The 115,343-nt window shown below is 34.5% G+C and carries 112 protein-coding genes and 12 tRNA genes (1 of these 124 only partly in view); 40 read left to right on the top strand and 84 right to left on the bottom strand.

Annotation, left to right across the window (positions count from 1 at the left end; genetic code table 11):
• The 12 genes from PLR68_02730 to PLR68_02675 all read right to left on the bottom strand — a co-directional run.
• A protein-coding gene (locus tag PLR68_02730) for a UDP-N-acetylmuramoyl-L-alanyl-D-glutamate--2,6-diaminopimelate ligase (protein HOW60636.1) crosses the window boundary here: on the bottom strand, window positions 1-368 show its 5' end (the start). The gene continues 877 nt to the left of window position 1, outside the view; only the first 368 of its 1,245 coding nucleotides appear in the window; its start codon is at window positions 366-368; its stop codon lies beyond the left edge, outside the window.
• A 93-nt stretch (window positions 369-461) separates the two neighbouring features.
• Window positions 462-1,106, bottom strand: coding sequence for a hypothetical protein (locus PLR68_02725; GenBank protein ID HOW60635.1), 645 nt, complete (start codon window positions 1,104-1,106; stop codon window positions 462-464).
• Between the two features lie 101 nt (window positions 1,107-1,207).
• Window positions 1,208-2,188: a peptidoglycan bridge formation glycyltransferase FemA/FemB family protein gene (locus tag PLR68_02720; protein ID HOW60634.1), complete on the bottom strand. Its 981-nt coding sequence runs from the start codon at window positions 2,186-2,188 to the stop codon at window positions 1,208-1,210.
• A gap of 116 nt (window positions 2,189-2,304) precedes the next feature.
• On the bottom strand, window positions 2,305-2,745 hold the full coding sequence (locus tag PLR68_02715) for a pilus assembly PilX N-terminal domain-containing protein (GenBank protein HOW60633.1): 441 nt from the start codon (window positions 2,743-2,745) through the stop codon (window positions 2,305-2,307).
• Window positions 2,746-2,835: 90 nt separating this feature from the next.
• Window positions 2,836-3,408, bottom strand: coding sequence for a Holliday junction branch migration protein RuvA (gene ruvA / locus PLR68_02710; protein HOW60632.1), 573 nt, complete (start codon window positions 3,406-3,408; stop codon window positions 2,836-2,838).
• A 15-nt stretch (window positions 3,409-3,423) separates the two neighbouring features.
• Window positions 3,424-5,958, bottom strand: a complete 2,535-nt coding sequence (locus PLR68_02705; GenBank protein ID HOW60631.1) for a PBP1A family penicillin-binding protein — start codon at window positions 5,956-5,958, stop codon at window positions 3,424-3,426.
• Between the two features lie 68 nt (window positions 5,959-6,026).
• Window positions 6,027-7,088, bottom strand: coding sequence for a glycosyltransferase (locus PLR68_02700; protein HOW60630.1), 1,062 nt, complete (start codon window positions 7,086-7,088; stop codon window positions 6,027-6,029).
• On the bottom strand, window positions 7,088-8,053 hold the full coding sequence (locus PLR68_02695) for an ATP-grasp domain-containing protein (protein ID HOW60629.1): 966 nt from the start codon (window positions 8,051-8,053) through the stop codon (window positions 7,088-7,090). The genes PLR68_02700 and PLR68_02695 overlap by 1 nt, the downstream gene beginning before the upstream one ends.
• 5 nt (window positions 8,054-8,058) lie before the next feature.
• Window positions 8,059-9,468, bottom strand: a complete 1,410-nt coding sequence (locus PLR68_02690; GenBank protein HOW60628.1) for a sugar-transfer associated ATP-grasp domain-containing protein — start codon at window positions 9,466-9,468, stop codon at window positions 8,059-8,061.
• Between the two features lie 4 nt (window positions 9,469-9,472).
• A complete protein-coding gene (locus PLR68_02685) occupies window positions 9,473-10,129 on the bottom strand; it encodes a 7TM domain-containing protein (protein ID HOW60627.1) in 657 nt (218 codons plus the stop codon).
• 53 nt (window positions 10,130-10,182) lie between these two features.
• Window positions 10,183-10,704 carry a crossover junction endodeoxyribonuclease RuvC gene (gene ruvC, locus PLR68_02680; protein HOW60626.1) on the bottom strand — a complete coding sequence of 174 codons (522 nt, stop codon included), beginning with the start codon at window positions 10,702-10,704 and terminating at the stop codon, window positions 10,183-10,185.
• A gap of 11 nt (window positions 10,705-10,715) precedes the next feature.
• The gene (locus PLR68_02675; protein ID HOW60625.1) at window positions 10,716-11,432 is read right to left on the bottom strand and encodes a YebC/PmpR family DNA-binding transcriptional regulator; all 717 of its coding nucleotides are present in this window, start codon (window positions 11,430-11,432) and stop codon (window positions 10,716-10,718) included.
• A gap of 166 nt (window positions 11,433-11,598) precedes the next feature.
• On the opposite strand from PLR68_02675, the gene PLR68_02670 reads away from it, so the two are divergent.
• Window positions 11,599-11,832, top strand: a complete 234-nt coding sequence (locus tag PLR68_02670; protein HOW60624.1) for a hypothetical protein — start codon at window positions 11,599-11,601, stop codon at window positions 11,830-11,832.
• A 143-nt stretch (window positions 11,833-11,975) separates the two neighbouring features.
• On the opposite strand, the gene PLR68_02665 is transcribed toward PLR68_02670, so the two are convergent.
• From PLR68_02665 to ruvB, 3 genes are all read right to left on the bottom strand, one after another.
• Complete coding sequence (locus PLR68_02665; protein HOW60623.1) at window positions 11,976-13,919, bottom strand: lamin tail domain-containing protein; 1,944 nt, start codon at window positions 13,917-13,919, stop codon at window positions 11,976-11,978.
• A gap of 24 nt (window positions 13,920-13,943) precedes the next feature.
• Entirely contained in the window at window positions 13,944-14,513 is a 570-nt protein-coding gene (locus PLR68_02660; GenBank protein HOW60622.1) for a PH domain-containing protein, read from the bottom strand.
• A gap of 319 nt (window positions 14,514-14,832) precedes the next feature.
• Window positions 14,833-15,843 carry a Holliday junction branch migration DNA helicase RuvB gene (gene ruvB, locus PLR68_02655; GenBank protein HOW60621.1) on the bottom strand — a complete coding sequence of 337 codons (1,011 nt, stop codon included), beginning with the start codon at window positions 15,841-15,843 and terminating at the stop codon, window positions 14,833-14,835.
• A 431-nt stretch (window positions 15,844-16,274) separates the two neighbouring features.
• Between ruvB and PLR68_02650 the strand changes: the two genes are divergently transcribed.
• A complete protein-coding gene (locus PLR68_02650) occupies window positions 16,275-16,595 on the top strand; it encodes a hypothetical protein (GenBank protein ID HOW60620.1) in 321 nt (106 codons plus the stop codon).
• Window positions 16,596-16,746: 151 nt separating this feature from the next.
• Here PLR68_02650 and PLR68_02645 read toward each other — a convergent pair whose 3' ends face one another.
• Entirely contained in the window at window positions 16,747-19,764 is a 3,018-nt protein-coding gene (locus tag PLR68_02645; protein HOW60619.1) for a GspE/PulE family protein, read from the bottom strand.
• Window positions 19,765-19,941: 177 nt separating this feature from the next.
• Complete coding sequence (locus tag PLR68_02640; protein ID HOW60618.1) at window positions 19,942-21,087, bottom strand: DHH family phosphoesterase; 1,146 nt, start codon at window positions 21,085-21,087, stop codon at window positions 19,942-19,944.
• 170 nt (window positions 21,088-21,257) lie between these two features.
• On the opposite strand from PLR68_02640, the gene PLR68_02635 reads away from it, so the two are divergent.
• The 10 genes from PLR68_02635 (at window position 21,258) to holA (ending at window position 30,845) form a co-directional block, all read left to right on the top strand.
• Window positions 21,258-21,512, top strand: coding sequence for a hypothetical protein (locus tag PLR68_02635; GenBank protein HOW60617.1), 255 nt, complete (start codon window positions 21,258-21,260; stop codon window positions 21,510-21,512).
• A 90-nt stretch (window positions 21,513-21,602) separates the two neighbouring features.
• Window positions 21,603-22,025 (top strand): tRNA (adenosine(37)-N6)-threonylcarbamoyltransferase complex ATPase subunit type 1 TsaE, encoded by a 423-nt coding sequence (gene tsaE / locus PLR68_02630; protein HOW60616.1) that lies wholly within the window; start codon window positions 21,603-21,605, stop codon window positions 22,023-22,025.
• A gap of 94 nt (window positions 22,026-22,119) precedes the next feature.
• Entirely contained in the window at window positions 22,120-22,587 is a 468-nt protein-coding gene (locus PLR68_02625) for a hypothetical protein (GenBank protein ID HOW60615.1), read from the top strand.
• A gap of 113 nt (window positions 22,588-22,700) precedes the next feature.
• Entirely contained in the window at window positions 22,701-22,892 is a 192-nt protein-coding gene (locus PLR68_02620) for a hypothetical protein (protein ID HOW60614.1), read from the top strand.
• Between the two features lie 93 nt (window positions 22,893-22,985).
• The gene (gene polA / locus PLR68_02615) at window positions 22,986-25,697 is read left to right on the top strand and encodes a DNA polymerase I (GenBank protein HOW60613.1); all 2,712 of its coding nucleotides are present in this window, start codon (window positions 22,986-22,988) and stop codon (window positions 25,695-25,697) included.
• A gap of 128 nt (window positions 25,698-25,825) precedes the next feature.
• Window positions 25,826-27,019, top strand: coding sequence for a hypothetical protein (locus PLR68_02610; GenBank protein ID HOW60612.1), 1,194 nt, complete (start codon window positions 25,826-25,828; stop codon window positions 27,017-27,019).
• 31 nt (window positions 27,020-27,050) lie between these two features.
• Window positions 27,051-27,755 carry a hypothetical protein gene (locus PLR68_02605; GenBank protein ID HOW60611.1) on the top strand — a complete coding sequence of 235 codons (705 nt, stop codon included), beginning with the start codon at window positions 27,051-27,053 and terminating at the stop codon, window positions 27,753-27,755.
• A gap of 118 nt (window positions 27,756-27,873) precedes the next feature.
• A complete protein-coding gene (gene mutM / locus PLR68_02600) occupies window positions 27,874-28,752 on the top strand; it encodes a bifunctional DNA-formamidopyrimidine glycosylase/DNA-(apurinic or apyrimidinic site) lyase (protein ID HOW60610.1) in 879 nt (292 codons plus the stop codon).
• Window positions 28,753-28,773: 21 nt separating this feature from the next.
• Window positions 28,774-29,877, top strand: coding sequence for a DUF3048 domain-containing protein (locus PLR68_02595; protein ID HOW60609.1), 1,104 nt, complete (start codon window positions 28,774-28,776; stop codon window positions 29,875-29,877).
• Between the two features lie 2 nt (window positions 29,878-29,879).
• A complete protein-coding gene (gene holA, locus PLR68_02590; GenBank protein ID HOW60608.1) occupies window positions 29,880-30,845 on the top strand; it encodes a DNA polymerase III subunit delta in 966 nt (321 codons plus the stop codon).
• Between the two features lie 107 nt (window positions 30,846-30,952).
• Here holA and rpsT read toward each other — a convergent pair whose 3' ends face one another.
• The 3 genes from rpsT to rny all read right to left on the bottom strand — a co-directional run bounded on the left by rpsT (window position 30,953) and on the right by rny (window position 33,407).
• Entirely contained in the window at window positions 30,953-31,225 is a 273-nt protein-coding gene (gene rpsT / locus PLR68_02585) for a 30S ribosomal protein S20 (protein HOW60607.1), read from the bottom strand.
• Between the two features lie 189 nt (window positions 31,226-31,414).
• Complete coding sequence (locus PLR68_02580) at window positions 31,415-31,696, bottom strand: HU family DNA-binding protein (GenBank protein HOW60606.1); 282 nt, start codon at window positions 31,694-31,696, stop codon at window positions 31,415-31,417.
• Between the two features lie 187 nt (window positions 31,697-31,883).
• Complete coding sequence (gene rny / locus PLR68_02575) at window positions 31,884-33,407, bottom strand: ribonuclease Y (protein HOW60605.1); 1,524 nt, start codon at window positions 33,405-33,407, stop codon at window positions 31,884-31,886.
• A 366-nt stretch (window positions 33,408-33,773) separates the two neighbouring features.
• On the opposite strand from rny, the gene gpmI reads away from it, so the two are divergent.
• Entirely contained in the window at window positions 33,774-35,345 is a 1,572-nt protein-coding gene (gene gpmI / locus PLR68_02570) for a 2,3-bisphosphoglycerate-independent phosphoglycerate mutase (protein ID HOW60604.1), read from the top strand.
• 70 nt (window positions 35,346-35,415) lie between these two features.
• Here gpmI and PLR68_02565 read toward each other — a convergent pair whose 3' ends face one another.
• The 12 genes from PLR68_02565 to PLR68_02510 all read right to left on the bottom strand — a co-directional run bounded on the left by PLR68_02565 (window position 35,416) and on the right by PLR68_02510 (window position 47,602).
• The gene (locus PLR68_02565) at window positions 35,416-36,000 is read right to left on the bottom strand and encodes an ATP-dependent Clp protease proteolytic subunit (protein ID HOW60603.1); all 585 of its coding nucleotides are present in this window, start codon (window positions 35,998-36,000) and stop codon (window positions 35,416-35,418) included.
• Window positions 36,001-36,054: 54 nt separating this feature from the next.
• Entirely contained in the window at window positions 36,055-37,350 is a 1,296-nt protein-coding gene (gene tig / locus PLR68_02560; protein ID HOW60602.1) for a trigger factor, read from the bottom strand.
• A gap of 98 nt (window positions 37,351-37,448) precedes the next feature.
• Window positions 37,449-39,455, bottom strand: a complete 2,007-nt coding sequence (locus PLR68_02555) for a sodium-translocating pyrophosphatase (protein ID HOW60601.1) — start codon at window positions 39,453-39,455, stop codon at window positions 37,449-37,451.
• Window positions 39,456-39,544: 89 nt separating this feature from the next.
• Window positions 39,545-40,768 (bottom strand): transcription termination factor NusA, encoded by a 1,224-nt coding sequence (gene nusA / locus PLR68_02550; GenBank protein HOW60600.1) that lies wholly within the window; start codon window positions 40,766-40,768, stop codon window positions 39,545-39,547.
• A 112-nt stretch (window positions 40,769-40,880) separates the two neighbouring features.
• Window positions 40,881-41,378 carry a pilin gene (locus tag PLR68_02545; GenBank protein ID HOW60599.1) on the bottom strand — a complete coding sequence of 166 codons (498 nt, stop codon included), beginning with the start codon at window positions 41,376-41,378 and terminating at the stop codon, window positions 40,881-40,883.
• Between the two features lie 44 nt (window positions 41,379-41,422).
• Complete coding sequence (locus PLR68_02540; protein ID HOW60598.1) at window positions 41,423-41,785, bottom strand: hypothetical protein; 363 nt, start codon at window positions 41,783-41,785, stop codon at window positions 41,423-41,425.
• 123 nt (window positions 41,786-41,908) lie between these two features.
• Window positions 41,909-42,256, bottom strand: a complete 348-nt coding sequence (locus PLR68_02535) for a hypothetical protein (GenBank protein ID HOW60597.1) — start codon at window positions 42,254-42,256, stop codon at window positions 41,909-41,911.
• 73 nt (window positions 42,257-42,329) lie between these two features.
• Complete coding sequence (locus tag PLR68_02530; GenBank protein HOW60596.1) at window positions 42,330-42,602, bottom strand: hypothetical protein; 273 nt, start codon at window positions 42,600-42,602, stop codon at window positions 42,330-42,332.
• A 5-nt stretch (window positions 42,603-42,607) separates the two neighbouring features.
• On the bottom strand, window positions 42,608-43,945 hold the full coding sequence (locus PLR68_02525) for a hypothetical protein (GenBank protein ID HOW60595.1): 1,338 nt from the start codon (window positions 43,943-43,945) through the stop codon (window positions 42,608-42,610).
• Between the two features lie 10 nt (window positions 43,946-43,955).
• Entirely contained in the window at window positions 43,956-44,354 is a 399-nt protein-coding gene (locus PLR68_02520) for a hypothetical protein (protein ID HOW60594.1), read from the bottom strand.
• Window positions 44,355-44,396: 42 nt separating this feature from the next.
• Window positions 44,397-46,358 (bottom strand): type IV secretion system protein, encoded by a 1,962-nt coding sequence (locus tag PLR68_02515; protein HOW60593.1) that lies wholly within the window; start codon window positions 46,356-46,358, stop codon window positions 44,397-44,399.
• Between the two features lie 182 nt (window positions 46,359-46,540).
• On the bottom strand, window positions 46,541-47,602 hold the full coding sequence (locus PLR68_02510) for a LysM peptidoglycan-binding domain-containing protein (protein ID HOW60592.1): 1,062 nt from the start codon (window positions 47,600-47,602) through the stop codon (window positions 46,541-46,543).
• Between the two features lie 415 nt (window positions 47,603-48,017).
• On the opposite strand from PLR68_02510, the gene PLR68_02505 reads away from it, so the two are divergent.
• Entirely contained in the window at window positions 48,018-48,929 is a 912-nt protein-coding gene (locus PLR68_02505) for a tyrosine-type recombinase/integrase (GenBank protein HOW60591.1), read from the top strand.
• 6 nt (window positions 48,930-48,935) lie between these two features.
• On the opposite strand, the gene PLR68_02500 is transcribed toward PLR68_02505, so the two are convergent.
• The 12 genes from PLR68_02500 to PLR68_02445 form a co-directional block, all read right to left on the bottom strand.
• Window positions 48,936-51,125 carry a UvrD-helicase domain-containing protein gene (locus PLR68_02500; GenBank protein HOW60590.1) on the bottom strand — a complete coding sequence of 730 codons (2,190 nt, stop codon included), beginning with the start codon at window positions 51,123-51,125 and terminating at the stop codon, window positions 48,936-48,938.
• 13 nt (window positions 51,126-51,138) lie between these two features.
• Window positions 51,139-51,972 (bottom strand): 16S rRNA (adenine(1518)-N(6)/adenine(1519)-N(6))-dimethyltransferase RsmA, encoded by an 834-nt coding sequence (rsmA, locus tag PLR68_02495; protein HOW60589.1) that lies wholly within the window; start codon window positions 51,970-51,972, stop codon window positions 51,139-51,141.
• Between the two features lie 46 nt (window positions 51,973-52,018).
• Window positions 52,019-52,975, bottom strand: a complete 957-nt coding sequence (locus PLR68_02490; protein ID HOW60588.1) for a G5 domain-containing protein — start codon at window positions 52,973-52,975, stop codon at window positions 52,019-52,021.
• On the bottom strand, window positions 52,972-54,498 hold the full coding sequence (locus tag PLR68_02485; protein HOW60587.1) for a YifB family Mg chelatase-like AAA ATPase: 1,527 nt from the start codon (window positions 54,496-54,498) through the stop codon (window positions 52,972-52,974). The genes PLR68_02490 and PLR68_02485 overlap by 4 nt, the downstream gene beginning before the upstream one ends.
• Window positions 54,499-54,588: 90 nt before the next feature.
• A complete protein-coding gene (locus PLR68_02480) occupies window positions 54,589-55,092 on the bottom strand; it encodes a hypothetical protein (protein HOW60586.1) in 504 nt (167 codons plus the stop codon).
• A gap of 33 nt (window positions 55,093-55,125) precedes the next feature.
• A complete protein-coding gene (locus PLR68_02475; protein ID HOW60585.1) occupies window positions 55,126-56,949 on the bottom strand; it encodes an ATP-binding protein in 1,824 nt (607 codons plus the stop codon).
• Between the two features lie 71 nt (window positions 56,950-57,020).
• Window positions 57,021-57,710 carry a hypothetical protein gene (locus PLR68_02470; protein ID HOW60584.1) on the bottom strand — a complete coding sequence of 230 codons (690 nt, stop codon included), beginning with the start codon at window positions 57,708-57,710 and terminating at the stop codon, window positions 57,021-57,023.
• A 10-nt stretch (window positions 57,711-57,720) separates the two neighbouring features.
• Window positions 57,721-58,173: a PrgI family protein gene (locus PLR68_02465; GenBank protein HOW60583.1), complete on the bottom strand. Its 453-nt coding sequence runs from the start codon at window positions 58,171-58,173 to the stop codon at window positions 57,721-57,723.
• Between the two features lie 38 nt (window positions 58,174-58,211).
• On the bottom strand, window positions 58,212-58,844 hold the full coding sequence (locus PLR68_02460; protein HOW60582.1) for a pilin: 633 nt from the start codon (window positions 58,842-58,844) through the stop codon (window positions 58,212-58,214).
• A 52-nt stretch (window positions 58,845-58,896) separates the two neighbouring features.
• Window positions 58,897-59,340 carry a pilin gene (locus PLR68_02455; protein HOW60581.1) on the bottom strand — a complete coding sequence of 148 codons (444 nt, stop codon included), beginning with the start codon at window positions 59,338-59,340 and terminating at the stop codon, window positions 58,897-58,899.
• Between the two features lie 5 nt (window positions 59,341-59,345).
• The gene (locus PLR68_02450; protein HOW60580.1) at window positions 59,346-60,794 is read right to left on the bottom strand and encodes an extracellular solute-binding protein; all 1,449 of its coding nucleotides are present in this window, start codon (window positions 60,792-60,794) and stop codon (window positions 59,346-59,348) included.
• Between the two features lie 45 nt (window positions 60,795-60,839).
• The gene (locus tag PLR68_02445) at window positions 60,840-61,394 is read right to left on the bottom strand and encodes a class I SAM-dependent methyltransferase (protein ID HOW60579.1); all 555 of its coding nucleotides are present in this window, start codon (window positions 61,392-61,394) and stop codon (window positions 60,840-60,842) included.
• A 176-nt stretch (window positions 61,395-61,570) separates the two neighbouring features.
• Here PLR68_02445 and PLR68_02440 point away from each other — a divergent pair.
• The 6 genes from PLR68_02440 to PLR68_02415 all read left to right on the top strand — a co-directional run bounded on the left by PLR68_02440 (window position 61,571) and on the right by PLR68_02415 (window position 66,854).
• Window positions 61,571-61,661 (top strand) — tRNA-Ser (locus PLR68_02440).
• Window positions 61,662-62,255: 594 nt separating this feature from the next.
• The gene (locus tag PLR68_02435; protein HOW60578.1) at window positions 62,256-62,759 is read left to right on the top strand and encodes a DUF4446 family protein; all 504 of its coding nucleotides are present in this window, start codon (window positions 62,256-62,258) and stop codon (window positions 62,757-62,759) included.
• A 15-nt stretch (window positions 62,760-62,774) separates the two neighbouring features.
• Window positions 62,775-64,556 (top strand): translation initiation factor IF-2, encoded by a 1,782-nt coding sequence (gene infB / locus PLR68_02430; GenBank protein ID HOW60577.1) that lies wholly within the window; start codon window positions 62,775-62,777, stop codon window positions 64,554-64,556.
• 33 nt (window positions 64,557-64,589) lie between these two features.
• A complete protein-coding gene (gene rbfA / locus PLR68_02425) occupies window positions 64,590-64,919 on the top strand; it encodes a 30S ribosome-binding factor RbfA (GenBank protein ID HOW60576.1) in 330 nt (109 codons plus the stop codon).
• Window positions 64,920-65,001: 82 nt separating this feature from the next.
• Complete coding sequence (locus PLR68_02420; GenBank protein ID HOW60575.1) at window positions 65,002-65,961, top strand: bifunctional oligoribonuclease/PAP phosphatase NrnA; 960 nt, start codon at window positions 65,002-65,004, stop codon at window positions 65,959-65,961.
• Window positions 65,962-66,032: 71 nt separating this feature from the next.
• Complete coding sequence (locus PLR68_02415) at window positions 66,033-66,854, top strand: deoxyribonuclease IV (GenBank protein HOW60574.1); 822 nt, start codon at window positions 66,033-66,035, stop codon at window positions 66,852-66,854.
• A gap of 64 nt (window positions 66,855-66,918) precedes the next feature.
• Here the strand turns inward: PLR68_02415 and PLR68_02410 are convergent, their stop codons facing one another.
• Window positions 66,919-68,034 carry a radical SAM protein gene (locus tag PLR68_02410; protein HOW60573.1) on the bottom strand — a complete coding sequence of 372 codons (1,116 nt, stop codon included), beginning with the start codon at window positions 68,032-68,034 and terminating at the stop codon, window positions 66,919-66,921.
• Between the two features lie 273 nt (window positions 68,035-68,307).
• Here PLR68_02410 and PLR68_02405 point away from each other — a divergent pair, with 273 nt between their 5' ends.
• From PLR68_02405 to PLR68_02395, 3 genes are read left to right on the top strand one after another with little or no spacing between them, the layout of a single operon-like run.
• Window positions 68,308-69,060, top strand: coding sequence for a helix-turn-helix domain-containing protein (locus PLR68_02405; protein HOW60572.1), 753 nt, complete (start codon window positions 68,308-68,310; stop codon window positions 69,058-69,060).
• A 12-nt stretch (window positions 69,061-69,072) separates the two neighbouring features.
• Window positions 69,073-69,579, top strand: a complete 507-nt coding sequence (locus PLR68_02400; GenBank protein ID HOW60571.1) for a YfcE family phosphodiesterase — start codon at window positions 69,073-69,075, stop codon at window positions 69,577-69,579.
• Window positions 69,580-69,586: 7 nt separating this feature from the next.
• Window positions 69,587-70,171, top strand: a complete 585-nt coding sequence (locus tag PLR68_02395; protein HOW60570.1) for a uracil-DNA glycosylase — start codon at window positions 69,587-69,589, stop codon at window positions 70,169-70,171.
• A 16-nt stretch (window positions 70,172-70,187) separates the two neighbouring features.
• Here the strand turns inward: PLR68_02395 and PLR68_02390 are convergent.
• The 17 genes from PLR68_02390 to PLR68_02310 all read right to left on the bottom strand — a co-directional run bounded on the left by PLR68_02390 (window position 70,188) and on the right by PLR68_02310 (window position 80,909).
• Window positions 70,188-70,271, bottom strand: a tRNA-Leu gene (locus PLR68_02390).
• Window positions 70,272-70,277: 6 nt separating this feature from the next.
• A tRNA-Cys gene (locus PLR68_02385) sits at window positions 70,278-70,348 on the bottom strand.
• A gap of 107 nt (window positions 70,349-70,455) precedes the next feature.
• A complete protein-coding gene (locus PLR68_02380; protein ID HOW60569.1) occupies window positions 70,456-71,040 on the bottom strand; it encodes a 3D domain-containing protein in 585 nt (194 codons plus the stop codon).
• A 396-nt stretch (window positions 71,041-71,436) separates the two neighbouring features.
• The gene (locus PLR68_02375; protein HOW60568.1) at window positions 71,437-71,598 is read right to left on the bottom strand and encodes a hypothetical protein; all 162 of its coding nucleotides are present in this window, start codon (window positions 71,596-71,598) and stop codon (window positions 71,437-71,439) included.
• Window positions 71,599-71,781: 183 nt separating this feature from the next.
• Window positions 71,782-72,447, bottom strand: coding sequence for a hypothetical protein (locus tag PLR68_02370; GenBank protein HOW60567.1), 666 nt, complete (start codon window positions 72,445-72,447; stop codon window positions 71,782-71,784).
• 17 nt (window positions 72,448-72,464) lie between these two features.
• Entirely contained in the window at window positions 72,465-72,752 is a 288-nt protein-coding gene (locus PLR68_02365; protein ID HOW60566.1) for a DUF4405 domain-containing protein, read from the bottom strand.
• Between the two features lie 106 nt (window positions 72,753-72,858).
• Window positions 72,859-73,347 (bottom strand): hypothetical protein, encoded by a 489-nt coding sequence (locus PLR68_02360; protein HOW60565.1) that lies wholly within the window; start codon window positions 73,345-73,347, stop codon window positions 72,859-72,861.
• A 111-nt stretch (window positions 73,348-73,458) separates the two neighbouring features.
• Window positions 73,459-74,229, bottom strand: coding sequence for an alpha/beta hydrolase (locus PLR68_02355; protein HOW60564.1), 771 nt, complete (start codon window positions 74,227-74,229; stop codon window positions 73,459-73,461).
• 23 nt (window positions 74,230-74,252) lie between these two features.
• Window positions 74,253-74,573, bottom strand: a complete 321-nt coding sequence (locus tag PLR68_02350; GenBank protein HOW60563.1) for a hypothetical protein — start codon at window positions 74,571-74,573, stop codon at window positions 74,253-74,255.
• A 22-nt stretch (window positions 74,574-74,595) separates the two neighbouring features.
• Window positions 74,596-75,114 (bottom strand): hypothetical protein, encoded by a 519-nt coding sequence (locus PLR68_02345; protein HOW60562.1) that lies wholly within the window; start codon window positions 75,112-75,114, stop codon window positions 74,596-74,598.
• 181 nt (window positions 75,115-75,295) lie between these two features.
• On the bottom strand, window positions 75,296-76,381 hold the full coding sequence (locus PLR68_02340; protein ID HOW60561.1) for a hypothetical protein: 1,086 nt from the start codon (window positions 76,379-76,381) through the stop codon (window positions 75,296-75,298).
• Between the two features lie 113 nt (window positions 76,382-76,494).
• Window positions 76,495-76,890 (bottom strand): hypothetical protein, encoded by a 396-nt coding sequence (locus PLR68_02335; GenBank protein HOW60560.1) that lies wholly within the window; start codon window positions 76,888-76,890, stop codon window positions 76,495-76,497.
• A 256-nt stretch (window positions 76,891-77,146) separates the two neighbouring features.
• Window positions 77,147-77,623 carry a DNA-directed RNA polymerase subunit alpha C-terminal domain-containing protein gene (locus tag PLR68_02330; GenBank protein HOW60559.1) on the bottom strand — a complete coding sequence of 159 codons (477 nt, stop codon included), beginning with the start codon at window positions 77,621-77,623 and terminating at the stop codon, window positions 77,147-77,149.
• 302 nt (window positions 77,624-77,925) lie between these two features.
• Complete coding sequence (locus tag PLR68_02325) at window positions 77,926-78,810, bottom strand: hypothetical protein (GenBank protein HOW60558.1); 885 nt, start codon at window positions 78,808-78,810, stop codon at window positions 77,926-77,928.
• Between the two features lie 126 nt (window positions 78,811-78,936).
• Window positions 78,937-79,560, bottom strand: coding sequence for a PH domain-containing protein (locus tag PLR68_02320; protein ID HOW60557.1), 624 nt, complete (start codon window positions 79,558-79,560; stop codon window positions 78,937-78,939).
• A gap of 179 nt (window positions 79,561-79,739) precedes the next feature.
• Window positions 79,740-80,624 (bottom strand): hypothetical protein, encoded by an 885-nt coding sequence (locus PLR68_02315; protein ID HOW60556.1) that lies wholly within the window; start codon window positions 80,622-80,624, stop codon window positions 79,740-79,742.
• A gap of 75 nt (window positions 80,625-80,699) precedes the next feature.
• Window positions 80,700-80,909, bottom strand: a complete 210-nt coding sequence (locus PLR68_02310; protein ID HOW60555.1) for a hypothetical protein — start codon at window positions 80,907-80,909, stop codon at window positions 80,700-80,702.
• Window positions 80,910-81,272: 363 nt separating this feature from the next.
• Between PLR68_02310 and PLR68_02305 the strand changes: the two genes are divergently transcribed.
• Window positions 81,273-81,974 carry a site-specific DNA-methyltransferase gene (locus tag PLR68_02305; protein HOW60554.1) on the top strand — a complete coding sequence of 234 codons (702 nt, stop codon included), beginning with the start codon at window positions 81,273-81,275 and terminating at the stop codon, window positions 81,972-81,974.
• A gap of 5 nt (window positions 81,975-81,979) precedes the next feature.
• Window positions 81,980-82,771, top strand: a complete 792-nt coding sequence (locus PLR68_02300; protein HOW60553.1) for a site-specific DNA-methyltransferase — start codon at window positions 81,980-81,982, stop codon at window positions 82,769-82,771.
• Here the strand turns inward: PLR68_02300 and PLR68_02295 are convergent.
• From PLR68_02295 to PLR68_02285, 3 genes are all read right to left on the bottom strand, one after another.
• Window positions 82,760-84,079, bottom strand: a complete 1,320-nt coding sequence (locus PLR68_02295; GenBank protein HOW60552.1) for a hypothetical protein — start codon at window positions 84,077-84,079, stop codon at window positions 82,760-82,762. The two genes, PLR68_02300 and PLR68_02295, sit on opposite strands and share 12 nt — an antisense overlap.
• Window positions 84,063-84,977: a DUF5655 domain-containing protein gene (locus tag PLR68_02290; GenBank protein HOW60551.1), complete on the bottom strand. Its 915-nt coding sequence runs from the start codon at window positions 84,975-84,977 to the stop codon at window positions 84,063-84,065. The genes PLR68_02295 and PLR68_02290 overlap by 17 nt, the downstream gene beginning before the upstream one ends.
• Window positions 84,978-85,618: 641 nt before the next feature.
• Window positions 85,619-85,969 (bottom strand): hypothetical protein, encoded by a 351-nt coding sequence (locus PLR68_02285; GenBank protein HOW60550.1) that lies wholly within the window; start codon window positions 85,967-85,969, stop codon window positions 85,619-85,621.
• A gap of 294 nt (window positions 85,970-86,263) precedes the next feature.
• Between PLR68_02285 and PLR68_02280 the strand changes: the two genes are divergently transcribed.
• From PLR68_02280 to PLR68_02265, 4 genes are all read left to right on the top strand, one after another.
• Window positions 86,264-87,064: a hypothetical protein gene (locus PLR68_02280; GenBank protein HOW60549.1), complete on the top strand. Its 801-nt coding sequence runs from the start codon at window positions 86,264-86,266 to the stop codon at window positions 87,062-87,064.
• A 235-nt stretch (window positions 87,065-87,299) separates the two neighbouring features.
• Window positions 87,300-87,515, top strand: a complete 216-nt coding sequence (locus PLR68_02275; GenBank protein HOW60548.1) for a hypothetical protein — start codon at window positions 87,300-87,302, stop codon at window positions 87,513-87,515.
• A gap of 17 nt (window positions 87,516-87,532) precedes the next feature.
• Window positions 87,533-87,841 (top strand): hypothetical protein, encoded by a 309-nt coding sequence (locus tag PLR68_02270; protein ID HOW60547.1) that lies wholly within the window; start codon window positions 87,533-87,535, stop codon window positions 87,839-87,841.
• A gap of 367 nt (window positions 87,842-88,208) precedes the next feature.
• Window positions 88,209-89,816 (top strand): recombinase family protein, encoded by a 1,608-nt coding sequence (locus PLR68_02265; protein ID HOW60546.1) that lies wholly within the window; start codon window positions 88,209-88,211, stop codon window positions 89,814-89,816.
• On the opposite strand, the gene PLR68_02260 is transcribed toward PLR68_02265, so the two are convergent.
• From PLR68_02260 to PLR68_02220, 9 genes are all read right to left on the bottom strand, one after another.
• Window positions 89,808-89,879, bottom strand: a tRNA-Gly gene (locus PLR68_02260). The genes PLR68_02265 and PLR68_02260 overlap by 9 nt on opposite strands.
• Before the next feature lie 15 nt (window positions 89,880-89,894).
• A tRNA-Ile gene (locus PLR68_02255) sits at window positions 89,895-89,966 on the bottom strand.
• A gap of 29 nt (window positions 89,967-89,995) precedes the next feature.
• A tRNA-Phe gene (locus PLR68_02250) sits at window positions 89,996-90,067 on the bottom strand.
• Window positions 90,068-90,082: 15 nt separating this feature from the next.
• Window positions 90,083-90,159, bottom strand: a tRNA-Val gene (locus PLR68_02245).
• Between the two features lie 11 nt (window positions 90,160-90,170).
• Window positions 90,171-90,251: transfer RNA gene (locus PLR68_02240), tRNA-Leu, on the bottom strand.
• 14 nt (window positions 90,252-90,265) lie between these two features.
• Window positions 90,266-90,724 carry a 50S ribosomal protein L19 gene (gene rplS, locus PLR68_02235; protein HOW60545.1) on the bottom strand — a complete coding sequence of 153 codons (459 nt, stop codon included), beginning with the start codon at window positions 90,722-90,724 and terminating at the stop codon, window positions 90,266-90,268.
• Window positions 90,725-90,836: 112 nt separating this feature from the next.
• Window positions 90,837-91,766, bottom strand: a complete 930-nt coding sequence (locus tag PLR68_02230) for an RluA family pseudouridine synthase (protein HOW60544.1) — start codon at window positions 91,764-91,766, stop codon at window positions 90,837-90,839.
• Between the two features lie 287 nt (window positions 91,767-92,053).
• Window positions 92,054-92,135: transfer RNA gene (locus PLR68_02225), tRNA-Leu, on the bottom strand.
• 38 nt (window positions 92,136-92,173) lie between these two features.
• Window positions 92,174-92,470, bottom strand: coding sequence for a hypothetical protein (locus PLR68_02220; protein ID HOW60543.1), 297 nt, complete (start codon window positions 92,468-92,470; stop codon window positions 92,174-92,176).
• Between the two features lie 49 nt (window positions 92,471-92,519).
• On the opposite strand from PLR68_02220, the gene PLR68_02215 reads away from it, so the two are divergent.
• Entirely contained in the window at window positions 92,520-94,148 is a 1,629-nt protein-coding gene (locus PLR68_02215; protein HOW60542.1) for a UbiA family prenyltransferase, read from the top strand.
• Here the strand turns inward: PLR68_02215 and PLR68_02210 are convergent.
• The 4 genes from PLR68_02210 to PLR68_02195 form a co-directional block, all read right to left on the bottom strand.
• Window positions 94,143-95,159: a terpene cyclase/mutase family protein gene (locus PLR68_02210; protein ID HOW60541.1), complete on the bottom strand. Its 1,017-nt coding sequence runs from the start codon at window positions 95,157-95,159 to the stop codon at window positions 94,143-94,145. The two genes, PLR68_02215 and PLR68_02210, sit on opposite strands and share 6 nt — an antisense overlap.
• A gap of 2 nt (window positions 95,160-95,161) precedes the next feature.
• Window positions 95,162-96,610 carry an HDIG domain-containing protein gene (locus PLR68_02205; protein HOW60540.1) on the bottom strand — a complete coding sequence of 483 codons (1,449 nt, stop codon included), beginning with the start codon at window positions 96,608-96,610 and terminating at the stop codon, window positions 95,162-95,164.
• A gap of 10 nt (window positions 96,611-96,620) precedes the next feature.
• Window positions 96,621-96,692 (bottom strand) — tRNA-Arg (locus PLR68_02200).
• A gap of 28 nt (window positions 96,693-96,720) precedes the next feature.
• Window positions 96,721-96,791: transfer RNA gene (locus PLR68_02195), tRNA-Ala, on the bottom strand.
• Between the two features lie 87 nt (window positions 96,792-96,878).
• Between PLR68_02195 and PLR68_02190 the strand changes: the two genes are divergently transcribed.
• The 3 genes from PLR68_02190 to PLR68_02180 all read left to right on the top strand — a co-directional run bounded on the left by PLR68_02190 (window position 96,879) and on the right by PLR68_02180 (window position 100,907).
• A complete protein-coding gene (locus PLR68_02190; GenBank protein HOW60539.1) occupies window positions 96,879-98,456 on the top strand; it encodes an O-antigen ligase family protein in 1,578 nt (525 codons plus the stop codon).
• A 278-nt stretch (window positions 98,457-98,734) separates the two neighbouring features.
• The gene (locus PLR68_02185) at window positions 98,735-99,718 is read left to right on the top strand and encodes a hypothetical protein (protein HOW60538.1); all 984 of its coding nucleotides are present in this window, start codon (window positions 98,735-98,737) and stop codon (window positions 99,716-99,718) included.
• Between the two features lie 16 nt (window positions 99,719-99,734).
• The gene (locus PLR68_02180; protein HOW60537.1) at window positions 99,735-100,907 is read left to right on the top strand and encodes a hypothetical protein; all 1,173 of its coding nucleotides are present in this window, start codon (window positions 99,735-99,737) and stop codon (window positions 100,905-100,907) included.
• Window positions 100,908-100,970: 63 nt separating this feature from the next.
• On the opposite strand, the gene PLR68_02175 is transcribed toward PLR68_02180, so the two are convergent.
• From PLR68_02175 to PLR68_02150, 6 genes are all read right to left on the bottom strand, one after another.
• Window positions 100,971-101,044 (bottom strand) — tRNA-Val (locus tag PLR68_02175).
• Between the two features lie 27 nt (window positions 101,045-101,071).
• Complete coding sequence (locus PLR68_02170; GenBank protein ID HOW60536.1) at window positions 101,072-101,998, bottom strand: hypothetical protein; 927 nt, start codon at window positions 101,996-101,998, stop codon at window positions 101,072-101,074.
• Between the two features lie 45 nt (window positions 101,999-102,043).
• Entirely contained in the window at window positions 102,044-103,885 is a 1,842-nt protein-coding gene (gene ftsH / locus PLR68_02165; protein HOW60535.1) for an ATP-dependent zinc metalloprotease FtsH, read from the bottom strand.
• A gap of 35 nt (window positions 103,886-103,920) precedes the next feature.
• Window positions 103,921-104,883 (bottom strand): tRNA lysidine(34) synthetase TilS, encoded by a 963-nt coding sequence (gene tilS, locus PLR68_02160; protein ID HOW60534.1) that lies wholly within the window; start codon window positions 104,881-104,883, stop codon window positions 103,921-103,923.
• Window positions 104,876-105,451, bottom strand: a complete 576-nt coding sequence (locus PLR68_02155) for a guanylate kinase (protein ID HOW60533.1) — start codon at window positions 105,449-105,451, stop codon at window positions 104,876-104,878. Before PLR68_02155 ends, tilS begins: the two co-directional genes overlap by 8 nt.
• Before the next feature lie 110 nt (window positions 105,452-105,561).
• Window positions 105,562-106,785 carry a S1 RNA-binding domain-containing protein gene (locus tag PLR68_02150; GenBank protein HOW60532.1) on the bottom strand — a complete coding sequence of 408 codons (1,224 nt, stop codon included), beginning with the start codon at window positions 106,783-106,785 and terminating at the stop codon, window positions 105,562-105,564.
• 355 nt (window positions 106,786-107,140) lie between these two features.
• Between PLR68_02150 and PLR68_02145 the strand changes: the two genes are divergently transcribed.
• The 7 genes from PLR68_02145 (at window position 107,141) to PLR68_02115 (ending at window position 115,263) form a co-directional block, all read left to right on the top strand.
• Window positions 107,141-107,803 (top strand): MBL fold metallo-hydrolase, encoded by a 663-nt coding sequence (locus PLR68_02145; protein ID HOW60531.1) that lies wholly within the window; start codon window positions 107,141-107,143, stop codon window positions 107,801-107,803.
• A 107-nt stretch (window positions 107,804-107,910) separates the two neighbouring features.
• On the top strand, window positions 107,911-108,234 hold the full coding sequence (locus PLR68_02140) for a hypothetical protein (GenBank protein HOW60530.1): 324 nt from the start codon (window positions 107,911-107,913) through the stop codon (window positions 108,232-108,234).
• 56 nt (window positions 108,235-108,290) lie between these two features.
• Window positions 108,291-110,756 carry a DNA gyrase subunit A gene (gene gyrA, locus PLR68_02135; GenBank protein ID HOW60529.1) on the top strand — a complete coding sequence of 822 codons (2,466 nt, stop codon included), beginning with the start codon at window positions 108,291-108,293 and terminating at the stop codon, window positions 110,754-110,756.
• A 143-nt stretch (window positions 110,757-110,899) separates the two neighbouring features.
• Window positions 110,900-111,169, top strand: a complete 270-nt coding sequence (gene rpsO, locus PLR68_02130) for a 30S ribosomal protein S15 (protein ID HOW60528.1) — start codon at window positions 110,900-110,902, stop codon at window positions 111,167-111,169.
• A gap of 83 nt (window positions 111,170-111,252) precedes the next feature.
• The gene (locus PLR68_02125; protein HOW60527.1) at window positions 111,253-111,750 is read left to right on the top strand and encodes an NYN domain-containing protein; all 498 of its coding nucleotides are present in this window, start codon (window positions 111,253-111,255) and stop codon (window positions 111,748-111,750) included.
• A 203-nt stretch (window positions 111,751-111,953) separates the two neighbouring features.
• Entirely contained in the window at window positions 111,954-114,062 is a 2,109-nt protein-coding gene (gene pnp / locus PLR68_02120) for a polyribonucleotide nucleotidyltransferase (protein ID HOW60526.1), read from the top strand.
• 91 nt (window positions 114,063-114,153) lie between these two features.
• Window positions 114,154-115,263 carry a hypothetical protein gene (locus PLR68_02115; GenBank protein ID HOW60525.1) on the top strand — a complete coding sequence of 370 codons (1,110 nt, stop codon included), beginning with the start codon at window positions 114,154-114,156 and terminating at the stop codon, window positions 115,261-115,263.
• Window positions 115,264-115,343 lie beyond the last annotated feature (80 nt).

The following is a 115,343-nucleotide window of genomic DNA, read 5'->3' as shown; positions in this document are numbered from 1 at the left end:
TTAACACCCCATACTCTATATTGATCAAGGGAATGCGAAGAAGTCTCCAAAACCAAATATTTACAACCTGCCTGAACTGATTTTTTTATAAATTTCTGTACAGCAAAAGAAGAGAGTGTTGTAAATTTTGTTTTATTAACCCATTCTTCACTGCCTAATTTAAAATTTATGGTTGAGGCAACTGCCGTTTTAAACCCATTTTCTTCTAAAATTTTAGCAATCATTTGCACAGTGGTTGTTTTTCCATTGGTTCCTGTCACGCCAATTATTTTTATCCTATGCGATGGAAAGCCATACAAAAAATTAGCCATAATCGCCTGACTCAGATGATAGACATTTTTTATAGATTGTGGGATTATTTTTTTCATATCTATGCTAATTATAACCTAGGTGTAAATAAAATGGAAAATGGCTTGCAGAATAATCAACAAGCCATTATGTTTATTTATTTTTATAAAAAATTAATTCTTACCATTCATAAGCTTAACTTGGGCACGTACGCCTTCTAGTAAACCTTTGATACCGCTCCTTAACATTCTTAGAATATTTTCATATTCGGGGTATAGACCACTATTTATGATTCTCTCCGACATAGGTAAAACATGGTTAACCGTTTCAACATCATATTTTACAAGTCTTTCCCTTTCAAAATTTCCAAACATGCTTCTTCGCATATTTATAAAGCGATCCACATGTTTATTGACCACTAACCTGGTGATTTCTTCTATCAGACTAAAATACTCTTTAATTTGAATAGGGGTCATTTTTTTATAAGGTTTGGTGGTAATGAAAGTTTCTTCCACAACTGTGTCATTTTTAATTTCCTTCAGAAGATCTTCTTTGGTTATGATGATGTTTTCTTGGTCTCTGCATTCTTCAACAATATCATGACATATGCCATCAGAAAGCATGATTTCATCTTCCATATTGTTAATAAGCAGAACATAACAAAGCTCATTTGGATGCCCAAAATATGGAGTTCCATCCTGCCTGAAATGATTTCTATGACAATATTGAGCAACTTCATATGAACGCTTGAAAACAGGAACATTATGATATTTTATATAACTCCAAACAAATTCTTCCTTTGAGATATTGAGCGCCATAAAGGTCACCCCCTTTCTTTTTTAGATTTAAAGTACTTTTTTAGGTAATGATAAACTTACTATAAAAAAAATAAAAAGTCAACTAATTCTAGCTTTTTATATTAAATAAAAAATACCTTAATTTTATTAATTATTTTTTTATATATGCCAAAAAATAAACTAAAAATCTTATAGAATAAGTACTTTCGATTTTTTATTATAATGTCATAGCTTCCTGGAAATACAGTTGGCTGGGTATTTGGTGAAAATCCAAGTTTGAATTTTGTAATGCCTTCCCATCCATTCGACATTTTTATTCCTCCAAAATCATAATATTTACAACCACTATTTTTAGCATCTAAAATAGCTTTCCATTGCAAAAGATATGGCGCCATAACATTTCTGTGCTCATTATCAGAGGCACCATGAAGAAAAATTGCAGTATTTCCAAAAAAAACAACCAGGTTAGCTGCAATAATTTTACCTTCATATTCTGCGCAATAAAGTTTAAGCATATTTTCCGGAATTTTTTCAATCATTTTTTTGTAATAATTTTCAAGATGAACAGAAATTTTATCACGCTTTGCAGTAATTTTAACTAAGTCACAAAAACGCTGGACATATTTTTCTTCTCTTGAAATGAAAATTTTCAATTGCTTCTTTTCTGCTAAATGTATGTTGTAACGGGTCTTTTGTCTCATTTCTGCTAAAAGCTCTTCTTCTGTTTTTAAGATGTCAATAATGAAAATTTGCTTTGGTTGCATGTTGTGAGGTGCCATAACTATAACATTTTTTTTATTTTCTCTAAGCAACTCCAGTATTTCATTATTTTCAGGTTCAATCCTAATCCAACTGGCATTTTCTTCCTTAGCTAATTGGATAATTTTTTCAATATATTTTACATTTTGTCTTAAATCCCCCTTTTCTAAAATTGGTCCACGAGGACAATAAAAATACGCCCCAATTATAGGCAACCTATGTTTGATAATGCTTGCTGAAAAACCGCTTTCTTTAACAATAAAAGTTTTTTTTCCAACACTTTCCTGAAACATCCGCCATTCCGGCGATTGCAGAAAATTTTCATTTTTTTTATTCTCATCCATAGAATTTATTATAGCAATAAAATTGTATAAAAGAAAAGAAGGCTTTGATTGATTAAAGCCTTCTAGATAAAAACTTTCCAATTCAATAAAAATGCTGCAATAAAGAAGAAATAGCTTTACAACAAAGACACTGAAACACCTATTGAGCGTATTGCATCTTTATATCTTCCTAAAGCTCTTATATTTTTTATGTTTTCTCCTAATGCTGGTATGTCACAGCCTAAAGGAACACTAACATCGTCAGAAAAAAATGATATGTCATAAGAGTCCAGACCGCCATCCTTAAGCCCCGTCACTTTTCCATCTTTGCATTCACAACCATCGCCAGTTGGGCAAAACAATTGCTCTATTGTTTTTTCATCTTTTATATTGCCGTTTATTTTTTTTATTGCTAGTTGAATTCCACTGTCTGCAGCAGCATAAGCCTGAACAGAAAAATCAGTAGAACTAGCTGATTTCTTTTCAAGCATTGTTGATATTGACATGGTAGCAACAATTGCCACCATCATTGTCAGGATGATAAGCGAATAAGCGAGAATTGATCCTTTATTTTTCATAAAAAAATATCTTCTTATTGTTTGCATCTTAATTTTATTTTTTTTATAAACCATAATGCAAGTTTTGTTTTTTTATTATAGCATGTTTTCCTATTTTTTGCCTAAATTTTTCAAGGCAATTTTAATTCTTTCCCCGACATCTTTAACTTCTAGTGAAACACCTTTTAATGTTTCTCTTGCATCAGAAATTGAATAACCCATTGAAACTAGAGCCTCTATAGCATCACTATCGGCAGTTATCTGGGTCTTCTCACCCAATGAAACGCCTGCGACTTTATTTTTAAGTTCTAATATTAGACGGCTAGCAATTTTTTTACCGATACCAGAAACTTTAATCAGCAACGATTCATCATCATTAAGAACAGCTGTTTTTATTGTTTTTGGATCGGCGATTGTTAATATTCCCATAGCTGCCTTCGGACCGATCCCCGAAATGGAAATAAGAAGTTCAAACATTTCAAGTTCTTCCATATCAAGAAAACCATACAAAGCTAGGGCATCTTCGCGAACATAGGTGTGTGTATAAAAATCTGCTTCTTTTTTCCCTGCAATAATACCGAGGGTATGTGATGTCACAAAAATTTTATAGCCAATGCCGTTGACATCTACAACAACATAGTTGTCATGCAAAAATTCAATTGTACCTTTTATCTTAGAAATCATAATAATATTTACTAATTAAGGAATTGATATGTTTTTAGAAACAGAATCTGTCTTGCCTTTTTCATCCTTAACCGTAGCCTTTATTTCTAATGTTGATCCCGACTTACCGGAAGCATCATAGGATGTTTTATATGGACTTGATTTCATAGAATCAATCTCGTCTCCATCCACTAGGAACCTTACCTCATCAACATTAAAAGGAGAATCAATTTTTGCTGAAATTGAAAGTTCATACCCATCCCTACTGACAGAAATTGAGATTTCCGGCTCTATTTCTGCAAAATCATTTTCTGTGCATTTTTCCTCTGGGGCTGGTTCATTCTCGTTTTTACTATTCTTTTTAAGCCAATCTTTAACTCCTTTTTCCCAATTTTTAAATTGAGGATCATCCTTTGGATTTTCAGGATATTCTCCGCGAGGATCATCTTTTTTGACATAATACAATATGGTATGCGCATCAGAAAAATCTTTCTTTTTAACATATGATTCGGGACATGCATCGCTTGCTAAACAGTATTCATCGTCTTTTCCAGGAATTTCACAAACTTTAACGTCTTTTTGTTCATTAATCTTACCATTTAAAATATCTTTACCAGCATCTTCTTTTTCATATTTAGGGAACTGCTCTATAGGATAATTTACCAGAACTTTATCCATAAAATTTCTCCATATTGGAGCTGCTACTATAATACCATCGGCTCCCATTTTCATTGGTGAATTGTCATTATTTCCAGCCCAAACTCCAACCGCAATTGAAGGAGTATAGCCTACTGCCCAGCCATCTCTGAATTCATTTGTTGTTCCTGTTTTTGCAGCTACTGGACGATTATCAAACCTAAAGGGGTTATTTGAACCGAAAACCGGGGCACGCAAATCATTTGTTGACATTATATAATCAAGCATTCCTATATATTTTTCTTCTACGATACGTTGTCCATCCGATGATTTATATTCCTCCAAAATTTTTCCATTTTTATCATGTACACGCGTTATAAACGTCTGCTTTTTATAAACACCACCACGAGCTAGTGAGGCATAGGCATTAACATGATCGATAAGTTTTACTTCTCCGCCACCCAATACTAGCGATAATCCATACCGTTCTGGCTGATTAAGCCCTGTTATTCCTAAGTTTTTAGCAATTTGTATAGAATTTTTAACCCCAGCAAGATAAAGAGTTTTTACAGCAGGAATGTTAAGCGACATAGCTAGCGTATTTTTCATTTGCAATGAACCATGAAATTTTCCATCATAATTTTTCGGCTTATAATCTTCCTGCGAAGAGTCACTGGCAGTAAAACTTGTTTCTGTATCATAAAGGAGGGTTTCCGGAGTGTATCCTTTTGTAAAGGCTGTTAAATAAACATAGGGTTTAAATGATGAACCTGGTTGTCGATTACGAATTGACACATTATCTTGAGGCTCAAATTTACAGTTTTTTCCAGAAACGCATCCCTGTGGTTCTGATTTTCCGAAATAGTTTTTAGATCCAACCATAGCTAAAATTTGCCCTGTTTTCGGATCTTCAGCTACTAATGCCGCGTTATAAGCATTATTTCCAATATTTTTTGCGGTTCCTTCAGCAATTGCTGATTCGGCCGCTTGCTGCATATCCCAATCTAAAGTTGTATAAACTTTCAAACCTCCTTGTTCAACAACTTGTTCTCCATATTTATTAACTAGATAATCTTTAACATACATAACAAAATGAGGAGCTGCTATATTGTCTTGTTTGGGACTTATTTCCGAAAGGATATCAACACCTTTAGCTTCATCAGCTTGCTCTTTTGTTATATAGCCCTGGTCAGCCATTTTTTGCAATGTCAATTCCTGACGTGCCTTTAATTCATTAACGTGCAGGCCAAAGGGAGAATAATATGTCGGCGCATTTGGCAAAGAAGCAAGAAGAGCAGCTTCCGGTAAATTTATTTCTCGAGCTGATTTGTTAAAAAAAGTTTGAGCCGCTGCTTCAATTCCATACGCACTTGAACCATAAGGAATCTGGTTTAGATACATTCCTAAAATTTCATCCTTTGAATATTTAGTTTCAATTTCTATGGATAAAATAACCTCCTTAATTTTTCTAGTTAATGTCTTTTCATCTGTAAGAAGAGCCTTCTTCACGAATTGTTGAGTAATTGTAGATCCGCCCTGTGCAGCACTTCCTTTAATAATGTCTTTAAGGGCACTACGAACAATAGATGAAATTTTTATTCCGTGATGAGAATAAAAATCTTGATCTTCGAGAGAAATTGCAGCATATTTTACTGTATCAGGAATTTGTTCAAATGGTATTATAGTGCGTTTTTCTTCCCCGTGTATATCATAAAGCAAGTGCTCTCCGGTTTTATCATATATTTTTGTAGACTCGATAACAGGACGCGTTTTTACTGAGGTCGTACTAGGTATGTCTTTGGCAAAATATATAAAAATACTTGCTATAAAAATCAATATTGCCCCAAAAACACAGAGGGCAATTTTCCCTGCAAGTTTCCATCTTTTTTGGGAGGAAATACTTTTAAATTTGTTCGGTATAAATATAGGTATCATTTTAATAAAAAATTAAAATTTTATTATTTAGGTGCTTTTCGAATTAACTTAATTATACATAAAGCATCTTATTTTTCAAGAAAATCACCTATTATCCTTAATCTTTTTTTGCTAATAATTTTTTTATACAGGGACATATATTTTTCAGCCATAATAGAACTGTCGAAAATATTTTCTGCAACTTCTCTGCATTTTTTCCTATCAAATCTTCCGGCTAGTTTAGCGGCTTTAACCATAACATTTAAATTTTTAGATAAGCAGGCAATTTTAGGATTATTAAGGATTTTCGGCGTTGGGTTTATGGGTGTTCCTATAATAGGCGTTCCGCAAGCAAGCGATTCAGCTATAATTAAAGGACAAACTTTTATGTTTCTCCTGATAGGGAAAAGCAGTGCCTCAGCTTTTCTTAAATGTTTGAAAATTTCAAGCTGAGAAACTTCACCCATAAATACAATTCTATCATTTAAAAAAGGTTTTATTTTATGCTTAAAATATCTTTTCCTATCCAAAGACTTCCCAACACGTCCGAAAATTAAAAGCTTTTTATTTGCTTTATTTGCTATTTTAATAGCTATATCTATACCCTTTGGTTCAGTAAGCCTTCCAACAGTCATAAGGTATTTTCCTTTTTTAAAAGAAGGTTTTATTTTTTTTATTTCTATTCCGTTTTCTATAACCGCATCGACAGGCAAATTATTTCCGTGAGAAGACGACAAGGCAACCGCGTAAACACCGTTTTTCTTTATCTGAGATAGAATAGGTTCAGTAATCTTATTATGAAATGTCAGCAAACAAGGTTTTTTTATATGTTTAGAAACCAAATAAGCGTCTTTTTGAGAATTAAGATGTATAATGTCAAATTTTTGCTGGTGATTTATAATTTCCATCTGACTTTTTATTCTCAGCTCTTCAACCTTTCCAATTTTTTCTGATAAAGACATGTTGCAAATGCTTTTTTCCAATGTTGCTATATGTTTAGTATTGATCTTCCAATCACTCGGAGCAAAAAGTACAACATTGACTCCTTTTTTTTTTAGAGCATGGGCCATGTTTTTTGTAGCCACTTCCGGACCACCTATTTCCGAAAAAGATGGAGCAACTATAGCTACAGATAGCTTGTTTTTTTTCATTAGGCTAAATTAATTATATCTTCGAAGCTTTTTCGCTTAATTTTTTCGTCACCTAAAACCGTTATAAGATCTATGCCAGGTGTAGTATTCATTTCAACAAAATAAGGCTTTCCTGAATTTGAAAAAATAAAATCCAAGGAATATTGCGCTTCAGGGAAAATTTTTAGTTTTTTAATTATTTTCTCTGCAATTTTAACTACTTCTTTGGGTATATATTTCACAGGAACAAGAGTTCCACTTGCACCCTGATGTAAATTCGTGAATAAAGAACCCTTTTTGGCAATACGTGAAAGAGCATAGCTTAATTTGTGATTCATAAAAACTAAACGCAGGTCCGAAATCTCTTTCTTTTTTGAAAAACCGGGAATTCCTTTTTCGCTAACAATAAATTCCTGCACAAGCACTGGGTACTGGTATTTTTTATTTATTGCTTTTTCTTTTTCATCAATAACAATTCCGTGCCCGCCAGATCCATAAAGTGGTTTTATAACTATTTTTTTTGATTTTATTTTAGAAAACATTTGAATAAGTTCGCTTTTGTCCATAGCCACAAATGATTTTGGCATAAACTCTCCAAAAATTGCATACTGAGAAAGTTTACTGTTGACCATCACTCTAAACAATGGGTTATTGAACATTTTAACATTCTTAGCTATGTGCAATTTTTTTTCAAAAGACTTAAAGTCGCGCTTTCCTCCAACCTTATCATATACAAGATCTGGCCTTATGTTTTTTTCAATTTTTATCCATTTTTTGTTCCGAAAGGCCCAGGATTTTATAAAAACATTCTTCCGCAAATCATACCAATTGATTGAAGCTCGATACATCTCAATACCTTTTTTAATGCCCATTTCATGCCATTTTTCAAATGAATGCCGGGTAATTTCATTTGAAATAGGTATCTTGCAATTCCAATCATTTCCCCAATATATAACTACTACATTTTTTATTTTTTTATTTTTCATATAATTTATTTATTCACATCTATTAGAAATTTCTTCAGATCTCTTTTTCCAATAATGACAGGACACTTAAGATTTTCTCTTTTTACTAAATTTGCTTTTGATGTTATTTCTATATCATCCATAATAAAACTTACTTTAATAACCGGTCTTATTGATGAGCCGCTAGAAGAAAAAATAACTGCGACATCTTCCAGACTTGTAATTTTTTCTTTATATTTTGCTAGGATATCTTTCTTGATTTCAGATTCATTCTCTGGAAGTATTTGATATTGTGATAAATCTATTTTAGAAAATTCATCAACTGTTTCGCCAAAACCAATTTCTTTTGCTAGCTCATAATCTATAGATGTTGAATTAGCTCCAGTATCTATTTTGGCATCAACTTCAATTTCTTTTCCGTCTTTATAAATAATTTTTATTTTTTCTATAGTACCGATAACTTTTCTCCCAGAAATGTCCTCCAACTCCTCTTCGACTTCCCCTCCAAATAGGTCTCTTCCTACACGAACTCCTCTTTCAGCTGACTTGATTTTAATTCCTTTTACTCTTTCCAGCCGCTCTCTTAATCCTGATAAATTTGCAATCTGTATGGAAAGCCCTGGACGTGCATTTATCTCTAAGAAAACTGGTCCTCTTTCTCTATCAATGGCAATATCAGCACCTAAATATCCCATGCCAGAAATTTCCTGTGCCTTGACAGCTAAAAGCAAAATTTCTTTCCAATAAGGAATTTTTATACCTGAAAGCAGGAGTCTGGTTCCTGGAACATAGTCAATAATTTTACCTTTTCCCAAAACTGCTGTAGTTGTTATACCTGATGCCAGGTCTATTCCTATTCCTATTCCACCTTGTTGCAGATTAGCTTTTCCTTTTGATTCTTTGGTTGGAAGACGAAGCATTGCCATTACAGGAATACTGTTAAAAACAATTACACGAATATCAGGAACTCCTTTGTAGGCATAGGGCTTAAAGAGTTTAAGAAGTGCAAGCCTTTCTTCAAAAAATGCAACATCAGGAAGATTAGAAAGTGAAAATGATCCATCTAATATGTTCAGTACATGGCTTTTAATATCTTCAACTGTGATTGTAGACCCATCAGCTTTAATCCAAATGTCACTTTTATTTTTCTTTTTTCCATACACAATTAAAATTCCACCGCCACCAAAACCTCGGCTGGGCTTCAAAACAAAAGAGTTTGGCAATTGATCCCAGTTAAAATCATCCAATTCCTCAACTGATTTAATTTTAGCAATAAGTTCTGGCACGGGAATACCTGCTTTTTTTAATATACGCTTGCTCATGATTTTATCATCAGCAAGGCGTTTCGCATTTTTGCGATTATATTGACGTATATATTCAAGATTGCGAGCATTCATGCCAAGCAACTTATGTGCATTTTTTATATAATCAAACATTTTTCTACTTTATGTTTTTTAAAACTTCTCTAAATCTTATATACTCGCTTATTCTTAAACCATTCCATTTGCCAAGTAATATATTGACCGGTATCGTAAAAAGAACTAACCACGGAAATGCTACTATGCTTTTTATAAGAAATGGCCAGCTTGCTAAATAGTAACCGGCTATTGAAATTATTAAAGTTTCTGCAGCAAGAATTAAGGCGACTTTATTTCCTTTTTCTATTTGGGTAGCAACAAATTTTTCTACAATTGTAATCATTATCAATATAGGAAAAATTGAAACAGAAGCTAAGCCTGTTCTGTGCATAGAGCCTCCAAAACCAAGCATTATCAAAATTGCAACAGCAATTATGCTAAGCATTATGGCAACTCTTGGCAGATATAATATACGCAGTTTTTTAAGCATGAAGCGCATAAGCATACCCATTAAGATAACACTTATGAAAATTACGAGGCCATACCTGAGTTGTGGCATAGCTAAAAAAGCAAATGTTATAATAGCTGGCGTATAAATTCCAAATGCCTTAATACCAATAACTTGACGAAAAAAAGCTATGAGAGTGACAACGATAGGCAGCATTAATAATAAGATGACAGTATCAAGAGGCACCCCTTGATTAACAAGGTAGCTTATAAAAGGATTTATGTTTTGCATAATTTTATTCTAATTTCTAGGAATTTGAATTAATTTTAAATTCAAATTCGTATTTATTTACATTTTATTGATTTCATTTTTCTACTATTCAAATGACAGAGAGCAATTGCAATTGCATCGGCTGTATCATCTGGCTTAGGAATGTTCTTAAGCTTTAATACCTCTTTAACCATCGATTGAACCTGCTTTTTTTCCGCCCGTCCATATCCTGTTAAAGCCTGCTTGACTTGGAGCGGAGTATAACCGCATACGTTAACACGATTTTTTTCCAAAGTCAAGAGTATAGCTCCTCTGGCCTGGCTGACTTTCATGACTGTTTTTACATTTTTAAAGAAAAACAATTCTTCTACAGACGCTTCATCTGGTTTATATTTTTTTATTATCTGCTCTAAGTCGCTAGAAACCTCAAGAAGTCTTTCTGCGGTATTATTTTTGGGTGAAGTTGAAATGTGTCCATAAGCCACAGATTCTACATTCCCATTTTTTTCGTCTAAAACTGCCCAACCAACAGTTGCTGATCCGGGATCGATACCGAGAACTCTTAATTTCTCAATATTTTTTGATTTTTTTTTCATCTGATAAACAATTAAAGATTGTCAAAAATTTCTTGTACATCATCATGCTCATCCAATTTTTCCCAAAGATTTTCATAAGCTGTCTTAGCCTCAGGAAGAAGTTCTATTTTTTGCAACGGCACATAGATCAATCCAGCACCTTCTATTTTAATCCCATTCTTTTCTAAGCTTTCTTTGACATTTTGTAATTCCGTTGTGGCCGTATAAATAATAATAAAATCTTTTTCATAAGCCATGTCTTCTGCTCCAGCTTCAATAGCTGCTATTTCAATTTCATCTGAATTTCTATTTTCATTTAAGATTTCAATACTGCCTACTTGTTTGAACATAAATTTGACACTGCCTTCACTGCCTAGTTTACCTCCCCCTTTAGTGAATAAACTTTTAATTTCACTGAAGGTCCGATTGCGATTATCAGTAGCCGTCTTGATCAGCATTGCCACATTGCCTGGTCCATAGCCTTCATAAATTACTTCTTCAATTTCCGATCCATCTTTGAGTTCGCCTGTGCCTTTTTTAATAGCACGTTCGATGGTGTCTTTTGGCATATTGACCGACCGCGCCTGATCAATAGCTAAACGCAAGGAAAAATTATGATCCGGATTGCCGCCACCTTGTTTGGCGGCAATAGAAATAAGCCGTCCATATTTGGTAAATACGTTCGCTTTCTTGGCATCGTTAACGCCCTTTCTTTGTTTGATTCCTGCCCAATGCGAATGTCCGGACATAGATTTATTTTTTATATTTTATACAAACTAATATTATCACTCATAAAAATCTATTTCAAGGTAAACATCTTATAATTTTGTAATAATCTGTTTTAAATATTGTATTAAGCTAAAACGGACATAAATAGAAAAGTTCTTTTAATTTTAAAGAGAAAGGAGTTGAAAAATGAGAGAAAAATTGGAAAGACTAAGATCTATTTTAAACTCAATTATTAAATGGATTCCCAATGACATCAAGCCTGAATACGAAAAACTTCTGCCTTCAGAAGCAAGGTTTCTTAATTTTGGAGAAAAAATGAATTTATATTCTTTTGCCCAAAAAGCTCACGATTACATACCCAAAGATAATTGGCACTCAATTGGAGAACTTATCAGAATAGTAGATGAAATAACCACGTAATATGGCAAGAAGGTTTAGCGTAACTTCTATTGTCCTGCCCGCCATAGCTTATGCAAGTGAAGGTGGGCTTTTTTGTAAAGCTCGTAATTATTTATGATTTTTACTTAGAGAAAATAAAAGCATCTTTTTTAGATAAGCTTTTTTCAGTTTAGGAAAAAGTTTATTATAAAATTTAATTTTAAATTTATTACCGTAAATAAATCTTTTATAAAAATAATCATGTAATGAGATTGCCTTGGTAGTTCTGCCGTGAAAAAATAAGTACCATCAATTTCTCTGACTGTTTCTTCGCCTAAAACACGCGGATAATTATTTGATAATTCTATTTTGAATATTTTTTTATTGTTTGAAACCAATTTATTTTCTCTTTCAAACATCGGCTTTGAAATAATATCTGCTTCTGAAATATTTTCCATATCATCACTTCCATTTATATTTATATCTTCCTGCTCGCTATTTATTGCTTCCTGATTACTGCTTTCTACCTGCTTATTACTACCAACCCATATCCATCCGCCTTTACTTTTTGTATAAATTTCTCCTTCCTTAATAGAGTCATTTTTCTTTTTATATTTTAAATCATAGGCAACTTTTCCGTCCGGATAGCGAAGTTCTATTTCGTTTTTCGTATTATTCAAAGTAAATTTGGAAATTTCACGGGTAATTTCTCTGCTTTTTCCAGCTTTAATTTCAAAATCGATCGAAATAGGATGATTAATGAGTTTTTTCCAGCCCGTCGCTATACTCCAGCCATTGAGGTTTATTTTCTTCTTAGATTTGTTCTCTACCGTAATAGTTTCATTTTCCGTATCGCTACCTATGGGATTAGCATTAACCGAAATAATTTTAACTTCCGGATGTTTCATTTTCACGACTTCTATAGTAAATTTTTCTATCCTGTCTTCGCTGCCCTCTGAATATTTTACACTGCCTTCATATTTTCCAGCTTTTTTATATTTATGTTTTGTTTTTTTAAGATAGCTCTTATGTCCGTCTCCAAAGTCCCATGTCACTTTAGCTTTTTTGGAAAGTCTACCAATTTTAAAATTAGCATACACATTCACATATATATTTTCGTCAATATCCGGCTTTCCCTTGTGAATTTTTTCAAATTTATTTTCTTCTCCCGGAGTCAGAAACTTGCTCCAATGCCATTCATTCCCATCAAAGCTATATGAAATACCCTTTTTACTGCCAGAATACGAGACTTCAAAAATATCTTTTTTATTTGGGTCAAAAAGCACTAAATTTTCATCTCCACTATTGTTTAGCGCAAATTTAAAATCTGATTTATAAATTACAAAATATTCTTCCGGCTCCATGTAATCGGCTGATAAAAAAACATATTCGCCTGATTTTGATGCGTCATGTAAAGACCAACCCTTAAGATTAATTTTTTCATCCGAATTATTGTAAAATTCAATATATTCTTCATCACCGTCTTCTGGATTAGGCAATAACTCACTAATTTGAAGCTTATTTGAATATTCAACAGACACAGGATCTTCTTTTTTGCATAAAGACAATTCTGCTTCATTTACAATTGAAGAGTTTTTAGGTAAATAATTTATCTCCGTTGAAAAATCACCATCCGCATCTTTTTTAAGAACTTGGGATTTAAGTAAGTTTTCAGAATAAAAATAGCTCCCAAAAAATGGATTTGAATTAATTCCCCAGGTTATTGAATCAGTAATTTTATCGTCATTAAATAAGGCAATGCTATAGTTATCCGATAAGATAGATACTGTTGACTGATCAGCTCGTACTGTTTCAGAAAATCCTGAATTGCTCCAGAGAAAATAGCTTTTTGCTTTAATAACTGTTCCATGACTTATAACCTTTATTGATGATTCGGTTCCAGAAGCCGTTCTTTTTATTATTTTCCAATCGGAGATATTAATGTCATTACAACTTGGATTATATATTTCTATGAAATCATCGTTGGCATTATTTCCTTTAGTTTGCACAGCGCTTATTATAGGATTTTCGTTGGCAAAACATGAATAATTAAAAACAAAAAAAGCTGCCGGTATAATTAGCAGTATGCAAAAAAAATATGCTATTTTTATTTTTCTTTTTGTTTTCACCCGAATTTTATTCAGTTTACTTTCCTAATTTGCTTTGAGCATTTCCTCTATTTCATTTTTGGAATGTTCTTCACACTGCTTTTGCAAGCTCATTATAAGATTTTTAATATCATATGGATTAGAAATCGTAAGAAAAATAAATTCCCTTTCTTCTCCTGCTGTTTGAACTCTTACATCACCGTAATTAAGAACAGTAGGTATGAATCCAACAACTTTCGTGGTAACATCCTGGATTTTTTGGAATCTAAGTTCACTAACTTCACGGGAAAACATCCCTTTTTGTTCTATATTTATAATCCGCTCAGATGTTATTATCCAAATATCGAAATAATAATCTATCCAAATCATGAATCCATAAAGCCAAATTGCAAGTATAAAAAAATTTTGAGCAAAAAGAATGACTGATTTGTCAACTTTTTCAAGAAAGTTTGGAAAAAAAACAGGAGCAAAAAAAGAACTAGCCACAAAAGCAGACGCTACTAGAATTAAAATGAAGAATTGCTGAAAAAGATAAAACCAGTTGCGGTGAAGAACTTTGATAATTTTTTCATCTTGACGTAAATCTTTAAAATTATATTTTGGAAATCCATCCATAATGGAAAATTTAAAAAAATATTTGTTAATTTGAATAAAAAACTATTTTATAATATCTGAAAAAACATTTTCGAGCGGTATTGAAAAAAACAATGCAAGATTTGTAAATAAAAGGACCGCTGACACTGGAACAAATATTACAAGTGTTATTATTTTAGAGACCTGGGTATATGAATAAAAAACAATATGAAAAACGATAAAAATACTCATTAAAAACATAACGAAAAAGACAAGAAAATATAATATCTGAAAAATTGCAATCATAATTTAACAATTTATAAAGTTATTATATATTATTTTTCACCAAAAATAAAGAAAATTAAAGCAATTTTTCTTGACTATCTTTTGGGATAGGAAAACCTAAATGTTCATAAGCCAGATTAGTTGCTATCCTTCCTCTGGGCGTACGGGCTAAAAATCCTAGCTGGATTAAAAATGGTTCATAAACATCTTCTATAGTTTCAATTTCTTCAGATGTAGCCGCTGCAATTGTTTGTATGCCTACCGGGCCACCGTTAAATTTTTTTATGATAGTTTCTAAGATGTGACGGTCGGTCGGTTCCAAACCCAATTCATCTATTTCCATCATAGCTAAAGCCTTTCTTGCCACAATTGAATCTATTATTTTATGATCTTTTATTTGGGCAAAGTCACGCACTCTTTTTATCATCCTGTTGCCTACACGTGGCGTCCGGCGGCTGGATTTAGCTATTTCTTTAGCACCGCTTTCATCTATGTTCACACCCAATATTTTTCCGCTACGATTAATAATCTGCTTCATCTCATCTTCGTCGTAAAATTCCAAGCGATGGATAGCTCCAAATCTGTTTCGGAGTGGATTCGAAATTGATCCAAGCTTAGTTGTTGCTCCGATAAGAGTGAATTTTGGAAGATCAAGCTGCAATGTCCTGGCAGAAGGACCCTTACCAATAATCACATCCAGCTTATAGTCTTCCATAGCAGGATAAAGAACTTCTTCGATAAGCTTATTTAACCTGTGTATTTCATCAATGAAAAGAACGTCGCCATCCTGTAAATTTGTCAGTATTGATCCTAAGTCTCCTACTTTTTCAATAGCAGGACCAGATGTTACTCTTATTTTTACTCCCATTTCATTGGCAATAATATGCGCCAAAGTAGTTTTTCCTAACCCAGCTGGTCCATATAATAAAACATGTTCGATTGGTTCTCCTCTTTTCTTGGCAGCATCAAGGAACATTTGCAGATTTTTGCGAATTTTCTGTTGTCCTACATATTCCGAAAGTCTCTGTGGACGAAGTGTCGTATCTAAATTTTTGTCCTCTTCCTGCTCATTTGAGGTTGTAATCATATATTTTGAAAAAAATCACTTATTCTGGCGTATTATATAGTATAGTTATAGTAAGCTATCTTATTGCCTTTTACGCTAATTTTCGCTTTCTATAAGTTTATTTTAGCACGGCTTGACCCCTAAACCAAGTTTTCGACATTTCCGTTAATATTATACCATGATTACAAAATTTAGCGTGGAGTTGACAAAAAAACAAAGCTGTGCTAAACTCTAAAATCAACGAAAAAATACTTATCTCTTGTTGTTTTTATTGACCTGTAGGCAGTTGGGGGCTTCTATCTTTTGTCCTCAATTTGGGAACTTTTTTGCCAAGATATGGGCTTTGCGGTTTCGGCTGCGGAGTTCCTCGACACTGTTCCTTCCCCGAAGGATCCGTCTTTTGGGACTTGTCTACAGATCAATAAAAACAAAAAACAAGGGAGGGGGAGAAAATGATATTTACAAATGAGGGATACAAAAATATAATCCGGAAGTTCATGCCCGGATTTGATTTTAAGAAAGAACGGAGTCGAAAGGAGATGAACTCAATTAGGAGGATCATTGACGTGAAAATAGACCGAGAGAGAAAAGAAAAAGGAGAAAATTTCAGACTCTCTTCCGTCAAGGAGAAAGCTCTGGCTCCCGGAATGAAAGTAAATATCAAAGGAGAGAAATCTCCAATGACCATAAAATCCATCGGCAAGTCTGGATATATCCAATTTGTCGAACGGAGAGGATCATTTAACCCAACCTGGGCTGAACCTACCAAGTAGAACAAAGGCAGAGCGAGATATTCGCCCTGCCTTAAATCTTTTATGCTTAAAAAAGGCAGATGATTGAAAAATCCCTGCCTTTTAAAATTGTCGAAAAAATTGTATTTTATATTTTCTAAAAAGCTAATGAAGCTAACGCCTAAAAAGCTATCTATACTACCCTGTCCACTTCATCAAAAGTTGTTTCGCCTTCCAGAACTTTTAAAATTCCATCTTGTTCCATTGTTATCATTCCATTTTCCACTGCTTTATCTTGAAGCTGTGTGGCGGAAGCGCTTTGCATAATCAATTCTTCTATGTCTCGATCGATTACAAAAACCTCGCTTATTGTTGTTCTGCCTTTATATCCTACGCCATTACATTTATCACAGCCTTTTGGTTCATAAACACTTTCTATTGGTGGAATAGCCACTCCAGATTTGTCAGACACGTTCTGAAGTATTTTTTTGACTTTATTCTTTTCTTCTTCCGTCATTTGTCTTTTTGTTTTGCAATCACAAAGCTTACGCACAAGCCTTTGCGCCATCAAAGCATTGACAGCTGTTGCTAAATCATCACTACGTACTCCCATATTAATTAAACGTTGTATAGAACCAGCCGCATTATTTGTATGTAGAGTAGAAAGGATAGAGTGCCCAGTCAGAGCAGCTTGAACTGCTATATTGGCTGTTTCTTCATCGCGAATTTCACCAATCATCATAATGTCGGGATTTTGACGCAGAAGCGCGCGCAAAGCGGTGCCAAAAGTATATCCTTCATTATCATTAACAGAAGTTTGAAGTATACCTTCTAGCTGATATTCAATCGGATCTTCAACGCTTATTATTTTCACTTCAGGTTTATTTAAAATCTTCATAATGCTATAAAGTGTCGTGGTCTTGCCGGATCCTGTAGGCCCTGTGTTTAAAAATATTCCGTTTGGTTTTCTCGTCTCTTCAATTATTTTTTCCATGTTTTGCTTGCGAATACCGAGTTTCTCTAAATCAAGAGCAACAGATGATTTATTTAGAAGCCTCATAACGACTGTCTCTCCATACCCCCCAAGTATTATTGATACACGAACATCTACTTTTGTTTCAGTTATATTTTTATATGGTTTTTCTAATGCAATAGTAAAACGACTATCCATGACTCCTCCCCTTATTTCAGAAGAGAATCCGCTTAAAAATTTTATATTTCCCAACAAACTGGGATACTCGTTAATTGGAATTTCTGCAATTGTTTGCAAAATTCCGTCCATTCTGTATCTTATTTTTACTACTTTTTCTTCGGGTTCTATGTGTATATCTCCAACATTAAGTAATAAACTGCTAGCAAAAATATAATTAGCCACTTCTTTTTGATTGGAGTTTTGTAAGAATTTACCTAAAGATTCAATTGAGGTCATGTTTTCTGAAACTAGTTTCAGATCTTCTTCGTGAATTTCAACTGACCTGGATAGCGACTGCTCCATTAATTTTGTATATATTTCTTCAAGAAATTCTGTCTGGCCTGTTGCATGCCAAACCTCTTCCATGGAAGTCAGTCCTTCGATAGCTTTTAAAATTCCATCCTGCGCCATTGTTATCATTCCATCTTCCAGCGCAGCCTGTGTTATTTCCCTTTCACTACCCATTTCCAAAATAAGTTTTTCTATTGGTTCGGTTATCGTTAAGATCTCGAAGATTCCAATGCGTCCTTTAAATCCAATATTGTGGCATTTAGAACATCCGACTGGACGATATAGTTTTTCAACTGTTTTTGGTATTTCTACTTTTGCCTTAGGTGAAATTATAGAAAGAATCTTTTTAATAGAATCGATTGTTTCACGCGCCGGAGCATATTCTTCTCTGCAATGTGGACAAAGCTTGCGTACAAGCCTTTGCGCAATAAATGCATTCACTGAAGGTGATATTAAATTAGGTTTTATACCAAGCTCTACAAACCTTGGTATTGATGCCGGGGCATTGTTTGTATGCAATGTAGAAAGAACAAGGTGACCGGTTAAAGCTGCATTAACAGCTATATCTGCTGTTTCATCATCACGGATTTCACCTACTAAAATAACGTCTGGATCTTGACGTACAATGGCTCTGAGCCCTTCTGCGAAAGTATAGCTTCTTCCTTTTTCAACCTGAGTTTGAGAGATATTTTTAACTTCATATTCAATTGGATCCTCGATTGTTATAATTTTAACTCCTGCGGTGTTGAGCTTATTAACAAGAGCATAAAGGGTCGTAGTCTTTCCACTGCCAGTAGGCCCTGTTGTTAAAATCATGCCATGCGGTTTTGAAACTTCCTTTTGTAACCGTTCATAGGCTAATCCCCTCAATCCCAAATCTTCAATTCCCAACATTATGTCAGCCTGACTCAAAATACGCATAACTATTGACTCTCCGTGATTTCCGGGAATTATATTGGTTCTTACATTTATTTTGCCATTTTCTATATCAACAGAAAAATGGCCATCTTGTGCAATATCACGTACATTTATTTTCATTTTACCCATCATTTTTATACGTGACAAAATGAAATGATAAGTGTCTAATGGAAAACTAGCTATATCCTGAAGTTCTCCATCTATGCGAAATCTCATACGTACTTCTTGTTCACCCGGTTCAAAATGTATGTCACTTGCCTTCATCTTTACGGACCCTGCCATGATTATAGAAATTATCTGAGAAGTGGGAATTTCATTTATACGTTTCTTTAATTCGAGTAAATTTCCAAATTCTTTATCAAAATCATCTAAATCTTTGCCACTGAGAGATATCTGCATTGATTCCAGGTTTTCCAGAAAAGGTATAGCAGCATATCTTTTCCATATTTTATTAAAAGAAGAATTCGAAATAACATACAAATGAATTAACCATCCGTTTTCATTTTTAAGTTTTTCTATAAAAGATATGGTTTCTTGACTCGTAGGATTGACAACCCCGATTCTGTGTTCTTTGCCAGCTTTCTGAAAAACTATCATTTTGTACCTCCTTGATTCTTCTTCACTAATAGAACGCATGTCATCTGAGCTCACTGGAAAAATATTCAAATCGACATAAGCAAGCCCACATTCAGCAGCTAGCTGGGATGCGATTTCCTCTTCTGACTGGCCACTCATTTTTTTCAGAAGCTTCCCGGTTTGTGTTTCTTTTTCCTTGTCTCTAATTAATTGTTTATCAGAAACTTTTACCATAATTATTTTTTGTTTAAATATTCCTATTCCGTTCAAGTTTAGTGTAATTGTACTATAAATAGACAAAAATTACAAAAAATAATCATAATAAAAAACCTACCACAAGTAGGATTAATCCAAGAGACATCTATTATCAATTAAAAAATCATTAACCAGGAAAAAGTCCTTTAAGTATTTTTATTGCTGATCTGCTATTTGCATTCTTATCTTTTCAACTATGCGTTGGCCAGCTTCTACTGTATCGACAGCCTCCTGCTTAAATTGACATGTGTCACCGTTAGCAGATATTTCTAATGTTTCAGCTATCTTTTTTAATTGTTCTGCATTGTTACATTTTATAATTCCGCAAACTTCTCCAGGCATTTCATTGTAAAGAACCATAAAAATTTTACCTGCAGAGTAATTGTCTTTAATTTTATCAAGAATAAATGTAATATCATCCGGATTACTGCGACTCTGTACAAAATCTTCTATATATACAGGTGCCCAAGCCAGACTAATATCATCTTCCCAATATAAACGTGCCATTATTCTTCCCCAGAGCTTCAAAAGATGCAATGGCTGGGTTTTGTATAAATAGCGAATTATCTTTTGTTGGTTTGCGCCTTTAGCCATCAAGGCCGCAGATATCTGTAATGATTTCGGAGTAGTGTTTTTCTTCTGAAAACTGTTTGTCGCATCAATGATTCCGGTCAACAGGCTTTCTGCTATAGTTTCATCCAAATTTTCCGCGTTAATTTTTTGTATTAGGTCAGCCACTATCTCAGAAGTTGAAGAAGCGGTTATATCAACTATATTAAGCTGTCCAAAATTATCATTATCGGCATGATAATCTATATTTATAACCGGAACTTCATAAAAAATGTCTGGATTTTCTTCGTAAACTTTTCCTAAAGATTCTTTGTCTGGGCTATTTAGCACGATCACAAGATCATATTTGAATTTTGCAGGAATGAAAGAAAAATCACGCGGATCAATAGAGCCTTTTTCCGGAGTAATAAAAATATTTAATTGTTGATTATTGCGCTCAGTACGTACGTTAGTTATTTTATTGAATTCAGTATTGAATGAAAGTACAAAATCACGCGCACCAGCTAGACTGCTTATCGTTTCTTCTGGTTTTGTTAAGAAAGAAAAACGGTCAAAATTATTTTTAATATCAGGAGTTACTACAGTTGACTGAATTCCCATTTTTTTCAGAAAGAAATATATTGCCCAAGCTGATCCTATCGAGTCACCTTCTGAACCACGTCCCATAAAAATTAAGATGTTCTTGGCATTATTCAAAACATTATTAAGTTGTTGCGCGCTATCAAGACTCATATGTTGAACTTTTTATATAAAACGATAGTTGCTGATTAAATTAGCATGGTAATATAAATTAGCAAGCTTATTCGATAATGTCAATAAAAAACTTCTAGTCTTGACAAAATATTAATTTTTGAGTTTAATAGAAAATCACAAGTTTTTTAAAATATAAGGAGGTTTGGGCAATGAAAAAACTTTTTACTATTTTGCTGGCAGTTTTATTATTCAATGCGATTAGCGGCTGTGCCGTACAAAACAGATATGTAACTGACTCGTACGGCGTCAGGCAACAGGCCGTTTTGACTATTGATCCTTCGGTGGTTGGTGCTGTTGCCGCGTTACTGTTCCTTGGTGCTGTTAATGATGTTTTTTTTCATCATTCATATAGTTATCCATATACACATCATCAGGGACGTTATTATAGACACTATAGGTATTAAAGGAACCTGCCACGGCAGCTTTGACAAAAATTTGTCTTAGCTGCCGTTTTTTATTGCTTATTTTTCTTTTATGTTATATGTTTTTGCTATATGGCCATTACATCATTTGTTACAACTTCATCAGTTCAGACTAAAAAGATTGGCGAAATATTAGCTAAGGAACTTCGTGGCGGAGAAATAATCTGCCTTTCCGGAGACTTAGGTTCCGGCAAAACTACTTTCACACAAGGAATTTTAAAAGGACTTAAAATTAAAGGCCCTTTTACCAGCCCAACTTTTAATATAATAAAAACATATAAAATTAAATCAAAAATTATTTATCATATTGATGCTTACCGTATTGAAGCTAAGGATTTATTAGAATTAGGCTGGAAAGATTTCGCTGGGAAACCAAACTCTATCGTCATTATCGAATGGGCGGAAAGAGTAAAAAAAATAATCCCCAAAAATTCTCTTTGGATTAATTTTAAATGGATAAGAGATAAGGAAAGAAAAATATCCCTAAATGAATAGAGTTTGCCACACCCATTGACAAAAAGCATGAATAGTGCTAATGTTTATGGTCTTCTTTAAAAATAAAATAAATCAAGAAAGGAAGTGATGCGCAATGCTTGAAAGAGTCAATGATTCTGATTTAAGCGAAAAAATACAAGAAATGATTTTAAAATTGATTGATCCTATGGAAGAAGGGATGATAAATTTTATTTTTGTCACTGATGTTCCTTTTTTAGGATACACCATTTTTAACGAAGGGTTGGGAAAACATTTCATTCTTATAAACATAAAAGTTAAAGAAATGATTTGTGAAGAAGCGGCTGTTGAAATTGTATATGCAATGCTTTCACATGAGATCGGACATGTAATAAAAGATCGTGAATCACATGAAACCAGTTGCATAGAAGCAGACAAAAAAGCACTAGTGCTTTTGGGCAAGATATATAAAAACCCAAAAGAAGTTTTGTTAAAACAAATTAATTATGCAGAAAAAAAATCTCTGGAAAGCAACGCCACAAAAAGAGAAAAGGAAATGACAATTTCTCTTGCCAAAAGAAGGCGTAATGCTTTAAAAACTTGATTTTTTTCAAAAAGTATGCTACAATGGTAGCATAGACAAGAACGGGTGAGTTTTCCCCGTTCTTTTTTATTTATAATAATTAACTATTTTGGCAAAAACCAAAAAAAACTAATATGGGAAAAGAAGACATGTTTTTAAAACCTATTCCACCAGATTTAAATGATTTTGATGATTTAGATATCAAAGAGAAAAACGAGGCGGAAAAAAAGGAAAAAATAAGGACCATTGGTCCTGATGGGACAATTATAGAATCAAAGAGTATCAAGGAACAGATTGAAAAAATAGAAAATTGGGACAGACAATAAAAAAATAAATTGATCTAAAACTTGAAGCGGGTTAAGTGTTTGCACAGCCCGTTTTTTGTTTGAAAAAGCTTCTTTTGAATGTATAATGAATATATGGAAAAAAAGACAAAATTATCCCAAGGCGGGAAAAAACTTATTTTAATTGATGGGAATGCGATTATTCATCGTTCCTATCACGCTTTGCCACCTCTTTCCACCAAAAAAGGCGAACTAGTCAATGCTGTTTACGGATTTTCTTCGACCCTCCTTAGTGTCATAGAAAAATTCAAGCCGGATTATGTGGCTGCTTCTTTTGACCTGGCAGGACCGACTTTCCGCCATGAAAAATTTGAGAAATATAAAGCTAACCGTGTAAAAGCCGATGATGAGCTTTATGCCCAAATCCCACGAGTAAAAGAGGTCGTGGAAAAATTCAATATTCCCATTTATGAAAAAGCTGGATTTGAAGCCGATGACATTATTGGAACTGTTGCAAAACAAGTTGAAAATAATGAAGAGCAAATTGAAACAATTATCGTGACCGGCGACATGGACACGTTGCAGCTTATCGATGACAAAACAAAAGTATATACTATGAAACGCGGCCTAAGCGATGCTGTTATATATGACGAGGAAAAAGTTTTCGAGCGTTATGGCTTAAAACCAGAGCAGCTTATTGATTACAAGGGACTTAGGGGTGATCCATCAGACAATATCCCGGGCGTCAAAGGCATAGGCGAAAAAACGGCTGTTGATCTGCTTAAAAAATACAAAGACATTAATGGGGTTTATAAAAATATCAATGAAATTAAGGGTGCAGTTAAAGAAAAACTGGAAAGAGATAAGTCCAACGCTATTCTAAGCAAAGAATTGGCCACCATAACCCTGGATGCGCCAATAAAATTTGATTTGGAAAAATCCAGGCTGCATGATTTTGACCGCGACAAAATAGTAAAACTTTTCAGCGAGCTTAATTTTTACAGCCTTATTAAGAGACTTCCTGATTCTGGCAAGCAGATTAAACCTGAATATGCAAATGGAAATACCGGAGTAAAAGATTTCAAATATTTTATTGCTGATGAAAAAAATATCGCCGAGATTATTTCCGAACTGAAAGATGTCAAAGAAATTACCATTGCCACAGAAATTAATAATGGAATTTTAAATGACATCGCCCTTTCCTACAAAACCGGACGCTCGGCTTATTTCCCTATTGATAATATAAATCCGGAGATAAAAAACATCTTGGAAAATCCTGCCATAAAAAAAATTGGCTTTGATTTGAAATCCATATTCAAACAATTATCTAGCGCAAATATAAATCTGCAAAATATTTATTGGGACGTGATGATTGCCGCCTATGTCCTGAACCCGGGAGAAAAAATAACACTGGAAAAGCTTGCGATGTCAGAATTGGGAGAAGAAATTGATTTTGGGAAAAAACAAAAAATTCAGTTGTCACTGGTTGCCAGTGAAGAAGATAAGGAAAATGCTGCCATGGAAACATGCAAAAAAGCTGACTATGCCTTGAAGCTTAAGCTTTCTATGGAAAAAGAAATGGCTCGCATCAGCGAAGAACAGAAAAAAAATAAACATGTGCCAGGAAATTTAGAGAATGTTTTTTATAATATTGAGATGCCACTGGTGAAAATACTGGACAAAATGGAACTCGAAGGCATTGAAATAAATACTACTATTTTCAAAGGCATTTCAGAAAAAATATCAGGTACTCTCCAAAATCTTGAAAAATCAATTTATGCTTTGGCTGGTAAAGAATTCAATATTAATTCACCACAACAGCTAGCAGAAGTTCTTTTTGTTAAATTAAAACTTCCGACTTTTAATATAAAAAAAGGTAAGACCGGTTTTTCTACTGCAGCAGATGAACTGGAAAAATTAAAAGACAGTCATAAGATTATAAAAAAGATCGAAGAATATCGGGAACTTTTCAAATTAAAGACAACCTACCTAGACACAATACCTAAACTTGTTGATAAAAATTCTCGTATCCACACCACCTTCAATCAGGCAGTGACTGCTACCGGCCGACTTTCTTCAGCCGAACCAAATTTACAGAATATTCCGATTAAGACAGAATTGGGTCAGTTGCTTAGAACTGCTTTTGTTGCCAGAGACGGGTATAAATTAATCAGCGCTGATTATTCTCAAATAGATCTTCGTTGTGTAGCTCATGTTAGCAATGATAAAAAACTTATTGAGGCCTTTCATCGCGGAGATGATATTCACAAGCTGACTGCAGCAGAAATTAATAAAGTAACTCTTTCGCAAGTTACTGAGAAAATGCGTTCAGGCGCTAAAGCTCTTAATTTTGGAATTATCTATGGTATGAGCGCCTATGGTTTTTCACAGTCAGCTGGGATTTCAAGGGAAGAAGCGCAAAGATTTATAAACACTTATATGGAAAAGTTTGGGGATGTAGCTAGGTACATGAAAAATACTCGCGAATTTGCCAGAAAAAATGGTTATGTGGAAACATTGCTGGGACGACGCCGAAATATTCCGGAAATCAATTCACCTAACATGCAAGTTGCCAATGCTGCTGAACGCATGGCTATCAATATGCCAATCCAGGGATTAGCTGCCGATATAATGAAAATAGCCATGATAGGTGTTCATAATGAATTTTCTAAAAATGATAGTGTTAAAATAATTCTGCAAATTCACGATGAAATAATTCTTGAAGTTAAAGAAGCTATTGCTGAAGAAGTTGCTAAAAAAGTTAAAGAAATTTTGGAAAATATCATCAAGCTCGAAGTTCCTCTCGTTGCCGATGTCAAAATTGGAGATAATTGGGGAGAAATATAACTTTAAAATCAATACTTTTTACAACTACCAATAAATCATTTAGATATTGACAAACATAGTATTTTATGCTATGTTTATTTGTTCTTGTTCTTTAAGAACAAAATAAAATATGAAAGGTGGTGAGCAAGATGCGTATTATCCGTAAACCGTGGTTTATGAAGCTGGGTTTGCTGTTTTTGTTCATTTTCTTTACAGGATTGCCGCAATCTTGCTGGCAACTTCATAAAGAGAATGAGGCTAAAGTCCCAGATATACCGAGAGAGGAACTTTTTAAAAGACAACAAATTCTTCATAAATACATGGAAGAAAAAGTAACCAAGGCAAAAGAAAAAAAATCTCGTGGAGAAGTTTATACAGTCACTGATTATTTTAGCGATCTAAAAGATTTTTCCCGAAAAGGTAAAGAGATGGGCATAGATGGTCTTGGGACAGTTTCTGGTGTATCAGAATTGAATCAGATCAGCCGAGATAGTTTAAAAACTAAAAAAGATTATGTCGCCTTGGAAAAAGCACGGGAAGATTACAAGGAATTTATTGATCCTGCTCGAATTCCAAGAGAAAAAGCTCAAGATGAATTGAAGGCTCTTGGCTGGCGCGGAGTTTTAAAATGGTTTTTGTTTGTTTATTTTAGATTTATGCCATTTGCTTTCATGCTGTTCGTTATTTGGGCGAGCGAAAATAAGGACAAAGAAAAAAGCATGTTCCCTAGACCGTTGAGATTTTTGCTGATGCTGATTTCTTACCCAGCAGTAATTGGTTATATTTTTATCCAGTGGGTGAAGAAAAAGGAACGGCATTATTTGGTTGAAGCCGAGTACAGAAGAACCAAGCAAAATCTCTTTACTTATTTATCAAATGAAGAAATTCAAAAAATAAAAGAGTTCAGAGAAAATGCTTTATCTCTACGTTCTTGGAGAAACCAGCTGGCAGAAGCAGGTTTAACACCGCGACACGGATTGGCTCTGGCATTAATTGCCACATTACTGATCAGTTTCATTCCGAATTTAGTGCAGGCGGAAACAAAAGCAAAAGCCAAAAACTTTTTGCCCGAAACTGCTTGGGAACAAATTGCGGATCAAGGTCAGCACTTAGCGCGGATGAGTATATCTAGCGATAACCAAAGTCAAAAAAATGTTGGCCAGCAAGATGTTAATTCACTGATTGTTGAAACTTTTAATCTGCAAGTTGTTTTATCTTGTAGTATTAATAAGATTCAGAAAAATTTATTGCGGCTGAAAGAATTCTGCCGTCAAATCGATCATGTTCCAATTTTTTCGGTTATTCAGTGCAAAGTTAAAGTATTAAATTTAATTACTGAATAACCGGAGGTTTCCTCCGGTAAAGGAGGAAAATATGAAAAAGTTTTTCATTTGGATATGTGTAATGTTTTTGACGGCAGGTTCAGCTCTCGCCCAGGATGCAAATTCCGAAAAAATTTCCGGATCAATCGATATTAGAATTAGTGACTTTGTCTATCCGGAGAAAGGAGAAAATATAACTGGCCAATCTTTGAACGCTTTCTGGAAATACAAACAGTATTCCGGTTTGCTGGAAACCAGTTATATCAGCGAAAGTCACTCGTTCACAATTAAGCCCTCAATCCAGTTTTCCAAAGGACCGTTGTCGGCTTTAGTAGGATTGTCCACTAACGATACAGGCAGTGATTTTTTCCAGGTAGGAATTTGGTATGCAGATAGTTTCGGGAAATTCAAGGTTTTAGTGGATGCCCGAAATTACTTCAGCATAACAAGTCAGGAAAATGGATACATCGATAATTTTGTGCGAGTTATGTATCCTATTACCGATAAGCTTTCGGCTGGAATTGATTTCGGTTATGATCATTGGTGGGAAGGAAACGAACACAATTGGTATTTCTTCGGCCCGAGGGCAGTCTACCAAATAACCAAAGATGTAAGCATTTACATTCGAGTTTCTCGCGAATGGAATGTTAAAAAAGTTGCGGTAGAAACAATAGCGGAATCAACAACAGTGACCACAATGGAAAGGGAAACAGATATAACTGATAAAATTCGGTTAGGTCTGATTATCGCCTTCTAATTTCAACCCCTCTCGTGGGCAGTCAGAACTTATGACTGCCCACTTTTTTTATTTTTTATATAAGTGTTATACTTTGTATATCTCTAAAAACCATAAACGACCAACTAAAAACTGATTTATGCCAGAACTACCCGAAGTACAAACAATTGTTTCGGATCTGAATAAAAAAATTGTCGGCTATACGATAGCTGATTTTTGGAGTGACTGGCCAAAGGCCATCAGAAATAAGACGTTAGCCAATTTTAAAAAAGAAATAAAAAATAGAAAAATATTGGGAGTGCGAAGAATTGGAAAAAATATTTTTATTGATTTATCAGATAGAAAAACTTTATACATTCATCTTAAAATGACCGGACACCTGCTGGTAAAACCAGAAGAAAGAAACAAGAGACAAAAGACGAAAGACAAAAATTATTTTAATGATAAGGTAAACAGCTATATTCATCATATTTGGAAAATTAAAAAAAATAAAAATAAAATTAATTTGGAATTTTCTGATGTTCGAAAATTCGCTAAAATTGTTTTAGAAGATACAGATAGAATCAACAACCTTAAAGAAATAAATAAACTTGGCGTAGATGCAACCAGCAAAGAATTCGCTCTGAAAAAATTTAATGAAATTCTAGATAAAAGGAAAAATAAGTCAATTGGTTTAGTGCTTATGGAACAGGAACTTATTGCAGGAATAGGCAATATCTACCGCAGTGAAATTTTATATTCAGCCGGAATTTTACCGCAAAGAAAAATTGCATCCTTATCAAAAAATGAAATTAATAAGATATATAAAGCCACTTTAATTGTGCTTAAAAAAGCCATAAAAATGCGTGGAACATCTGACAGTGATTATAGAGATACAGACGGGGCTCCGGGAAAATTCCAAAAAGCATTAAGAGTCTACCGTCGAGCTGGAAAAAATTGTATTAAGTGTGCTACAATAATCAAGCGAATGACTTTGGGCCAAAGAAGTGCTTTTTATTGTCCAAAGTGTCAAAATTAATAATTTAACAAAAAAAATAAAATGGACAGGAAACAAATAGCCATTATAGTGCTTATTGCCGCAATTATCGTTGGCGGAGTTTTTTATTTTGCTAAGGGTCGGCAAATGTTAAGAAGCAAAAAAGGTAAACAAATCCAAATAACCAATGTTCCCGAATCCACCGAGCCATCAAATCAAGGCGATGTCAGTCCCATCACAGGGATTGGCTGCGATAACTGGAATAAAAGGACATTTGCTGTAATGCAACCAGCTGACGTTCCTGCCCGTCCTCTAGCCGGACTGTCACAAGCTGATATGGTGATCGAAATGCAAGCTGTTTATGGCAGTATCACGCGTCTCATGGGAGTATATGGATGCACTTTACCGGAAGAAGTTGGCTCTCTCAGGAGTGCAAGACACGATTTTGTGCATATCGCTAAAAGCCTAGATTCAATTTATGTGCATTGGGGAAGAGCTGATATAGAGCAATTCAGGGATGTGCTTAATAATGGAATTATTGATAACATGAATTGCAATAATGATGCCGGAAAATCAGCAGGACAATACTGCTTCAGAAAAGAAGGAATGGAAAGAGGAGTTGATTCCGGCTATGCAAAATTTTCGGAAATTTTAGTTGGAGCTAAATCTTTTGGATATAGCACAGAGAATAAATTTGTAGGATATCCGCACCAAACAGAGATTGCTTTAGACCAAAGACCAAATGGCGGCAATCTTAGGGTTGCCTACGCTAAACCTTATGATGTTGAATATGATTATGACAAAGCCAGCAATTCATATCTTAGAACCTGGGGAGATGTGGCTGATACTGATCGCAACACTAAAGAAAGAATTGCACCAAAAAACGTGGTAGTTATGATCGCCGATGCTGCTCCAATCAAGGTTGGAGAACAATATGTTAATGTTCAAGTTGGAGACCCATGGTTTGACACTATTGATTCAGGCTCTGCTTTCTACTACATGAACGGCCAACAATACAAAGGCACTTGGAAAAAAGATAGAAGCAAAGTTGAAAGCAAACTCATGTTTTATGATGAATCAGGACAAGAAATAAGATTCGTTCCCGGACAAATTTGGGTTAACATTATAGACCCGGGACAATCATTAAGGTGGACTCCTTCTGCGTAAATATGTTTATTTTTCTATACGGCGCTGATACTTTCCGTTCATTAGAAAAATTAAGCGCCCTTAAAAATAAATATCTGGAAAAGAACAGCTCAGGTACTGACCTGAGCGTTCTTGACTATGACAATGCTTCTGCAATTAAAAACTTATCTGATATCCTGTCGGCACAGGGACTTTTTTCCACTAAGCAATTAATAATAGTTAAAAATATTTTGCTCAGCGGATCAATTGAGAAACAAAAAGATGTTTTAGAATTTTTAAAATCACGAGATGAATTAGAAAATGATAATGATGCGATAATTGTTTTTTTTGAGAAAGACAGCCCGAAGAAAAATAGTTCCTTGTTTAAATTCTTATCTGCCCATGCTAAAAGTCAGGAATTCTCTCCCTATGACGGAGCACATCTCGCAAACTGGGTATTGGCTTACGCCAAAAAAATATCCTCTGATGTTTCTTTTTCCAGAAATGCTCTTAATATGCTTTTAGCCGCTACTGGAAATGATTTGTATGTTTTAAGCAATGAGATTACAAAACTTATAAATTATAAGGGCAGCGGAATTATAAAAGAAGAAGATATCGAGCTTTTGGTAAAATCCAAAATTGATTCAACTATATTTGAAACAATTGAAGCGCTTTGCAGTGGAGATAAGAATCGTGCCTTAGCACTCCTGCATGAACAATTGGAAAAAGGGGAGGATATTTTTTATATTCTTTCTATGTACGCCTACCAACTGAGAACTATTTTGAAAATTGGCGATTTTTTGTGGCAAGGGATCTCCAATACTTATGATATAGCCAAGACCTCTAAACTTCACCCTTATGTTGTCCGAAAAACACTTCCACAAGCCAAGGTTTTAGGTGAAAAAAAAGCTAAACAAATATTTTGTGACCTTGCTCAAATAGATCAGGACGCCAAAATCGGAAAAATTGACCCTGTTCTAGCTTTAGATATTTTTATTGTTTCCCTGTAAAAGTTTTCTTCTTTATTCTTCTCTCCTGATTAAATAGAGGTGTCACGATTTGACAGAGAAATTTAAAAACATCCCACTTAATCGGGATGTTTTTAATATTTTGAAGATTATTTTTTGAGAGCGACTTTTTTAACTAAGGCATTAAGTCTGGATTTCTTTCTGGCGGCTGTGTTTTTTTTAATTACCTTTTTTTGCGCAGCTTTATCGATGGCCTTGATTGCAACCTTAAGAGATGCTTGCGCCTCATCTATTTTTCCCGCTGAAAGATATTCTTTGGTTTGTTTCACAGCATTTTTTAGGACACCTTTAATTTTCCTGTTTTTGAGTGTCTTTCTTTCAGTTACGCGCATGTATTTTTTGGCTGATTTTTTGATTGGCACTTCAGTTTATGAAATTTCGCATCCTGAGAGCATTAGGAGGGCGAAATTTACAAAAATTATTAATTACAAAACTTCTTACATTATTAACATAATAATTATCTTTTGGCAATAGTCGCATTTTTTTACAATAAAATCCCCATAAGGGGATTTTATTTCCATCTTTTGAATTTACATTTAAAAAAGACAGATTTATTTAACAGCTTCTTTAAGAGATTTACCGGCAGTGAATTTAGGAACTGTCATGGCTGGAATTTGTATTTTTTCTTTTGTCTGAGGATTGATTCCTTCACGGGCAGCTCGCTTAGAAACGCGGAAAGTTCCGAATCCTGTCAAAGTTACCTTGTTTCCCTGGCGGATTTCGTTGGTGATTTTTTCTTCAAGAGCTTCTAAAAAGCTTTCTACTGCCTTTTTTGAAAGGTCAGTTTTAGCCGCAATTGAGTCTATAAGAGCATCTTTGTTTATATTTGCCATATTATCACCATCCTTTCTATTTTTACCCTTATTAAATTATACTGCATAGTCACTAATCCATTAGATATTTAACAGGGTTTATTTTATTTATTGGTTATTCAGCTTACATTATTATACTATTTATCCCGCAAATAAAGCAAATAATGTTATACACATTACAAAAAAGCGGATTCTAGATTATAAATTTCTATCTAGCATACTCTACGCTCCTTGTCTCTCTAAGTACGTTTACTTTTATTTCTCCGGGATATTTAAGATCCTGCTCAATTTTATCAGCAATTTCTCTGGCTAATTTTAATGCACCGAGATCATCGATTTCTTCAGGTTTAACAAAAACCCTTATTTCTCTCCCCGCTTGAATTGCATATGTTTTTTCAACACCGGCAAATGAATTTGCAGTTGACTCTAGTTCTTCCAGTCTTTTAAGATATTTTTCTAAAGTATCTTTTCTGGCTCCTGGCCTACTGGCAGAAATCGCATCAGCTGCAGCAATAATAAAAGATTCTGGAGTTTCAAAAGGATAATCTTCATGGTGTGATTTTACCGCATCAATAACTTCCTTAGGCATATTAAATTTTTCCATTATTTTTATGCCAATCTCAACATGGGTTCCCTGTATTTCGTGATCAACAGCTTTGCCTATATCGTGCAAGAGACCTGCTTTTTTTGCAACAGCAACATCAGCCCCCAGTTCTGCAGCTAATGCTCCAGAAAGATGTGCAACTTCCAATGAATGAAGGAGAACGTTTTGTCCAAAACTTGTTCTGTATCTTAAGCGACCAATAAGGTTAACAATTTTTGGATCAAGCCCAGCTATACCTAAGTCATAAGTGGCAGCTTCTCCTGCTTCTTTAACCTTGGTATCAATTTCTTCCTTAGCATAATCTACAGCTTCCTCAATTCTAGTAGGATGAATACGCCCATCATTGATAAGTTTTTCCAAGGCTATACGCGCAATTTCTCTTCTTACAGGATCAAATCCGGAAATAACTACAGCCTCAGGAGTATCATCAACAATTATTTCGACTCCTGTAAGTTTTTCAAGAGCTTTAATATTGCGCCCCTCTCTTCCAATTATTCTCCCCTTAACCTCATCTGAAGGTATAGAAACAGTTGTAGTTACTACTTCTGCAGAATGAGATCCGGCATATTTCTGAATAATACTTGTCATTAGAGTTTTGGCTCTTTTTTCTATGTCTTCTTGCCCTTCTTTTTCTATTTTTGCAATACGCTGGGCAATTACTTCACGATTTTCCTCTTCTGTAAGTTGAAGCAGTATCGCTTTAGCTTGCTCTTTGGAAAGACCGGCTATCTTTTCAAGCCTATCAAGCTCTTTTTTTCTTGCATCTTCTGCTTCTTGTTTTATTTTTCTTACTTCTTCAACTTTCTGTTCAAGCATTTTATGATTTTTTTCTATCTCATCGGTTTTCTGATCAATTATGGTTTCACGTTTTTCCAGTCTTTGTTCAGTTCTTAATATTTGATCTTCACGTTCTTTTTCCTGTTTTTTAGCCTCTTCAAGAATTTCAACTGCTTTATTTTTGGCATTTAAAACAGTTTCCTGCGATTTTTTCTCAGCTTCTTCGACCATTTTTTCAATTTTTCCTTCAACAGTATCTAGACGTTTGCGCGCGATAATCTGTCTTCCCACATAACCAATAAGACTACCGGCTACTACGCCGACAATTGCAAATAATATTGATATTCCCATAAGTTTTCATTCGACACGAATGAATTGCAACACAAAGTTAAAGCAAGCGCTATGCGCTTTACGACTGAATGCAAGTTTTTTTTGTTTCTGAAGTAAAAATAGACTTCATGATAGTGCAAAATCGTGCTTTAATGTCTATTCTGTGTTATAAATCATTTCGAGCCGTTCAAGTTTTTATATATTATAGAAACTAACAATCAACAAGTGCGTTACTATTCAGTTGATTGATACGCATATATTTTGACGCAAAGGCGTCCATATGCTTTACCATGCTAACGCAAAATAAACTTTTTGTCAAAAAATTCTATAAATGCTATTATAAGTAATGTAAAAAAATATTAAATATTTAATTTTGGTAATCAATATATGTCAATGAAACCAGTTGTACTTGTCGTTCTTGACGGATGGGGAATAAGTAATAATACCAAAGGAAACGTCCTAAAGGAAACAACACTCCCTACTATAGAAAAACTTAACAATAATTATCCAACAACGACTCTCCAAGCATCAGGCATTTCTGCTGGACTTTTTTGGGGAGAGTGCGGAAATAGTGAGGTCGGACACATAACCTTGGGTGCAGGAAAAATTGTTTATCAGAATCTGCCACGCATAACTCTTTCTGTGCAAAATAGATCTTTTTTTTCTAATCCTACATTATTAAAAGCCATGGAATCAGTTAAAAACAATGATTCCAATCTTCATATAATGGGACTTGTAGGACAAGGGAGTGTTCATTCCTATCTAGACCATCTCTTTGCTATTTTAGAAATGGCAAAAGAAAAAGAGCTTAATAACAAGGTTTTTATCCACGCCTTTACTGATGGACGGGATTCTCCGCCCACTTCAGGAGTGAAAACAATAAAAGACATACAGGATCATATAAAATCGCTAGGTATAGGTAAAATTGCTTCACTTTGTGGAAGAAATTGGTCAATGGATAGGAATAACAATTGGGATAGAGTTGAAAAAGCCTATCGATTAATAACAGAAGGCAAGGGTGTTCAAATTTCTGATCCTACAAGCTATTTAGAAGATTCTTACGCTAAAGAAATTAGCGATGAATATATAGAACCCGCAATAGTTATTGAAAATGGAAAACCAATAACTACAGTAAATGATGGTGATGCAATTATATTTTTTAATTTTCGCGAAGATCGTGCCCGGGAACTGACTAAAGCATTTGTACTTCCGGGTTTTGAGAATTTTAAACGCGAAATGTTAAAAATAGATTTTGTGACTATGGTAGAATATGAAGCAGATCTTCCGGTAGAAATAGCTTTTCCTCCAATAGTGCTTGAAAAAGGCCTCGGGGAAATACTTAGCAAAAACAAACTTAAGCAACTCAGGATCGCTGAGACAGAGAAATATGCACATGTTACATATTTTTTTAATGGAGGAAAGGAGGAACCATGGCCAGGTGAAGACAGAATACTTGTACCGTCTCCCGCAGTTTCAAAATTTGATGAAGCCCCAGAAATGAGTGCTGCAATTATAACTGAAAAAGTGATAGATGCAATCAAAAAAAATACATACGATTTTATGCTTATAAATTATGCCAACGCTGACATGGTCGGACACACCGGAAATGAGAAAGCTTGTATGGTTGCTGTCCAAACTATAGATGAAAATCTTTCACGTTTAATCCCGGAAGTTCTGAAAAATGGAGGATGTTTGCTTATAACAGCTGACCATGGGAATATCGAAGAAATTAAAAATTCCCATACAGGACAGGTTGACACAGAACACTCTACTAACCCCGTCCCTTTATGGTTTATAACAGCCAATAATCATCGCTCAAAAAGCCCAGAAGAAATAGCGCGCCAACAAAGTGAAGTTGGTGGACTTCTTAGTGATATTGCACCTACTATTCTTGAAATTTTAAATATCGAGAAACCACCTGAAATGAATGGAGAAAGCCTATTGTCAATATTAAAATAGTACTTAAAAAAATTGTGCTAAAAAAATCTCCCGCATGGGAGATTTTTATATTCATGAAAAACAATAATTTTTATGATATCACCTTATCTACAATCCCATATTCCTTTGCTTCTTTAGCATTCATAAAATAGTCGCGGTCAGTATCTTCTTCAACTTTAGCAATTTTCTGTCCAGTATGTTTTGCCAAAATCTGATTCAGTAAACTTTTCATTTTAAGAATATGTTTGGCATGAATATCAATATCTGAGGCTTGCCCTTGAGCTCCCCCCATTATTTGGTGAATCATAACTTCAGCATTTGGCAAAATAAAACGCTTTCCTTTTTTTCCTGCCGCTAGAAGCATGGATGCAGCCGAAGCTGCTGTTCCAATGCATATTGTCTGTACGTCAGAACGGACATATTGCATAGTATCATAAATTGCCAACGCACTGCTTACAATTCCTCCTGGGGAGTTTATGTATAGCTTTATATCTTCCTTGGGATTTTGCTGGTCAAGAAAGAGAAGTTGAGCAATTACAGAATTCGCAACATTATCATCAATGGCAGTTCCCAAAAAAATTATCCTGTCCTTAAGCAAACGGGAATAAATATCATAAACTCTTTCTCCGTAATTAGTTTTTTCAATTACGGTGGGGATAAGATACTGGCTTTTCATAATTATTGTTCCTTATTAATTATAAATTCCAAAAGACAAAAAAATAAAAAGATTTTATATTTTTTCCAACATTTCTAAAACCTTTTCATTTTGCATCATTCCCTTGATATAGTTATACAATTTTCCCAAATCAATATTCTTTTCCACATCTTTAATTTTCTTATACTGCGCCAGAGTTTTATTCATTTCAGCTTCTATTTCTTCACTGGCAACTTTAATTTCTTTTTCTTTAATTATTTCTTCAAGAGCTAATGCGGCTTTCACGCGCTTAATCGCCTGGGGCTCCCATTCATGCTCTAATTCTTCAATTTTTTTTCCTATTTGCTGTAAATATTGGTCAAAAGACATGCCCATACCTTGAAGTTGCATGTCGAACTCATTGATCATTTTATGCAGTTCTTCATGCACAAGCAAATTCGGAAGATCAACTTCAGCAAATTCTATCAGGATATCTATAATTTCAGCACGGTGTTTATTTTTAAGTTCATGTTGCTTTTCTTCTTTCATCCCTTCAGCCACACTTTTCCGCATATCTGCCAGATCTTTAAATTTTCCCAATGACTTAGCAAATTCATCTGACAATTCAGGATATTTTCTTTCCTGAACTTCATTTACCGTCACCGTAAACTGAGCGGGACTGCCAGCCAAATTTTTCTCGTGATAATCTTTGGGAAAATTAAGTTCAAAATCTTTTGTTTCCCCAACTTTCATACCTACTATCTGCTCTTCGAATCCAGGAATGAAAACCCCTCTTCCAAGAATTAGCGGATGATTTTTACTAGAACCGTTTTCAATTGGAACTCCTTCTTTCTTGATTTGAAAATCTAAAATAACATTATCTCCGTCCTTCGCTTCACGCTCTACTTTTATGTGTTGCACGCGGCTTTTGGCAATATTATCGATTTCTTTGTTTATTTCATCCTCTGAAACATCAGCTTTTTTCTCGGCATATTTCTTATTTATTTTTTCAATTGAACTTTTCCATGGTTTCATTTTAACTTCAGGAATAACTGTGCAGATAATCTTGTATTCTAATTCATTTTCTTCAGCTAATTTTAAAATTTCAGCCTGCGGTTTTCCAATTGCATCAACCTTTTTTTCTTTTACGACTTTCGGATACGTTTCTTGAATCGCACGTTGGGCAGCAGCTTCAAGTAATGCGCCTCTGCCAACTTTTTTTTCAACTATATCACGTGGAGCTTTCCCGTTGCGGAATCCCTCTATTTTTATTTCTTTGGAAAAATCCGCAGTCGCCATATCAATATATTTTTTCCATTCATCCCATGGAACATGGACCCTGATTTCATTTTGAGAATCGGGAAGTTTTTTAATTTCTGATGTTATAGGCATAATATTATATTAACAATTGGGAAAAAATTATTTTTTGCAATTTCATAATAAAAAAACTAGAAAAAAGAAAAACAAAAAATAACCTCCGCATTAAAATTTTAGATAATAAATCCAGCAATTAGCAAGGCGACGATGTTCATGATCTTAATCATCGGATTGATGGCAGGACCAGCTGTATCTTTGTATGGATCTCCGACAGTGTCTCCGGTCACTGCAGCTTGATGGGCAAATGATCCTTTGCCACCATATTCCCCATCTTCAATGAATTTTTTGGCATTATCCCAAGCACCCCCGCCAGAAGTCATAGAAATAGCCAGAAAAACTCCTGTAACTATTGAGCCTACCAATAAACCTCCGAGGGCTTCCGGACCAAGAATAAAACCTACTATTATTGGAGCAACCACCGGAAGAATTGCCGGTATAACCATTTCTTTCAAGGCTGCTTTAGTCACAATATCAACGCTGCTGGCATAATCAGGTTTAGCTGTCCCTTCCATGATCCCTTTGATTTCACGGAACTGCCTGCGGACTTCTTCTACTACAGAGCCGGCAGCTTTTGAAACTGCGCGCATGCTGATAGAGGAAAATAAATAAGGTATCATACCGCCAATCAATAGCCCTGCTAAAACATTAACATTATCAAGCCCGAAAGTTATTTTTGCACCTTTCTCAATAAGTTCTTGCGAATAGGAAGCAAAGAGTACTACAGCAGCCAGCCCAGCTGAAGCAATGGCGTATCCTTTAGTGACAGCCTTTGTTGTGTTACCAACTGAATCAAGAGCATCAGTAACTTTCCTGATTTCAGGACCAAGCTCTGACATTTCAGCAATACCACCTGCATTGTCAGTTACAGGACCAAAAGAATCTATAGCTACAATAATTCCTGCCATAGAAAGCATGCTCATAGCAGCAATTGCCACTCCGTAAAGTCCAGCTAGCCAGAAAGAAGCCATAATACCAGCTACAATAACTATTATTGGCATAGCCGTTGATTCCATACCCATAGCTAAACCCATAATAACATTAGTTCCATGTCCGGATTTTGAAGCCTTGGCTATTTCCTTCACCGGACGATAGCTTTTTGAAGTGTAGTATTCAGTTATGACAACCATGCCAGCTGTTACCAAAATTCCGATTACGGCAGTTAAATAAACACTTATAAAATCCGTTCCACTTCCTTCCATTAAATATTTTGTTACTGGATAAAAGCCAACAAGTGCAAAAACAGAAGAAGCTATCAAGCCTTTATACAATGCTCCCATTATTTTTTCTCCATTATCTTTATCCTTATCACTAAGACGAACGAAGTATACGCCTAAAACTGAAGCTATGATAGAAACAGCTCCTATCGCTAAAGGAAAAACTACGGCGCCGCCAAATGCTGTGAAAGTTAACGACCCAAGAATCATTGCCGCAATAGCCGTAACTGCATATGTTTCAAAAAGGTCAGCTGCCATTCCGGCACAGTCACCTACATTATCACCAACATTGTCAGCAATAACTGCAGGATTGCGAGGATCATCTTCAGGAATGCCAGCTTCTACTTTTCCAACAAGATCAGCTCCGACATCGGCTGCTTTGGTAAAAATACCTCCTCCAAGCCGCGCAAACACGCTGATTAAACTGCCTCCAAAACCAACTCCAACCAAAGCTTTTATATCTCCATTCGTAAACCAATAAAAACCAGCTACCACAAGAAGTCCCAAACCAATAACCAGAAGACCAGTTACTGATCCAGCTTTAAAAGCTACATCCAATGCTTTTTTTAGTCCCGTTTTAGCTGCCTCCGTTGTCCTGACATTGCCTTTAACTGAAACATTCATGCCTATATATCCAGCTAAAGCTGAAGCAGCAGCTCCAATCAAGAAACCGAGACTGGTATTGAAATCCAGAAAATAATAAAGGGCTACAGCTACAACAATTGCCACATAGGCTACAGTTTTATACTGGCGGTTAAGGAATGCCTTTGCTCCTTCCTTGATGGCATTTGCTATATCAACCATTTTTCCTTCTCCGGCCGGCATTTTGTCGACTAACCAGCTGAGATAAAGAGCAAAAATGATCGAAAGCATTGCTGCGATAATCGCATAGATTTCTACTGACATAATTTTTATCTTATTCCCATTGTCTTTTTTGATACATGCAAGACAAAATAGAAATAGAATTTATTTAAAAAATTAATAAACTAAAAAATTTATTCTTCAACCTGTCCTTCTTCAATATTTTCCTGTTCTTCTTCGTTGTTTTGAGTGGCTTGCCCAATTACATCTATTTTCCATCCGGTTAATTTTGCAGCCAAGCGCACGTTTTGCCCCTGCTTTCCTATAGCCAAGGATAGTTGGTCTTCAGGAACTAAAACTTTGGCTTCTTTTTTATTCTCATCGATATCCACAGAAATAACTTTTGCCGGGCTGATTGACGCTGCAATAAATTTTTCCGGTTTTTCGCTCCATTCGATAATATCTATTTTTTCTCCACCCAGCTCTTCGATTACAGCTTGCACACGTATTCCCTTTTGACCGACACAGGAACCAATCGGATCTATTCCTTCTTCAGTTGAAGCAACTGCTATTTTTGTGCGTGATCCAGCTTCACGGGCGATTGATTTTACTTCAACTGTACCGGCAAAAATTTCAGGAACTTCCAGCTCAAAAAGTTTTTTCACCATATCTGCATGAGTTCGGCTAAGTGTAATTCCGGGTCCTTTAGGATCAGATTCTACTTTATATAAATATACCTTGACTCTTTGCCCGATTCTGAATATTTCTCCATGAACTTGTTCTGAAGGAAACAAAACTCCCACAGACTTGCCGAGGTCTATGTAAACATTTCTGCCTTCGATGCGCTGTACCGTCCCGCTTATAACTTCGCCTTCTTTTTCTTTATATTCAGAAAACATCGAATCTCTTTCTGCTTCGCGTATTCTTTGTATGATGACTTGTTTGGCAGTTTGGGCAGCAACACGTCCATATTCGCTTTTATCTTCAAGTTTTATTTCAATAACATCTCCGACTTTTGCGTTCTTTTTTATTTTTTTTGCGTCTTCAAGCACAATATCCCTCTCTGGATTGTAGCGCATCAATCTTTCTCCATCTTCCAATTCTCCTGAGACTTCCTCTTCATTTATCTCATTTTCTTCCCCCGGCTTGATAAATTCCCTCAAGGTTTCATCAACCACATCCTTCACTAAAAAAAACTTAGCCTCTCCTGAAACTTCATTGAATTCAGCCCTGATTCTTTGTCCGCGCTTGCCGTAATCTTTTTTATAAGCAGCCGCTAAAGCCGCTTCTATGGTTTCAATAACAACATTTTTCGGTATGCCTTTTTCTTCAGCAATTTGCATTATAGCACTTCCGAATTCCCCCAGCCTGCCGCTTGGGTTTTTGTTTTCATCTGTTATTTTTTTGCGCTTAGGCATAAGATTAAATTATTTTTAAAATTATTATTTCTTATTAAAAAGAGTCCGCATCCATGCGAACCCACTTCTTTCCATCCGTTTTAATATTAGCAATAATCCTCGCAAATGTCAATCAAAACGTACTGTTTCCTCCCAGAGCAGCCTGAATCGCCACAATTATGATATACCCAGAAAGACCCACGATAACGCCTAAAATAGAATACAAAGCATTGCGTTTTGCCTTTTCGATCTGGTCGGTGTCGCCGGATGAAGTAATATATAACACGCCGGATATCACAAATGAGATGAGCGCAATGGTTGAAAATATTCCCAATAGCCATTTTAATACGCTGGAAAGAATTCCCGGAATATCCTGAGAGTCTGGCAACCCTGTTTCATCAGGGAAACAAACCCCGCCGACAGGTGTAAAGCCTGCACCGCAATCTCCTTCACCATCTCCTCTAAGAGCTCTGCATGCACGAGTACACTCAGTATCCGTAGGAGAACAACCCAGTAGACAACTAGCATATTCAGCATCCCCAGCTTTTGTTATATCAACACTCACAAAAAACAAGCTTACAAAAGATATTGCAACAAAAAATAGAAAGATATTTTTTCTTGTTTTGATCATTTTTTTAGCAGATTATTGGTGATAAAAATAGGTCATTAAGAATTTTAGAATGTACCGCTACCCATTAAAAAGCTATCCACAGCTGCTATCAGGATAATACCGGAAAGGCCGACAATAATTCCTATCAGCGAGTAAATCATAGCTTTTTTAGCTCGTGCAATTCCGTCTTCATCACCTGCGGACACTAAATACATAATTCCTGAAATTATAAAGCCTATAACTCCTAAGACTGCAAAAATTCCCAAAAGCCAATTCAAAAGACCCTCGAGAATTCCGCTTATGGTTCCCGTAGGAAGACCATAATCATCTCCTATTTGCCATCCTTCTCCATCTGCGGCCAGAACAGACATTGGAAAAAGTAGAATTGTTGAAATAATAGTACCCAATGTTTTCTTTTTGATATTCATTTTTTTAAAGTATAAAAAATTATTATTATAATTTAATTATATCATAATCCTTAAATTATGTACACTTTGCAAAAAAGACGATTCCGAGGAATCGCCTTCTGCTTTTATATGCATACAAAAAATTTAGAAACTGCTGCCACCGCCCAACATTGACTGCACCGCTTTGATTATTATGACTCCCATAAGAGCCACGATAATACCTACCAACGAGTAAATCATGGTTTTCTTGCCACGAGCGATCTGGTCTTCATCTCCAGCAGCTGTAAGATATATAATTCCAGCGATAACGAATCCTATAACTGCTAAAATACCTACGATAGCTAAAAGCCAGTTCATAAAACCAGTGATTATATCTGTAAGGGTTGCATCCGGAAGATCTGCATCAGGCACATTGATAGCCAAAACTGCTGATGGAGCAATTGCGATTAAACTGGCGATTGCATAAAAAATTTTTTTAACTTTATTCAGCATAGTAACACCTCCCATTCTAGTTTATAAATTTTTTTATTTATTTTAAACTTTCCTTTATTCGTTTGAATCCTGATTAATTTAAAAAACTGCCGATAAATCTGATTATTATCATTCCTCCTAAGGCAATGACGATTCCCAGTATTGAGTATTTGGTGGATTTTTTTGCAATCTCTATTCTTTTATAGTCGCCGGCTGAAAAAAAATACATTATTCCAGAGACAACTAATGATATTATAGCAATTATTCCCATTATTGACAATAAAAAAGACAGAACATTCGCTCCAATTTCTCTTACTGTAGGAGCGTCTGTAATAACTCCTGCATATGCTGTATTTATGATATCCATAATTTTCAGCCTTTTAAATCAACAATGTTTCCTCTTATTTTTGCCTGTAAAGTTTGTTCTTCATCCGTTTTTTCTTCATTAAAATAAGCAGACGGCTTGATGACCCACGGTTTTATTTCAGATGCTTTATTTCCAAATGTTTTTTCTCTATCTGCTTGTGGCGTTGGGGTCATAAATGTTTTTTGCTGGCTAATCGTACTAGCAGGCCTTATTGGTTTTTCATTTTCTTTTTCATTTGAAAACTTTTGCGGAGAAGAAAAACTTACCTTGCCTTCATCCACAACCGAACCTCTTGAATCATCCTGATTTGAATTTACTATTTTTTGTTCCGGCAAAACGCTCGGCTCCGTCAAGTCCTTGAAGTTGGGAGAATATTTTTTATTTTCTTGGGGCGGCTGATATTTCGGAACTTGCAGATAATTATCTTCTATAGCAGCAAAGCTATTAGACTCTTCATTTTTTGAATACATATTTATTTCTGCTGTTTGTCCGCTCCGGCTTGGCAAATTTTCAGTTTGTTCATTTGGAAAAACCTTGCCTTCTGTGAAAATAATCCGTTGCAGTTCCGTATCGATGATTAAAGGAGTTTTTTCGTCCAGTGATTTAAGAATCAATGAAAGTTTCTGCCTTTCTACGGGCGTGAGTTTTTTCCCATTTTCGCTGTGAAATAAATAATTCGCCCTATCGACTGTACCATGCTTTCCGCTTCCCATGTTGTCATGGAAATCAGTAATCCAGTTTCTTATAGATGGCCTGACAGGCGTAGGAAAATATTTGAGTTTCAGCTGATTGATAGTAATGTTTTGTTCTCCCAGTTCCTTGTATTTTTGCAATGCTTCTGAAAGCGGCAACTGGATTCTTCTTTCTGTTTCGCTCTGGGCAGGACTTTTTTTGGCCGAAGGCTTAGCCGAAAGCATGATAAGTTTGCTTATTATGTTTTGTTCAAGAAGCTGCAAAGTCAAAGCTTTAGTATTCGGGGGAAGCAATATTCTTTTCTGCAATTCCTGTTCTGCCTCACTCCATTTTTTGCTTTGCGCAACGCTCCACACAACTTGAGGAAGAATGCTTCTGCCTTTCATATCAAGTCCTGCCTGTCTGGCTATATTGTCATAAATGGAAATCAGATCAAATCCCAAGAGAAAATCAAGGACATCCGAATGCATGGCACTGATTTTATACGGAAAAATTTCAGCATTTTCATATGTTGTTCTCCATTTTTCAATAAGGTCTTCTTTTATCTCTTCGGTTATTTCATCCGCTATTTTCCTTTCCTCATTCAAATCATACTGGCCGGCATTATTTTTGGGAGAGATGTTGTTTTGATTTGTATATATGACTGTCATTTTTTGTTTTTTAGAATTCAAAAATTACTCTGTTATCCCTGATATACCGCATGACATTTTTTATTCTGTCCTGATTAGTTGTGCTGCTTCTGCCCAAATCTTCATCCATGGATTTTGCAATTTCAAAAACTTCTTTCAGCACGTAGCTCTGGCTGATTGCTTTCATAAGCTCTCTTTTGTAATCAGCTGGAGCGTTTTTGGCTATATATTCAATATGTTTTTCATTAAGACCGGCAATGAAAGCGGGATAAGAAAAAGCAAAATAAGTCGGCAACAACACAAGCTGGCTATCAGAAGCAAGCACATACAGCGCAAGCAATTTCTTTTGTTCTATCGTGTCCTGTTCAAAAGAAACGTGCGGCAAAGAAAATTTATTCGTCAGTCTGTCTTTTATAGCATCTATATCCATAACAATTTATTAAAAAATATTCTTGACATTTTTATCTGTATATTAAACAAAACCAGCTCTCTGTTTTGCAGGTTTTGGTGGAGGAGGTAGAGGAGGTGGAGGAGGTGCCTTATGCTCATCATCCTTAATTTTTTCGCCTTTCTTCCTTTTCTGGGCGTTCTTATTTTCTTGAGCTAAATGAGCCCAGTGATTTTTTACAATTGACTCCATGTGAGATTTTTGGAAAGAATTCATTGCGGCCTTATGTTCATTAGATCCCTCTTCAAAAGTACCATTATCAACTAATTTTTGTGCCTCTATTTTTCCTTGTTCAATTGACTGCCTTATATTGTCCGCATTGTTTCTAATGTTATATTCAAAAGCAGCTTTTGCTCCTGGATCTTCTCTCATTTGTTTGTATCTGCCAACGAAATCATTTACCTCTGAATCTTTTGATTCGTCTGTTATTTGATTATTATTTTTAATAAAATCATTCATTTGTTGTGCAGTATGTCCAGTGTCTTCAGAATTCTTAATTCTCTCAGCCTGTTTTTTAGCTAATTCATCAAATTCCGTGTTCTGATATCCTTTGACTCTTGCCTTAGCATTTTCTCCAAACTTAGGTGTCCATTTGCCACCAGTAGCTTTTCCAATACCTTTTGATATTTTTTCACCTGCAAAACCAATTCCAGTATCTTCCCATTTATTGAGTCCTTTGGCGAAGCTTCCCCCAAAACGTTTCTTGTCAATCTCTTTTTGGCGTTCATCACGCTTTTCTTTATACATCTTCCAATTCTTTGCAGCCCAATTTCCGCCAGCTGCCATGGCTGTAGCTGTACCGGCAAATTTTGCAAATTTCTGTCCTGCCCCAACCACTGTATCCGCCCCTGCGATTCCCAATGATTTTGCTACTCCCATGCCCATCCACAAAATGATTATGGGAATAGCAAACATGGAAGCACTGGCAATCCATTCGCTTGCGCCAGGAACCGATGCAGCATTGTCAGCGGCCGACTGTTTAAATATATTTTCACCTATTGATTGGTTTATTTTGACAGCAACTCCTATGACAAAAATCATTATCGGACCAAAAAAAGAATAGCTGAAAAGATTTTTCCACCAGTCGTCTGCAAATTTACTGGTTGCGGGAAAAATGTAACCGACAAAACCTATCGGCGAAAACATAACCAGGATTACCAGGGCTATAAGCCTTATAGCAAAAAGAACTGCACAAACCAAGAGTGTTATTCCCAAAATAAAAGACATTATGATATTCATAACCTGATACATTAGCATCGTAGTTCCATCAGCATCATGGCCCCACAATGCCGAAAGTCTTGATTCATCCCCCAACTGGGCAAAAATTGCGTTTCCTGTAACTGCGCCAGTATTGTCACCAAACATAGAATTAACAAAATAATACATAGCTACATTCGCAACATCAATAAAAAAGCATGCAATTGGAAAACTGAAATTAACCAGCAGGGCATTGATGAGAATGTTGAGCCAGACTTTTTTAAGGTTCCATTTTTCGATCTGGAAAATAGTGCAGAAGGCGGAAAAAAGAAGGACTAGAATAAAAAACATATTGAAAGTATCCCGCACCATAATCCAGATATCCTTAACAACTGGATTATTGTTCAATAAACCTTTATCTCCGGAAATTAAATCAGGATTAATAACTGCTGAAAAAAGAGAAGCTGCCACGCCGATTAGAAAACTCATAACGCCTTGAATTGCACTCAAGATAAAGGATATGGCAGTGACAAAAACTGCACTTGCCCCATCAAGTATTCCCCCAAAAAATTTACTTAATAAACCCGGTTCTTCGGGTTTTTCAGGAACAGCGTCAGCGGCAAAGACCCCATGAACCGCCAAAAAAAAGACGCAAAGAAAAATGCATCCGGCGACCACAAAAGTTTGGAATTTTTTGTCCCGCAAAAGACTTGCCAGTTTAACCCTGGAAATTCCAAAAAATAATTTGATTTTGCAGAAAAATTTTTTGTTTTTCGAGATCAGATTCATTAGGATTCCAATCTAATTCTATATGTGAAAATTATAGCATACTTTCGTAATGTCAGGCAATAACTTTAATCAAAAAATAAAAAGCCCCTTTTAACAAAAACGGGGCTTTATTTATTTTCACGAAAATATTTTATATTTATATATAAAATTTAACTTTTTCAACCTGTTTTAACCAGCCAATTTTAATAAATGAAACCTTTAATAACTCTGCTTGAAGTTGAGATTGTTCTGCGACTTGTTTTTGCATAACCGACATAATTCATTTCAGAAACAGTAAAACTGTTTCCGCTGACTTTTTCAACATAAGCCACATGACCATAATATCTGTTCTCGGTAGTCACTACGATAGCTCCTGGTCGTGGAGTTTTTCCGGTTGCATACCCGGCAGCTTTTGCATGGTACAGCCATGTTCCAGCGTTGCCACCCCAGGGAACATAACGTTTCTGGGCGACAAACCAAGTGCAATATCCATATGGAAATCTATGACCAGTGCCGGCTTTCCCTGAAAGAATTCTGCCCGTAATCTGGGGAACTCCTCCTGCAGTATTCGCATATTGCCTCTTATTGATTAAGGATTGGCTGCTGCTTGGAACAGCTGGCTTAGGAGCTTCTCCCTGGCCATCAGGAATAATTATTTCTTCTCCCACTTTTATTTCTCCATTCGCTGGCAAATCATTAAAGGCTATTATTTTATCTTTTTCTGCTTTAAATTTATTAGCGATAGCATCAAGATTGTCTCCCGATTTTATGACATATTTTACTCCTGAAACAGGCAGAATGAACATAGTATCTCCTGGCATTATGGAGTCGGCATTACTGATGTCATTTGCCCACAAAATAGTATTAACCGAAACTCCATTTTTTTCAGCGATTGAACCGAGAGTGTCACCGGATTGTACAATATACATTTTAACCCCGCCCTCTTCTTCAGGATCTTTCATCGGATTGGCTCCGCCAGAAACCAGCATTATTCCGTCATCCTTTATAATGCTCCTGTTTGAATCATCTTCTTTTTTTTCTGGTTCAATGGATGTGTTTGATTTGGAAAGGGGAACAAGAGCTAAATCATTTTTTTTATTTACCTGTCCGCTTATTTTACTGCCATTCACCGCTGGAATGGTCTCAGCTGATGCATCCCAATAACCAAAAAGAAGTTTGCCATAATTATTGCCTGAGGCAACATTTGTTGCTGAAACAAGAAGTGAACTTGATACCACCACTGCAAAGGCTGAATAATTACGCAAAACGTGGAGCAGTTTTATGGTTCTGTGCTCCTTTATGAAGTTTGCTATTGAGCGTTGTTTAAGATGAATTTTAGTGTTTAAGCCCTTGAGGTCAATTTTTCTGATTGATTCGTATATATAAGAAAAAATGGATTTTTTGCTAATAAATAAGTCCTTTCGGTTGGTTGACAGGCTTAGAGAATAATGATAAAAAACCGCCTCATGTCATTACTCATCACCCGCAACCTTAATTTTTAACTGGTTTCAAGTATATACCTAGGGATATTTTTGTCAAAGATGTTTTGTCTTAAAATTATTTTTTTTCCTTTTTTTAAGCCATTTTTTGGGGTTATATCTTTTTTATATTTCAAAAAAAGAGTACAATTAGATCGTAAAAGGCATGAAAAGCTTTTTTATGAATAATCGGAAATAATTTATGAAATTAAAAAACCTTCTGACTGAATTTCTTGAATATTTGGAGATTGAACGTAACCGTTCGCAGAAGACTATTGAGAATTATCATCATTATCTCAAGCGCTTTTTGACCTGGGCAAAAATATCCGAACCCAAGGATATCACTGCTGAGCTTATAAGGAGCTACCGTTTATATCTGAACCGGCAGAAAGATAGCCATGGCAAGGAACTGAAAAAAGTTACTCAAAATTATCATATAATAGCCATCCGCAGTTTTCTGAAATATCTTGCCAAGCGCGATATTAAAAGTTTGGCCGCTGAAAAATTGGAAGTTGGTAAAAATCCATCACATGAAATTGAGTTTCTTGATAGTGGTGAGCTTGACCGCCTTTTGCATGCCGCAGAAGGATCAGACATAAAGTCCATGCGCGATAGGGCAATCTTGGAGCTTCTTTTTTCGGCAGGACTTCGTGTTTCTGAACTTATAAATATAAACTGCGACCAATTGAACATTTCCAGACAAGAATTTAGCGTGATTGGCAAGGGCGATAAAATGAGAATAGTTTTCATTTCTGATACTGCAAAAGAGGCGTTGGAAAAATATTTGAGCAAGCGCATGGACTTGGATCCGGCTTTATTTATTCGATTATCCGAAAAAGGGGGAATTGGAAACGAAAAAACAAAGCGCTTGACCCCACGTTCAATTCAAAGAATAGTAAAATTTTATGCAGCCAAAGCAGGTATCGTGAAAAATGTACATCCGCACACGCTAAGGCATAGTTTTGCCACAGACTTACTTTCTAATGGAGCTGACATCCGAAGCGTGCAAACAATGTTGGGACATTCTTCCATAACGACAACTCAAATTTATACGCACATTACCAACAAGCAACTCAAAGAAATACACAAGCAGTTTCACGGAAAAAAGAAATAAAAAAAATTAAATTTGTTCAAGCTTTGCAAATTCTGCCGACAATCTTTTGATTCCGGCTTTTTTAAATGCCACTGTAATAATGTCGCCAACAGACGAAACAACTATGCCTTCCCCAAATTGTTCATGTTTGACTTTCTCTCCCCCTTTGAAAAAATTCGCTTTTTTTTCTGATTTCTTCTTCTTTTTTAAAAGCGATTCAAATATCTTTTTTTCTGTTTCACGGCATGAGTTATGTTTTACAAGTTTTTCAGGTATATCGTCCAAAAATCTGGAAGGAGAATTCATCTGCGTTGAACCGAACAAATTGCGTTGGCGCGTGAATAAAAGATATATTTTTTCCTTGGCTCTAGTTAAGCCTACGTACATCAAACGCCTTTCTTCTTCCATTTCTTCATAGGAAAGCATGCTTCTGGAGTGCGGCAATATTCCTTCTTCCAAACCGACTATAAAAACCGCAGGGAATTCTAGACCTTTAGCGCTATGCAGAGTCATAAGATACACTGCATCTTGATTTTGGTCAACGTTGTCTGCTTCAGATGTGAGTGCAACCTCTTCTAAAAACGCTCTTAAAATATCTCCATACTCTGCTTTATTTTCATCATACTTATGCGCCACGGTTATAAGTTCTTTTACGTTTTCCCAGCGCATTTCACCTTCAACTCCGTCATCCAACAGCATTTTTTCGTATCCACTTTCCTTAAAAACTTTTTCAATAAAATCAGCTAATGTTATTCTCGGCTGGATTTCTTTCATTCTTTTTATAAAGTCGCAGAGCTTAGCTATTGCATCAATTTTTGAATTTACTAGTTGCAGACTTTCTGGAAATTTAAATTCAGATTCTGAAAATTTTAATCCGGCTTCAATAAGATTTAAATTTTTTTTCTTAGCGATATCTACCCACTTTTTGAATGTAACTAGACCCAGATTTCTTTTTGGTTCATTGATTATCCTCTCCAATGAAATTGTGTCACTATGATTTGAAATTAATTTAAGATAAGCAATCACGTCCTTTATTTCCTTTCGCTGGTAGAACTTAATGCCTCCGATAATTCGATAGGGTATTGATTTTTTTAGAAAAGTTTCTTCAATAACGCGTGATTGTGCATTGGTACGGTATAAAACTACGTATTTGCTATAAGGCATGCCTCCTTTTTTTATTTCATCTGCGACAAACTCAGCTTCGTCGCATTCATCCTCAGCCTCAAAAGAAGTTACCAAATGCCCGGCTTCTTTTTCCGTCCAAAGTTTCTTATCCTTGCGATTTATGTTTTTGGAAATAACACCATAGGCCGCATCCAGAATAACCTGGGTTGAACGGTAATTCTGTTCCAGATGTATTACTTTGGCTTCTGGATAATCATTTTCAAAATTGAGGATATTTTTAATGTCTGCGCCTCGGAACTTATAAATACTTTGCCAATCATCTCCCACAACGCATAAATTTCTGTGCTTCCCGGCCAACATATTTATAAATAAATATTGCGCCCGATTGGTATCCTGATATTCATCCACTAAAATATATTTGAATTGTTTCTGATATTTTTCCAGCACTTTAGGAAAATTCTGAAAAATTTTTACTATAAAAACAAGAATATCATCAAAATCCAGACTGTTGTTTTCTTTAAGATGTGATTGGTAGCGTTTATAGCACTTAGCCACAATTTCTTCGTAATATCCATGGGCTTGATTTTCAAATTCTTCCCTACTTATCAGCTCATTTTTAGCCTTACTTATGGTTGATAGAATTGCTCTTGGATTGAACTGCTGTGGATCTATTTCCATTTCTTTTAGAATTTTTTTCATTAAAGCCTGCTGATCCTGGTCATCAATGATGTGAAACGATTTTTCATATCCCAAAACTTCTATTTCACTGCGCAGTATTTTGGAACAGATTGCATGAAACGTTCCAATGGTTGGCAGATTCGAATTGTTATACAAACTATATTTATAATTTTTGTCTGCCTCGGGATATAAAATTCGCATGATCCTTTCACACATTTCCCCCGCCGCCTTGTTAGTAAAAGTCACTGCCAAAATATTGCGCGGATTGACTCCGTGATTTTTAATCAGATAGGCTACCCGATGTGTCAGTGTTTTGGTTTTGCCCGACCCCGCTCCGGCAATAATCAAAAGCGGTCCATCTGTTGTCATTACCGCTTCTTTTTGTTTTTCATTTAATTCAGAGACTATGCCCATATAAAATTTATTTTTATAAAATATTCTCTATTTTCCTCCAATCTTCCACTGTCAGTTCCTGAGCGCGAGTATTTTTCGAAAAACCAAGCGCGATTAATTTTTCTTCAGAAGTTTTTTTGTCTATTTGAAATCCATTAGAAAGATTATTAGCTAAAGTTTTTCTTTTGGCTGAAAATCCCGCCCGCACAATTCTAAAAAATTTTTTAACGTCCTGCTTGTTTCTTGTTTCTCGTCTGCCTGCCGGCGAAGCAGGTTTTTTGTTTCTTATGATTCTAATTACTGCACTATCCACTTTCGGCATCGGCTCAAAAGATTCTTTCGACACAGTGAATAAATATTCCGGCTGAGCATAGTATTGCACCGACACTGCCAAAATGCTCATTTTTCCTGCCTTGGCACAGATTCTTTCCGCTACTTCTTTCTGCACCATCAGAATCATTTCACTCGGTGGAAATTTGGTTTCTAAAAATAATTTAATAATTGGAGCAGTAATGTAATATGGAATATTAGCGACAACTTTATATTTAACTTCCTTAGCTTTCAGCTTCTTCAGCTTGTTAAAAATAAGCTCTGGAAGATTTATTTTTAGTATATCATCATGGATAATTTCAATATTTTCTTTGTTACGCAACTTGTTATTTAACATTTCAACCAGTCGGTCATCCAATTCAATCGCCATGACTTTTTTGGCAACCTCAGTCAGCAGTTCCGTCAGCACTCCTTGCCCCGGCCCGATTTCAATGACAACATCATCAGCAGAAAGTTTCGCACTTTCAATAATCCGTTGCAAAATTGCCTCGTCTTTCAAAAAATTCTGTCCTAAAGATTTTTTCGCTTTGATTTCCATAACTTTATGAACCTTATGAACCTTATGAACTTTATAACTTTATAAACTAATTGAGTACTTGCTCCACTTTGACTCCAATAACTCCCGCACCTAATGAAGCTATTTTTTCAAAAGCAACTTTGTCCAAATCAATAATGCGTCCTTTACCTTGCGGGCCATAATCATTGATTTGGACAACGACCGATTTGCCATTTTCCGCATTGGTCACCTTGGCATATGCGCCGCGCGGAAGAGTCGTGCTGGCAGCAAAAAGTCCCCCTTTCCAGGCATACCAGGTACCCTGTCCTTTATTAGCCTTGCCTAATTTCATATATGTTCCTTGCGTAACAATTTCTTCAATTGGTTCTTTTGTAACATTGCTTTCCAGAATTTTGCGCGATATTTCCTTATTGTCATGATAAACTACTTTATATTTTATTTCACGCGTGCCTTTTATTCCTTTTTGGGTGACTTTTTTAACGCGCCAACCTAATTTATCATCTTCATTAGAAATTGTTTTGAAATCGATATCCTGCTTTTTTATTTCTTCTTTTATGACAACATGTGTAACAATAATTGTCATTTCTTCTTTGACCAATACTCGCCTTGATGGATTCGTAATATCATCATCGGACAAAGTTATTTCTTTATTCTCCCAAACAGCTTGCTCGATAGTATCCAAAAGAGTATGCGTTTTAGTTTTTTTATCCGCTTCTTTAATTGTTATGTTTTTTGCTCGTTTGATGATTATATGAGTACCAGAAAAAATTTCTTTATTTTTATCAGGCACAATTAAATCATTTTCTTCCAGGACTATTTTTTGCTCGTTCATAAAATCTTCTACAGTTTTGGCCGCAGACATTAATTCAAAAGTGATATTGCTATCAGTCAATTCAATTTTCTTTTTTTCAGAATTAAAGTTTATAGCAATATCATTTTTATCTTTATTGAATATAAAGAAAAAAAGGATTGCCAGTCCAGTTAAAAAAAAGATGTATTTTAGTTTTTTTGAAATTCTTATCATTCCATTTTGAATCTGTATTGAATGGCTTCGGCAATATGTGCCGGCTGAATATTTTCACTATTTGAAAGATCTGCAATAGTACGCGCGATTTTTATTATACGGTGATAAGCTCGGGCACTAAGCTTTAGAGCTGATACAGCATTTCTTAAAAGCTGTTTGCACTCTTCGTCTAAAGGACAAAATTGTCTTATTTGATCAGAAGACATTTCGCTGTTAGAAATTACCGACAAATTTTCAAATCTTTTAGCTTGTATTTTTCTGGCTGCTTCCACTCTGGCACGTATCTGCTCGCTTTTTTCTTCACTTATTCCTTCTTGAAGCTTGTCAAAACTTAAACGTGGCACTTCAATGTGCAGATCAATGCGGTCCATAATTGGTCCAGAAATTTTTTGCTTATACCGGGAAATCTGTGCTGGCGTACATGTGCATATTTTTTCCGGATCAGTAGCGTTCCCGCAAAAACAGGGATTCATAGCGGCCACCAAAATAAACCGGGCTGGAAAATATAAAGATCCTTTGGCTCTTGAGATTGTTATCATACCATCCTCAAGTGGCTGGCGCAAATTCTCTAAAACACTTTTAGGAAACTCAGCAAACTCATCCAAAAACAAAACTCCCCTGTGCGCTAAGCTTATTTCTCCAGGCTTTGGATAACTCCCCCCACCAATCAAAGAAACACTACTGGCACTATGATGTGGATTTCTGTATGGCCTTGAAGTAACTAGAGGTTGTCCTTTCCTAAGTTTTCCGGAAACTGAAAATATTTTTGTTATTTCCAATGCTTCTTCCAATGTTAACTGGGGGAGAATAGTAGGAATAGCCTTAGCCAATAAAGTCTTTCCTGATCCTGGAGGTCCGTTTAAAATAACATTGTGCCCACCAGCTGCTGCAATTTCCAGAGCACGCTTGGCATGTTGTTGACCTTTAATATGAGCCATATCTATTTCATAATCTGCTGTTGAAAATAGGACATCCCCGTCTAATGATGGGAAATAATCAATTTTTCTATTGCCAGAAAAATGATCAGCCAAAGAATAAAGAGTATCTACAGGTACAATATTTATTCCCTTAACTACACTGGCTTCAGCTGCATTTTCTAATGGAACATATAATTCATTAAACCCCTTTTCTTTTGCCAAGAGAGCTATAGGTAAAGTTCCCTGTATAGGACGTATGCGCCCGTCAAGAGAAAGTTCTCCTACAATCATCCTGCCATTAAAATCAAATTGCAATTGTTTGGTCGCAAGCAAAAATCCCATAGCGATAGGAAGATCATAAATAGGGCTGGCCTTTGGCAAGTCTGCCGGAGCTAGATTCACCGTAATGCGACCGCACTGATGTGGTGGCTTAAATCCGCTATTTTTTATAGCACTCGAAACACGATCACGCGACTCCTTGATTGCAATATCCGGGAGACCAACGATTGAAAAATTGTGCAGGCCGGATCCTAGAATATCAACTTCAACTTCTACAATTTCTCCGTCCAGACCTATAGTTGCGGCAGAATATATTTTAGAAGACATAAATAAAAAAGAAAAGATCAGCTTGACACTTTTTTGTGCTTAATTATTAGCTGATCAGCTATAAAATTAATTGTGAAGCCTATATATTATTTAGAGTTTGAATTTATTATTTTTTTCACTTGCTCTTTCTGCCAACACCATAATATATATCATTCCGACAGTAAGTGTTTCAATTGGTAAAAAATCTACTCCGGGCAATGAATCAGCTGCTCCGCCTCCTATTAATGTAAGTGCTTTTTTAGCAAAGCCTCTTGCCGACTTATTTCTTCGCCCAGAACCAGCAAGAATTAACATCATGAAAATAAATATAGAACAAAGAATTGAGGTAAGCATGGAAAGTATTATTGTTTCAGCAAAAACAAAGTCAGAGACATCTTTTCCTAAAGCACCCAGAAGCGCAGCTACAAATGGCATATCTTTGGAAAGATCTATTTCTTTCAGTAAAGGGAAAAAACCTTTAGCTATAGCCGCTTTAGAAATATTTTTTGTCATATCAACAGGATTTCCATTGCTAAAAGAGCTGGGCCTTTCTCGCCTAGCTCTATCAAGGTTATCGCTGTTGTTTTTAAAATTTCTTGCAATATCTTCAGGCATAATAAATTGTTAATTCAATAAAGATTCTATTTTTTATTCATCTTCTTCCAATTCTTTTTTGGCTTGTTCAATTTCAATCAATTGGCGCGGATCAGATGTTATGATTTGATCTTCAGGATATGAAGCAATAACTTTTATTGCAACATGCTTTGCTCCCGCAAAAAGAATTCCTTCTCCAACCCCACTTTCCAATAAGAGAAACTTTTCCTGATCAGTTAGAAAAAAGGTGTCAGAAATTGTTTCTATAGCTGCCGGAGACTGACGCAATAGCAGCTGCAATGACGAATTAGTTACTACCGGCTTTCCATAGCGCGAGGTCATAAAATCTGCTATGTCCTGAGTTATTGTTGTTAAGCCTGTATAATATTTTCTGCAACGCTTTGCAATACCAAATAAAAAAGATGCTGCATCATCATTTTGCATCATAACCCAAGCTTCATCCACAACTACAATTCTTTTTTTAAGTGAAGACCGCATTTCATTCCAGATAAACTGCAAGACTGTATACATGGCAATGGGCCTAAGCTGTTCTTCAAGATCGCGTATATTAAAGACAACCATTTGATTATCAACCTGTACATTTGTTGTATGATTAAGCACCCCAGCAAAAATACCCTCTGTGTATTTTTCCAATCTTTTTGCTATTGATTCTCCGCCTTCTGAATTTCGAATAACAGCATAAAGGTCCGACATGGTCGGAAAAGAAGATGAATTAAGAGCCTTAAAATTGCTTCGGGCAGTAATATCACGCATCGCATATGTTTCACGAATAGCTATATCCAGAATTGAATCTTCTTCGGGAGTTACATTGCCAAGCATAAGATGAAGCAGTCCTATAAGACTGGCTATGTTGCTCCTAAGAACATCTTCAGGATCTTCTTCATCGCCAATTTTAGGAAGATCGAATGGATTCAAATGATATGGAGAATTAAGTGAAAGTTTTATGAAAGTTCCCCCTACTGTTTCACACAAATATTTGTACTCATTTTCTGGATCAATGACAACAACATTGGTTCCAACCATCAGCGAACGGAATATTTCGAGTTTCACAGTATAGCTTTTCCCTCCGCCAGATTTAGAAAAAACTACCATATTGGCATTTTCCATTTGGAATCTGTCAAAAAGAATAAGGCTGTTATTGTGTCGATTAATCCCATAAAGAATACCCTCATTAGATGAAAGATCTGAAGATACAAAAGGAAATGTCGTAGAAAGTGGTGCTGTATTGAGATTATTAGCAATATCTATTTCATCATTTCCCAATGGCAAAGTAGAGGAAAAACCTTGTTCAGCTTTTAACACCGCTGGCTTGATGTAAACCATTTGCGCCTCGAGAAGTGCTTCTATTTGCAAATGTATTTTTTCAAGTTCTTCCAAATTATTTGCATATAAAGTCATGTAGAGCCCGAAGCGGAAAAATTTTTCAGTTCCTTGCTGGAGCTTATCGCGCAAATCTTCTATATCTTCAATGGCTGTTTCCAAAATTGGATTTCGGATTTTTCCCGACTGTTCTTCCATGTGAATCTGCGATTGCACTTGGGTTGATGTTTTCCTGAGGGTTTTTAATATTTCAACTGTATCAATAGGATGTATAAACATCGCAGTATCCATGGAAAAATCAATGTTTATAATCGGAGAAAACCAGTTTGTATGCAAATATCTAGGATAGGCAACAACAAAAACGGTTCTGGCAAACGTTTCGCCTATTTGCAAGTAATTTGAACTTACCTTCATTGCAGAAGGGGCGATAAGATCTTTTATAGTTGCAACACCACGCTGATATAATTCCTCACTTTCTAAAATCGGATCCCTTTTTACAGTTTGTTTTTTGTCATTTTTTTTGTTTATTCCAAGCATTTATAGTATTAAATAAGATTTGAATCTCTTTCTGAGAAGCTACTTATTTTAAATTAATTTGGATTATTTTTTTATTTGAGTTCAATCTTGTCTACATCTCTTATTATTGCATTATTATGTGTCGTAGCATTATATGAATTATACAAAAGTTCTATAAGCTCTTCAGTTTTAAGCGGAACAGCTTTTACGCCAGTACTGCTTAAACCAGAACTGACATGTTCTATTCTTTGCCAAAGCTGATTTTTGTAAGTTTCAAAAAGTTCTCTTCTCCGCATAGCAGACATCTGGGTATTTGCAGCTCCGAAAAATCTGTCAAAAACACTTGTTTTAACATTTTCAACTGGGTAGAAAGGCACCACCACATAAAAGAATTTAGACATTATACTTGAAACATCGGTAAGGCTTTTTATGAAGTTACGATATTCTTCCAGCTGTAAAATCAGCAATTCATTAGTCAGTTGTGTTTCCTTTTTTTTAAGATATTCCAAATAAGGAGCAATATTCAGTTTACGCGAACTTATCACTATTTGAATTGGAAAATCTAGTGAATTAAGAAAGTTTTGATATTGATTAATAATAGAATCTTGTTCTTCTGTAGCTTTTAAGTCAAAATTAATTGAAGAAACCAAAAGTACTGAGCGCATAGATCCATCTTTCAGTATAACTACCCCATCACGGACTTCTTCAACGTCGACATATTTTTGGGTACTTCCTCCTCCGGAAGTTCCTTTGGTTAGATTTTTTGAGTGCAATAATTCCATGGTTTTTTTGTTATTTCTTTTTAATTGGAACGTTTTTTAAAAGTTCTTCTATCCTTTCATTGCGTTCAGAACCACCGCTGTCCATGACCCTTGCTAAATCCATTATTGATTCAGTATCAAGTTTTTTTTCTGGCGGACGGGACTCTTCAGTTTTTGTTTTTTGCTTGCTGGGAATATTTTTCTGAGGAGTTCTTTGCCAGAAATATATTTTTGGACGGAAAAAATATAGTATCCCAAAAATGACAAAATTACCCAGTGGCTGACCATATGGCTTGTAAAAAGCAAAGGCTAAAAATGCAATGGACAGTGGTATGCCTATAATAAAAAACAAAACCTTAGGCAACATATTCCACATTACCAAAAGAGTAATGCCTAGCCCTATAACCCACCCCAGCTGCTTAGCTGTGAGCGGACCTGCAATTTTATCTTCGACATCTATATATTGTGGAACATTTATAAGCATTTTATTTTTCTTTTTTATTTTTTAAGGGCGTAATTTGATTATAAAAAAAGATTAGCAATTTGTCTTACTATTATCATGGAACTCATAATGACTATGATTCCGATTACGGAATACTTGAATGTTTTCTTGCCCTGCTCTACTCTTTCTTCATCTCCAGCAGAAGTCAAATACATGATACCTCCAATGACCAGCATTATCATGGCTAGTATTCCCGCTATACCTAAAAGAAAACTAAGAACATTTAGTGCAATATCGGAAAAATTAAGTGCATCAGTAAGAGTTCCACAATCTGTAGCTCCTTCAGGACAATTCCAACCGACAGCATTCGCGATTTCTTTTAATATCGATGGGGCTGCAATTCCAATTGTGAGACCTACTATTGCCATAGTAATAGCTTTTTTCCCTTTTTCCACAGTTTCCGGACTTCCCGCTGAAACAAGGACCATTATCGCACCCACCACAATAAAAACCAAAGCCAATGAGACTATTATTTTTTGAACGGCTGACAGTAAATTAGATACAAGTCCTTCTAGAGTAGTAATATCTCCTAGAGGGTTAGTAAAGTTCACTACCGCATCTTCTGCAAATACGTTAACGGGGTTTAAAAAAATCATTGCCAAAAAAACAAAAACGGCCATTAAAAATAGTTTATTTTTTTTAAATTTTATCATTTTTTTAAAAAAATTATTAATAAAATCTAACGATAAATTACTTTTTGGTTTACTATCGAACACCTGCTGCTGTACAGTCAAATGTCCCCCAGGTTACTCCTGAACGTATTCCCATTCCTTCCTGTACTCCTAAATAACTTATCACTGTACCGATTATAATAAAGGCTGAAAAAACAATAACAAATCCGATGATTCCGTTTTTGATTGCTTTTTTTGCCGTTTCAACAGCTCCAGGTTCACCGGCAGAAACAACATACAAAATCCCTCCTATGGATATGGCCAGCAGCGCAACACCGATTGAAATTTTCATTAGATACTGGATAATAGTATTGAATCCTGCAACCATATCACACAAAGTGCACATGTCATCTGAGGTTGCTCCGCAAGTAATAATAGCTGCATGTGCAACAGGTGAAAACAAAAGAAAAAGTGCAAAAACAAAAGTTATGCAAATAAATAATATTTTACCCATAGTTTTTGTTTTATTTCTGATCATAAAAATTAATTGATTGGCATTTGATTTATTCTATTCTTCGCTATGGATAAACTTTCATCCAGAGCCTTGCCGCTGTTAACTGAATTTATCATCTCCAAAAAAACCGATTCTACAGCATTTGCGTCTTTTTTGTACCAATTTTTTGCTATAAGGTTTCCGGTTGCAAAAGTTCCAAGCAACGCATCTGCTTTTTGTGATTCAATTATATCACGACGCGCGGCAGGTTTTTTAGTTCTCTCCAGATAATTATTTGCTGGATCAAAATTTACTGCGAAGTCTTTGCTGTTTTTTGTGTTTGCATTATAGAGCGTAACTTTACCTGAATTTTTTAGAGTCAAAAATTTCAAGAATTGCCATGCTTCATGAGCGCGCACATCATTAGAAACAACTGCTGTTTTTTGCGCACTATTTCTAGATGTATTGGTAGGTATTTTATTCAAAGAAACTGCATATCCCCAGTAATTTGCTATTGTAATGGGCTTGTTTGGATCTACCTGCGGAACAGGAGCTATCGAGTAGTTCAATTTGGAATTTTTATTCTTGATTCCGTCATTCTGCCATGAGTAGTTAAGCATCATGGCTGTTGATCCAGAAGCGAATGCTTCTATCGAATTATCCTGCTGTGAATTCCATGTATAAAAAGGATTTGTTGTACCGTCAGGATTATTTATTCTTGCAAATTGTGTATACATTTCTAGTGATTTTTCTCCTGCTTTTATAACTTTTCCATCAGGCCCAACTATTCCTTCATCAAAATTTATTGCATCACCATTTTTCATGGGCATTTTGACCCCATTCTGTAATAGCAACATACTGAAAATATCTGAAAATCTGTTTACATTCTTAGCGGTTCCAATTGCCGCTCCCGATCTGACTATGTTTCCGCTATTGTCTATTGATACAAGAATACGAACATCTTCTTTAAATTCATCCCAAGTTCTAGGCGGATAAGAAATACCTGCTGCATTAAACATATCCTTATTATAATACATCTGCAGAGAATCTATGCTTAGCGGAACTGCATATACTTTCTTGTTACTTACAAAATCCGAGGAAACGACATCGGGAAAATTGTTTTGCACATCAATTTCACTAACAAGATGCGCTGGCGCAGGGTATGTTTTATTCTCAAAATACGGAAACCATGAGTTGTTTATCATGAATATATCGGGGCCTTGCCCGCTGGCAAGTGCATCAATAAGTTCGTCTCTATAGGTATCTTGGCTAAATTTTTTATATTTTATTTCACCGGCATATGGATTTATTTTTTTATATTGGTCTACAATATCACTATATACCAATGAATCATCGAGTGGTCCCCATATTTCAAGTGGAACTAGATATCCGGCTGACGAAGAACTCCCGCAGCCGGAAAAAAATGGTATCATAGCAAAAGAAAGAAAAGCCATTACTATTTTCATTTTATTTTTTTTGTATTTTTTTATTATTTCCATATTTGTAATTCATTAAATTTTCTTATATAAATACCCGGAAATAAATTATTTTTTTATTGCAACAAATGCATAATGAAAATCTCCCGCATTAATGTTTTTGCCTATTAAAAATCCATGATCTGAAAACATTTTTTTCAAATCATTTTCAGCAATCCTTAATTCAGATTCAGGACCAACAGTTGAGTCATTCTGGTTCCATTCAACCACCATTATTTGACCATTATTTTTAAGAACTCTGTATGCTTCTTTTATAATTATATCCTTTTTTTGATTTTGAAATAACATATCTTTCAAAATAACCCAATCTAGAGAATTAGCTTCCATTTTCGATCCGTTTTCTTTTTCCAGGTTAACGCGACTGGTTATAATATTGTTAATTCCGTAATTTTTCGCCTTAGCCGCAACAGCCTCCAATGCTTGAGGCAGAACATCCAACGCATAAACTTTTCCATCTTCTCCTATTATTTTTGCAAAGGGTATTGAAAAATATCCAGGACCACATCCAAAGTCAGCTACTATACTGCCCCGTTTTATTTCTAACTGTTTTACAATCGCACCAGGATCAAGAAATTTTCCTAACTCATTTTTATTATATTCCATATTTTTTATATCTTTTTTTATATATATAGTTTACAACAAAAACAAAAAATGACAAAATGTATACGCTAACTGGCATAGTTTCTGGATTAGCTCAATGAGCTGCATTTGAAATGTGGCGAGAAAGCTATTTCCCCAGAAGCATACTCCGCAATAAATTTCAAAAAGCGAATAAATTAGGAAGAGTGGCCGAGTTGGCTGAAGGCACGGCTCTCGAAAAGCCGCGGAGCAGAAATGCTCTCGTGAGTTCGAATCTCACCTCTTCCGCCAATTTTCATAGTCTAGCATAGAACGAGAATCCTCTATTACATAAGATATTTGCAGATACTTATAGAAATAGGCTTTTAGTGCCTGCTTTTATAAAAAATTTTGACAGTATTTCTTGAAAAATATAAAATAGAATAAAGAAATTGTTATTAAAAAATTTTTCGAAAGGAGGAAATGCAATATTCAAAATTATTACGATAGACATCATCCCCATTTCCGGGGGAGAATGCGGAACAAAATTAATGTGCGGTATACAATGGTAATAATTCGCACAAACAAGAACTGCTGGAAAATGATTTGTTATTACTGAGTAGGAGGTACTATTATGAAAAATTTTTTAATTTTTAGTTCCTTCTTATTGTTACAGAATTGGCATGAAAGGGGGTGATCTCCAAATCTAAGATAAGATTTTTTCTCTTTGAAAATATTCTTATCTAGAGTGCATTATACATGCATTCCCAAGGGCTAAATCCCCTTGGCTGTAACGATACGCAGAAAAATTTAGAGGGATAATCACAAAGGTTATCCCTCTCATTTTTTCTTTACATCCAGCAAAACAGATGCTAAAATAAGCCATGTATCTTATATGAAGCTTTTATGATACTAACGCCACAAATTTTAACTATTATTTCTGTTTCCGGAGCTTTTTTGGCTTTATTAAGCTTAATATTTGTTATTATAGCACTTATCAAAATTAGAAAAACGAATAAAAATCTCGAAATATTTTTTTCAGGAAAACAGGCAAAAGACCTTGAGTCTATTTTATTATCTCAAACAAAAGAAATTTCCACACTAGACAAAGAAATTCAGGAGTTGTTTGAAATTTCAAATAAATTATACGCCTTGGGACAAAAAAGCATACATAAAATTGGAATTATACGCTTTAACCCATTCAAGGATATCGGCGGGGACCAGAGTTTCGCTTTAGCCCTGTTAGACGGAAAAAATTCAGGCATCGTAATTTCTTCTCTGCATACTAGGGAAGGCACACGTATCTATTCAAAACCCATAATAAAAGGTGATTCAGAAAAGTATAAACTAACTGAAGAAGAAAAGCAGGCTATAAAAACAGCTACAGCATTAAAACCTATAAAAATGTAAGTCTAATATTCAACAATGGAACAATCAGAGAAAAAAATAATAAAGATTCCAGCAAGTATTACTGTTAAAAAGTTCAGTGAGCTTTTAGACTTGCCTGTTTCTCAAATAATTACAGAACTTTTAAAAAATAAAATTCTAGCTACTATAAATGAAGAGATTGATTTCGATACCGCAACTATTATTGCTCAGGATCTAGGATTTGAAACTGAAGTTGACCTAGAAATTTCTGACAACAAAGCAATAGATGTTGAAAAGCTTGTAGATATATGCAAAAAAGAAAAGGAGTCAGGAAAAAATCTCAGACCACGCCCTCCAATCGTAACTATTTTAGGACACGTAGATCATGGGAAGACAACCCTACTTGATACCATTCGTAAAGCCAGTGTTGCAGCCAGGGAAGCGGGTGGTATTACTCAGCATATAAGTGCTTACCAGGTCAAAAAAAAGGGCAAAATAATAACTTTTGTGGATACTCCCGGCCATGAAGCATTTTCTGGAATGAGAGAAAGAGGAGTAAGCATCGCGGATATAGCAGTTTTAGTTGTCGCTGCAGATGATGGAGTAAGACCGCAAACAAAGGAAGTCATTGAATACTTAAAGGACAAGAAAATACCTACGGTTGTGGCTATAAATAAAATAGATAAGCCAGAGGCAAATCCACAACGCGTAAAACAGGAATTAGCTGAAAATGGAATTCTCATTGAACAATGGGGCGGGGATATCATCAGCGTAAATGTAAGTGCAAAAGAAAACATAGGGATTGATGAATTGCTTGATTCGATTTTACTTGTAGCTGAAGTTGAAGATTTCAAATCGGATGATAAACGCAATGGATTGGCTATTGTGCTAGAATCTAACCTTGACCCCCAGAAAGGACCTGTAGCCACTGTTCTTATCAAGACAGGAACATTAAAAGTTGGTCAAGATGTAACAGCTGGAACGACTTATGGACGCATAAGAAAAATGGAAGATTTCACAGGAAAAAGTCTTGCAAGTGCTTCTCCATCAACACCAGTAACAATAATGGGTCTTAATAGCAATCCCAACACCAACGATGTCCTTCAGGTTGTTGATGGAAAATCTCTTGCGCGCATCAAATCAAAAGAATTTTCAGAAGGAATAATTGGACAGAAAGAAAAGAATGTTTTGCAAAAAATGACACGCATTATAGAAAGTGATGAAAAACAAAAATTAAACCTGATCATTAAATCAGACGTTCAGGGCTCCCTCGAAGCAATTGAACAAATTCTCTCAACTATAAAAGTCGAGGAAATAAAAATAAATCTTATTGAAACAGGAGTTGGAAATATAACCGAATCAGACATAAAAATGGGAGCTCCGTCTAAGGCTTTTGTGCTTGGTTTCAATGTTGAAACAACTCCCGTTGCTAAACGCTTGGCTGAAATGAATGACATGAAAATAAAAACATTTAAAATAATCTATGAGCTGGTAGAAGAGGTTAAAAGGATGATTATTGAAATGCTACCGCCAGAAATAGTCCGCACAGACATTGGTACAGTCAGCATATTAGCTGTTTTTAAAACAGGAAAACATGACATGATTGTCGGAGGAAGAGTTAATGATGGAAAAATAATCAAGGGAGCTTTGATCGAAGTGAAAAGGGAAGGTGAAATTATAGGCAAGGGAAAGCTTGAAGGTTTACAACAAAATAAAAATGTTACTAATGAGGTAGGCAAAGGCAATGAATGTGGAATAGTTTTTCAGGGGAATATCAAGATAAAAGAAGGGGACACATTGATAGCCTATGCTGAGGAAGAAAAAACTAGAACAATTTAGTTGGATATTTTGCAATATAATTTATATTGGTATATGTCAGAAAGAATTCAAAAGGTAAACAAACTTATAAAGCGCCACTTGGGAGAAATATTCTTAAAAGAATTAAGCCTGAAGCCAGGGCTTTTTTTGACTATTTCAAAAGTTGACACAACTCCCGATCTTCGATATACTCAAGTGTTCGTAAGCGTTTTTCCCTATAAAGAAGGGGGATATGCAATGAAAACCCTATCGAAAGAAATTTATTTCATCCAGGGTTTACTAAATAAAAAATTAGCTATGCGTCCTCTTCCTAAAATAACCTTTCACTTGGATTCGACTGAAGAAAAAGCTGATGAAATCGAAAAAATACTGATGAATTTATAGAATAAAAAAACAAAAAGTATCTTTATAACTTCTTAAATCTTCCGGATTTAAGATTTTTATTTCTTGGATCTACATAATTACCATGAAAAACCTAGACACAGAATTTAAAACCCTTTCCTATATAATAAAGAATTCTAAAAAAATTCTTCTTTTCGCGCATACTAATCCTGACGGAGATACTTCGGGTTCTGTTTTGGCCATGAAAGAATATATCACCTCTTTAAACAAGACCGCAGATATTGCCTGTTTCGATCCTATCCCTTCCTTCCTAGAAATGCTGACCGAACAAAAATTTGAATTCCCTGAACATCTAGATTTTAAATCTTATGATATTATTATTGGCTGCGACAGTGTTGAACGTGGTTTTCAATCAGTTCTTTCATCAATTAATGAAAACACAGTCACAGTTATAATAGACCACCATCCAGATATCAATCTAACTGCAGATGTTGTGATTATAGATTCAAAAAGCTCTTCCGTCTGCGAAATAATTTATGAATATTTTATTTCCCAAAATATCATTATTTCAAAAAATATTGCCACCTTTCTTATGGTAGGGATCCTATCAGATACGGGTAACTTTCAACATTCAAATACAACTAGTCGAGTCATGGAAATTTCCGCTGATTTATTAAAAAAAGGAGCTTCCGTACCGAAAATCATTAAAGCTACTTTTGCCAACAAAAAATTATCCACTTTAAAATTATGGGGACGTGCTTTTGAAAAAGCAAAAATAAATCCGGCCAATGGGCTTATAACTACTGTTTTGACAAAAGAAGATATTGAATCATGCAATGCCACAACTGAAGACATTGGGCAAGTAGCTTCTATTTTAAATACTGTTCCAGGAACAAAATTATCTCTGGTTCTTTCAGAACGAGAAGATGGGATTATAAAAGGCAGCCTCAGAAGTGAGGAATATAAAGGTATTAATGTTTCTGAAATCGCTCATCTTTTTGGCGGTGGCGGACATAAGCTGGCTTCGGGTTTCGAAATTAAAGGAAAAATTGTAGAAACTGAGAATGGCTGGGAAATAGTTTAGCATTGTATCTTGTATTTAGTATGTGGTATTTTGTATATATACAAGACACTAAAAAATAGCTACTAAATACTATGCACATAGGTTGTCATGTTTCTATTGCAGGCGGAATCCAAAACGCACCTGAGCGCGCACATAATCTTGGCTGTGAGACCATGCAGATTTTTACCCGCTCTCCTCAGGGCGGACCAGCCCCTAAACTTACTTCTGAAATTATCAGCGACTTTAAGTTAAAAGCTAAAAACTATAAGCTAAAAGCTGTTGTTGTTCATACTCCATATTATATTAATTTTGCTTCTGCCAATAACCGTATCCGCTATGGCAGCGTGAGTGTTGTGCGTGATGAACTTGAGCGTGCTTCTCTTTTAGGCGCAAAATATGTCATGACACATCTAGGCAGCGCTGGCGAACTTTCTGAAAATGAAGCAAGCGAAAAGATAATTGAAATGCTCAAAAAAACTTTGGACGGCTATACTGGATCTGCAAAACTTTTAATTGAAAATAGTGCTGGTGCCGGAAAGATAATTGGTGATTCTTTTTTAGAAATTGCAAAAATAATTAAAAAAGTAAATCATTCAAAACTGGTTGGCATATGTCTCGACACACAGCATTCTTTTGCGTCCGGCTATGATTGGCATAATTTTGAAAACACTATTAAAAAAATCAATACTGAAATAGGACTTGAAAATATCAAACTTATCCACGCCAATGATTCTATAACAGAATTTAATTCTAAAAAAGATCGCCACGAACACATCGGCCAAGGAAAAATCGGCGCAGAAATTTTTCAAAAAATAGTAAAGCTCGCTCAAGAAAAAAATATCGACATGATTCTGGAAACAGAACATGAAAAAGTCAAAGAAGATATTGAACTTATCAAAAAACTTCGGGGATAAAATAAAAAAATTTTTATATAAGAAAAGGGCAGAATGATTTTATCGCTCTGCCCTATGTCAGCTGCTAGACTTTCTTGCGAAAGTTCCAGCAACCGATTGTTTCAACTGCACCCTTGGCCAACAAGTTCTCATTGGTCAAGTCTTTCGTGCGACGACCGAGGCAAGAATTGCATTTGCCTTCGGCGAAATTCGCACACTGCTCTGCGCATTTGCCAGAGTATTGCTTGTTCCGGATAATGACCATCTCGGTTTTGTTAAAAGCATCAAATAAAGAAATGCCTCTTACGTTTCCGAGATCCACACCATTTGCACCAATACAGGGGCGAATATCGCCATACTGATTAATGTATAAATGGTGATGGAAGCGATCACACACCGCCCCGACATAGCTCTGCGAGATTTCCCAAAAATTCCCGAACTCTTCGCGATCAACTCGCTGAAGCTCGATCATTTTGGCTTTCAATCTCTCGTCTGCTGTACAAAGACTGCAGGATGCACCGCGGCCAATCCCCAGAACACTGTCACAATCGAAAATGAAATTGTTTTTCCGACAAAACCGCAGGATGTCTACGATTTCATCATAGTTGGACAATTCACTTTCGTCCGTCATGATCGACGATACCAGTGCCATGCGTGATTTGCAACCGAAACTTTCCATACACTTAGCTTCGTCGTTGAAGCCATGTTGCATAAGAAGTTCGATAGCCGCGTTGCGTCTTTCCCCAAAGCCGTGAATAATTCTTCCACGATTAGGGTCAGAAACAAAACGATCCTGCATTTCCGGGTTAAGACTGTTTCCCTTAACCATCAATTCGACTGGTAAAGAAAACAACTCGTCGGCCAATTCATCGGTAATGAATTCGGCAGTTGTAAACAAAGTTACAAATATGCCGACTTCTTTACATTTATGCAAAAACCTCATTGCCAGATCAAGATTCTTGGCGATGAACGGCTCACCAGCTCCTGGAATGGATATCGAATTGATTCCGATTTTTTTTGCTTCATCGATAATCAATTCATAATTTTCCCAGGTCAACAAATTTGCAACATCAATGTTTTCTCCACCGCGAGCAAAGCAGTAGGAACATGCTAAATTGCAGTAACCAGGCAGTTCAACCCAGATTGTCTGCAAATTACCCGCATTCTTTCTCCCCAACCCATGTTGTGTAATTTGTTTCATGATTTTTTCTCCTTTTTTAGTTTAGTTAATATTATGCTTCCGGCCGGATAGCATAATATTCGGAGAAATTCTTATTTGATTTTCAATGAACTTGTTAGGATGTTTTTTAATTTTCATCTTAACAGCTTATTATATACCAAAAACAGCAAATAGTCAATTATGGAGAATATATAATCTAGCTATTTATTGCTTCAATAAAGCAAAATATTGATATAAATAATATATTCGTCAAAAATATTGACCATACTGCAAAAACATGCTAAAATAGATTATATGGAATACATTGAAAAACTAATTAATTTGGGCTTAAATGAAAAAGAGGCTAAAGTATACTTAGCTCTTTTGCCTCTACAAAAAGCTACAGCCTATTATATTGCCCTCAAAAGCGGCTTAAAAAAGCCAACAACCTATGTTATTTTAGAAGAATTAGTCAAAAGGGGCTTTGTTTTGAAAACCCCTCAAGATAAAAAAAGCTTCTACATAGCTAAATCTCCCCAGGAATGTATAAATTTAGTTCAGCAAAAATTTAACGAAGCCAAAGAAATTTTGCCGGAACTTTTGGCAATGCAAAAGAAAAACATAGGCAAAGTAAATGTTTCCTATTTCGAGGGACCGGAGGGCGTGAAAGAAGTTTACAAAGACACCCTGAAACATGGACAGGAATTTCTAGCCTTTGGATCTGAAAACATGGCCGATGTTTTGGGCAATGAATGGATGGACAGCTTCATTAAAGATCGGGTAAAAAATAAAATATCCGTAAGAGCCATTGTCCCCCAGACGGAATATTATGCAAAAAATCTCTTGGAGAAAGATAAGGAGCAATTGAGGTCGATGAAATTTATTGACTCGAAAGATTTTCCTTTCTCGATTGAAATTGATATTTATGGTGATTCAAAAGTTTCCTTGATATCAGCCAAAGAATCTATGGCAGCCATCATTGAAAGCACAGAGGTCTGCAAAACCATGAAATCAATTTTTGAATTGCTTTGGAAAAAACTGCCGGAGAATACTTTAGATAAAAATTAAAATTATTTATTTATGCAAATCGCTATTATTTCTGACATTCATGACAATATCACCAATCTCACGAAAGTGTTGGATTATTGCCGTGAGCATAAAATTGAAAAAACAATCTGCTGCGGAGATTTGGCGTCGCTGGAAACTCTGGATTTCCTGAATGATAATTTTCAGAAAGAAATATTTTTTGTTTTCGGTAACATGGATGATGATTATCTCAGAAATTATCCTTTTGAAAATAATATATACAAACACACCAAAATATTCAAAGACTTTGGCGAAGCTGAAATTGAAAAACAAAAAATTGCTTTTGTACATAAGCCGGAACCAGCTAAAAACTTATGCGAAACAGGAAAATATGATTTCGTTTTCCATGGCCATACTCACAAGCCATGGACTGAAAAAATAAACAACCGTACGATTCTTAATCCCGGCAATGTTGCCAATCAGATTTATCCGCCAACATTTGCGGTGTGGCATACAGAAAATAACAAATTTGATCTGATCAAAATAAATGAACTAGTATAAGATGCTTATGACAAAAAAGGAACAAATGGAACAATTAAATATGCTCGCTTCTCTCTGTAATAACTGCGCGCTCCGCAAAGGTTGTTCTCAGGTTGTCTCTGGGGACGGCAATCCTGAAGCTGAAATTATGTTTATTGGTGAAGCACCAGGAAAAAAAGAAGATGAAATGGGAATTCCTTTCGTCGGAGCAGCCGGAAAATTCCTCAATGAAATGCTGGCATCTATAAATTTAAAACGTGAAGATATCTATATCGCCAATGTAATAAAGTGCCGTCCACCGGAAAATCGCGATCCGCTGCCGGAAGAAATTGGAGCTTGCTGGCCATGGCTAGAAAAACAAATCGAAATTATTGATCCCAAACTGATAATAACGCTGGGAAGGCATTCTTTGGGAAGATTCTTCCCGCTTATGAAAATTTCTGAAGTTCACGGGAAAGCATTTCGTCGAAATTTTCCCAAAATAGGTTCCCGGGTTTTCTACGCGCTCTATCATCCGGCTGCTGCACTCTATAATGGAAGTATGCGCGAAGTGCTCATAAAAGATTTCAGAAAAATTCCAAAGATTTTAGAAAAAACAAAAAAAGAGCAGTAATGCTCTTTTTTAGTTGTGCCCGGAGCGAGACTCGAACTCGCAAGGTATTACTACCGAGGGATTTTAAGTCCCTTGTGTATACCAATTCCACCATCCGGGCAAAATGAGGTCACAGCCGGAATTGAACCGGCATACGCGGTTTTGCAGACCGCTGCGTAACCTTTCCGCCATGTGACCATTATTTTAAACTTCTTTCAGATTAGCAAAATTATTATGCGAGGTCAATCCACAAATATTAAAAAACATCCGCTTTGAACGGATGTTTTTTGTTTCTTTCTCAATTTTTATCCTTCGATAATTTCAGCTTTTAAATGCTGACGCCCGAATCTAAATGCTTCTTTCTTTGTTTCCATGTAGATATCAATTTTATTACCCTTGATCGCTCCCCCACGATCTTCGCAGGTGTATATTCCCATTCCTTCTATTTTTAATTTAACTCCGAAAGGAAATTCTTTGGGACAGGCAATAGTTCTGTTTTCTTTCACTTTTAGCCCCGAGGCTGTAATTCCATCGTTTTTACCGCATTCATCGGCTGCTGCCGTATAGGCTGAAGCATTTATTCTAAATTGTCCTTCGGGCAAGTTTTTCCATTTTTTATATTGTTTTTCTTTCCATTTGTTTAATACTTGTTCTCTTTTTATGTCTTCTTCTGATTTGGTTTCTTTTTTTAGGATAAAATCATTTTTCATTTTATCTCTAGAGGCTTTTTCTCTCATTGTAATGGATCCGGGAGAAAGAAGGCCTATAATTTCTGAGAATGTGTTTTTATTTTCTTCCACATTTATACTTTTTTCACTAGCTAATGTTGTTTGTGGTAAAACAGAGCAAACAGCTATTAATAAAAATACGACTAACTTTACAATACGCATGCAATATATCTTAATTGTTATTCGCTATTGATTTGCATTTACTCCGCTATAACTAATTCGCTAAACAAAAATCTTCACGTAGAAGTGTAGGTTTTAGTTCAGTTATGCTTCTGCAATAAGCGAGTCAACACTTATTTAAACCAAAAATCCCTTAATCTAGGGATCTTTATTGTTTATTATTGTCAACAACTAATATTAGCACATTATAATTATATGGTCAACACTTAAAAGATATTTTTTGCTTAAATAAGCCATTTTATTTTGAGAATTAATAAAAAATACACTTTTCGTGGCTTAAATAAAGTATTTCTAAAAAATATTCTCTTTGTATAAATTTAATTAAAAATGAGGGGCTATTGTAAACATACAAATAGCCCCTGTGCAGAACTTTGATTTTTATTTTGCTCTTTTTTCAAGACCGCCCTTTAGAGCTCTGGAAAAGGCACATATATCACAAAAACAAAGCTCTTCCTCCTCCTTTTCATGATCTGCTTGAAGACGATTTATTTTTTTGATTATTTCCCTGTCTTCATTTTTTGCTATTTCTCTAGTTGCCATTTTCAACCTCCTGTTTTAAAAAATAGATACAAATAACTGCTTTGAGTTTAGTCTAAAATATTAAACTGTCAATGAAAAATTTTCTCTTCTATTTTTATACATAAGCAGATTAATTATAGAATTGGATTTTTGAGACATAATAAAAAACACCTTTCGGGTGTTTTTTATTTATTAAAAGCAAACCTATCTAAACATTTTTACCGCCCATCCAAACAAGCTGAATTTGCTTTCATTTTGAGTTATAAAATCATTAATCCTTGCTTGTTCCTGCTCCATTGTTTGAATCTGGTTTTGCAACTCCGTCTTGTCTTGTTCGTTGGTGGTTTTTTCTATCAATCTTTTCAATTGCTCAACTTGATTCCTTGTTTGCACCATTTGGCTCCTTAGTTCCCCGACATTTCTATAGCTGGTACCGATAAAAAATGTTTTCACTTTGTTTCTGTTTTCCACGGCATATATCAGATCCGCTGCTCTGTCTTTCATATCATTTTGCTGCTGAGCAATCACTCTCACTTCCTGACCAATTCCGCCTTCCCGATCAGCTACAGATAATAAATTTTGCACAAAGTTAGCTACTGCGCTTCTGTGCACCTCGGCATTGTCTTGTTTTTTGTTTTCATTTTTATCCTTTGTCTGGACTGTATTCTGTTCTTGCGTCTGAACTTGAGTTTCTTCCCCTTGATTTTGAACCTGATTTTTTTCTTGAACTTGGACAGTATTACCGTTTTGATTCCCCTGGGAATTTTCCTGCCCCGTTTTATTCCCCTGATTGGCATTAGTACTTGCCGCCTGAGCTTGGATGACCAAACCAAACATCAGAAGGAAAGCAATGAGTAGTGTCTTTTTCATTGATTTGTTATTAATTATTATTTTTTAACTTCACAATTATTTGATTTTAATATATTTTTCGTCATACAAACAATCCAGTCCCAGTGCAGGATAAAATGAACCAAAACAAGAATGATCATCAGTATTCCAAAAAAATCGTGGACTTCTGACCAAGCTCCTTTTTGGACACCAAGAAATTCCTGGAATCTGCCCTGCCTCACTCCACTAGGCATAAAAAACTTTATCACTAAACCCGAGAGGGCGGTGATGATAAAAGAAATAAAAGCTAAAAAATCTATAACATAATTTACTTTTGGTTTATTCATATGCTTATTTGATTATTGCCTTTATTCTTACGCCTTTATTATAACAAAAATTGCATAATTTATAAAACAAGAGTTGATGACACTATCCTTTTAAGATAGAAATACTTTATTTATTTTTTTGTAATAGATATTTTTTTAAAGCCTTTATGTCTATTGAATCCGCCTTTCTTGAGAGTTTGCTTTTATACTTTAGCAGATCTTCCGGACATATCACCGGAACAATTCTATCGAACACTCTTTTTTTGGCTGATCTTTCAAAGTCAGTATTATCTTTGACCCATTTCTTTTTAACCTTATCAAAAATTTTTATACAATTTCCGCTCACATCAATTTGCTGCCCATGATAATTCAGCCTTAAAAGCATACAATCAAAACCTTCGGCGGTTGTTTTTTTAGGACCAAATATAACATATTTGGAAACTAAATTTCTCACCTTGGAAAAACAGCTATCTGGAATATCAAAATCAATATCCCACAAATCTTTTGGCGAACCATAAATTTTAGCAGCAAGGCCTCCGGATAATTGAAAGGGTATATTATTATCTCTGAATATTTTAATTATCCAATCAAAAGCTTCTTTCGTTTTTTTCTTCATAATTAAATTATATCACAACAAAAAATACAGCTTAACAAAGCTGTAGATTCATACCTGAGCCCATTATTATCTGACGTTTGAACTGGGTTTAGAGAAAATGCTTCATTTAGACTATAGACTTTCAATCCACCTCAAAAATATTTTATATATTTCATCGAGATGCTCTTTTTCTCTAAAAGTATGTTCTGCGCCCCTTATAATATGGAGCTCTCTCTTCCCGGGTAAACTATTATATAGCAATTCTTGTTGATTAAGTGGAGTGGTATCGTCTAAATCACCAACAATTAAAAGTACAGGCATTTTTAATTTTTTAACCGCTGGAAGCAAATCGTATTTCCTTCTGTCTTCAACATGCGACCATTTTAATTTTTTAACTAAACCTGGCTGACTTTTGCTTTCCCATTCTCTTATGCCTTTTTCTTCCCATTCTTTTCCAATTTCCATGAAATTTGGCGTTTCTTCTGTTAGCTTTCCGGAAATCACCGTGGAAATAGGAGCGAGAGCTTTTATTTTTTCTGGATATTTTTCAGCATATAAAGCCGAGGATATTGCACCAAGACTATGACCACACAAAACAAATGGTTGTTGATAAAGATTTTGTTTACTCGCCCAATCAATCACATCTTCTAAGTCTTCATAATAATTAGTAAGTGTTGCGTCAACCATGTTTCCATCGCTTTCACCTATTGTATTTGTTGTATCAAATCTAATTACGGTATAGTTCTTTTTCTTGAAAGCATCGGCAAATGTTTCAATATGTTCTTGCTCCTTAAAACCCCCTAGTCCATGCATAACAAATGCCAATCCTTTTTGATTTGCAGCTCTTTCTAACAAAACTACAACGTTTTGATCTTTCCTGTTTTTGATAATTATTTTTTCCATGAAAATATTCTATCGGAAAAAGATTATTTATTTTTCTTAATTATTTTTATATTCCTCAAACCAAGAATCAACAGACCTACAATTAAGCTTTTTAGAACATAATGACCATGAATATCCAGGAAATTTTTAGTCATGGGTGTCATATGTCCGAAAATCAGATGAGCAACAATGCCAATTGGCAAAGTTAGAAACAACCAGTTATGTTTAGGAACATTGATTCTTATTTTAAGAAACATTTTTGACAGCAAAGAGGATAATAAATAAATTCCTAGAAAAGATACTGCTAGATCGAAGATTGCATATTCACCAACGCGAAACTGCCTGAGAAATTCTATTGGAATCATGTTTTTCTATTAGTTTACAAATTTACATTTTAATACAATCTTCTATAACTTTTTCTACTCTATATTTAAAAACCAAATCAACATCATATAAGCCTTTGCTACATTTTATAATACGCGCGTACTCAAGTACATCAATCAATTTATTAAAAGAAAGAGCTACTCTCATTTTTTCAACTTCGTCTTTTTTTATCGGCATGTCTTCAATAAATTCTATCGCATTATCCAGCTCATGATTTTCAATTCCAAATTCATAGTCGCCCGCTTGAATGCTTTTCAGAATTTTAATATTTCGAAAAAAGCCTTTTATGGTTATTCTGAAAACGAGAGATAAAAAAGCAATAAATAAGATTATATATGCATGTATTCCGGTGCCGAGCATTTCAAGGCTAAAAGCTACAAAAAAGGCACTTCCCAATATCATTACTATGAGAGAAATGTTAATAACGATGTTTATAAAAAAATATATAGGGAATTCTTTGATAAATCTATCTATTTTCTTTTTTACTTCAGTTTTAAATAGAAGCTTATTTTTGATTTCCATATTATTTATCAATTTACATTTTTCATTATACCACAACAAAAAATACGGCTTAACAAAGCAGTAAATGTGCCCTATCTGCTTTTATTCAGAAGCTCTAAATATAAATAAATATTAATAAAAAACTCCCAAAATGGAAGTTTTTTATTTAAAAATAGAATTTAGATTTAAAACATTAAGCTAATTATCGAACTGCATCATCACGGAAGTCTTTTTCCATTAAATTATTAATATCAACATCGTCTGCGTAATCTCGAATTGTTTTTTTGATAATAACTATATTATCAATATTTTGGAATGTTTCCATAGCTTCAGGATCTTTTTCAATTTCTCTCCACACCCTCAATTTTAAAGCATTTTCTAGTTCTTCAACTTTCTTGAGATTTTTTTGATCTCTATAATATTTTATTCTTCTATTATAAAGCCGCGATAATCGTGGATTCATGTCGTATTCAATAAATATTTTTTCTTTTCCTTCGAAAATAGCCGCTTGTTGAGTCAAATTAATACCAAACCTATCAGCCTCATCTAATTTTTCGCCAGAAGGATGCCATCCCGCCGGAAGAGCATACACATAGCGAGGAATTCCGTTTCCTTCTAAACATTTCCACACTTCATCTTCGAGCAATTTTTGTTTTCCTAGCGCAGGCATTCTTGTCGCATAATTTTCCTTGCTATAATAAGCTGACACCAACCGAGCGGATTCGCACTCGTTATTATCTCTTGGAAAATTATCTAGGACATAATTTAACACTTCTTCCTCTTGTTCGGAAACTTTCCCTTCTTTTTTTATTCTTAGTGCAGCTTTTCTGATTTTTTGAATTATATTTATTTCTTCTGTAATTTTTACATCTGCTGAATTGTTTGTTTCATCTTTTTTACCAAACAATTCTTCCAGTCTTTCCAGATTAGAAAAATTATTTAATATCCCCAACAAATAAGCTTTTTTCATTGGATTATTTTCAGTTGCTGCGCTATAAAAAATTTCTTCAGCTATTATGTCTATGTCTTCTTCTTTTTCTGTTTCAGCAATTGTTTTTATCAAATTTTCATAGGCATAAATTTGAGTGCTGGCATGCTCACCTTGTGAACCAAGAATAACTAGCCCCAAGTTATCAACTAAATTTTTTGCGGTGATTTTCTTTTCATAATAAGAATTTATTTGATCTTCTATATTTTCATAGTCAGTTCTTATTTCTTTTCTTTTTTCCAAACTACCTTCCTTGTAGGTTTTGCCCACAAATGTTTCGAATTTTTCTTGTCTTGGCATAAGATTTAAGTCATTAATTTTTACAATACTACCTAATGTTACCATTGTAAAACACAAAGAACAAGAGCCTCATGAGAAAGTGTTTATCTCATGAGGCTCTACTTTTTCAACCTTTATTCTTCGAATTTCAATATGAACAGGTTTTTTTTCTTTTTAATCAGCAGGAAGTTGTTTTTGCTCCCCACTTTTTTCAGTTCCTCAATCATTGAAGAGTTGTTTTTGTAGCGACAAAAGTGGATCATTACACATTCATCTTGCAATAATGCATCTCCTTTTTTCACTATCAGTTGAAAAAATCTGAATGGTATTCTTCCTTCACCATCTTCTCTGACCTCCTTTTTTTTCTCATTAACAAAGTTCCGCTCCTTTTTGCTAAGAATTCTCAGGGGAGCCTCTCTGTCTTTGTACCCGCTTGTATGGAATTGCAGCAGGATACAATACAAAAGCAAAACGTTCTTTTCCGGGCTGTCTTTTCCAAAAAACCATGCATTTTTCACCTTTTCTTTCATTATTGCACCTCTCTGTTCGAATTTCGAACTTGTTTTAAAATTACTAAAAACTTTCCTCTAATTAGTTTTCTATTGTCCTCTTTCTGCGCTAATTTGTCAAGATCACAGCCTAAATGTCAATTTAAAGTGTTATTAAATAATTACTTAAGTATATGACGTTTGAACTGGGTTTATGAAAAAATGTTTTATTTAAAATAAAAAAGCCTACGACTTGAATCCAGGTTTTCGGCTTTTTTTAATATCAAATTGGATTTTTTTATGTTCTTACGGCGAAATACAGATCATGCTCAATGAGAGCATCTTTTATTTGGCTAAGTATCTTTTGGCCTGCATTTCTTTCCTTAAGTATTTCTGTTTCTGTCTTTTGAACTAACTCTCCAATTGTATTAATGTTGATGCTTTTGAGAAATCTGTATGCACGAATAGGTAATTCGAGTTCCTCAATGCTTTTTGTAAGCATGTCATCTTCTGAAGACTTTGGCGTAAATATATCAGCGTCTGTTTCAAACATCATGTTTTCGAAAAGTTGTAGAGCTAACTGTGAATAAACTGGGGGTTTATTATTTCTCATTGCCTCCATAAACAATCGTTTAATTATTATTGCCCTTTCGTTAATTTCACCTTTTTCAGGAAATGGACAGGTCATACCTATAACCCCCTGAATGAGTCGCGCTTGAATGTCAGCAACTTTTTGGTCATTTTTTCTAAAGGCATACGCCACGTGAATCAGCATTGAGACATCCACTAGTGTTAACGGGTGGTAGTCTGCTACTGTTTCATTAGAATTGATACCTTTGGTATCGTGAATACAGAGTATTTTAAATTTCATTTCCTCTCTCCTTTCGATATTTTTTGTTTTTGTAAAATTATTTATTAATCTATATTAACGAACTAAAACTAATATTTGATGATAGTATATTTTTAATAATTATGTCAATGTCTAATACCAAAAAATGGCTTTAGCAAGCCATAATTTAGAAAACTGAGCCCCTTAGTAGATGACGTTCGAACTGGGTTTGTGAATAAGAGCTTTATTTAAATTTTATCTGTTGTTATTCTTTCTTGAAATATAATCATAGCATCTTTCAAATTTTCTCTAAAAATTTTTTCATAGCATCGTTCAAAATTAGCTTTGTCTTTTAGTTCGGCCAAAATATTCCAAAAATCTTTTAATTTTTCTTTGCCATGTCTGTTTTCCAAAAAGTTGTAAAAAAGCCTTTCCCAGTCTTCAACCTGAAAATCACCTTCTTCAAAATCTTTAATGATTTCATCAAACAAATCTCTACCTAAAGATTGATCTTTTGCTTTTGTTCTTATCATTTTGCCATAGGATGGAACATATTCCTCCCACATTTTTTGGTCAATAAACACACACACCATTTCTTGTTCCCATTTACTTCTAGATGATTTATTATCCATTCCTTTAAAAAATGGGTGAGAATGAGTTAATTCATGTGCTATTGTTGGATAAATATTATTTTTATAATTCTGCTTAGACAAAGCCTCTAACTCATCGAATTTGATTTTTTCTTTTTCGAGATATTTTCGAATCTTTAAATCATTTGGATCTAAGGTCGCTTGCTCCATAAACTTAGCTATAACATTTTTATTATGTTTTTCATCTGGAGAATAAAAAACCATGTCATTTTCCATATAATCAGATTTTTCTGGATAATTGGTTCTGAAATATTCTTCATATTCTTTTCTGTTGTCATATATCCTAAAATCGTAAACGGCTGAATTTTTATTCTCTCCCAAGTATTTTTCGATTTCCTTATTTATTTTTAGTATTTCATTCTCAAACTCCTCTTTCTCAAAAACAGATTTTAAGCCTTCACTAAAATAAACATCTCCAATGTTAATTTTGGCTTCTTGTTTTTCTATCTTTTGCTTTTGCCATTCTGGATTCATAGAATTCATGTTTTCATTATACCACAACAAAAATACGGCTTAAAAAAGCCGTAAATTCATAGGTGAGCCCATTAGCAGATGATGTTCGAAATGAGTTTAGGGGAGAATTCCTTATTTAAAATTTTAAATGCATTGTTAATTCTTATTTATCTTGTTTCCTATGAACGACAAGATTGTCTCTTTCAATTTTAATGCTTCTTCAGGCGAAAGTCCTGGAATTGATCTGCCATCAACAAAATCACTTGAATAAGTTGCTTGCATAATTCTATTTCTTACTATTTTATGAAATGAGCTTGTTTTATTTTCAGAACAATAGAAAGTTAGAGCTACCAATCCTGTTAATGTTTCTGCTATTAGTTTTTCAGATTCAATTTTTTCAATATCCAAATAAAAAATCACATCTTTTGTTTTTTTTATAATTCCATAGTTGATATTTATCGAATTTTCGGTTATTTCAAAAGTATAATTTTTCCAGACTAGAAATCCCCAAATTAGCGAACTAAGGATAGACAAAATTATTGTTGGCAATAACCAAATTAATAAAAGAAATGCTTTGCTATAGTCGTATTCATTTAGAATTCCAACTCCAACTTTTGTGCTAGATGATAAGATAATTTCTTTCTGATTAAAAATGTTTATAACAAATATTGTAAGACCGACGACAACAAGCATTAGTAAGCTCCAAGCGATAAATGATCTAAGTGCAAATAAATATATAGCTTTTGGATTTAATTTATTTGCAGAATCAATGTTTAGCATTTTTTTATTTTAATTTTATATTTCTATTATACCACAACAAAAATACGGCTTAACAAAGCCGTAAATTTATACCTGAGCGGGCTAGTTAATACGGTTAGAACTGGATTTATGGTAAAAAATATTGTCTAAACATATTAATATCCTAATACAATTGAATCAACCCTACAAGGTGCTTTATCTTAACTAGTTTTCGCTTTTATTATGGTCTTTGCCTTTTTCTTAATAATTTCAACCTCTTTTTCTTCAATTTCTTCTATTTTATCAATCCACGGCAATATTTTATTGTCAGCAAAAGTCGCATAATAATAATGCCCCCTATCAATATTGCTAATACCTATTTTCTGAGATGTGAAAGCTTTAAATCTTCCTTCGATGCTTTTGTCTTTAATCACCTCAAATCTAACTTCACATTCGGCATCTTTTTTTCTACTGACTAAACAATGAGAGTAAACTCTTATTAAGTGTGTTTCTCCAACTTCAAGAAATAACTCTAATTTTGATTTTTTTCCCAGTAAAGATCGCCCTTGTTTATAAGGCATTTGTTCAAAATTCGGCTTTTTCACCAGACTTCTTGCTGATCTTTTTGCTGCCTTATCGACACTTTTCGTCTCTTGGGTACTCTTGCCTTCAATCCATTCAATTGTAATATTGAAATTGATCCGTGTTTTTTTACGTTCTTTTAGAAATTCTTTCCATAATTTCTCGTGTTTAACCGTACCACCATCAGATTTTTTCCATTTATTTTTATTCCATGGATTGCTCCATTTATAGACCCATGAATTGGCCGAACTAACAATGTAGTCAGAATCACTTAGGATTAATATTGAACTTATAGAATTTTCAAGAAGATGTGCTACATTTTTGTTAATCCACTTTAAAGCATTTATCAAAGCCAGAAGTTCCATGCTGCCAATTGACCCCAATGAGTAGGACCATCTGAGCTCTTTGTTTGGGATATTAAGGAATTCTGGATAGCAAACTATTCCCGCACATCCAACTAATTTTCCTGGATTTGTTATAGCAGATCCGTCTATATAGATTTTAAGTTCTTCACCATCAGACATATTTGTTGTGGATAACAATTGCTCTATTTTATGGTAAAATAAAGACGAGGCAATAGCTTCTTGTTCTAAAATCTCTTATTGACCATTAATTAGGTCGTTAAGGGATTTTATTTTATGCTCCTTAAGATATGTTCCTAAGTGCATATCACTTCTGACTTCGAGATCTATATCGTACTGCTTCTCAATGGTCCCAATGTGGGTATCATCACGCTTATCGCGCAATTCTCCATCTTCGTTTCGAGTTCGATATCCTCGCATACCAGAAGCATCTTGCTTCTTTGGCATATGGCTCTCTTATTATGTCTTAATTACACAAGAAGGCTCGACCACTTTCTTCTTATACCGTTCTTCACGGCCCGTTCCAATGCCGCTACTCAGATAAGAGCGATCGAGATATACCTAAAAGCTTTAAAGCTATGCCTCGTCTTTAGAAAAAACTATAGCATGGAATAAGTGCTTTGTCAAAGCAATTTAGGTACATTTTAAACACAGAATTCGCATATTTTTAATAAATTGCCCTGGGGGTGTATTTTTCTCTCTTTTAAGGTTATAATTAACCTATAATCTATAAATTAAAAAATAAGGATGATTTTTACAGATAAAAAACTGAAAATAAATAAAATCTACAATGAAGATTGCTTAAAATTAATGAAAAAAATTAAAAGCAACTCTATTGACTTGATATTTGCAGATCCTCCCTATAACCTAAGCAAAAGCAATTTTAAGATAAAATTCATAAAATCTGGCGGTTCTGATTTAAGCACAAATAAAGGGCATTGGGATAATTTTGGAGATATTGAATTCGAAGAATTTACAAAGAAATGGCTACAAGAATGTTATAGAATATTAAAAAATGAAGGAGCAATATGGGTTGCAGGAACTTATCATAATATTTATTTAACAGGATACTTATTAAAAAAAATAGGGCTTGAGCCTTTAAATGAAATAATATGGCACAAATCTGATGCTACACCAAATTTGTCTTGTACGAGATTTGTAGCTGATCATGAAAATTTCATATGGGCAAGAAAAACTAAAAAAAATACATTTAATTATGGTGAGATGAAAAAGATTAATCACGGAAAGCAAATGAGGTGCATGTGGTATGGAGAAGCTGTTTTGACAAGAGGAAAAACTGCGGGAGGAAAAAAAATACATCCTACACAAAAACCAGAATGGCTTTTAGAGAAAATAATACTAGCAACTTCAAATGAAAATGATATTATATTCGATCCTTTTATGGGTTCAGGGACTACTGCGGTTGTGGCGAAAAGATTAAAAAGAAATTTTATAGGTTCTGAAGTTGACAAGGGTTATTATATTGATTCACTTAAACGACTAAAAAAATAAACTTTATGAATTCACATTATTTAATATTCGGAGATGCTTTGGATATTTTGCCAAAAATCAATAAAAAATTCGATGCCGTAATTGTTGATCCTCCTTACAATACTGCTAATAAAAATACCAAGATATTAAAAGGAAGAAAGGCTAGATCATCAGATTTTGGAAAGTGGGATTATTTTTCTGATGATGAATATCTATTATTTACTGATAAATGGATAAAGAATACAAAAAATAAAGTTAAAGAATCTGGAAATTTGTTAATTTTTAGCAAATTAGAATATATTAGTGATATAAAAAGAATATATGAAAAGCATGATTTTAAACACCATGCTACTATTATTTGGCACAAAACTAATCCAGCCCCCCAAATTAGAAAAACAGGTTTTTTATCTTCATGTGAGGCAATTTTATGGGCAACGAAAGGATTTAATGAAAAAAAAATAGATTATACTTTCAATTTTACAAAGCAAAATGAAATGCATAATCACATCAAGGCTGATTTTGTAGAAACTCCGATATGCATGGGCAATGAAAGAACGAAACATCCCACTCAAAAACCAGCCAAGGTTTTAGAGCACTTACTAAAAATATTTACTAATGAAAATGACTGGGTTTTAGATTGTTTTGCCGGCAGTGGAACGCTTCAATCTTCAGCGGATCAATTAAAAAGGAACAGTATAAGTATAGAGAATGACAATGAATATTTTGAAATAATGAAAAATCGAGCGAAAAAAAATAACACAACCTCGAAAATAGTTGTGTTAAAAAATAAAAATCAATTAAGTAAACTAAAATTTTAAAGGTATTTCTGTAAATGTTTCTTCATCCCAATTTGCTTCATAGCACTTGCGTTCTCCTCTTTCTAAACATAAAAATACATTAGGAATTCTTTGACCATTGGTTTTTCTATGTGTCTTGTATAAACTTAATATTCTTTTAGGATTCCATTCTTCTTCTGCAAAAAGCCATGTATCTACCCATGCATTACTTTCGTGATGCCTGTGATCTAAGTAGCTTTTCCAGTTATGTTCAAGTTCTAATTTTTGGGCTGTGCCACCCGAAAATGTTAAGTGAACATCGGGACCACCAGAGCTCGATACATTTACACCCACAACTTTCTTTTCTCCAACTTCAAATTCTTTTTGCCACTTGAGGAATTTCTCTAGAAAAATTATAAATTCATCTTCTTTGATTTCAGAAAAATCAGCTTCTTTATCACAGTGAGCCTCTTTTATTTTTTCCCAGGAATATGAAAGCCTTTGAGGTATATTTTCATCTCCAGTTGTAAATTCGTCAACGGCTTCCCTTAGAGAATATAGCTTGTATTTATTATTGTCCGTATCAAAACAAATTTCTTTTTCTAAATCAACCAATAATGTCAAAGGTTTATTATCAATCAAATCTTCCATTTTTATTGCAAATATTTTACTCCAAGGAGTATCTTTCGTAGGAATAACTATTAATGGATGAAGATTTTTCTTCTTTAACTTTTTTCCTTCCCAAAAATTAACTATACTGTACTCCAGAACTTTATTTTTTGAATCAATAAAATTGTTAACTAACGATCTTATAAAATATTGACCATTTGCACTCCTTACGACAGATACTTTTTTGAAATTATCGTTATCTCTAGAAAGAGGTATGCTCTTATCTTTTCCTAACATAACTTTTATATGTGCCTGTGTTTCCTTTACGGTGAAAAGCCATGCTTCTAATTCTAAAAGTTCTTTTAATTTTTCATTTGTAGTATACGCAGTCATATTACTCTCATTTAGTATAATTTCACCATTACATACTGCATTAGCCAATCTTTTATCCCTGCCAATATAATATCTACTTACTATGGCATTTCCCCTTTTAACAAACCCTTTCCACGTAAGAAGTGTTGAAAAATTTCCTCTTAATCCACCAAAATTAGTATCATCCAAATACTTATAATCTTTTTTGTCTGATCTTAAACGAACGAGATGTTCGGCATATTTATTTGCAATTCCAGCGAGATCATTTGTATTATAATAACCTTTATAATAAAATCTTGCTGTCCCTAGTGCTAAAAATAATATCTTAGGTATTTTTACTTGGTACATAGTTTTATTTATTATAACCATAACTTTGTTTTATTAGGTCAAAAACTTTTTCTAAATCATTTTCGCTTTGCAATTTTACCTCATAATCACCATTCCCCCAATGACCAACGGATTTTGGCTTAGTTAAGTCTCTGGCTATTGAATTTTTATCAATAAGTTTTCCACTTTTCACATTTAAAAATATTTTTAAACTATTGCCAAGCACCACAATATCAACAAAATTAGTTGAAGTTTTATAGGCGATATACTTTGCCTTAGCCTCTTCAATAATATTTTCATCAAGTGCTGTGATCTTTTCTCGCAACTTATAAAAAAGTAATTTTATTTCCTTTTGCGCATTTTTCAGATGATCTTCTAATAAATAATTTTTCTGAAGAACATTCTGCTTCTCTTTTTGATTTCTTGCTTTCTTTAATATGCCAGAAGTTGAAATTCTTACTTTTTGATAATTTTCTATGTCTAGAGATAAAATATCGTTTTCATAGATCCTATATCTTAGCAATTCAATATTTATAGGCAAAATATCCGCAGTGTCAATATCAAATTTATTATAGTTTTCTGCTATACAGATAACCCTTGGCGAATCCCAATCAATTTCAACTGCAACTTTATTATTTCTGCATAATATTTCAAAATCAGCCTTATGATCTAAAAGCCATCGCAAATAGGAGAGTCCTTGATTAATTACATTATCATTTTGGTTCTTTTTATATTCTATTATTGCGGGAGATCCGTTTTTATCTATTCCCAATGTATCAATTCTTCCGCCAAAACTTGTGGAATATTCATGGGCTAAAAAAGTGATATTCAAAACGTCTTCAAGATTATTCTCGAATAATTTTTGAAGTTTTTTTTCTAAATCTAAGCTTTTAGATAAAATCTTTTTAGTTTTCTCGCCTTGTATGCTAAATAATGCCATATTTGTATTTTTAGCTTATCACTTAAATTGCCTTATGCCAATATATAGCTTTTTAACCCATAAACTTATATAATAATTAATTCTTTAAACAGTTATCATACTACACAAATTAATCGACCAAACACGATAATTTCCGCTATTTAAAACCTTTTATCGTTTAATTAAGAAATCTTTGCCTTATTTTAGCCAAAAAGCCCATTTGGCGAGACACTCTCACTGCCCCTGGAGGCTTTATTTCATCCCTAGAGGATGTCTTGGCTGGTCAGCCATATAACTTTATATCTTTGGCTATTTAAAGCCAAAAGAGAGTGTTTTGGTGACAAAAGAGGAATAAAAAAAGACCTTCGCAAAAAAGAGAGGGTCGTTTTTTGTTATATCTTGCATAGCTAGAATCCGCGACCAAACACGATTATTCGTTTTAGATAAAACCTTATTTGCTTCTAATTTTGCCAAGTAGTCTATTAGAAATAAAAACCAAACTCAAGCAAATCAAGATAGTTTTAATTGAAAATCGCAGATCTTTATAATTCAAAAGGGGTATCGCAACCATAAAGAAATATGAAAACGCTCGCACTACTCGCAAGGATGTTTCAGCAATAAATTCGAAATTTGATTGGAGACGATGTTTTTTATTTTCCATATTAAAATTCTCCTATATCTAATGGAATTCCTTTTTCAATTATATTTTCCAGATTAAGACACAATCTTTTCAGTTCATTCTCATTAGAGCATTGCTCTATTCTATGCGCCAATGACTTAAGTAGATCGCCTTCTTTATAAAACCAACCGTGTAAAGAATTGGCCGCCTCATCACAAACAGCCCAGTATAAATTTTTACTATTAAACATGCCAAAAAGTATATTGGATTTTGATAATTTCCATATTCTAACATCAGAGCAATAGTTTCCTTTATATTTTAAAAATAATCTAACACAAAAATCATCGAAAATGATTCTTGCTCGGTTAGCTCCGATTGATTCAATTACACCCATATTTTTTATTGTGTAATTTGTTTTTTAAAAACAAAAAACGACTTAATAATTAAGTCGTCGAGAAGTTCCGCTTGAGTGGACGACCCGACGGGTACCACACTCAAAAGACACCGAAATGCCCCATCATGTGCGCCGAGCCGCCCGCTTAAAGGCGTGATGAAGCAAAATTACTGAGATTACTCTCAGTGTCTATATGAGTATGGTACCACTTACAATGTAATATAAAAATGGCTAAAAGTAAACATTTATCTTGCTTTTAAGCCTATCTAGTGAGAAAATATCAATAATAAATATATGTTTAAAAATGAAATTGAATTAGCAATAACAGTAAGCTCCCTTAAAAAAGAAGGCTGTATATTAAATGAGCAGTCATTGGAACTTATTGCTAAAAAAATAAATGCCATAGAAAGTTTAAAATCTCACATAAAAATGGGCGATTTTTTAAATGAATGCGGTGTAAAAAAAGATTTATATGGCCATATATCTACACTCAATTATATGGCTGAATCTTTAAAGACAAATTATTTCAACTCAAGACAAAAACTACTTCATAATATATTGCTTTATTATTCATGCAAGAAAAACAAGAAAATACTATTTAACATTATTTGTAAATCCACGCATCCATTATTGTTTAAGGCAAATAAAAACGAGGCTGGTAAATTCAAAGAAAGCTTGAATAAAATATTAGAATATTCCAGTTATCGAATAGGAAACAATAAAATTGAAAAATTGAAGGAAAAAACAAGTAAAATAAAAGTTGCCACATTTGAAAAAAATGGGATCGGTTATTTAAAGGTTGATAAGAAAAATATTGAAGTTGGTAACGCTGAAACAGCCAAGTATCAATTATTAAAATCTTTTTGTAATCCTATTGGAACAGCACGAACTTTGGAATATTTATTTGAAAAAATAAAGAGATTTACCAAAAAAAATGCATCGGATGAAGCTGATGAATATTTGAAAAAAAATTACAAGAAACTTAAAATTGAGGGAACAATAAAAGAGTTGCAGAGATTGTTATCAGCACATGATGTTAATAAAAAATTTAAATTTAAAATTGACAGCGATAAAGCATGGCTATCTTATAGGTAAAAGAGTGGTTTATACCTAAACTTAAAACTTCTTTAGTTGTATCAAAAGACTTTATTAAAAGTCTTTTTTTGTTTTTTTAAACCACTAGCAACCCACTAATTCTTTATCAAATAGTGGGTTAAATATAATGAAAAAATAAAAAATAATTTAAAGAATATTTTATGAAAAATTCCCCAAAATGTCGTTCTCCCACTGAAAAATCGGGGTGTGTGTCTAATTATTAAATTTTAATTTTATGGAATCAATCAATGAAGAACTGTCAATTGAAGAAAACTTATGGGCTGACCTTGATGAATTTGTTGTAAAGTACATGAAACTAATACCTAATGCAAATTTTAACGATGACGATTTTTGGAAAGTTGCCTCTGATATGTTGAGTTATTTTAATGAGTCTGTCGACAGAATAATGGCAGAAAAATCTAAACAAAAAAATAAAACTGAACCATCTTAACAAAATTACCGAAAATTATGAAACCATTTACCACCTACCCGCTCGACCTACATCTTAAAGAAGTGTCGATAAAAATAAACATGATTAAAGGAAAGCACGAGAACTTGCTTGCCAACGCCAATGTGAGTTTCAAGTTTGAAACTGGAGAATACTTTACGGTCACTGGCTTTGGTGTTTGGAAAAGCAAGTTTGAGGGATTAAATGTCACGATGCCACAGAAAGCTGGATTCAAATTCTGTCTTTTTGAAAAAGCGATTTGGAATAAAATCAGAAAATTTATTTTAGACGCTTATGACTATGCCAGTATTGAAATCGTTGAAGAATAATAACCTTACTATAGTAAGGATAATTCTCCTCCTTACTATAGTAAATACTATAATTTTTACTTTAGTCTATATATACCTCTAAATAAGAGGAACTATACATATCCTAAATCTATAAATATCCTATTCATCTATCTTATTTTATTAAATTAAAATGATAACCAAGGCTGACGCAAAAAAATTTCAAGCACTTTATGAAAAAGAATTCGGACAAAAACTGTCATCCGAGGAGTCTTTGGAATGTGCGGAAACTTTGGTTGAAATGATTAGACATATATATAAACCTCTCAGAAAGGTCGACTCTGAGCCATGTACAAGAAGAGAGAACATAATATAATCAATCCGTGGCATAAATTCTGTACACACTAATATGGAAACAAAACAAAAATATCTGATGTATCTTCGCAAAAGTACCGAAGCGGAAGATCGTCAAACGCAATCTATTGAAAGCCAGAAAAAAGAACTGGAAAAATTAGCACGCCATCTCGATGTTAAAATTGTCGGTGTTTTTCAAGAGAGCAAATCAGCGAAAAAGCCAGGTCGGGAACAATTCAACAAAATGCTGTCTGCTATTAAACAAGGCAAGGCAGATGGAATTATATGCTGGAAGTTAAATCGTCTAGCAAGAAATCCCGTTGATGGTGGTGAGATAATGTGGTTGCTTCAACAAGGACTCATCCAGTCCATCCAAACAGTCGGCAGAGAATACAAAACCGTAGACAATGTGATAATGATGAGTGTTGAATTTGGAATGGCGAACCAATATGTTATTGATTTAGGAAAAGATGTCCGACGAGGACTGTTGAATAAGGCAGAGCAAGGCTGGAGACCTGGTCGTGCACCGATAGGATATAAAAATGACAAAGGAACAGACCAAGGTAAAAAACAGATTTTTGTAGATGAAGTAAAATTCCCCATTGTTCGTAAGATGTGGGACTTGATGTTAACTGGCGACTATTCTGTTTCAAAAATTATCGAGATTGCCAACAATGAATGGGGTTTGCGAAGAATGTGCAAGGGGCAAGAAATAAAACTGCACGCTAGCCATGGATACGATATTTTTACCAATCCTTTTTATTGTGGAAAATATGAATGGACTGGTAAGGTTTATGAAGGAAATCACACACCGATGATAACCGAAGCTGAATTTGATTATGTTCAAGGACTTTTGGGAAATAAAACTAAGCCACAAACAAAACATAAAATTCTTCCCTATCGAGGAACTATCCGTTGCGGTGAGTGCGGATGTCATATTACTACCCAACTAAAACTGAAGCATATAAAAACCGAAAATGTTGTCCGAACATTCATCTATCATAACTGCACTAGAAAGAAGTTGAATGTTAATTGCAAACAAAAATCCATTACCTACAACGACATCAACAAGCAGATTGCAGATAAGTTGGATAAAATCACTATACCTAAAAGTTTTTTGGATTATGCTTTGAAAATCTTAAGGCGAGATAACGAACTCGAAGTTGATAATAGGAACATAATGATTGAAAACCAACAAAAAGCATTGAAGAAATGCCAAGATAGGATTGATAAGTTGTTAGATATCTACATCTCACCCGAAAATGCCAACAAGGATTTAATTGGCGATGACGAATTCAAGGAAAGAAAAGCGACCCTACTGAAAGAAAAAGACAAGATTCAACAATCTTTAGATGACATAAACCAGCGAGCCGATGAATGGTTAGAACTGACCGAAAAAACATTCAAGTTTGCGGTATATGCAAAACATAATTTTAATGTTGGTGATTATACCGAGAAAACCAACATTTTACGGGCTTTGGGATCAGATTTCACCCTCAAGGATGGCGTGCTAGATATCACACTAAGAAAACAATACCAACTCATTGAAAAAGGATTGGAAACCATAAAGGCAGAATGTCCAAGGTTAGAACTGACTAATTTTGCCTTAGATAAAACAAAAACAGCCCAATCTAAGGCCGTTTTTGAACTTCTGAGCGGGTAAGCAGAATCGAACTGCCGTCTCATCCTTGGCAAGGACGTATAATAGCCACTATACGATACCCGCATTTTTAAATTCTTGTGGGACCAATAGGATTCGAACCTATGACCAAGCGATTATGAGTCGCCTGCTCTACCGCTGAGCTATGGTCCCTCTTAGCTCAATCTTTGATTTTTAAAATGTGCCGAAAGGCAGAGTTGAACTGCCGACGCAAGGATTTTCAGTCCTTCGCTCTACCGCTGAGCTATTTCGGCTCTATCTTTTTTGCATGGTGGATGTTACTGGACTCGAACCAGTGACCCCTTCTTTGTAAGAGAAGTGCTCTAGCCAACTGAGCTAAACATCCTTTTGAACACGTGGGGATAGAGGGACTCGAACCCTCACACCTTTCGGTCACGCCCCTCAAACGTGTGTGTATACCAATTCCACCATATCCCCAAAAGAAAATATAATTAGTTTTCCTTTTTTTCTTCAGCTTTATTTTCGGTATTTTCTACTGTTTCAGTTTTAGTTTCTACTTGAACCTCCGGGACAATCTCTTCTTCAACCTTGGCCACAGCAGCTAAATCTTTATATTTCATTTTTAAAGACTTGGCGCTTTTTTCACGAATAAAATATAGTTTTCCTTGACGGACTTTGGCTCTTTTTACAAGGACTATTTTCTCAATATTTGGTGACTGGATAGGTACGATAATTTCTACTCCAACCCCGTTTGATACTTTACGCACAGTTATCATTGTAGATGAGCTTTGGTTACCTTTAACTGCAATGATCATACCCTCAAAAACCTGAGATCTTTCTTTCCCGCCTTCAACAATTTTTCGATAAACCTTAACCACATCACCAGCTCTAAAAACTGGCATTTTTGAAGTTTTTTGTAACATGTTGAATTCCAATAATTTCTTGTTCATATTTTAATCCCAATCCGACATGAGCATACTGCTAAAACAGCCCTCAGGAGGCATCGGAAAATAAGTTAAATGTAAATTAAAAAGCTATTTTATAATAATAAAAAAATAAAGTTTAGTCAATATTAGCCAAAAAATCGATGAAATCTTGTGGCAATGGAACTAAAAAAGTATATTTTTTATTAAAAATTTCAAATTCCAATTTTTCAGCATGCAGAAGTTGCCGTTTTGCTTTGTCTTTATCTCCCCTATTTTTATACAATAAATCTCCCACTACTGGATGACCCATCGAAGCAAGATGAAGCCTGATCTGATGCATCCTGCCCGTTTTTGGAACCACCTCAACAAAAGAATATTCCTTTGATTCCTTTATGACTTTATATTCTGTTTCGGCAGGCCTTATTTTTGTTTTCGTATTTTTTTTGGCGATAATCTGTTTGCGGTAATTCGAAGAGCGTGCGATGGGTTTTTTTATGACTCCCTGCTTTTTTTCAAAAATTCCTTCACAAATTGCAACATATTTTTTGGAAATGCTTCTGTCTTTAAATTTTTTTTTCAATTCATTGAATGTTTTTTTATTGCGTGCAATTACCATAACCCCGGAAGTATCTTTGTCGAGCCTGTGTACTATGCCAGGTCGAGACTCACCACCAACAGAATCGTCATGAACCTTGGCAATCTCAGGAAAATGTGCCAAAAGTGCGTTAGCTATAGTGTTTATTTTTTCATTGTGACTTGGGTGAACCTGTATTCCTGCTTGTTTATTGATAACGACAATATCACTGTTTTCAAATATTATTTCCAAAGGAATTTTGCTATTTTTAATAAGTTTTTTATCAGCACCTTCCTTTGAAAAATTTTTCAATCCGACAATATCATTTTCCTTGAGAATATAGCTAGGTTTTGTTTTTTTACCATTAACTGAAATTTTTTCCTCTTTTATTTTTTTAATAATTTCTCCGCGAGTATGCGAAAAAAATTCCTTGGAAAGGAATTTGTCTAATCGGATATCTGCAAATTTTTTTTTAACTACTATATTTTGCATATTTAGAATAAAAAATTAGATAAAGAGAGTGCGAAAAATAAGCACACTCTCTTCTTTTGGCTTATTGTTAATTCTTATCAGCTGGTTTGAAACCAAAACATTTTAGAAGTTTGGGGTGAATTTCCTTTAGCACTTTCCAAGCCTTTTCAGTATCCTTGTACTTTAACTTGTATTCATGAAAAAGCTTCGATGTGTGATCCTCCTTTGGATGACCACAAAACTTGCAAATATCTTCTCTTCTGGCCACATTAACCTCCTTTAAAAAATTTTATTTAATTTTAAGCCGGTGCCGCGAGCGAGACTCGAACTCGCACAGATTGCTCTACCAGTTCCTAAGACTGGCGTGTATACCAATTCCACCACCGCGGCATAAATAAGATTCTATCCAAATTATTCCATTAAGTCAATTATGGATTCGCTGTCTTTTTTATTCTTTCTGCTTCGTTTTTTACTAAATCGCTGTCTTCATACTCACCATGATGCCTCGTTGCTCTTCCATAAGTCACTTTTTTCTGATCTAAATGCAAATTCAGAATCAGGTTAGCACCATCGACTTCAATATATGCATGGAAACGAGGATAACCACTTCTGGCAAGAGGCTTAATAAAACTCATCTTTGCCCCTTCCTTATGCTGAAAAATATATCCTGCCTTGCGCATTAGCATAGCTGAATTTTCCTTGATATTTTCGAATTTTAGCCTCATAATAATATTAAGATTTTGTATTACTCTTAAGATAAACCTTTCGAAACATATGTCAAATTCAAATAATGAAGCATCTGAAAACGACAGTGATTTTTCTTTACTTAAGGTCATATTTACCGTTTTCTGCATAATCGGCATAAGAATGCCCCTGGATAAATTAGCTTACCAAAGTACAGGTAATTATTTTCTGCCTTATGAAAGAGCTGTCCATGCTTCTTTATATTATTTTTCTGTTTTTCTTGCACTCTCAATTTTAGTTTATCTCCTTACAAAAATATCCTTCAAAGATGTTTTAAATTTTTTAACAAAAGTATTTCTGTTTATTTTGTTAGTACCACTGACTGATCTCGTTTTTACAATAGGCAAGACTAGTCCGCCAATTTATTTAGTTACCGAAACAAATGAAATTTTAGTAACCTTTTTTAAAATAATGAATCCTTTCAGCGGACAAGGAATAACACTTGGTCAGCATATTGGGGCTTATGCCATTTTTATATCCTTAGCTATTTTTATTTATAAAAAAACAAGAAGTGTTTCAAAATCTTTATTTTCAATAATAGCAGGTTATGCAATCCTTTTTGTTGATGCTGTGATTCCAAGCATAATTTCTTTTTTCGGAAATAAAAATTTTATTCATGACCAGTCTGCCATATCTTCCTATGCTTTTATTTTAAAAGACAGCTGGATAACCAATTCATTTGAAAATATTTCTAATAATCTGGACAGTTTTTTGATAACTCCGACTACATTAAATTTTTGGAATGAGATTGCAATCGCACGTTTCTTTTGGATATATATATTCATTGAAATAATAATAATACTATTTATAACCAATAAGCGCCTTTGGAGTTCTTTCAAAAAAAACTTGCGCATAGAAAGAATTGCATACTGGTTTATTATTGCAACCATTGGAATTATTATAAACCAAAAAATGTTCGGAAGTATTAATTTGCAAAATCCCGTAAATTTTATTTCCTTATTATTGTTTTTTTCATTGATTGCTTTGAATATCTGGCTGGCTGTTTTTATCAATGATGCGGAAGACATCGAGATCGACAAAATATCAAATCCTGAAAGACCTCTTGTAAAAAAAGAATTCTCAGAACAAGAATGGCATACAGCCCAAGTTGTTCTTTGCATCTTTATCGCCTTTGGTCTGGCCACCTTGAATAATGCCACCGCTTTTTTGCTTCTTTTAGCGCAAGCCCCCTACTATATTTATTCCGCCAAGCCATTAAGACTAAAGAAGCATTTCTTGTTTTCTTCTATTTTGATTGGTTTTGCTACTATTTCAGTTGCAATGTCGGGATTTTTCCTAGTTTCCCCGAATCAATCTTTTTTCGTTTTTCCTATAAAAGCTATCGTCATCCTGGGAATTTCTTATGCTCTTGTTTCAAACCTTAAAGATATAAAAGATTTTGAAGGAGATAGTTATGAAAACATAAAAACTATTCCGGTTGTTTTTGGGCTTAAAAATGCGAAATACATAATTGCAACTTTATGTGCTATCGTTATTATTACTATACCTATTATATTAAAGATGTACTCAATGTTGTTTTTTTCTATTTTAATAGCCTCGTTCTTATTTTATCTATTTATTAAAAAAATATACCAGGAAAAATATATATTTCTATCTATATTTTTATATCTGCTTCTTTTGTTTGTTTCTTCGCTATAATTTAAACAAATATTTATTTAGCGCTTCACTATTTATAGCTGTTGTTAATACGGGTGATCCGTTGTGTTGATATGGTTGCATACCCATCCAAAAACTTTCATTTTCCCAGGAACCATCTTCTTTCTGATTTTTTATTATCAATGAAATTCCTTTTTTTATTTCCGGACCAGAATAGCCCATATCCAAAAGAGCGTTGATTGCTAATCCATTTTGCAAATCATTACCAAAAGATCCATCTTTATTTTGCTTTTTCAATATGGAAGAAATAATAATATTTTTTTCATCTCCTAGACATGTTATGCCGTTTGTATATGCCCTGGATAAAAAATAGTACATCCCCAGTCTATCCGGATAATAATACGGGGAACACTTATTTTCAGAACGTATTGATTCATTTATATATGAACATATCCTCGGATCATTGCTCTGCAAATACAGCAGTGCGCTTATATTTACGACACAATCAATATCCGGGTCAAATCCGGTGTGTTTTTCTCTTATGTAAGTATAGAAAAGTCCTCTTTCGTCTCTATTTTTTTCTATCAAATCTTTATTGTCGATAAATTTGATATTATTTTTAAGCAAAGCATAAGAAGCATTTACTGTATCATCGACGTCCGGCGGTATTATAAATCCTTTTAAAACTTTACTTGTCCAATAATGCCATGCTCCATTTTTTTCCTGGCTCTTTAATAAAAAATTGGCTCCCTTTTTTAAAATTATATTCTTCTTTGACTTTTTTATTTTTATATTTTGTATTGAATTAATCACCATGGAAACATTATAAGATGTGGAATCTAAAATACATTCATCCATGTTTTCGTTCTTGCAGGCATATGTTTTAAATTCTCCGTTTTCCGATTGCTGAGAAAAAATATAAGACAAGCTTTTCCTAATTGAAAAATAAGCATGAGTTTTTAAAATCATTTGATCTTTGAAAACAACCAGAAAAACAATAATAAAAAATAATGCCCAACAAAAAATTATCTTGCTTTTTCTATTGATTTGCATAATTATTTTACCCAATATTTATTTTTTATCTCTTTGTCATTTTCTTCTTTTCTATCTTCTATTTTTTCCTGCGCCATTTCACGAAGATTTGTCAGGTCTTTTTTACTCAATTCTTCGGCTAAAGCGAGGAGATGTTTTTTTTCATTTTTTTCAGGATTTTCAATAACTTCAGCTAAAAGAACGTCTAGGATAGCGCCTATTTTAGGACCAGGTTTAATTTTTATTTTTTTTATAAGATCATTGCCATTTATTTTAAGCATTTTGACTGAAACCGCATCGTGCGAAACCCTATCTATCATATATTCCAAATGCCTCAGTTTATAAGGTTTTGCTTTCGGAGTTCCACTTCCCAGGCGATCAGCGATTCTAAGTTCGATCAAGTCTTTAATGTTTTCCAACCCGACTTTTTTTATAAGCTTTCTTACGCTACTTTCACCAACCTCGTCGGGATTGTAATAAAACATATGATTATCCACAAGCAGTTTCACCTTTTCTATGATTTCTTTTGAAAATCTTAGTCTAGAAAGAATTTTTTCCGCCACACATGCGCCCACATGATCATGGTTATAAAATGTTGCATATGTGCCCTCACCTCTTTTTGTCTGTGGTTTTGCGATGTCATGCAGAAGCGCCGCCAATCTTACACTTACATTTTTTGATGGGCAATATTTGAGAGCTAAAAGGCTGTGCTTGTATATAGTATGTATATGATGCCTGTTTTGAGCTACCCCGATTCCTTTCTCAAGCTCCGGCATTATATAAGAAAGCAGACCAGTTTTTTGCATAGCATCAATTCCTCCTGCAGGATTTTCTGAAATGATTATGCGGGTTAATTCATCTTTAATCCTTTCCAAAGCAACCAACTTGATAAGCTGTGCATTTTTTTTAATGGCCTCTAAAGTTTTTTCTTCAATAGAAAAGCCCAATTCAGCTTGGAAACGAACTGCACGCATCATGCGGAGAGCATCTTCAGAAAATCTGCTTTCAGCATCTCCCACTGCACGAATGATTTTATTTTTAATATCATTTTGTCCATTAAAGAGATCAACCACTTCAAAACTATTTTTTTTGACTCTTGCAGCTAAAGCATTCATGGTAAAATCCCTGCGACTCAAATCTTCTTCTATGGTTTTGGCGAATTTTATTTTGTCTGGATGTCTTTTGTCTGAATATTGTGATTCGGTACGATAAGTTGTTATTTCTACAATATTTTTTGTTATTCCTTTTTCTTTTATTTTCACTCCCACCGTCCCAAAATCATTTTCATAAAAACTTTCCGTAAAAATTTCTAAAATATCTCTAGGCTTAGCATTGGTTGTTATATCCCAATCCCTGACTTCACGTTTCATCAATAAATCACGCACGGAACCCCCAACAATATAAGCTTCGAATCCAGCTTTTTCTATTTTATCCAAAACATTGATTATTGATTTTGGAATTTTTTTTATCATTTAGCTTTTGTGCCCCCAGCATGAATTGAACACACATCGTATCCTTAGGACGGATCCGCTCTATCCGTTGAGCTATGGGGGCTTGATTTAATTTTTAATTTTTTATTCTGTGGACCTATGGAGAATTGAACTCCAGCTTCATCCATGCCATGGACGCGTAATACCATTTTACTATAGGCCCGTGTTTCAAACTTGAGCTCTTTCTATCATAACAACCATAAAAAATAGGTCAATGTTTTTTTTGCTAAAAATACATTATAATAAGAATATGACTGATTTAATCAGAAAAACTTTAATCTCTTTTAGAAAAAAACCAGATTTTTGGTTTTTTTGTGCTTTTCTTGCCACAAGCACATTATCCATAAGAAAAGTGCTTTTCTATTATCCTGTAAAAGGTGTATTTAATGAATATATGGGAGTATACATATACTTGTCTGACATATTCCTTTTTCTGACATTATTTACTTGGTTTTTAATATTATGCAATAAAAATAGTATTCTGTCAATATTGACAGCTTTTTCTACTCTAAAAATAAATTGTTCCACGTGGAACAATTACAACAAAATATTAAATAAAAAAACATTTAATAATCTTTTTTCATGTTTAAAAAACCTTTATCAACAATTTAATCACAACTTACTATTATTTTTTCCTTTATTTTTAGTTATTTTTTCTTTTATATCTATCCTATGGTCAGAAAGTCACCAAATTGCTCTATTTAGATCATTAAAAATTCTCGAATTTGTTCTACTTTTTATTTATATAAGCAAAATGTTCCACGTGGAACATTTATATAGGCTTAGAATAATTTTTAAGATAATTATAGGAATAGGTATATTACAATCAATTATCGGAATAATTCAGATTTTAAGCCAACAATCCCTAGGTTTAATATGGCTGAAAGAAAGCATTATTTCAACTCAATTAACAGGAGTCGCTAAAATTATCATAAATGGATCAACATACCTGAGAGCTTACGGTCTTTTTCCTCATCCAAATATACTTGGAGGTTTTTTAGTTTTTTCTATAATCATATCTATACTATATTTTAAATTGTTCCGCGTGGAACAATTTTCAAGGCTTAAAAAAGCACCTGAAAAAATGTTATTTATTAATGTTTTTAATATAAATGTTCCACGTGAAACATTTATATTTTTTTTCATTATATTAATTCAGTTTTTAGCCATTTTTTTAACATTTTCAAAATCCGCAATCTTAGGTCTTATAATAGCTTTTATTTACCTCTGTAAAAAAAATTGTTCCACGTGGAACAATTTCATTTTTTTTAATAAAATAGTCTTTATTAAAAAATTTTTCTTGATTTTATGTATATTTTTCTTTCTATTTTTTCTACTAAATACAGATCTGAATTCAATATTTTATAAAAGCCTTCAAGAAAGAGGATTTTATACAAGTATTTCAAGCCAAATTTTTGCTCTAAACCCAATTCTAGGATTAGGTAGTGGACAATTTATTGCTTACATAGAAAAAATAAAAGATGTACAAATATGGCAATTTCAGCCCGTCCATAATGTTTTTTTGCTTTTATTAAATGATTTTGGTATATTGATGCTTTTTCTTTTTTTAATCTTTTTGTTTAAGCTATTCGGTGAAAAAATTGACATTTGTTCCACGTGGAACAATTTAAGTAACTTTAAAAATAATGAGTCTATTGAAAAAAATATACAAATAAATACCTTAGAAAATTATCATTTTAGGGCGGTACTTGTTTCATTTCTTTTTATAATGCTTTTCGATCATTACTTTTGGGATATCCAACAGGGGCAAATACTGTTGTGGCTTATATTTGGATTTATTTTAAGTAACAAGAAGAGCTTTATTTAACTTGACAATATAAATATATTATGTCTTAATATAAAAATGGCTGTACTCTTTTTTTAATTGTTTAGTATGTTTTTTAAAAATTAAAATTATTTAATTCTGATAATAAAAAATATAAATTTTTTATTTATTATAGATTTCACGCGTGGTGTATTAATTGTGCATTACGTTTTTATTTTTATCCTAAAAACATATTTTTGAAATATATTAAATTTTTTAAATAGGATACTTTACTGCTTTTAAAAATAATAGTATAATTACGACATAAAATAATAAATGTTATGTATATAAAAATAAACACTCTTAAAAAATTATTCCTAATCATGGTTTGTATTTTTTTTGCAAGTTTCAATTATTTTACATATGCAGAAAATATTGATTCAGACTCAAATTCTTGTGATAAAAATATTGATTCTGATTGTGACGGACTTACAAACACAGAAGAAAATTTATACGGAACAGACATTAACAAAAATGACACCGATAATGATAGCTATTCGGATGGCATTGAAGTCCAAAGCGGATATGATCCTCTTAAGCCGGCCCCGGGAGATAAAATTGAAACTGGAATAAAGACTTCTGATGCTTCTTCAAAAAGCACATCTTCAGTTAGCAACAGTTCAACACTCACAGATGAATATTTGCAAAACTTAAGTGCATTTGTTTCCTCGAAAGAAGGCCAGAATGTTTCAGTAACCGATTTGCGCAATTTTGCCGATGAACAAATTGCTAAAAATATGGGAGATTCTATAACTTGGGATACGTTACCTTTTGTTGATGAAACACAACTCAACATACTGAAACAAAATTATTCATCACTCAGTGATGCAGACAGGAAAAAGAGAGAAGCTGAAGACTCCGCAAGATATTTGAATCAGGTATTATATCTAATGGCCAATAATCTTCCTGTTCAAATTTTAACAAAAGATGATTTTACTGCATTTCAAGAAGATTTCCTTTCAAAGGTAGCTGATGTTGGAAATTCAAAAGAAAATATCTCCTATTTTTCTGATCTTGGTAATAGATTAGAAGCGTTTTCAAATCAAGTCAGTAGTGTCCAGGTTCCAGAGACCATGGTTGATTTACATGTAAAATTTTTAAGGCTTATCAAGGGCGTTTTGACATTAAAAGACTATTCTTTGAGTTCAAACGACCCAATGGGAAAGCTAGTCATTGCAAACAAAGCAACTGCCTATTTAGACCTATTTGCTGATTTTTTTAAAAATGATTTTCAATCATACTATAAAGAAATAAGTGCTAATTAAATAAGTTTTTCAAGCTATGAAAAAGAAGCCTTTTTTTTCAGTAATCTCAGTTATATTATGCTTTTCCATAATATTTTATGGCGTTTTTGTTACAAACTTAAAGGTAGCCCAAGCTTATACAGTTTTTGATGCACCGAATTTTGTACCAAATACCGGAGATTGGGTGACCAACCTCGGCGATTGGATGACAGCCATAGGAGAATTTGCTTGGGAAGTTTATGAGGTTTTGAAAAATTATCTTGCTGCTTTAGCCGTATTTGCTGCTAAAATGGTTGCTTTATATGCAGTTCAGAAGTTTACAGCTGAACTTATCGGTGGCGACTCCGAGGATAGCGGTGGGTCTTTAATGATAAGAGACTATGCTAATTATTTATTTACGGCTCCAGCACAGAAAGCCATGAATCAAATGGAAACCTTTTATAATACTGTCGCCAAAGGAAGGCTTTCTTCTGCTAATTATGAAGGTGTCGGTTCGATTTATGATGTTTATTTGAGCTCAGGTGCCACCAAAATGATAAAGGGCGGCGAGAAACACGCAACTGATATCCAAGACATTACAGGAGGAGGTGATCCCCGCCAAAGCCTTTTCAAGAGTAGAAATATGAGAGGAGTGATGGCATATGTCAAATGCGCCAATAATCTGCCTTGTTTTTCTATTATGTCTCAGACCCAATATGATGAATATTTAAAGCAAAACAAGGAGCAGGCCAAAACAGAGCAGAACAATGGGCTTATACCACAAAAAAAGCTTGGACGTATAATCAAGCCAACAGCCCTCATAAGCAGTGCTTTTTCAACTCTTGACAAAATGGGAACTGATCTCATCATGACTGCAGAAGCCACTGGAGTTGATGATGCAGGAGCAGCACTTGCCCAAATTGCTGAAGGCATGGTTATAAGTACACTAGCTCGATCGGCTAATTATGGCATTTCTGATGATGAAGGAAAAGCAGCAATTATTGCGCAAAACAACCAATTCCCTTTCAGCACAGCTTATAACAACGTTATTACTAATGCTGTAACCGGTGTTACAAATAAAGTCACTGATTCTCTTAACAGCGCTATTGACACTGTAAATGCTGCTCAGGTAGGCGCCATTGGATCTGCTGTTGAAGGAGTCAGAAATGCTACCAGTAATAATAACAGTGATGCTGAACGTAATGCAGAATTGGATTATTATGGTTATTAAACTTATTTAAGCAAAAAAAAGAGAATCCCATTGGATTCTCTTTTTTGTTTTTAAAAATTTTTGTGGGCCTATGCAGACTCGAACTGCAGACCTCTACAATGTCAATGTAGCGCTCTAACCAACTGAGCTATAGGCCCATTAATGAAAATAGATAAATTAAATTTTTATATTGTTTCAATTGTTGCTTCTTTTGTTTCAGTTTCCAATTCCCTAACAGCTATATTTTCCTTTTTATCTAAAGAAATTTCCTGAAAAAATAAAACCCAGACAATCTGATAAAAAGAGGCATATATTGAGAACAATGCTATAAAAATTAAAATTTCAATAACCATAATCAAGCCCACAAAGATATTTTTCATCTCAAATATTTGAGAATATATCATTAAGTCAAGAAATAACAATGATAAAAGCACCGCTGAAAATAACACTTGTAAAATTCCAATAAAGCATCCCATTATCAGACTTTCCCAAATATTTTTCGCCAGCAAACGATAAGCTTCTTCTATGGCCATTTTTATTTTCATATTGCCAATAACAACATATAAATAGGCATATTTTTTTAAATAATATGCCACAACAACTATTACAGTAATGATAAAAGAAGCAGTTAAAAATAAGCTTGCTGCAAAAAACTTTTCTCCAAGAATCAATAAATATAAAACAGGAAAATAAAGTGCCAAAAAAATTACAGCTAATGCGAAACTGATTATAATTTCAATTAAGAACATGGGCCATAAATATATTGTCCCCTCGTAAAAGATAGCTCTAATTTTGCTTTGCTTATATATATTAATGTTGTTTGCAGACTTTATAATTCCAGCAATTGCAATAAACCTTAAAAGAAAAAATACCAGCCATAATAAAACAAAAACAATGACTGCTTTTAGAAAAAATGAGGGATTTTCTTTCACCACTATTATCAGGGATTGCACTTGTTCTTTGTTTCCGGTTGTAGAAAAAACATTCATTACATTTGAAAAAATTGAACTAAGAAAAATAAGCAAGCCGAAAAACCACATTGGTTTGTTTCTAAGTGCCATAGCTAATGATTTTCTGAAGATATCGGAATATTTAATTGCTTTTATTTTCATAAATAATATTCTTTCGATTATCTGTTTGTTTTTTGTCTTGGTTTTTTATTCGGATTCGTTCTTGGTCGTTTTTATACCAACAATTTCATCGAATTCATCTTTTTCAAGAGTTTCTTTTTCTAAAAGCTCAGCAACCAGCTTCTTCAAGATGTCCTGCTTTTCCTTTAGGATTTTTTCGGCAGTATCAAAAGCATTCTTTATCAAAAAAGAAACTTCTTTGTCTATAGCTTCAGCTGTGTGTTCCGAATAATCTTTTTCTTCACTTATTTCCCGGCCCAGAAAAACGAGTTCCTCTTTTTTGCCAAATGTCCTGGGCCCTAAACTGCTCATGCCATATCTGGTAACCATAGCTCTGGCCATATGAGTGGCTCTTTCTAAATCATTTGATGGTCCGGTAGTAAGGTCACCAATAAACATTTTCTCGCTAACATGTCCGCCAAGAAGCGTTGCTAATTCATCAAGAAAATAAGCTTTTGATTGAAGTCTTTTATCTTCTGTCGGAGCAGATAATGTGTATCCGCCAGCTTGTCCGCGGGCAATAACAGAAACTTTCTGTACAGGATCAGCATTTGGCAGGGTGGCTCCTACCAAGGCATGTCCCGCTTCATGATAGGCTATTATTTCTTTTTCTTTCTTGTTTATGGCCTTACTGCGCCTTTCTGGACCAAGAATAACTTTTTCTATTGATTCTTTCAGTTCATCTTCCGTTATAGATTTTTTGTCACGTCTTACAGATAATATAGCAGCCTCATTTACCAGGTTAGCCAAATCTGCTCCAGAAAATCCCGCTGTCCTTTCGGCCAAAGTCCTGACATTTATGTCTTTTGCTAAAGGTTTATTTTTCATATGTATCTTTAAGATTTCTTCTCTCTCGTTTATGTCTGGTAAGTCCATAACTACGCGTCGATCAAAGCGTCCTGGCCTTAAAAGCGCTGGGTCCAATACATCCGGACGATTTGTGGCAGCGATTACAATAACGCTAACATTGCTCTCAAAACCATCCATTTCTACCAAAATTTGATTCAGTGTCTGCTCTCTTTCGTCGTGACCGCCTCCTAGACCAGCCCCTCTGTGTCTGCCTACTGCATCTATTTCGTCAATAAAAACTATCGCTGGCGCATTTTTTTTCGCTTGTTTAAAAAGATCACGCACCCTGCTTGCTCCAACGCCTACAAACATTTCTACGAATTCAGAACCACTTATATTAAAAAATGGCACTCCGGCTTCACCGGCCACTGCTTTTGCAATAAGCGTTTTTCCTGTTCCTGGGGAGCCAAGAAGCAAAACGCCTTTTGGAATTTTTGCTCCGATTGAGATAAATTTTTTGGGATGTTTTAAAAATTCTACAATTTCCCCCAGCTCTTCTTTTGCCTCCTTGGCTCCAGCAACGTCTGCAAAGGTTGTTTTTTTATTTTTATCTTTTGGATCGGTCATTCTTGCTTTGCTTAAACCAAAAGATAAGGCCTGGGAATTTCCTCTTTGGGCTTGCCTAAACATAAACCAAATAAAGGCACCTATAATAACAAATGGGAGAAATATCGGAATAAGTATATTTTTAGCAAAAGAACTAAAGCCTGATTCTTGAATAATTTTCATTTGAACTGCCTTAAATTTTTCTTTATCAGCTCCATAATTATTAAGTGAATCAGTCAGAGCGCTTTGAGGTTCCTTAATAGAAATTTCTTTTGTGCCATCATTTAATTCAATTTCTAAGTCATTTCCTTTTATGGAAATAGCCCTAACCTTTCCCTCATTTATCTGAGTGACTAGTTCGCTCAATGAGATAGTGGCTGGTTTTTGAGCTGGTCCGCTGTAAAGAATCATTATTGTTGAAAGAAGAAGAAAAAACAATACAACAAAACCTATATTTTTTAAAAATTTTTCCATTTTTTTAAATTTTACGAGTTATTTTCTTTATTTTGTTATTTCAAAAACATAATAACCTTATCACCTTTTTTTAATATACTCAAGCCTCCTATTAAGCTTTTCTGACTCTTGTTTTTGGTGCTCCTGATTATTTTAGAAATTTCTTCAATTTGCTGATTATCAACGTCTGCTATTATTTTCAGTTCTTGAAAAATATTTCTTAGTGTTTGCCGCTGAATAGCACTGTGTAATTTAAGAAAATTTTTAGCGCTAAATTTAACGTAATTGCTTTTATGGATATTATTCATAAAGTCTTCTGTGTTTTTATTTATAAACTCATAGTCGTCTGCTACTGAAAATGACCAATGACTAAGAGTTTTTTTAATCGAGGAATTGAATTTTTTTTCTAAAAATGGGATAAGTTTATGTCTTACAGCGTTTCGGGTAAATTTTGTATCACTATTAGATTTATCAATTCTGTATTTAAGTTTATTTTTTTTCAGATAACCAAGTATTTCTTTGCGGCTAATACCTAGAAGCGGTCGGATAATTTTTCCATTTTTAGCTTTCATGGCCGAAAGGCCATTGAGACCTGTGCCTCTTATAATACGCATTAAAACAGTCTCAGCCTGATCATCCTGATTGTGTGCAACTGCGATAATATCGAATTTTAATTTTTTGCGGATTTGTTCAAGGTAATCATAACGGATTTTGCGCAGATTATTTTCCAAATTGCCTTTATTTTTTTTCTTTGAAGAAAGAGCATCGATGGCAATCTTATATTTTTTTGCCAAATCTTTCACGAATAATTCGTCTTTTTTTGAGTCTTTCCCGCGAAGATTATAATTTACATGAACAATGTGCAATTCAAAATCATATTTTTTAGATAGTTTATTGAAAATATCTAAAAGACAAACACTGTCTGGCCCGCCAGACACACCCAAAACAATCTTTGCTCCTTTTTCCCAAAGATTGTTTTGAAAAGCAAAATTCTGGATGTTTTTGATGAGGTTAGACATTATTTTTTTTAATTATTTTTATTACTTCTTTGACTGCTTGATTTAATTTTCCATATTTATTTATAATCGTATAGTCGTAAAATCTCTCTTCATTTTTAATTTCTTTTTTTGCGTTTTCAAGCCGTTTTTTTAGCTCAGTTTGAGAAATATTCGGGTCACGATCCATTAGGCGCTTTTTGAGACTTTCTATGGATTCTGGTTTTACAAAAATAGTCACTGCTCTATAATTCTCTTTAAAAAATTTTGCACCTATAACGTCTGGATTAATTATCAAACTAAAGCCACTATTTAATTTTTTTTCTAAGTCTTTTTTGTATGTGCCATAATAAGTGTCTCTGTTTTTAATATACGTATATTCTAAAATGTTTCCTTTTTCAATTTCATTTTTAAATCTTTTTTTTGAAAAAAAATAATAATCAATTTTATTTTTTTCATTAAGTCTTGGCATTCGAGTCGTTGCAGTTACTAAGCGTTTAAACTTCGGGAATTTTTTTATAATTTCTTTAGTTACAGTGCTTTCACCGCAACCAGTAGGTCCCGCTATTATAATAATTTTTGATTTTTTCATGTTTTTATTGGTTATATAAGTATATATATATATTTTAACATAATGCAATGTCTGAAAACAAAAAACCCCGATAAAAATCGGGGTTTTCATATTTATCAAAAATACTTCTATTATTTAACAATTATTAATCCCATCCTATGGTCTTTCGGCTCAATGGAAAGAATTTTCCAAGAATATGTTTCTCCAGCTTTTAGAATTTCATCCATTTTTTTGCCCGGATAAACTTCCTGGAATTCGCTAACATGAGCTAGACCATGAATGTCCTTGTCTAAATATACAAAAGCTCCAAACGGGTTAATTTTGTCTATTTTTCCTTGAACCGTATCTCCAACTTTATACTTCTCTGCAATTTCACTCCACGGATCTTTAGCTAAGGCCTTCATAGAAAGGGAGATTCTGGTATCATCAATTCCAATTATTTTAGCTTTAACTTTATCATTTGTTTTGATGATCGTTCTTGGATCATCAATTAGTTGCCAAGCTAATTCAGAAATATGTACCAACCCTTCTATTTTATCACTTTCGTTAGTCGAATCTGCTTTTGATGGTGGCAGAAATTTTACAAATGCTCCAAAATCAACAACTCCACTGATTTCGCCTTCTATAATATCTCCCACCTGTAACTGAGAAATCACCTCTTTTTCTTTTTCGCTTGATGCAGCTCTTTCGCTTATAATCAGTTTTTCCGCTTCCCTATCTACATCCAATATTCTTACTAGAATTTCCTTGCCTACCATTTTTTTAAGAAGCTCAAGTATTTTGTTTTTATCACCATCTTCAACTCTTGGATAATGTTCGCTTGAAAGCTGTGAAACAGGAATAAAACCGGTTATTCCATTTATTTCAACCATAAGACCCCCTTTATTCGCATCGAGAACTTTAGTTGTAACCGCTGACATAGAATCTCTTTTTGATTCAAGGTCGTCCCATGCTCGTTCATAAGAAGCCTCGCGAATTGAGAGTTCTATATAGCCATCTTCATTTTCAAAATCAACAAGCGTTGCTCCGACTTTGTCTCCTTTTTTTACTTTATTTAGAGCTAGGCCATCCTTTATTTCTTTTCCCAAAACAACGCCAGTTCCTAGAGCTCCTAAGTCAAGCAGTAATGAGTTTGAGGTAATATCCATGACAGTTCCCTCTAAAACATCCCCTATTTGAGGTATTTTTACCGGATTTTTCTCCAGCAAACTTTCCATTAAAGAAACATTTCCTTCTTTTGTTGTTTTTGCTATTTTAGAAATGGTTTTCTTGCTTTTTTTTGGCTCTGTAGAAGCAATGTTGCTTTTTATTTTATCAACTTCCTCGGCCAACTTATCTAGTATATTTTTTGCCATATTTTTAGTATTATCAGGTGTGCCCAACCTGCCTTAATAATTAAAAGGCACAAAAAAATTTCCCTTCAGGAAATTAAAAAGAAATCTTTATTGCGAAATTGAAGCATTTCGCTATTTAATTTTCTTAATAATTAACTGCAGGATAAGTATATAGTATATTTATTAATTTGACAAGCCCAGCACTGTTTTTGTATTGCCGGGTCAATTGTTGTTTTATGCTTTTATAAATCAATTATAGCTCAGAAATTATTTTATAGTTATTTTTTTTGCTTTTAAATGAGTGTTTTTTTGCCTAAAAACTCTCGACAAAAAGTCTCCAGCGTGATATACTAATTTTGTATAAATAAGATATTATATGCAAATTCAATATTACGGACACTCTTGTTTCAAAATATCAACAAAACCAGCAGGTAGAGCAACTGAAGATATTGTTGTTTTTTTTGATCCCTTTAATAAGGGAATTGGACTCAGGCCACCACAGGGTCAGGCAGATGTTGTTTTTGTTTCTCATGATCATAATGACCACAACAATACAACAGCTATAAAGGGCAACCCTGTTATTATAGATACACCCGGAGAATATGCAGTTAAAGGCATAAACGTTTTAGGAATAGATTCTTTTCATGATAATCAAAATGGAACACTGAGAGGACATTCTACTATTTTTATTATTGAGGCAGAAGGTCTAAAAATTTGTCATCTGGGAGATTTGGGTTGCGATTTGACAGCTAAACAACTTGAAGAAATTGACGGCGTAGACATTCTTTTAATTCCAATTGGTGGAACCTACACGTTGGATGGAAAAAAAGCTGCCGAATTGGTTCACAAAATAGAACCAACTCTGGTTATTCCAATGCATTACAAAGTACCCGGATTAAACTTAAAAATAGAAGATGAAAAAAAGTTTTGCACCGAGATAGGAAATTGTCCCAAGGAAAAAATATCCAGATTAAATGTAAAGAAAAAAGACCTTGAAAATAAGGGCATGGAAATAATTCTAATGAAACATGAGGCTTAGTGATTGTGCTTATAAAAAACTTTTTAATATAAATAAAGCAAGAACCTGTGTCAATAAATATTTCTAAAAAAATTGAGCTTATTCGTAATCAGCCGGAACATATACGTATGTTATATGTGTGGGGATGTGTTGCCTTTTTCATGATTGTTTTCTTTTTAGTGTGGATTTTTTCAATAAATTCAATGATTGCTGAGCATCGTAATTTAAATAATGAAATTATTCCAAGCATTAATGAACAAATGCGGGCATTATCAGAGCAAAATCTCTCTATAGAAAAACTCAGTCCGGAATCTTCTGTTAATAGCAACACTAGTAACGAAAAAACTCTTCCTGATACTAACACTTCTGATAATAATTCTATTGACTCGCTTGATATTACTAGTGGGGTAGAGTCAAACAGGTATATTGATTTGCCAGCTAACAATCAATGAAAATAATGTTAATTAAAATTTTAGGTAAACATTCCATATTTAAATTTATAAAATAAATGATGAAAACAGAGTCTTCCAAAAAAACAGGTCTTGAAAAGGAAACTATTACATCACAAGAGATTGTGTCTGAAGTGCAACAGTCTTATCTTGATTATGCTATGAGTGTAATCGTGGCTCGCGCTTTGCCTGATGTCCGCGATGGACTAAAACCTGTTCACCGTCGGATTTTATATTCCATGTGGGAAAGCGGACTGAGACCTTCTGCCAAATTCAGAAAATCAGCTACCGTTGTCGGAGAAGTTTTAGGAAAATATCATCCGCATGGCGACAGTGCTGTTTATGAATCCATGGTGCGTTTAGCTCAGGATTTTTCCTTGCGCTATCCATTAATTTGGGGACAGGGAAACTTTGGCTCTATGGATGGGGATGGCGCAGCTGCATATCGTTATACAGAAGCAAAGCTTAGACCTATTGCAGAAGAGATGCTTTTTGATATCGAAAAAAACACCGTCGATTTCGTGCCTAATTTTGATGGAGTACATAAAGAGCCAGTTGTATTGCCAGCCAAATTGCCCCAGCTTCTACTTAACGGAACAATGGGTATTGCTGTTGGTATGGCTACAAACATTCCTCCACACAATTTAAGCGAATTAGCTGATGCCATAAATCACTTAATTGATAACCCAGAAGCTACTGTTAACGATTTGATGCATTTTATAAAAGGGCCTGATTTCCCAACTGGAGGAATCATGTATAATACACCAGGAATTCGAGAAGCTTATTCTACCGGACGCGGCAAAATCGTAACCAGAGCCAAGGCAGAAATAGTGGAAACAAAAGCAGGAAACTTCCAGGTCATCGTTTCTGAGATAACCTATGCCACTAATAAATCAGCCTTGATAGCTAAAATTGCTGAATTAGTAAGAGACGGAAAAATATTAGGTATCAAGGATTTGCGCGATGAGTCAGACAAAGAGGGTGTGCGTATAGTTATTGACCTTAAAAAGGATGCTTATCCGCAAAAGGTTTTAAATAAGCTTTACGATACGACTGATTTGCAGAAGAATTTCAATGTAAACATGCTGGCCTTAGTTGATGGTATTGATCCACAGATTTTAAACTTGAAATCAATTTTGGAACACTATATCCAGCACCGAAACATAGTAGTCAAAAGGCGCACGCAGTTTGAGTTGGATAAAGCTAGGGATCGCGCTCATATTCTGGAAGGATTAAAGAAAGCATTGGATCATATTGATGCAGTCATTGAAACTATCAAAAAATCTCCAACTAAAGAAGAGGCTCATGCTAATTTGATGAAAAAATTTAAATTATCCGAGAAACAGGCTAGTGCTATTCTGGAAATGAAACTTCAGACTTTAGCGGGACTGGAAAGAAAGAAAATTGAAGATGAGTTAAAAGAAAAATTAAATCTTATTGCCGAGCTGGAAAGTTTATTAGCCAGCCCTAAGAAAATTTTGGCTGTTGTTAAAAATGAACTCATTGAGCTCAAAGAAAAATACGGTGACGAACGCAAAACTAAAGTACTAAAAACTGGCATTGAAGAATTCAAGCAGGAAGATTTGATTCCAAACGAGGAAGCCATTATCACTATTTCACAAGATGGCTATATCAAGCGTATGAATCCTGGGGTTTATAAAGTTCAGAAACGTGGCGGCAAGGGAGTTATTGGCGCCACTACGCGCGAAGGAGATTCAATTGAAAAAGTTACCAGTGTTATGGCCCATGACAATCTAATGTTCTTCACAAATTCAGGAAAAGTTTTTCAAACCAAGGCCTATGAAATCCCAGAATCATCTAGGACTGCTAAAGGTCAGGCGATTGTAAATTTCTTACAACTTGGACAAGAAGAAAAAATCACTGCTATGATTCCATTTAACAAATCTGATGGATATAAATTCTTTTTCTTTACCACAACAGCTGGAGTGGTCAAGAAAACTAAAGTGGAAGACTTTGATAATGTCAGGAGAAGTGGACTCATTGCCATAACATTAGACAAAGGCGACACTTTAAATTGGGTTTTACCAACAACTGGAACAGATGAGATTATTATTAGCACTTCCGGGGGACAGGCTATTAGATTTAGGGAGTCAGATGTAAGAGCTATGGGGAGAAATGCAGCCGGCGTGCGTGGCATCAAACTCAAAGGAAGCGACAGGGTTGTTGGAATGGATGTTGTCATTAAAGGACAAAAAGGAAATCAGTTGCTGATAATTTCTGAAAATGGTTTCGGAAAACGCACCGATCTTTCAGCTTACAAAATTCAGCATCGCGGAGGATCAGGAATTAAGACTGCTAACGTTACCGCCAAGATTGGCAAGCTTGTCGGGGCACACATTGTTAATGTTGATGACATTGAAGGTGATTTAATTGTAACTTCCGCTCAGGGACAAATTATCCGCATCCCGCTCTCTAGCATTTCGACTCTCGGCCGCGCTACGCAAGGTGTCAGAATTATGAAACCAAGCACGGGAGATAAAGTTTCTGCCGCAGCAATAATATAAATATATTGCCATAATAGATTATTTATGATATCGTTTTTTAGTAATAATTTAATGAGCATGGATTGGTTTTCGGCACAGCTCTCCACAACCAACAGTGTTGGCGTGAGGGTAAACCAAAACTCATTCATCGCCTACAAAATGCTATGGCTTTAACGCACAAGCAAAAGGAAAAAGTGACAAAAGAAGTGAAGCGTCACGAAAAAGATACCGGTTCGCCGGAATATCAGATCGCGATGTTCACAGAGAGAATCAAAAAACTGACTTCTCACCTTAAGAAAAACAAGAAAGATTTCCATTCACGCCGAGGACTTCTTAAGATGGTTGCCAAAAGACGCAAGCTAATGGCTTATCTCGAAAAGACCAATGAAAAATCCTATAAGAAAATAACAAAGGATCTAAACCTTAAAGGTTAATATATTATAAAAGCAGGGTAACCTGCTTTTATTTTTCCGTCTTTATTCAAAATTATAAATTCATAATTCAAAATTCTAAGCTTATGGCTCAATTTAAAGAACAGCGCGTCGGAGTTTTGGTTGACATCCAAAATCTCTACTACAGCGCTCGGGTTTTATATAAAAAGAAGGTTAACTTTGGACAGCTTCTAAAATTAGGCGTGGGTGAAAGAAAAATTATTCGCGCCATTGCTTATGGCATTAAAACACTAGAAGGACAAGAAGAAAAGTTTTTTGAAGCTCTGGAAAAACAAGGGTTTGAAGTTAAAACTAAGGATCTGCAAATTTTTCCCGGAGGAGCTAAAAAGGGAGATTGGGATGTCGGCATTGCTGTTGACGCTATTAAATTATCTAAAAGCCTGGATTCTATCATTTTAGTTTCTGGCGATGGAGACTACATCCCCGTAGTTGAATATATACAAAATACCACCGGCTGCCGCGTGGAGGTTATGGCTTTCAGAGAATCTGCCAGCACCAAACTGCTAGAAAAGGCTGATGGATTCATAGATATCAGCGAAAATAAGAAAAAGTTTTTGATATAACTCTTTGTTTTTTATTTAAAAACAGGAATAATACTTAATCCTGTTTTTAAATTTACGTTGACAAAAATAAAAAAAGAGGCTATTATTCGAACAATTAACAATTTCAAAGCCTTGGCCTGTGCGTAGGAGACACAATAATAAACTTAATTTTTGAGTTTAATATCGTGTTTATAACGTCATTAGCTATAGGCTGATACGTTCTTATGGAACAAAAAAAATGGTCTCTCCAGATCGGAGGTCGGGTTCTTGAAATAGAAACTGGTCTTTTGGCTAAGCAGGCTGGCGGAGCTGTAACTGCTCGTTATGGTGATACAGTTGTTTTAGCAACTGCTGTTATGAGCAAAGAGGCTGCCAGGGTCAGCGGTTATTTTCCTCTTTCAGTTGAATTTGAGGAAAGATATTATGCTGCCGGAAAAATAAAAGGTTCAAAATTTATTAAAAGAGATGGCCGTCCTTCAGAAGAAGCCGTTTTAACTGGACGAGTTGTTGACCGAACCATCAGGCCTCTTTTTAATGGCCGCATGAGAAATGAGGTGCAGGTTGTAGTGACAGTACTTTCAATTGATGGCGAAAACGATCCAGATATCGTCTCGATTATTGCCGCTTCAACAGCTTTGTCTATTTCAAATATTCCATGGAACGGTCCGGTAGCTGCAGTCAGGGTTGGTCAAGTTAATGGAGAATTTGTTTTAAATCCGGTAAATGGAGAATTAGCTGAAAGCAATCTTGATTTGGTAATTTCTGGAACAAAAAGCAAAATAAACATGCTAGAAGCTGGTGCCAAAGAGGTTCCGGAAGAAGAAATTGTTAAAGCTTTTGCTTTTGGACAGGAGGCCATTACAAAAATTGCTACTTTCATTGAAGAAATAGCCAAGGAAGTTGGCAAAGAAAAAATTGAGCCAGTTTTAATTCAGGGCACCCAAGAGTTTGAAGCTAAAGTTAAAGAAATTTTGCTCGCAGAGGGCCTGGCTGAAGCTTTATATGATCCAAAGAAGAAAATAGTAGAAGAAAAAACCGCGAAAATAAAGGAAAAGGTAAATGAATACATAAAAGAAACCTTCACAGAAGATATAGAAAAGCTAAAAGAAATTGCCGAGCAAGTTTTTGAAGAAGCTTCTGATGAGATCGTACACGCGAATATTTTAGAAAAGGAAAAAAGACCTGATGGTAGAAAATTAGATGAAATTCGCCACATTGATTGTAAGGTTGGAATTCTTCCAAGGACTCATGGTACAGGACTTTTCACTCGCGGAGAAACTCAGGCTCTGACCGTAACGACCCTAGGGTCTCCAGGTGATGAACAGGTTATAGACACAATGGAAATTGACACTAAGAAAAGGTATATACATCATTATAATTTTCCTCCTTATTCCGTAGGAGAAATAAAAGCCATGCGTGGACCAGGAAGAAGAGAAATTGGTCACGGGGCCTTGGCTGAACGAGCTCTTTTGCCTGTAATCCCACCAAAAGAAGAATTTCCTTATACTGTCTTAGTTGTAAGTGAGATTCTTGAATCAAATGGTTCTTCATCAATGGCTTCAACCTGTGGTTCGACTCTTTCCCTTATGGATGCCGGGGTACCTATAAAACGGCCAGTTAGCGGAATTGCTATGGGAATTATTGTTGGAAAAAACAATAAATTCAAGATTTTAACTGATATTCAGGGCCTTGAAGATCATTATGGCGACATGGATTTTAAGGCGGCCGGAACCAGCGAAGGAATTACTGCCCTGCAAATGGACGTTAAAGTTGATGGTATAACTGTTGATATGTTAAAGGCAGTTTTGATGCAATCTAAAAATAATCGCATGGAAATATTAGACAAAATACTGGCTACTATACCGGAATCAAAAAAAAATATGTCTCAATATGCTCCTAGAATAATAACTCTTCACATAAACCCTGACAAAATCAGAAATGTTATCGGAACTGGTGGTAAAATTATCAATGAAATTATCGATGAAACCGGGGTACAGATCGACATTGAAGACGATGGTTCTATTTTCATTACCTCAACCGATGAAACTTCAGCTCTCCGAGCTCAAAAATGGATTGATAACCTTACCCATGAAGTAAAGGTTGGAGAAATTTTCAATGCTAAGGTTACCCGTCTTATGACTTTTGGCGCTTTTGCAGAAATTTTACCGGGACAGGAAGGCCTTATCCACATTTCGGAGTTTTCCGACCAGCGTATAGCCAGGGTTGAGGATGTCGTAAAAATTGGAGACATTGTTCCAGTAAGAGTAAAACTTATTGATGATCAAGGTCGCATTAACTTGACTGCAAAAAACGTAAGGCCAATAACGAATTAATTTTTCTTGGCAAAAAAAGGTGTTTATTGTAAAATGTAAGTGCAATCAATGTGCTTACATTTTTTGTAAATTTATTTTATAAAATAAAAAAATGACAACACCAACCAATCTAGGGTCTCCTTTTATTAATAATACCGTTACCAACAAAACTAACGATGAGAAAATTGAGGGAGTGGGAGAGTTTTCAATCCATACAATGAAAGATGATCTTCTTTATTTGCAAAAAAATAAAGGTGATATAAAAAACATAAATCAGGCCGAGGTTTCTAAAATATTTATACCTAAGCCGACCCCAATGGAAGCTCCGCAAAAAAAGACTTTCGTTCCGGGTGAAGTTTCTTCTAAACTTGTTCATCCTTTTGTGAAACAGGATGGGAAGCTAGATACAAAAGATCTTGATATGGCCTTTTCTAATAACAAAAAAAGTGCTTCCAATAGGCGTAAAATTGCCATAATTATGTCTGGAGTAGTCGCTACTATTGTTATTATGTTGGGAGGATATTATGCAGGAAAATCCTATTTCTTAAACAAAAAAAGTGAAAATGCCTATGTCCCAATTGAGATTGCGGAGGAAGAAACATCTCAAAAACCAACAGGGGTTACGCCCGCGACTGAGCCCACCGTGTCTATGGAAAAATATTCTTCTACAAAACCGAATTATTTGTCTCTTGACTTTACAACCATTTCTTCTGAAGACATTAAAAAAACACTTACTAGTTTGGCCGAAGAATTAAAAACAATATCTCAAGAAAGAGCTTCCTATGAGTTTGTTGTTGTTGACGCCAACAATAAGCCGGTGGCGTTCCCAATTTTTGCAACTGCAGCAAAGCTTAATTTGTCGCCCTTGATTTTGAGCAGCTTGGGAGAAAATTTTTCTCTATTTCTTTACAACGATTCCGGAAACTCACGCCTTTCCTTTGCAGCAAATGTAGTCAAAAAAGAAATTTTGATAGCCGAACTCTTGAAACAGGAAAAAAGTTTTATTACCGATGCTTCTTTTCTCTTTCTAAATGAAAAACCCGAGATAGCCAAGGGGCTTTTTAAAGACAGCATTTACAGAGACATTCCCATAAGGTTTTTTAACGTAAATGACCGCATAACAATGTCGATAGATTATTCTATAATTTCGGATAAATTGATTGTTTCCACAAGTAAAAACACCATGCGCGCAATAGTTGATCGATTAATAGACAAAAAGTGACCAGCTTTTTTGTTTAATTGTGGATAACTTGGGGATAATTGTGGATTTTGCTAATTAAAAAACAAAAATAAATTACTTTT

This window comes from Candidatus Moraniibacteriota bacterium (assembly GCA_035390125.1).
GTDB lineage: Bacteria > Patescibacteriota > Minisyncoccia > Moranbacterales > GWC2-37-73 > DAOOTD01.
This window is presented reverse-complemented; position numbering and strand designations above follow the sequence as displayed.

Excerpts from the sequence above, each read along its gene's own strand:
- PLR68_02725 (HOW60635.1), bottom strand. The coding sequence starts at position 1,106 with ATGGCGCTCAATATCTCAAAGGAAGAATTTGTTTGGAGTTATATAAAA.
- PLR68_02720 (HOW60634.1), bottom strand. The coding sequence starts at position 2,188 with ATGGATGAGAATAAAAAAAATGAAAATTTTCTGCAATCGCCGGAATGG.
- PLR68_02715 (HOW60633.1), bottom strand. The coding sequence starts at position 2,745 with ATGAAAAATAAAGGATCAATTCTCGCTTATTCGCTTATCATCCTGACA.
- ruvA (HOW60632.1), bottom strand. The coding sequence starts at position 3,408 with ATGATTTCTAAGATAAAAGGTACAATTGAATTTTTGCATGACAACTAT.
- PLR68_02705 (HOW60631.1), bottom strand. The coding sequence starts at position 5,958 with ATGATACCTATATTTATACCGAACAAATTTAAAAGTATTTCCTCCCAA.
- PLR68_02700 (HOW60630.1), bottom strand. The coding sequence starts at position 7,088 with ATGAAAAAAAACAAGCTATCTGTAGCTATAGTTGCTCCATCTTTTTCG.
- PLR68_02695 (HOW60629.1), bottom strand. The coding sequence starts at position 8,053 with ATGAAAAATAAAAAAATAAAAAATGTAGTAGTTATATATTGGGGAAAT.
- PLR68_02690 (HOW60628.1), bottom strand. The coding sequence starts at position 9,468 with ATGTTTGATTATATAAAAAATGCACATAAGTTGCTTGGCATGAATGCT.
- PLR68_02685 (HOW60627.1), bottom strand. The coding sequence starts at position 10,129 with ATGCAAAACATAAATCCTTTTATAAGCTACCTTGTTAATCAAGGGGTG.
- ruvC (HOW60626.1), bottom strand. The coding sequence starts at position 10,704 with ATGAAAAAAAAATCAAAAAATATTGAGAAATTAAGAGTTCTCGGTATC.
- PLR68_02675 (HOW60625.1), bottom strand. The coding sequence starts at position 11,432 with ATGTCCGGACATTCGCATTGGGCAGGAATCAAACAAAGAAAGGGCGTT.
- PLR68_02670 (HOW60624.1), top strand. The coding sequence starts at position 11,599 with ATGAGAGAAAAATTGGAAAGACTAAGATCTATTTTAAACTCAATTATT.
- PLR68_02660 (HOW60622.1), bottom strand. The coding sequence starts at position 14,513 with ATGGATGGATTTCCAAAATATAATTTTAAAGATTTACGTCAAGATGAA.
- ruvB (HOW60621.1), bottom strand. The coding sequence starts at position 15,843 with ATGATTACAACCTCAAATGAGCAGGAAGAGGACAAAAATTTAGATACG.
- PLR68_02650 (HOW60620.1), top strand. The coding sequence starts at position 16,275 with ATGATATTTACAAATGAGGGATACAAAAATATAATCCGGAAGTTCATG.
- PLR68_02645 (HOW60619.1), bottom strand. The coding sequence starts at position 19,764 with ATGGTAAAAGTTTCTGATAAACAATTAATTAGAGACAAGGAAAAAGAA.
- PLR68_02640 (HOW60618.1), bottom strand. The coding sequence starts at position 21,087 with ATGAGTCTTGATAGCGCGCAACAACTTAATAATGTTTTGAATAATGCC.
- PLR68_02635 (HOW60617.1), top strand. The coding sequence starts at position 21,258 with ATGAAAAAACTTTTTACTATTTTGCTGGCAGTTTTATTATTCAATGCG.
- tsaE (HOW60616.1), top strand. The coding sequence starts at position 21,603 with ATGGCCATTACATCATTTGTTACAACTTCATCAGTTCAGACTAAAAAG.
- PLR68_02625 (HOW60615.1), top strand. The coding sequence starts at position 22,120 with ATGCTTGAAAGAGTCAATGATTCTGATTTAAGCGAAAAAATACAAGAA.
- PLR68_02620 (HOW60614.1), top strand. The coding sequence starts at position 22,701 with ATGGGAAAAGAAGACATGTTTTTAAAACCTATTCCACCAGATTTAAAT.
- polA (HOW60613.1), top strand. The coding sequence starts at position 22,986 with ATGGAAAAAAAGACAAAATTATCCCAAGGCGGGAAAAAACTTATTTTA.
- PLR68_02610 (HOW60612.1), top strand. The coding sequence starts at position 25,826 with ATGCGTATTATCCGTAAACCGTGGTTTATGAAGCTGGGTTTGCTGTTT.
- PLR68_02605 (HOW60611.1), top strand. The coding sequence starts at position 27,051 with ATGAAAAAGTTTTTCATTTGGATATGTGTAATGTTTTTGACGGCAGGT.
- mutM (HOW60610.1), top strand. The coding sequence starts at position 27,874 with ATGCCAGAACTACCCGAAGTACAAACAATTGTTTCGGATCTGAATAAA.
- PLR68_02595 (HOW60609.1), top strand. The coding sequence starts at position 28,774 with ATGGACAGGAAACAAATAGCCATTATAGTGCTTATTGCCGCAATTATC.
- holA (HOW60608.1), top strand. The coding sequence starts at position 29,880 with ATGTTTATTTTTCTATACGGCGCTGATACTTTCCGTTCATTAGAAAAA.
- PLR68_02580 (HOW60606.1), bottom strand. The coding sequence starts at position 31,696 with ATGGCAAATATAAACAAAGATGCTCTTATAGACTCAATTGCGGCTAAA.
- rny (HOW60605.1), bottom strand. The coding sequence starts at position 33,407 with ATGGGAATATCAATATTATTTGCAATTGTCGGCGTAGTAGCCGGTAGT.
- gpmI (HOW60604.1), top strand. The coding sequence starts at position 33,774 with ATGTCAATGAAACCAGTTGTACTTGTCGTTCTTGACGGATGGGGAATA.
- PLR68_02565 (HOW60603.1), bottom strand. The coding sequence starts at position 36,000 with ATGAAAAGCCAGTATCTTATCCCCACCGTAATTGAAAAAACTAATTAC.
- tig (HOW60602.1), bottom strand. The coding sequence starts at position 37,350 with ATGCCTATAACATCAGAAATTAAAAAACTTCCCGATTCTCAAAATGAA.
- PLR68_02555 (HOW60601.1), bottom strand. The coding sequence starts at position 39,455 with ATGTCAGTAGAAATCTATGCGATTATCGCAGCAATGCTTTCGATCATT.
- nusA (HOW60600.1), bottom strand. The coding sequence starts at position 40,768 with ATGCCTAAGCGCAAAAAAATAACAGATGAAAACAAAAACCCAAGCGGC.
- PLR68_02545 (HOW60599.1), bottom strand. The coding sequence starts at position 41,378 with ATGATCAAAACAAGAAAAAATATCTTTCTATTTTTTGTTGCAATATCT.
- PLR68_02540 (HOW60598.1), bottom strand. The coding sequence starts at position 41,785 with ATGAATATCAAAAAGAAAACATTGGGTACTATTATTTCAACAATTCTA.
- PLR68_02535 (HOW60597.1), bottom strand. The coding sequence starts at position 42,256 with ATGCTGAATAAAGTTAAAAAAATTTTTTATGCAATCGCCAGTTTAATC.
- PLR68_02530 (HOW60596.1), bottom strand. The coding sequence starts at position 42,602 with ATGGATATCATAAATACAGCATATGCAGGAGTTATTACAGACGCTCCT.
- PLR68_02525 (HOW60595.1), bottom strand. The coding sequence starts at position 43,945 with ATGACAGTCATATATACAAATCAAAACAACATCTCTCCCAAAAATAAT.
- PLR68_02520 (HOW60594.1), bottom strand. The coding sequence starts at position 44,354 with ATGGATATAGATGCTATAAAAGACAGACTGACGAATAAATTTTCTTTG.
- PLR68_02515 (HOW60593.1), bottom strand. The coding sequence starts at position 46,358 with ATGAATCTGATCTCGAAAAACAAAAAATTTTTCTGCAAAATCAAATTA.
- PLR68_02505 (HOW60591.1), top strand. The coding sequence starts at position 48,018 with ATGAAATTAAAAAACCTTCTGACTGAATTTCTTGAATATTTGGAGATT.
- PLR68_02500 (HOW60590.1), bottom strand. The coding sequence starts at position 51,125 with ATGGGCATAGTCTCTGAATTAAATGAAAAACAAAAAGAAGCGGTAATG.
- rsmA (HOW60589.1), bottom strand. The coding sequence starts at position 51,972 with ATGGAAATCAAAGCGAAAAAATCTTTAGGACAGAATTTTTTGAAAGAC.
- PLR68_02490 (HOW60588.1), bottom strand. The coding sequence starts at position 52,975 with ATGATAAGAATTTCAAAAAAACTAAAATACATCTTTTTTTTAACTGGA.
- PLR68_02485 (HOW60587.1), bottom strand. The coding sequence starts at position 54,498 with ATGTCTTCTAAAATATATTCTGCCGCAACTATAGGTCTGGACGGAGAA.
- PLR68_02480 (HOW60586.1), bottom strand. The coding sequence starts at position 55,092 with ATGCCTGAAGATATTGCAAGAAATTTTAAAAACAACAGCGATAACCTT.
- PLR68_02475 (HOW60585.1), bottom strand. The coding sequence starts at position 56,949 with ATGCTTGGAATAAACAAAAAAAATGACAAAAAACAAACTGTAAAAAGG.
- PLR68_02470 (HOW60584.1), bottom strand. The coding sequence starts at position 57,710 with ATGGAATTATTGCACTCAAAAAATCTAACCAAAGGAACTTCCGGAGGA.
- PLR68_02465 (HOW60583.1), bottom strand. The coding sequence starts at position 58,173 with ATGCTTATAAATGTTCCACAATATATAGATGTCGAAGATAAAATTGCA.
- PLR68_02460 (HOW60582.1), bottom strand. The coding sequence starts at position 58,844 with ATGATAAAATTTAAAAAAAATAAACTATTTTTAATGGCCGTTTTTGTT.
- PLR68_02455 (HOW60581.1), bottom strand. The coding sequence starts at position 59,340 with ATGATCAGAAATAAAACAAAAACTATGGGTAAAATATTATTTATTTGC.
- PLR68_02450 (HOW60580.1), bottom strand. The coding sequence starts at position 60,794 with ATGGAAATAATAAAAAAATACAAAAAAAATAAAATGAAAATAGTAATG.
- PLR68_02445 (HOW60579.1), bottom strand. The coding sequence starts at position 61,394 with ATGGAATATAATAAAAATGAGTTAGGAAAATTTCTTGATCCTGGTGCG.
- PLR68_02435 (HOW60578.1), top strand. The coding sequence starts at position 62,256 with ATGATACTAACGCCACAAATTTTAACTATTATTTCTGTTTCCGGAGCT.
- infB (HOW60577.1), top strand. The coding sequence starts at position 62,775 with ATGGAACAATCAGAGAAAAAAATAATAAAGATTCCAGCAAGTATTACT.
- rbfA (HOW60576.1), top strand. The coding sequence starts at position 64,590 with ATGTCAGAAAGAATTCAAAAGGTAAACAAACTTATAAAGCGCCACTTG.
- PLR68_02420 (HOW60575.1), top strand. The coding sequence starts at position 65,002 with ATGAAAAACCTAGACACAGAATTTAAAACCCTTTCCTATATAATAAAG.
- PLR68_02415 (HOW60574.1), top strand. The coding sequence starts at position 66,033 with ATGCACATAGGTTGTCATGTTTCTATTGCAGGCGGAATCCAAAACGCA.
- PLR68_02410 (HOW60573.1), bottom strand. The coding sequence starts at position 68,034 with ATGAAACAAATTACACAACATGGGTTGGGGAGAAAGAATGCGGGTAAT.
- PLR68_02405 (HOW60572.1), top strand. The coding sequence starts at position 68,308 with ATGGAATACATTGAAAAACTAATTAATTTGGGCTTAAATGAAAAAGAG.
- PLR68_02400 (HOW60571.1), top strand. The coding sequence starts at position 69,073 with ATGCAAATCGCTATTATTTCTGACATTCATGACAATATCACCAATCTC.
- PLR68_02395 (HOW60570.1), top strand. The coding sequence starts at position 69,587 with ATGACAAAAAAGGAACAAATGGAACAATTAAATATGCTCGCTTCTCTC.
- PLR68_02380 (HOW60569.1), bottom strand. The coding sequence starts at position 71,040 with ATGCGTATTGTAAAGTTAGTCGTATTTTTATTAATAGCTGTTTGCTCT.
- PLR68_02375 (HOW60568.1), bottom strand. The coding sequence starts at position 71,598 with ATGGCAACTAGAGAAATAGCAAAAAATGAAGACAGGGAAATAATCAAA.
- PLR68_02370 (HOW60567.1), bottom strand. The coding sequence starts at position 72,447 with ATGAAAAAGACACTACTCATTGCTTTCCTTCTGATGTTTGGTTTGGTC.
- PLR68_02365 (HOW60566.1), bottom strand. The coding sequence starts at position 72,752 with ATGAATAAACCAAAAGTAAATTATGTTATAGATTTTTTAGCTTTTATT.
- PLR68_02360 (HOW60565.1), bottom strand. The coding sequence starts at position 73,347 with ATGAAGAAAAAAACGAAAGAAGCTTTTGATTGGATAATTAAAATATTC.
- PLR68_02355 (HOW60564.1), bottom strand. The coding sequence starts at position 74,229 with ATGGAAAAAATAATTATCAAAAACAGGAAAGATCAAAACGTTGTAGTT.
- PLR68_02350 (HOW60563.1), bottom strand. The coding sequence starts at position 74,573 with ATGATTCCAATAGAATTTCTCAGGCAGTTTCGCGTTGGTGAATATGCA.
- PLR68_02345 (HOW60562.1), bottom strand. The coding sequence starts at position 75,114 with ATGGAAATCAAAAATAAGCTTCTATTTAAAACTGAAGTAAAAAAGAAA.
- PLR68_02340 (HOW60561.1), bottom strand. The coding sequence starts at position 76,381 with ATGCCAAGACAAGAAAAATTCGAAACATTTGTGGGCAAAACCTACAAG.
- PLR68_02335 (HOW60560.1), bottom strand. The coding sequence starts at position 76,890 with ATGAAAGAAAAGGTGAAAAATGCATGGTTTTTTGGAAAAGACAGCCCG.
- PLR68_02330 (HOW60559.1), bottom strand. The coding sequence starts at position 77,623 with ATGCTGATTCACGTGGCGTATGCCTTTAGAAAAAATGACCAAAAAGTT.
- PLR68_02325 (HOW60558.1), bottom strand. The coding sequence starts at position 78,810 with ATGAATTCTATGAATCCAGAATGGCAAAAGCAAAAGATAGAAAAACAA.
- PLR68_02320 (HOW60557.1), bottom strand. The coding sequence starts at position 79,560 with ATGCTAAACATTGATTCTGCAAATAAATTAAATCCAAAAGCTATATAT.
- PLR68_02315 (HOW60556.1), bottom strand. The coding sequence starts at position 80,624 with ATGTCTGATGGTGAAGAACTTAAAATCTATATAGACGGATCTGCTATA.
- PLR68_02310 (HOW60555.1), bottom strand. The coding sequence starts at position 80,909 with ATGCCAAAGAAGCAAGATGCTTCTGGTATGCGAGGATATCGAACTCGA.
- PLR68_02305 (HOW60554.1), top strand. The coding sequence starts at position 81,273 with ATGAAAAAAATTAAAAGCAACTCTATTGACTTGATATTTGCAGATCCT.
- PLR68_02300 (HOW60553.1), top strand. The coding sequence starts at position 81,980 with ATGAATTCACATTATTTAATATTCGGAGATGCTTTGGATATTTTGCCA.
- PLR68_02295 (HOW60552.1), bottom strand. The coding sequence starts at position 84,079 with ATGGTTATAATAAATAAAACTATGTACCAAGTAAAAATACCTAAGATA.
- PLR68_02290 (HOW60551.1), bottom strand. The coding sequence starts at position 84,977 with ATGGCATTATTTAGCATACAAGGCGAGAAAACTAAAAAGATTTTATCT.
- PLR68_02285 (HOW60550.1), bottom strand. The coding sequence starts at position 85,969 with ATGGGTGTAATTGAATCAATCGGAGCTAACCGAGCAAGAATCATTTTC.
- PLR68_02280 (HOW60549.1), top strand. The coding sequence starts at position 86,264 with ATGTTTAAAAATGAAATTGAATTAGCAATAACAGTAAGCTCCCTTAAA.
- PLR68_02275 (HOW60548.1), top strand. The coding sequence starts at position 87,300 with ATGGAATCAATCAATGAAGAACTGTCAATTGAAGAAAACTTATGGGCT.
- PLR68_02270 (HOW60547.1), top strand. The coding sequence starts at position 87,533 with ATGAAACCATTTACCACCTACCCGCTCGACCTACATCTTAAAGAAGTG.
- PLR68_02265 (HOW60546.1), top strand. The coding sequence starts at position 88,209 with ATGGAAACAAAACAAAAATATCTGATGTATCTTCGCAAAAGTACCGAA.
- rplS (HOW60545.1), bottom strand. The coding sequence starts at position 90,724 with ATGAACAAGAAATTATTGGAATTCAACATGTTACAAAAAACTTCAAAA.
- PLR68_02230 (HOW60544.1), bottom strand. The coding sequence starts at position 91,766 with ATGCAAAATATAGTAGTTAAAAAAAAATTTGCAGATATCCGATTAGAC.
- PLR68_02220 (HOW60543.1), bottom strand. The coding sequence starts at position 92,470 with ATGAGGCTAAAATTCGAAAATATCAAGGAAAATTCAGCTATGCTAATG.
- PLR68_02215 (HOW60542.1), top strand. The coding sequence starts at position 92,520 with ATGTCAAATTCAAATAATGAAGCATCTGAAAACGACAGTGATTTTTCT.
- PLR68_02210 (HOW60541.1), bottom strand. The coding sequence starts at position 95,159 with ATGCAAATCAATAGAAAAAGCAAGATAATTTTTTGTTGGGCATTATTT.
- PLR68_02205 (HOW60540.1), bottom strand. The coding sequence starts at position 96,610 with ATGATAAAAAAAATTCCAAAATCAATAATCAATGTTTTGGATAAAATA.
- PLR68_02190 (HOW60539.1), top strand. The coding sequence starts at position 96,879 with ATGACTGATTTAATCAGAAAAACTTTAATCTCTTTTAGAAAAAAACCA.
- PLR68_02185 (HOW60538.1), top strand. The coding sequence starts at position 98,735 with ATGTATATAAAAATAAACACTCTTAAAAAATTATTCCTAATCATGGTT.
- PLR68_02180 (HOW60537.1), top strand. The coding sequence starts at position 99,735 with ATGAAAAAGAAGCCTTTTTTTTCAGTAATCTCAGTTATATTATGCTTT.
- PLR68_02170 (HOW60536.1), bottom strand. The coding sequence starts at position 101,998 with ATGAAAATAAAAGCAATTAAATATTCCGATATCTTCAGAAAATCATTA.
- ftsH (HOW60535.1), bottom strand. The coding sequence starts at position 103,885 with ATGGAAAAATTTTTAAAAAATATAGGTTTTGTTGTATTGTTTTTTCTT.
- tilS (HOW60534.1), bottom strand. The coding sequence starts at position 104,883 with ATGTCTAACCTCATCAAAAACATCCAGAATTTTGCTTTTCAAAACAAT.
- PLR68_02155 (HOW60533.1), bottom strand. The coding sequence starts at position 105,451 with ATGAAAAAATCAAAAATTATTATAATAGCGGGACCTACTGGTTGCGGT.
- PLR68_02150 (HOW60532.1), bottom strand. The coding sequence starts at position 106,785 with ATGGCAAAAAATATACTAGATAAGTTGGCCGAGGAAGTTGATAAAATA.
- PLR68_02145 (HOW60531.1), top strand. The coding sequence starts at position 107,141 with ATGCAAATTCAATATTACGGACACTCTTGTTTCAAAATATCAACAAAA.
- PLR68_02140 (HOW60530.1), top strand. The coding sequence starts at position 107,911 with ATGTTATATGTGTGGGGATGTGTTGCCTTTTTCATGATTGTTTTCTTT.
- gyrA (HOW60529.1), top strand. The coding sequence starts at position 108,291 with ATGATGAAAACAGAGTCTTCCAAAAAAACAGGTCTTGAAAAGGAAACT.
- rpsO (HOW60528.1), top strand. The coding sequence starts at position 110,900 with ATGGCTTTAACGCACAAGCAAAAGGAAAAAGTGACAAAAGAAGTGAAG.
- PLR68_02125 (HOW60527.1), top strand. The coding sequence starts at position 111,253 with ATGGCTCAATTTAAAGAACAGCGCGTCGGAGTTTTGGTTGACATCCAA.
- pnp (HOW60526.1), top strand. The coding sequence starts at position 111,954 with ATGGAACAAAAAAAATGGTCTCTCCAGATCGGAGGTCGGGTTCTTGAA.
- PLR68_02115 (HOW60525.1), top strand. The coding sequence starts at position 114,154 with ATGACAACACCAACCAATCTAGGGTCTCCTTTTATTAATAATACCGTT.